Source organism: Micromonospora sp. CA-246542 (assembly GCF_050942905.1).
Lineage (GTDB): Bacteria > Actinomycetota > Actinomycetes > Mycobacteriales > Micromonosporaceae > Micromonospora.
Window position 1 is genome coordinate 5,192,670 of sequence record NZ_CP192040.1, and the last position, 113,003, is coordinate 5,305,672.

Sequence of the window (113,003 nt, forward strand, 5' to 3'; positions counted from 1 at the left end):
ACACCGCGGCAGCCGCCGCCGAGGCGCTCGGCGTCGAGGTGGGCCAGATCGCCAACTCGCTGATCTTCGACGCGGACGACGCGCCGCTGCTCGTGCTCACCTCCGGCGCGCACCGGGTGGACACCGCCGGTCTGGCCGCGTCCATCGGGGTCACCCGGCTGCGCCGGGCCACCCCGGAGTTCGTCCGCGAGCACACCGGCCAGCCGATCGGCGGGGTCGCCCCGCTCGGGCACCCTCGGGCGCTGCGCACCCTGGTGGACACCGCGCTGGCGCCGTACCCGCAGATCTGGGCGGCGGGCGGCGTACCGCAGGCGGTCTTCCCGACCACCTACGCCGAACTGCTGCGCGTCACCGCCGGCACCCCCGCCGAGGTGGCGTGAGCGAGCGGAGCGAGCGAACCAGCCGGCACAGCAGCGATGCGCTCGCGCCGCCGCGAAGCGGTGGCGTGAGCGAGCGGAGCGAGCGAACCAGCCGGCACAGCAGCGATGCGCTCGCGCCGCCGCGAAGCGGTGGCGTGAGCGAGCGGAGCGAGCGAACCAGCCGGCACAGCAGCGCCGTACCGGAGCTGGTCACCCTGCACGTGTGGCGGACCGCCCGGAGCGCGCTGCCGCGGGCGCTGATGAGGATGGCGGTGGATCCGCGTCGGCTGCGCGCCCTGCCGGGCGTCCGGTTCGGCAAGCTGCTGGGCACCGGGACAGGCACCGGCTTCGGCCCGGGTGACGCCGACCTCACCAGGTGGGCGGTGCTGACCGTCTGGGACTCCCCGCCGCGGCGGCCGGCTTCGACGACTCGCCGGTCGGGCGGGCCTGGGCGCGCATCGCCCAGGCGCAGGTCCAGGTCGACCTGCGGCCGCTGAGCAGCCGTGGCGAGTGGTCCGGCGAGCGGCCGTTCGGCGAACCACCGGGCGGTCGGGTGACCGGGCCGGTGCTGGCGTTGACGCGGGCCCGGCTGCGGGCACGTCGGGCGGCCACCTTCTGGCGGGCGATCCCGCCGGTGGCGGCGGCCCTGCGCGACGCGCCGGGGTTGCTCGCCCGGTTCGGCGTGGGTGAGGCCCCGTTGGGCTGGCAGGGCACGGTCAGCGTGTGGCGCGACCCGACGGACCTGGTGGCGTTCGCGTACCGTCACCCGGAGCATCGGGCGGCGATCATGCGAACCCCCACCGCGGGTTGGTACGCCGAGGAGCTGTTCGCCCGGTTCGAGGTACGCGACGTGGTCGGCGACCGGACGGTCCTCGGGTGGGTCGCCGATGGCGACCAGGCGACAGTGAAGGGTGGACGGGCATGAGGTTGGTGCGCTGGACGCCGGACGACCTCGTCCGACGACTGGACGATGTGGTGGCCGTCTACGGCGAGGCGATGGGGTACCGCACCGACCTGTTGGAGGCCCGGCGCGGCTACATCGCCACCCACGTCCGCCGACCGGGGTTCCGGGCCGTGGCCAGCCTGACCAGCGAGGGTCACCTCGCCGGCTTCGGGTACGGCTATCTGGGCAGCGCCGGCCAGTGGTGGCACGACCAGGTGCACCGGGCGCTGGACGGGCCGACCCGCAAGCGCTGGCTCACCCACTGCTTCGAGGTGGTCGAGCTGCACGTCCGCCCACCCGCGCAGGGGCACGGCCTGGGCGCCGGCCAGTTGCGGGCGCTGCTCACGATGGCCGAGGGCGACACCACGCTGCTGTCCACCCCGGAGGCGGAGGAGCAGACCTCGCGGGCCTGGCGGCTGTACCGGCGCTTCGGTTTCGTCGACGTGCTGCGCGACTTCCACTTTCCGGGTGACGAGCGGCCGTTCGGCGTACTCGGTCGGGACCTGCCGCTCGATCCCCCGGCGTCATGACCCGGCGGGTCTCCTGGACGCTGCTCGGCGTCCTGGTGTTCGCCCAGATCTGTTACCCGCTGACCACCGGCGCCACCCGGGCCGGGCTGACCGTGGCCACCGTCGTGCTCGGCTGGCTGCTCTCGGTCGGTCACGCGCTGCTCAGTCGGGGCCCCCGGGTGGCGGCGGCGCTGGTCGCGGTGGCCACCGGCGGTGGGTTCGCGATCGAGGCGATCGGGGTGGCCACGGGTGTGCCGTTCGGCAGCTACGACTACTCGGGCGAGCTGGGTCCCAAGCTGGCCGGGGTGCCATTGATCATTCCGTTGGCGTGGACCTGGATGGCCTGGCCGGCCTGGCTGGCCGCGGTCCGCCTGACCGGCGGCGGTAGCGCCCCGACCGGCGACGGCAGGGGCTCGACCGGCGACGGCAGGGGCTCGACCGTCGGACGGTGGGTGGGCAGGATCGCGTTGGCCGCCGTGGGCCTGGCGGCGTGGGACCTGTTCCTCGACCCGCAGATGGTCGCCGAGGGCTACTGGATCTGGCGCGACGCCACCCCCGCGTTGCCCGGCCTGACCGGCATCCCGGTCAGCAACTACCTGGGCTGGCTGCTCTTCGCCGTGCTGCTGATGAGCGCGCTGCGCCCGCTGGCCGGTCCGACCGCCGAACGCACCGACCGGCGGGACCACCCGATGGTCGCGCTCTACCTGTGGACGTACTTCTCCAGCATCCTGGCCCACGCCGTCTTCCTGGACCTGCCCGCCTCGGCGCTCTGGGGTGCCGCCGGCATGGGGGTCACCGCCGTGCCGCTGACGGTGACGCTGCTGCGCGCCCGCCGGGACGGCGGGACCCGCCAGGAGGACCACCGGCCGGACCGCACCGGCGTCGACGCGACCCGATGACCGTCCTGTCCGTCCTGCTGGTCGCCGTCGCCGCGTTGACCGCGCACACCTGGGTCAACGCCACCCGCTGGCTGCGCCGGCCCACCGACGCACCGGACGAGGTCGGCGAGTCGGTGGCCGTGCTGCTGCCGTTGCGCGACGAGGCCACCCGCGTCACGCCCTGCCTGCGCGCCCTGCTCGCCCAGCGGGGCGTGCCCGGGCTGCGCCTCGTGGTCCTGGACGACGGGTCCACCGACGGCACCGCCGACGTGGTCCGCGCGGTGGCCGGCGACGATCCCCGGGTCACCGTGCTCACCGGGGTCGCCCCGCCACCGGGCTGGCTGGGCAAACCGCACGCCTGCTGGCAGCTCGCCACCCGGGCCGCCCCGGAGGCCACCGCGCTGGTCTTCGTCGACGCCGACGTGGTGCTCGCCCCGCACGCCGTGGCGGCCGCCGTCACCGAGCTGCGCGCCGCCCGCGCGACGTTGCTGTCGCCGTACCCCCGGATCGTGGTGGCGACGGCGGCCGACCGGCTGGTCCAGCCGTTGTTGCAGTGGCTCTGGCTGACCTTCCTGCCGCTGCGGGCGATGGAACGCTCGGCGCGGCCGTCGCTGGCCGCGGCGGGCGGCCAGTTCCTGGTGGTGGACCGGGCCGGCTACACCGCCGCCGGCGGGCACGCCGCCGTCGCCGACAAGATCCTGGAGGACGTCGAGCTGGCCCGGGCGGTCAAGCGGGCCGGCGGGCGGATCGCCCTGGCCGACGGCTCGCGGCTGGCCACCTGCCGGATGTACGACGACTGGCCGCAACTGCGCGACGGGTACTCGAAGTCGCTGTGGGCGTCGTTCGGGCACCCGGGCGCGGCGGCGGCCGTGGTGGCGGCGCTGCTGCTGCTCTACACCGCCCCGCCGCTGGTCGCGCTGGGGTTCGCCTGGACGGCTCCCCGGGTGTCAATGGTTGCGCTCATCGCATACCTGCTGGGGGTGGCCGGGCGGGCGCTCACCGCCCGCGCGACCGGGGGCCGGTGGTGGCCCGACGCGCTCGCACACCCCGTGTCGGTCGTGGTCCTCGGCTGGTTGACCCTGCGGTCGTACCATCTGCGGAAGCGACGCCGCCTCACCTGGCGGGGCCGTCCGGTCAGCTAGGGAGGGCACGGCATGGCGCGGATCGTGGTCGTCGGCGCCGGGGTGGGTGGCCTCGCCACCGCCGCCCGGCTGGCCGCCACCGGACACCAGGTGACCGTCTTCGAGGCCGCCGACACGGTCGGCGGCAAGCTCGGCCGGTACGCGCACGACACCCCGGCCGGGTCGTTCCACTTCGACACCGGACCGAGCCTGCTCACCCTGCCCGAGGTCTTCCACGACCTGTTCGAGGCGACCGGGGCGAAGCTCGACGAGTACCTGGACCTGGTCCCGCTGGACCCGATCGTCCGGCACGTCTTTCCCGGCGGCGGCCCGACCCTGGACTCGTGCGCCGACCCGACGGAGTTCGCCGCGCGGATCGGGGCCGCCCTCGGTGACCGGGCGGTGGCCGACTGGCAGCGGCTGTGGCGGCGCGCCGCGCGGGTGTGGGAGGCGTCCTCGCGGGACATCCTGCGCCGTACCGTCGATTCCCCCGCGACCTGGCCTCGCTGGCCTGGCGGCTGGGCGACCTGGCCGCCATCGCGCCGGGCCGCACCCTGCGCGGCCTGGGCCGCCAGCACCTGTCCGACCCGCGACTGCGGATGCTGCTGGACCGGTACGCCACCTACACCGGCGCCGACCCACGCCGGGCGCCGGCGGCGCTGGTCGCGGTCCCCTATGCCGAGCTGACCTTCGGCGGTTGGTACCTGCGCGGCGGGCTGGGCACGCTCGCCGACGCGCTGCTGACCCGCTGCCTGGACCTCGGCGTGGTCGTGCAGACCGACACCCGGGTCACCCGGATCGACGCGACCGGCGGCCGGGTGCACGGGGTACGCCTCGCCGGGGTCGCCGCGCCGGTGCCCGCCGACGTGGTGGTGGCCAACGTGGACGCCCTCACCGTCTACCGTGACCTGTTGCCGCACCCGCGCCGGCTGGCCGGCCTGGCCGACCGCAGCCTCGCCGGGTTCGTGCTGCTGCTCGGCGTCTCCGGCGACACCGGGCTGGCCCACCACAACGTCTTCTTCCCGCGCGACTACGACGCCGAGTTCGACGCGGTCTTCGGCGACCCGGGTCGGGGCGTACGGGCCCGGCCGGCGGCCGACCCGACGGTGTTCGTCACCGTGGCGGACGACCCGATGGCCCGACCGGCCGGGCACGAAGCGTGGTTCGTGCTGGTCAACGCCGCCCGGCAGGGCACCGCCGGTGGGGCGGTAGACTGGCGACGCCCGGGGCTCGCCGACGCGTACGCCGACCGGATCCTGGACGTCCTGGCCGAGCGCGGCGTGGACGTGCGGGACCGGCTGCTGTTCCGCGAGGTGCGCACCCCGGCCGACCTGGACACCGCGACCGGAGCGCCGGGCGGCACGATCTACGGCACCGCCGGTGGTCTGCTCCGCCCGGCCAACCGGGGCCCGGCGCACGGGCTGTGGCTGGTGGGCGGCTCCAGCCACCCCGGCGGCGGGCTGCCGATGGTGACCCTCTCCGCGCAGATCGTCGCCGAGGAGATCGGCCCCGCCTGGTAGCCGGCGTGATCGGTTCAACCGGCATCGAGGAGCGCGCGGCGGACGGTGGACAGCAACTGCCCCAGCCCGAAGCCGGCGAGCAGCACCCAGACCGCGGTCGCCATGGTGATGGTGCCGGCGGCCAGCTCCGGCTCGATCAGACCGGCCAGCCCGGCGACCACCAGACCCGCCAGCGCGACCGAGACCCGGGTGGGTCGCTCGCCGACGGTCACCGCGCCGATCTCACGCATCCCGGCCAGGGCCGCGCGGGCCCGGACGTACTCGTGCAGCCAGGACAGCGCGCCGGCCGCGACGACCAGCGCGCCCGGCGCACCGACCAGCCAGAACGCCAGCAGCCAGGCCACCTCGCCGAGCCGGTCGGCCAGCGAGTCGTAGACGTAGCCCAGCCGGGTGGTGCGGTCGGTGGCGACGGCCACGGCGCCGTCCACACTGTCGGCCACGGCGGCGAGCAGCACGAACAACGCGCCCAGGAACGGGCCGTCGCCCGGCCGGGTCGCCAGCAACGGTACGCAGAAGCAGAGCAGCACCCCGACGACGGTGACCGGGGTGGGGCCGACCCGCAGCCGGCCCAGCACGTACCCGACGTGGTAGGCGAACCGCAGCCACGCGCGTACCACCGGCGCGGCGACCCGTGGGTCGAACCCGCCGTGCAGCCGCGCCCACGCCGTGGCGTACTGGTCCCAGTTCAGCTGTGTGCCCACCTGGGGATCAACCGTCGCGCCGGGCATCAGGTGTCGCCGACTCCGCGTTCACACCCGCGCGCCGGCCCTGAGGTTCTGCCAGACCTCCCGCGTGGCGGTGGACCGGTTGAGGGTGATGAAGTGGATTCCGGGGACGCCCTCGTCCAGCAGCCGGCGGCACATCTCGCTGGCCTGCTCGATGCCGAGCTGGCGCACCGCCTCCGGATCGTCGGCCACCCGCTCGAAACGCGCCGCCAGCGCGGGCGGGAAGGGCGCCCCGGAGAGCTGCACGGACCGCTCGATGGTGCCGATCTGGGTCACCGGCATCACCCCGGCCAGGATCGGGGTGGCGCAGCCGGCGGCGGCCACCCGGTCACGCAGGCGCAGGTAGTCGTCGGCCTCGAAGAACATCTGGGTGATCGCGAACTCGGCGCCGGCCCGGCACTTGCGGACGAACTGCGCGGTGTCGCTGGCCACGTCGGGCGAGCGGGGGTGCTTGTACGGGAAGGCCGCCACGCCGACGCTGAAGTCGCCGGAGTCACGGACCAGCCGGACCAGGTCCTCGGCGTAGTCGACGCCCTCGGGATGCCGGACCCACTCGCCGCCCGGGTTGCCGGGCGGGTCACCACGCACCGCCAGCACGTTGCGCACGCCCACCCCGGCGAGCCGTCCGATGACGTGCCGCAGCTCGGCCACGGAGTGGTTGACGGCGGTCAGGTGGGCCATCGGCAGCAGGGTGGTGTCGGTGGCGATCCGCTCGGTCACCGCCACCGTGGTGTCCCGGGTCGAACCGCCCGCGCCGTAGGTGATCGACACGAACGACGGGCGCAGCGACTCCAGCTCGCGGATCGCCTGCCAGAGCAGCCGCTCCCCCGCCTCGGTCTTGGGCGGGAAGAACTCGAACGAGAACGTCGGCTGACGGTCACGGATGAGCGCCCCGATCGCCGGCTGCGGATTGGGGAGTACCGAGGGAAGACCGAGCGCCACGACCCGACTCTAGCGGGCGGCGCCACCGTGACCCAGGAGCTTCCCACGGCCATACGCGATCCGAGCGGTCGCGGGACGCGCGGCGCGGCCGGACGGGGAAGTCGTCGTACCCCGGGGGGGTAGGAATGGGGGCGGGGGGCGGCGGGGGCGGCCGGTTCCGGCGTGGGGTCACGCAGCCGAGGTGCGCCCGGCCGGTGCGTCACCGCGTCGACCCGCCGGGAGGACCCATGATCTCGCCCGCACCGCGCACAGCTCAGGGAGAGCGCGAGCGGGAACAGATTCGAGAGGAAATCTGTTCGCACCGCTGGCGCTCAGCCCGTGTGTCAGTCCGCTACTCATTCGCTGAGCGTCGGCAAGTAGCCGACCAGGACTCCTCGGCAGCCACCTACTCGATCGCCTCACTCCATGCGACGCTCGATAGCCGCATAAAGTTCATTACGAAGCCCTTCCCAAATCAGGAATTCTTCAAATACATCATCGTGCTCTTTCACCGCAGCAATGCGCCCCATTGGCGCACCCCGGAACAGGTCCACGGCTGCCGGCATCTCAACGGAGCCTTGAAGTGCGTTCCAGGCCCCGAGCTCGTCCGGATTGAACATCCTTAACGGAACAAATACACCGAAGCTTGATATCGCCTGAACCGGCCCAGACTTAACCGCTTCGCGAAATTCACTGTTAAGCGTCAACTGAAGAAGCTCTCGAAGCGCCCCCAGTTGAAGATCGACTCGACCTTGCCGCTTCGCAACCTTGTATGCCCTCACAGCAATAAAGATCGCTATAACACCCGCCGATGACGCCAGAGCGTCGAACGCGAATCCCGCGTACACCATCCACTGAGGTTCATCCACGGCTATCCAGTGAAGCAGGCCGAGTCAAGACGGCCACTCAATGCGCTTAGACATTGCATCAAAGATCTCGTTATGCATTAAACCGGCGAGTACGGCGACCAAATCGTCAACCGAGTAGCTTGGTTGCGCCCTAGAGTGCTCCAGATCCGAACCAAGAACAGTATGATTTATTACATACTCTTCAATTTCGCTTCGACTGTGAGTGCCGAATGCTAGAAAGTTCCACGTCGGCAACTCGGGTTCCGCAAATATGATGAGACGCGAAAGCCCTTCGATCACGGGCTTAAAGGTTTCCGCGAAAGACCCGTCCCCGATGGCACGGTCCAGCGACAGACCCAATTCCTTAAGGAAATCCAGCTCAAGGGTCCGTCGACCTTGATCCTGTGCAACGCTATACGAGTCCGCGCTGACTTCGTACGCCCTAATGCCTACCTTGTAGGCCTTGATGGCCAAGAACAGACCGAACAACCCTGCCGCAGTGGCAAGGATGTTAAAAACGAACCCCGCGTAATCGAGCCAGTCACGTTCCACAGGGTCAAGTACAGCAGATCGGGTCAAGATGGTGATGCTGTGACTCACCAGCTTCCTGGGCGGTGCCCGCAGGCTGCACACCGGGAAACCTAGCACCAAGCCTACCATTTGCCACTCCTCGGGGGAACTGTAGTAATATCCAATCAGCAGCTAGATGAGTGCTTCGCAAGCTCGCTAGACCAGTAGCACAAGATAAGCCCTCCCTCGAAAGGGGATTTCGCTCTACCAGCGTTGCGTACGCTTGACCCTGCCGTCACCTATGGCTGCTTTGAGAACCCGCAAGCCTGCCGCCTGGACAAAGACGCGCCGCTTCTCCACGGCATCACCCTTTTTGTCTAGCTGATAACCATCGACCCACACCCAGCCGTCATAGGTGATCCAGTCTGTCACTACCCCGATCACCCTGAACGTCATTGGCTTTGTGAACTGAATACTCGCCTTCTTGGTGAGAAGCAGAACGTCACCGGGGTTGAGCCTCATCGACTTTCTTTCCTCTCCCGCCAACTCCTGAGGTGTCCACTGGCCTCCACCAGTCGAGGGCACGAGCCGTCTGGCGTGCACTTCGAGCAGACGTTCCGGTGGTGAAAGTCGATCACGTAACTGGCCATGATCACGAGGAAAGGGGGTTCGGGTCGAGGCTCCTCAAGCATCATGATCGCCGGCCTGCTGGTTGCGAAAATTCACAGCCTGCCGCTTCGATTCACTCTGCCCGGGCGCCTCGACGGTGCGGCACTCACCCGCCTGCCCGGGAACGCTCGTCCGCTCGACGACGTCCATCGGGCTGCCTGGTCTCTGGAACCACTTCCAACGGCGCATCCATCCTCCGCATCGTCGTTTCCCGCACGATGCCGGATGGTGATGGGACCCCTACACTGCGTTGATGTATGTTCATTGAGCGTCACGGACGTCCAATGAGGAGAGCGCTGTGAACCACGGACTCATCGCAGCCATGACCGAAGCCGGCGAGACAGCCGAAAGCCTTGCAGCCCAGACCGGCGTAGACCCCAAGACGGCACAGCGATGGGTAAGCCGTGGACGCATCCCCCGCCCAGTGGCACGCTCCCGAGTAGCGGCCATCCTCGGCAAGGACGTAAGGGACCTTTGGCCGGACGTACTCAAGAGACGCGAGCCATCGTGGTTCCGCCAGTGGGTCGATGTTGAACGTGAGGCACTGGGGCTTCGGTGGTTCGAGCTGGCATGGGTTCCGGGACTGTTGCAGACCGAGGCGTACGCCAGGGCAACCCTGGAGATGGAATCCCTGACCTCGGAGGAGGTGGATGCATTCGCCTCAGCTCGCATTGAGCGACAGTCGATCCTCCACCGCTCACGACCTCCACTGCTGGTGGCAGTCATGGACGAAACAGTCCTTCGCCGTCCGGCCAGCGCCAAGGACGACGGCACCCTGATGCGTGTCCAGTGTGAACACATCCTTGCCTGCGCAGAGCTGCCCTGCGTACGGGTTCATGTCGTCCCGTTGGGTACGCCGATGCATCCCGGGCTGGGCGGGCCGTTCATCATGGCCGAACTGCCCGACGGAACCCGGGCAGCTCACATCGATGCGCAGGTCAGAGCGCAGATCATCGAGGATAGGGAGGAAGTCGCTACCCTGGAGGGACGGTGGTCGCGCATAGTTGGCGAAGCGCTCCCCCGAGCGCAGTCTCTCAACCTCATCAGGGAAGCGGCAGCATCATGGACCTGACCAGCGCACATTGGTACAAGAGCACGAAGAGCGGCAACAACGGCGGGGCGTGCATCGAGGTCGCCGACAACCTTCCCGGCATTGTTGCCATCCGGGACAGCAAGGACCAGCACGGGCCAGCGCTGGTGTTCGGCCCTCACCAGTGGCAAGCATTCGTTGCAGTCGTCAAGGCCAATGCCCTGAGCTGACCGCGCTCCAGACCCGTCAAAGGGTGCTCGCAACTAATAACACCATACGCAGAAAGCCCTCCTGCCGATTAGGTGGAGGGCTTTCTTCGCGGGCAAACCGGAGACCGCCGACCAGGAACACGTCGGCGTCCTCGCTGGGTTCCGGCGGGAAAATCGTCGTACCCCCGGGGTAGGAATGGAGGGCGCGGGACGGGCGGCGGGGGTGGCCCGGTTCCGGCGTGGGGGGTCACGCAGCCGAGGTGCGCCCGGCCCGTTCGCGGGCGAGGTCGCACCGCGTCGACCCGCCGGGAGGCCCCATGATCTCGCCCGCACCGCCGCACCGCGCACAGCTCGGGCCACTGCTGGTCCGGCACCGGCTGGCCCGGGGGTGGAGTCAGCGTCGGGCCGCCGCCGAGTTGTGCGCCGCGGCGGGCGTCGCGACGTTGAGCCGCCACGAGGTGTCGAGGCTAGCAGACTTACACAGACCCCGGTAGCGTGCCTCTCATGCGCGTTCTGGGTGCCGTACGGCTGAGCCACCTCACAGACGAGACCACCTCCCCTGAGGTTCAGAGAGCCGACATCTCCGGTGACCCGGTGGTGGTCGGTGGAACCTTGGTCGACTGGGCTGAGGATCTTGACATCTCTGCCGACAAGTTCAGCCCGTTCAAGAGACCCAGCCTGGGTCCGTGGCTGACGGACAGAGCGAAGATCGCGCTGTACGACGCCCTAGTGTTCGCCAAGGCAGACCGAGCTATCCGCTCGATGATGGATATGTATGAGCTGAGCCAGTGGGCGATTACTCACCGAAAAGTCATCGTGTTCGTGAAGGGGCCTGGTGGTGGCCCACGGATGGAACTGGACTTCCGCAAGGGTGCGCTAGACCCCATCACTCAGTTGATCGTCACTATCTTCGCCTTCGCCGGGGAGATTGAGGTCAACACAATGAAGGACCGGGCTCAGGGCTCGCAGAAGCTTGCCCGCGTCCAGGGCCGCTGGCATGGAGGTACCCCGCCGTACGGGTACAGAGCAGTCAAGCACCCTTCGGGCAAGGGGTTCATCCTGGCTGTCGACCCTGAGAGCAGCAAGCGCGTCCAAGAAATCGTTAAGCGCATCCTTGATGGCGAGTCCATGAATGCAGTCTGTCAGGCGTTCAACGCCGCTGGTGTCCTGACTCCATCCGACCACTACCGAGAGCAGGTCGGCAAGAAGACCCTCGGGCACCGCTGGAAGACGACCGCTTTAATACCCATCTTGCGAGGTAGAGCCATTCTCGGAATAGCCGAGAAGGACGGGGAAGTGATCCGAGGCGATGATGGTCTGCCCGTTAAGCGTGCCGAGGCCATCGTCTCCCGTAGCGACTATGAGCTAGTACAGAAGCGGCTAGACGAGATCTCCAAGAAAAAGACGCGCTCGATGCAAACCTCTCCTCTGCTTGGCGTCCTGTTCTGCCTTAGCTGCGGTGAGCCCGCCTACCGGGTCCTCACAGGCGCTGCAACTCGGAAGGTTCGTCAGACCTACTACCGGTGTCGTGGGCGCACGGAGAAGCGGAACGCTTGCACTGCCGTGGGCATCCGGGCTGACGCCTTGGAGGAGATCATCGAGGCAACGATGCTCGGGCACATCGGAGATGTGGAGATCTTCGAGGAAGTCTTCATCGCTGCCGAATCTCACCAGGAGGAGCTAGCTGAGGCTCTTGCAGCACACGAAGATCTGGTTGGCCGGTCGGCAGGGAAGACGGGCAAGATTCGAGAGAACTTCGATCGACAGATTGCTAGCCTGGAAGCCCTCATCGAGCGCCTAAGCGCGCTGCCCGAGAGTCCTGCCAGGACGGAGCTTCGCAGCACTGGGCAGACCTATCGAGAAGTCTGGAACGCCTCTGACGACCAGGGTCGGAGGAAGATGCTCCTGAAGGCCGGCGTCCGCGTAGAGGCTGCCCCCGCCGGCAAGGATGGGATCTCGGTCGGTCGGCACGAACGTCCTAAGCGACAGGACGAGGCCGTGAACTTCGGTGAACACAAGAACATCAGCTTCGCATTCTTCATCCCGAAGGGATTGGCTGAGCGCGCTGGAGTCGCTTGAGTAGCAACGGAGCAGCCCTGGCGGAATGCCAGGGCTTTTCCGTGCGCAATAATAGAGCATGACACTTTCCGTCATTTCAGCATTGAATGGCAGAAATTCTCGGACTATTTTGCCATTCCCTTGCCGACTTGCTGACCCATACTCATGCGAAGTTTATTGAGTACATAAATTCCCTCGTACTCCAAACCTCGCTTCGTTTTGCCGTCAACTTCCGGGCAATAGCGCACCCAGAGAGCGTGACGCTCCTCCTCAGGCAGCTCAGTAACCAAAAACTCCAGGGCTGGAGTGGTAAAGCGACCGGTGATGCCGTAGATGTAGAGATCTGGCTCAAGGTCGTAGTACCTACGAAGCCACGCCAACCGCTCTGCCGCAGTACGAGCGCTCATCGGCGAAGGTCCACAGAGGTAGGCAGTAACCTGCTCGTCTGTGCTAGTGACCGTGAGGGCACCAGTGGAGCCCTGAGAACCCTCGTAGAGCCCCGTAGCCGCCTCAGCGTTGTAGGAGGTGCCCAAGCCATCCGAGGCCGCAAAAGCGCCCTCAGAGGGCTCATCACCCATCAGGAAGGCATCTACGAAATCCTCGGTCTCAGCATCGATCCGAGGTGCGACGTCAGACCGTCGTTGCGGACCCCAGTGAGCTTCCGTGGTGACACCCGAGTTCAGGACCTCCGCTACTCGGTCTCGTGCCCGCTGGAGGGTCTTCTCGCCAACAGCCTTCGCTGACTCGCCATCCCGGTACCGGCGCTCAAGCGCCTCCCTCCACTGGGAAGGCAGACGGTCAGAGGTCAAGGCTTGCTGTACGTCGGCAGGGATGCCGCTCCAAGGCTTCAGGAGCCTGGCAACGTCCTTGCCCGCGTACCGCTCCTCGGTCCGTCGCTCGATGCCCTCACTGGCCATCCGTTGGGCTATCTGCTGGCCCTCAAGCTTCAGCACTTTGGCGGCTGAGTAGTTCTGCTCAGGGTCATCGACCTTGGCACCAGTGACCCGATGGTGAGCACGGATGGTCTCCCGGTCGGTGAGGTCCGGTCTGCTGAGTGCGAAAGCCCAAAGCTCGTGGTGAACGTCTTCAAAGAGGTCGTGTCGCCCCACCTTCGCAACGGCGGTCCGAGAGGTCTCGGCGAGGAAGATAGCGAGAGGCTTCCCGCCGACCAGGGCGTAAGCGTCGGCAGGGATATCGTAGGCATCAGTCATGGTTGTTCCTATTCAGTTGTCTATTCAGTTGTTAGCCATCGGTGTTCGATGGCGGTTGACCTTCAGCAGTAACAAGTTCCTCTAGAGAGCAAGTAGGCGTTCTCGCCCTACTTGCGCATCGGTGGCGTTAGTGAGATCTGCCGTAGGCAGGGAAGTTGCTACCTATCAGAACAGCAATAACAACATTTTGGTTCTTCAAAAACCTGACAGGCTCTATATCTGAGGGTTTATGAGGGAGCCTCGCCAGGCTCGGCAGTGAGTCCTAGGAGCAGCCTTAAGGGCTGCTACGACTGAGGACGAACGGCTAGCCGAGGCTGAGGGAGCGAGGCTCCCGAATGGGAGCGACCGAATGAGAGGGAAGTAAGCGACTTGGTCGCTCCCTCCGGTCGCTCCTCTACCAACCCCTTCACTAAATACCGTTGATGTCCCAACGGGCAATCACGGACAGGAAGTCCCTGATTAGTGATCAGGATCACAAGTATTCAGGCACCTGGAGTGTCTGCGATGAACGAGCCAGCGCATCTAGGCGTGGCTGGGATGGTGGCGAACGGGAGTGCTACCGACTAGACGTCGGTCCGTTCAAATGGGCAACGCACAGGGTTGAGCACCAGCGGTGCGAACAGGTCCCCTCTCCGTCTGCTCTCGCTGGTGCTCCCCGCTTATCTTGCTATCCCATCCGTCGCTCAAGCGCCTTGATGACCTCGCTTCTGAGCTGATTAAGAGCGACATTCTTTTCGTACGTGCTGGCCGTCCCGCCTCGCGGCTCCTCACCAAAGTAGGGGAAACCGACGATGAACGTCTCCAGCACCGGCAGGGACACGCAGTCTGCTATATGCCACCAAGTAGGCAGTTCGGACTTGGGAAGCACTTCTAGCCGCGCCTGGATGCCATGTTTGCGATAGGCCATGACCGGCGAGTCTCCGATGTGATCACTGATGGTCTCATCGCGAGTCATGAGCATTAGCTCATGGAGCATTTGCACCTCGAAGGTTGCTCGCCCTTGTCGTCTCGCCAATCTGTAAGCCCGAACAGCAACGAACAGACCGACGACGCCAGCACTGGTGGCAAGCGTGTTGAAGACCAGACTTGCCCAGTCAAACCAGTCACGTTCCACAGCGATAAGTACAGCAGCTCAGGTCAAGGTGGTGATGCTGTGACTCAGCGGCCTGAGTACAGACGCCTCCACTCCGGGACTGCATACACCCGTGCCCGCTTGGAGATGCTGAGCATCTATGGCTACGTCTGCTGGTTGTGTGGACACACCATCGAGGGCATCCCTGAAGCTGACTACCTCACACCTGTGAAGCAAGACCCGTACCAAGATCCAGGCGACCCACACAACAAGCGCCCGAGTCATGGCCCTCGTGGTCGGTGCTACGCCTGTGACCCCATCAAAGGCAAATGCTGCAATCAAAGCAGGAACAAGAAGGCAATAACGAAGCCTTCGAACAGGTCTGAGGAATGGTGACACCCCGGGGGGTAGGGGTCGAATGTCCGATTCCTTTCCTTCCTGACCCTCCTTGCCTTTCTCGAACTTTCTCTCTCTAGGAGCCAGGCCATGACTGACGGATTCGCCAAAGTCATCCAGGAGGGCTCTTACCGAGAGCAGCTAGAAGCCCTTAGAGACTTGCTCGCCGAGAGGCTTGAGCGAGCGTTTCCAAAGGATGCCGCCTCAATCGCAAAGCAGCTAGGGGAAGTCCTGGCTGAACTTGACCAACTGAATAGCGAGCAAGAAGGAGGGACGCCACTTGACGACCTCCTTGCTTCGCGGCAGCCAACTGCCGACGTTCGGCCACCAGCCTGATTATGTTCAGACCCGAGGCGACGAAGCCGTAGCGCTCGCTCAACTGCTCGGCATCCCTCTAGACGAATGGCAAGCCAACTACCTTCGCGCAGCGCTCGGTGAAATCCCCGATCCGCTGAACCCTGGCGGTTACGTATGGGCTGCTACCGATTGCGTTCTGATTGTTCCTCGACAGTCCGGCAAGACCTTCCTGATTGAGGTTCTGATCCTCGCCGCGCTCTTCCTCTTTCATGAGAAGGTCGTGTTGACGAGTCAGAACAAGGAGAACTCCAAGAAGGTTCTCCTGAGTATTGCCGACCGCATCGAGAAGTCACCGACGAGTCTCGGACTCAAGGGAAAGCTCCTCCCTGAGCGGAAGTGGTTGGTTCTCAACAACGGCTATGAGGAGATCAAGCTCAAAAGTGGTGCCTCCCTTTCTATCCGTGCCAGAGGCAAGGACTCGGGTCGAGGCGGCACTTTCGATCGGCTCGTCAATGACGAGAGCTATGACGTCGTAGACGAAGACCTCGGAGCCTTGCTGCCCGTGCTGTCGGCACGGCCCAACCCTCAAACATGGTGGGTCTCTACACCTCCTCTGAGCGCTGTCACCGGTGAGCCCTTCACCAAGATGCGACGTCGGGGCAGGGAGAAAGACCCTGGGGTTGTCTGCTGGGAGTGGGGAGCCCCTGATGGGCCGCTAGACCTGGACGACCGAGAGCTTTGGGCCAAGACGAACCCGGCCTTCAACATCCGCAAACGAGAGGCTGTAATGGCCTCTCAGCGCGCGTCGATGACTGACGCAGACTTCGCTAGGGAACACCTCGGTCAATGGCCTGTACGTGCCTCTGACGCCCTTATAACCGCTGAGGGATGGTCTGCCCTAGCTCACAAGGAATCTCGCCGCACAGGAGATCTGGCCTTCGCCGTTGATACCTGTGGTTGGGGAGACAAGGCAGTTAGCTCAATCGTCGCCTACGGCATTCGTGAGGATGGCCTAGGGCATATCGAACTGATCGACCAGCGACCGGGGACTGATTGGGTCGTCTCTCGGGTGCTGGAGCTGAGGGATAAGTACAACCCTGTAGCTATCGGCTTTGACACCAAGAGCCCCGTTGGCTCTTTGCTGATCGACCTTCAGAAGGCCGGACTTGATGTCCCTGAGGACTCCGACAGACCGAAGTACGGGGAATTGGCCATCCCTGGTGGCAATGAGTTCTCACCTGCGTGTGTGGCTTTCGTGGACGCCGTTAACCAGGGAACCATTCGACACCGCGATCAGGTCGAATTCAATCGAGCTGTCCCAAACGGCAAGACAAGGAAACTAGGCGACTCATGGGCCTGGGATCGCTTTAAGAGCGATATCGACATCTCCCCGTTGGTGGCCGCGACTCTCGCTCGGTGGGCTTACGAATCTCGCTCTCACCTGGTTCGCCTTAAGCCAAACCCGAGCGCGTACCTCATCTGACGGAGGAAATGCATGGGCTTTATGAGCCGCCTGAAGTCGTGGCTTGGTGGTGAGGAGGTTGAGAGATATCAACCGCCACCGGGCAACGGCTATCAGTACACCTACGGCACGCCTAATACCGAGCGTGCTATTTCTACTTACGACAGCATGGCTAATGTTGCCTACGCTGGTAATGGTGTTGTCTTCGGCGTCATTGATACCCGACGGAGGCTGTTCAGCGAGGCGCGGTTTAAGTTCCGCAACCTCACCGATAAGCGGCTGTTCGGCACTCCAGCGCTGAGCAAGCTTGAGCAGCCGTGGCCTGGTGCGACTACTGGCGAAATGCTCTCTCGGATGGAGCAGGACGTCTCCCTATACGGGAACGCCTACATCCGTGATTGCGGCGATCGGCTAGAGCGGCTACGCCCTGACTGGGTAACCATCGTTTCCGAGATCGTCACCGACGCCTACGGCGGCGAGGTGCGCGAAGTCATCGGGTACGCCTACGAACCGACCGGCGACCAAGACCGGTCAACACAGTTCTATCCGGTTGATGAGGTCGCCCACTGGTCTCCTATTCCAGACCCGATGGCGAATTTCCGTGGCATGAGCTGGCTGACTCCGGTACTTCGCGAGATCAACGCAGACAATATGATGACCGATCATCGTGAGGCGTATTACAGAAACGCTGCTACGCCAAACATGATCATCAAGTATTCCACCGAGCTAACGCCTGACCAGGTCGACCGGATCACCAAGACTATTAGGGCTCGGCACGCTGGTCCTGAGAACGCCTACAAGACAATGCTTCTCGACAACGGCGCAGATCCGATGGTGGTTGGCGACCAACTTAATGACGCTCTCGCAATCATTCAGGCCGCTGGTGAGAACCGAATCGCTATCGCTGGTGGAGTGCCTGCGATCGTTGTTGGCCTCAAGGAAGGTCTCGGCGCAGCAACTCTCGCCAACTACGACTCTGCGATCAAGTCGTTTGCTGACCTCACGATGCGACCGAATTGGCGTTCTGTCTGCGCTTCCTTGTCAAAGCTCGTAGACGTCCCTGAAGGTGCGGAACTGTGGTTTGACACCTCAGACGTCATTGCCCTTCAGGAAGGCGAGCAGACGCAGGCTGAGACGTTTTCCGTTGACGCTGCTACTGCGTCAACTCTGCTGACCGCTGGATACACCCCTGAGTCTGTCGCCCTTGCTGTAAAGGCACGGGACATGTCCCTACTGAAGCACACCGGACGCTTCTCGGTTCAGCTTCTACCCCCTGGTGCTGAAGCACCTGAACCCCCTAAGGGAGGTGAAGCGGATGAGTGAGGAGTACCGCCGAACGTTCGCCCTCGATGACATCCAGATCAGCCGTTCATATTCTGACGGTCGCACAGTCGAGGCGTACGCCGCAGTGTTTAACACCCCGGTTGAGATCAGTGATCGGCATGGCCGATATATCGAACGAATCGATGCCGCCGCCTTTAATCGCACTATCAAGAACAACAGCGATCGTGTGGTCTGTCTCTATAATCACGGCTACACGATCCATGGCACGCCATCAGACCTTGGCTCGATTCCGATTGGCACCCCTCTAGAGATCCGCGCAGACAGCAAGGGTCTTTTTACGGTCACCCGGTATAACCGGTCGGAGATGGCTGATCATGTTCTTGAGGCCATCCGTAACGGAGATATTCGGAGCCAAAGCTTCACGGGCCAGATCTATCGAAGCTCACACACGCGTATTCCCAAGGCTAAGCATGGTGAGCCGCTTCCTACGGTCACTCGCTTTGAGCTTGGGCTGAGGGAGTACGGACCTACCCCAATGCCTGCTTATGAAGCTGCGGCGATTACCGCTGTTCGCTCAGTACAGGAGATCGCAGAAGAACTCGCGCATCTTGACGAAGATGCGATTGCGGACCTCGTCCGCACGCTGTCAGCCACTTCCTTCGGGGACTCGGCAACAGAACGCGCCACTTCGGTAAGCACCGAACTCGGCTCCGAGGATTCGCCTGATTGGCACTCCGCTCGGCTTCGACAACTCCGACTCAAGTCGGAGATGCGTTCCCGAGGAGTTACTACAAATGAAGAAGCAGTCTGAGCAGCTTTCCGCCGAGATGGAGATTCTTCGCGCTGAGCTGAAGACCATCGAGGATTCTGACAACCCGACCGAGGATGAGCTTTCGCGCGGTGAAGCTCTCCTTGAGGAGTGGGACGTCAAGCGTTCGGCCTATGACAAGGCCGTTGCTCGTGAGGCCAAGGTTGATGAGGTGATGCGGGCTTCGCTGAACTCCGGTAATCGCGAGTCCGGCCCGACCGTCATCACTCGCACTAAGCGCAACCCGTACGAAGAGTTGCACCGTTCGAAGACCTGGACGGATTCGGACTTCATTGAGCGTGCCAAGGATGCCATTGAGCAGGCTCCGGAGCACATGAGTGACGAGGCTCGGGAGAACGCTACGGCTCTGGTTGAGCGCTCCCGTGGTGGCCTGAAGCGAGACGTTGCGGAGCACATCCTCAAGACCGGCTCGCCTGAGTATCACGAGCTGTTCCTTGACTACATCGGAGACCCGGAGAACATGGCGCAGCGTGCTGCGCTGTCTCTGACTTCGGCGAACGGCGGTTACCTGGTGCCGTTCACCCTGGACCCTTCCGTCATCCTGACGAACAGTGGTTCGGCCAACCCTTACCGCCGGATTGCCTCGATCAAGCAGACCGGCACGAACGAGTGGAACGGTGTTAGCTCTGCTGGCGTCAACGCTGGCTGGCTCGCTGAGGGTGCTGAGGCATCTGACAACACCCCGACCTTCGGTCAGGTAAAGATCCCAGTGCACAAGGCTGCGGCCTGGGTGTTCGGTTCCTTCGAGGTGCTTCAGGATTCGGACTTCGCCAGTGAGCTGCCGATGCTGATGGCTGACGCCAAGGATCGGCTCGAAGAGGCAGCGTTCACCACGGGCACTGGTTCCGGCCAGCCCAAGGGCATCATCACTGCGGCCACTACGACTGTGACCGCTGGTGGTACTGGTGCTTACGCGGTTGCCGATGTGTACGCCCTCCAGGCCGCTGTTCCGCCTCGGTGGCGGGATAAGGGTTCCTGGGTGATGAACATGTCGACCGTCAACCGGACTCGGCAGTTCGACACCGCCGGGGGTAGCTCGTTCTGGGCGAACCTGGGTGCCGGCACCCCGGAGCGACTGCTTGGTCGTCCGGTGTACGAGTCGAGCACCATCGCTAGCACTTTGACGACCGGCAGCAAGATTGCCGTTTACGGCGACTTTTCGCAGTACGCGATTGTTGACCGCATCGGTATGAGCCTGATGTACGAGCCGATGATCAAGGGTGCTAACGAGCGTCCTACTGGTCAGGCTGGTTGGTTCGCTTTCTGGCGCGTGGGCGCGGACGTTCTCACCCCGAACGCTTTCCGCACGCTCGTCACTGGCTAATTCGGAGTCGAGAGACGGAGCCTCATTGGCTCCGTCTCTCCTCCCCTGCCTGCCGAAAGGAGGTATGCAATGAGCGACATGGTTGCAACGAAGACGTTCTTCACCTGCATCGGAGACGTCGAGATCTGCGTTCGGGAAGGCGAGGAGTACGCCGCTACCGAGCTGGTGGTGAAGGCGAACGCTGAGTTTTTCGAGAGCAAGGCTGTCCCTGCACCTCGCCGGAAGGCGGCTGCAAAGAATGGCTAACGAGTACACCACTCTTCCGCTGCTGAAATCCTACGTCGGCGAGAACACGAACACCTACGACTTGTTCCTACAGCAGTGCCTAACGACTGCTTCCCGGTCGGTGGAGTCGCACTGTAGGCGACGGTTCTACGCTGACGCTGCTGCGACAGCCCGAACTTATCGTCTGGCTGACCGGCTGGTCTGTGATCCTGACGGAGACCTCATCATCGTTGATGACATCTCTAGCCTGACTGATCTGACGGTTGAGAAGCAGAGCGGTTCTAGCTGGAACGCTGTTCCTGACTACAGCAGTGAGCCTGAGAACGCCTTAGCTATTAGTCGACCAATTACGTATCTCCGTCGTCCAGGCGGCTTGTGGTCAACTCCGATGGACACACGTATTCGGGTCACCGCTAAATGGGGCTGGCCTGCCGTTCCGGATGAGGTCGTTCAGGCGACCCTGTTACAGGCTGCTCGGTTGTTCAAGCGCAAGGATTCCGTTGGCGGAACTGTTGGCAATGAAGAGTTCGGCTTTCTCCGGATCACTCGTGTCGACCCTGACGTCCAAGCCTTGCTCCGTCCGTTCGTCATTCAGGCGGTGGGTTAATGGATATCTCGTTGATCCGTACACGTTTGGCTGAGGCCGTTGAATCGGTGACTCCTGAACTGAACCGATACGCCTACGCCCCTGACTCGGTATCGGTCCCCTGCTTCTACGTCGGCGGTGTCGAGATTGATTACGACATAACGATGGGCCGAGGTAGCGACGAGCTGACGCTTACCTGTGTAGTTCTGGTGAGCGCTAAGAATGATCGATCGGGTCAGGCTCAGCTTGACGCGTATATCAGCGGTTCTGGTCCGAGTTCCTTGAAGGCAGCCATTGAGGCTGATCCCAGCCTTGGTGGAGCCTGCGACACCTTGGACGTGACGAGGCAGCAGGGCTACGGATTTCACACGGTCGGCGAATCCAAGTACCTCGGTGCTGAATTGGTCGTGAACGTATTCGGGGATGGTGCCTGATGGCTTCCAAGAAGTACCGCGTGAACGTGGGTCTCAACTATCCCACGAAGACGAACAAAGAGAAGCGTGCCGAGCCTGGACAGTTGGTGACTGACCTCCCCGAGAAGTCCATTCCCGAACTGATCGACCTCGGTTACATCGAGGAGGTAGGCAATGGCAATCCACAGTAAGCAGTCGCGCGTACTGATCAACGATGCTCATGTCTCCGGTCGGGTCAGTGGTTGGAGCACGACTCAGAGCCGTAGCTACGGCAGCGTCACGGGGCTCCTGGACGACGGAGAGCGGTTCGTACCTGGGTTGCTCTCGGGCTCGATGACCGTGAGCGGAACGTTCGACTCAGATCCAGACACCCTGTACGACAAGGTTGCGGCTGCTGCTGGTGTCGACAACGGGGCTCTCATCACTGTCCTGCCGGACGGCTTCACCGTTGGGAAGCCAGCCCTGATGGCTGTGGCTGATCTCTCGGAGTTCGATGTCCCCGCCTCGGTCTCCGAGGCTGTAACCCTGAGCGTCACCGCTACCGCAGACGAAGCCGTTGAACTCGGCGTTGTGCTTCACGGGCTCCAGGCCGAGACGGCCGGAGGCAACAGCTCGTCCGTGAACAACCTCGCCAGCACGGCCAACGGTGGTGTCGCTGCGCTGCACGTCAGCGCTTTCAGCGGTCTCACTGGCCTGACGGTCAAGGTCCAGCACTCGACGGACGGCTCTGTCTGGGTTGACCTGATGACCTTCACCGCAGCCACCGGGAAGACCTCAGAGCGCAAGACCGTAGCCGGCACCGTCAACCAGTACACGCGTGCCCTTTGGACGGTCACCGGTACTGGCTCAGCGACTTTCGCTCTGGCCTTCGCTCGCCGCTAACTAACTAACCATTTCCTGAACCCGCCTATGTGCGGGTTTTTTGCTGTGCTCCAAAGGAGTCCCTATGCCTGCCTCCCACGGTAAGGATGCCGTCTTTCAGCTTGACAATGCCTCGGGTAGCACCCCTGGCAGCCTCCAGAATCTCACGCCCTACGTCGACAGCGTCTCGGGTCTGCCGGGTTCTCGGAACCTCTCCGAGGTGACCGCTTTTGGCGACCAGGGCGTCAAGAGCATTCCCGGTCTGTTCAATACCACCTTCACCATCTCGGGCACCCTCGATCCCACTGTCGTCACTGTTGTTGGTGGCGCTCACCGAGCTTCCGTGACTGCCACCTTCGAATATGGCCCTCAGGGCTCTACTGCCGGCAAGGTGAAGTTCAGCGGTGAGGCTTGGGTTACCGACTTCACCATTGACGCCTCGGTCGGCGACAAGGTGCCTTTCTCGGCTTCGCTCCAGGTCGACGGTGTTGTCACCGTTGGCGTCTACCCGTAAGCCCATGGGTTTTGACATCCGCATGAGTGGTGGACCCGAGCTGTATCGAGCTAGTAACAAGCTCAAGCAGCTCGGCAACACCGGTCTTGGCAGAGAAATGAACCGAGGCTTCGAGCGGGCTGTACAGCCGTTGGGGCCAGCTATTCAGGCCGAAGTTCCCAAAGCAATGCCTTCCGGGTATGCGCCTGTGTTGAGCAGGTCTCTTCAATTTCGGCTGTCCCGGAGGACGCGAAGGCAGTCGACTGAGTTGCGCTACAAGGTCTATGGCGACGGGCAAAAGGAGCGTCGGGACGTGCCCGCACTCAATAAGGGCAACCTTCGGCATCCGGTCTACGGGAAGCGCCGCAAGGCGTGGGTCAGCCAGAAGGTTCGACCCGGCTTTATTGACGAGCCGATGAAACGGCTCGTACCGAACGTCAAGCGAGAGATGACTCTCGTCCTCAAGAACGTCTCAGATCAGCTCAAGGGGTAGGAATGATTCGAATTACGTTTACTGCCGAAGACCGGGAAGCGCTAGGCGTTCCAGAGGTCATCGAGTATGACAACGCAAACCCTCGCCTCCGTGACCTGAAAAGGCTGAAGGCCGAGGTTGGCCTCAGTTGGGCAGAACTCGGCAAGCAGCTTGAGGACTCGGATCTCCTCGCCATGGCGGCACTTGTGTGGCTGGCTGCTAACACGGCCGACGGGGTAAGTGTGACCTGGGAGTCGTTCGATCTAGACCTCATCAACACGAGTATTGAGCTGGTCGATTCCCCAAAAGCCTCGAAGAAGTAGAGGCTCTACTACCGCTGTTCGCCCACCTCTTCGGCATGAAGCCAGATGAGGTCTACGGGCTGACTGCATCTCAGTTTGACCTGTTTGTCGATTACGCCAACAACTTCATAAGGAGCGACCGTGGATAAGCGCGAATTCTTGTGGTCGCTCATCGGTCGAGAGACGGTCAGCACGGCAGCCAAGAAGGCTGGTGGTGCTGTCGAAGATCTCGGCAAGGACATGAAGGCGACAGCCCACGACGCCGCCAGGCTAGACAAAGAGATTGCAGGCGCTGAGAACGGGCTCAAGGATCTCGCCGTTCAGTTCGCTAGGACCAGCGATGCCGCAGAACGCATGGACATCAGCAAGGCCATGCGGAAGCAACAGAGCGAGCTACACAAGCTGACCAAGGCCAAGAGCTTCATCGAGGAAGGTTCTGAGGCAGCTTCAGGCTTCGCGGCTTCGTTCGTCGGCCGAATCGGTCCCTTGGTCGCTAAGGCTCCTCTGGGGCCGGCTGGGGCCGTCCTAGGGGCTGGTCTGGCTGCTGCTGCTCTACCAACCATCGCAGCCGGCATCGCTGGCGCGGTAGTCGGCGGGGTTGGTCTCGGCGGTGTCATCGGTGGCCTTGCTCTCGCTGGCAAGGACTCTCGGGTACAGGCCGCTGGTCGAGACCTCAAGGACGCCGTCCTTGGTGACCTCGAAGAGTTCTCCTCGGTCTTCGTTGGTCCAGCGGTTCAGGGCATCGGGATCATCCGTGGTGCCTGGGCTGAGGTCACCGATGAGGTAGAGGACTCCTTCGGCTCGGCCGCGAAGTACGTCACCCCGCTAGCCCGAGGCGTAGCGGGGCTCCTTCGGGAGGTCGCTCCAGGCGTACGGGATGCCATGCAGTCGGCCGGACCGGTGATCCGTGAGATCTCTGCGGGTCTGCCTCGGGTGGGCCGTGCCCTCAGCGAGATGTTCTCCACCTTCGCTGACAACGCCGACGAGGGCGCTTCCGCCATCCGATACCTCTTCATGGTTGTCGAGGGCGGCATTGGTGCGGTCACCACGACGGTTGATGTCTTCTCCAGTCTCTATCGGACTCTCCTTGACATCGGGGAAGCCGGAGGGGCTGTAGCGGACACCTTGTGGGGCTGGCTTCCCGTTCTCGGCGGAAAGGTCGATGAGGGTCGGGCAAAGATTGCCGAATTGAAGGGTGCGCTCAACGACACTTCGGGATTCGACAGCACGACCACGGGAGCCAAGAACCTAACCGATCAGCAGATCATTCTGAACAGCAGTATGCGAGACGGCATCTCTGCCGCTGGTGGTCTTTCGGCAGCCTTCGATCAGTTGAACGGCAAGGCTCTGAGTAGCCGCGAAGCTGAGTCGAATTATCAAGCTGCGATCGACAACGTCACCGCAAGCATCAAAGAGAACGGCAAGACCCTCGATCTCAACACCGAGAAGGGCCGAGCCAACGACCAAGCCATTCGCAATCTCATCAGTTCTGTCGATGCGAAGGCTCAGGCTGTTTACGACGAGACTGAGGCCACTCAAGGGCAGGCTGCCGCTGAGGCTGCCGCCGCAAGGGTCTATGAGACCGGTCGTCAGCAGCTCATTAAGAACCTCGTTCAGCTTGGGTTGACCAAGAATGGGGCTCAGGCTCTCGCTGACCAGATCATGAAGATTCCGAAGTCGTGGAACACCACGATCAGCGCAAGCACTGCCGCCGCAACGAAGATTCTTGAAACCTTTCAGAAGAGGGTCAATGGCCTCACCGGTAAGACGGTAACCGTTCAGGTGAAGACCAACGGCGATCACCGAATCGTCGGTGTTGGAACCCAGATCAGGGGTGCCGCTTCTGGTGGTCCTATCACGGGCTCAGGGCCGAAGGGCAAAGACTCTGTTCCGATGATGCTCGCTCCGGGCGAACACGTCCTCACCGCTCGGGAGGTCGATGCTGCTGGTGGACATGGAGCTATTGAAAGTCTCCGTGCTGGCCTTCGTAACGGAAGGCCGATGACTGGTGCCAGGTCTTCCGGCGGATCTGCGCCGGCTGCTACCGGCGGAATTGTTATTCAGACGCTTGTTGTTCAAGCGAACTCTCCTGCCGAACTTGTTGAACAACTTCAGAAGGAAGCCCGCCGGGTAGGCGGCGTCAAGAATCTATTTGGGGGCTGAAATGGCGTTCCCTCAGACTCCGTTGCCACTACTCGGCGAACTCTACGTAGGCGGACTTGGTTGGGTCGACATCACCTCTGACGTTCGTCAGGGTTCTGCCCATTCCGGAGGCGGTATCACGATCACTCGTGGTCGCACTGCCGAAGGTCAACGAACCATCCCGGGGCAGTGCTCTTTCGTCCTCAACAACCGCCAAGGGAAGTACTCTCCTCGAAACCCAATGAGTCCCTACTACGGGCTCATTGGCAGAAACACGCCTGTTCGATTCAGCTTGCCCCTCTTCAAGGACACCTTCAGCCGCACTGTCTCAGGCGGATTAGGCACCTCAGATGAAGGCTACGCCTGGTCTGTTAGTGGTGCGTCAGAGTGGTCTGTTAGCTCGGGCAAAGCAACCTTGGCCCTAACCGCTCTGAACACTGTTCGCACAGCGATCCTCGGTAGTGGTGCCCTGGCTGTTGACTCGGATCAGGTAGCGGATTTCACGCCGTCAGCAGCCATGACTGGCGCGTCGCTCGTTACCGGCTTTGTCGCCAGGTATCTGAGCGGAAGCAACTTCTATTGGCTGCGAGCCGAGTTCGATCCTGGCAACACCATGACCTTGAAGATTTCCCGAATGGTCAACGGTGTGCAGACTGAACTTGGTATGGCTAGACCCGTACCGGGCGTCACCTACGGTGCAAACACACCTATTCGAGTGCGTGCCTGTGTTGTTGGCTCTCAACTGAGCATCAAGGCGTGGCCGGTTGGCTCGCCTGAGCCTCAGGATTGGCATCTGACGGTCGGGGACACATCTCTACGCAGTCAAGGTAACGGCGGTTTTCGCCAATACATCGTCGCTACCAACACTAATAGTCCGATCCCCACCGTCAGCATCGACAACTACTCGGTCTCGTGGCCACGCTTCCACGGAGAAATATCGTCATGGCCTCAGCGCTGGGATATCTCCGAGAATGACCAGTGGGTACCCGTTGAGGCGTCAGGCGTGAAGCGTCGCCTCAACCAAGGGACCAAACCGATCAGTTCCCCCATCTTCCGCGCGCTGACCCAGTACGCGCCGACAGGCTATTTGCCTCTGGAGGATGGTGCGGACAGCACCAGTGCGGCTAGTGCCATTCCAGGTGTTCCGGCTGGCGTCGTAACTGACGTGTCATTCGCCAGCGATGATTCGCTCCCTGGTGCCACGACATCAGCACGTTTGGCCCTCAACACCTCAAGCTTGACGTTCTTCAACAAGCCGAAGTCAGGCGTGTCCTCCTGGACGTTTCTATTCTACTTCAAGTTCGATTCGTTGCTCTCCTCTGGCGCGCCAGTTCTCCTACGCCTCAAGTCAACCGGGACCGTTACTGATTGGACTTTGACCGCTGACAACACCGGTTTCATCTGGACTGGTACGGACGCTAGCGGCTCAACGGTTTACAACGGAACCGGAACTTATGGAGGCGGTGTCTCTCCTACTAGCTGGATTGCTATGCAGCTCAATTTGATTCAGTCAGGCGGAAGCGTAGACGTGAATTCAAAGTGGCATAGCGTCGGGTCAGAGACCTTCTTTGTCATGGGTGCCGGCGGACCCGATTACGCCGGCACCGTAGGAAACGTCACTTCAGTGACAGTTGGCCCCAACAGTCTGCCGCCCATGTCTATAGGACACGTGGCAGTGTTTCCCAAGGAAGCTGAGTTCGGAACGACGACATTTATGCAGGGCTCTAACGGCTACGTCGGGGAGACTGCCGGCAGGCGTCTTCTACGCCTGTCCGCTGAGGAAGGCATTCCTGTTGCTGTGGCAGGCGAGCCGGACGAGACAGAGCCCATGGGCCGACAGCGCTCGGACACCTTCCTCAACCTGCTTGATTCCTGCGCTGATGCCGATGGCGGGATCTTGCACGAGACTCGAAACGGTCTCGGGCTGATCTATCGAACGAGAGCCAGCCTCTACAACCAAACCCCGTTGGCGTTGTCGTACGGCACTGGACACGTCTTCGACCCCTTCGAGCCAATCGAGGATGACGGGGAGATACGCAACGACGTCACAGTGACCCGTGAGGGTGGCTCTTCGGCTCGTGCTGCTCTTGAGACAGGTGCGTTGTCGATCCAGCCTGCCCCTGATGGCGTTGGTGCCTACACCGACGCCGTAACCCTCAACCTCGCCAACGATGGCCAGCCTCCCAACCACGCAGGTTGGCGTGTGCACCTCGGCACCGTTGATGAGGCTAGGTATCCCAGGGTCAGGGTCAACCTTGCCGGTACGGCCTGGTCTAGCGATACCCAGCTCACCAGGAAGGCTGGGGCTCTCGACGCTGGTGACCTCGTGACCATCGGCGACCTACCGCCGTGGTTACCACCAGGGCCAGTGAGCCTGATGGTTCAGGGCTACACCGAGAGGCTTGACGCCTTCCTCTGGGACATCACCTGGAACGCGACGCCAGGCACTCCGTGGACGGTCGCCGAGGTCGACGGTGAAGACCGTGTCGACTCTGACTCTTCTGTTCTGACGTCTGCCGTCAGCAGTTCAGCAACAACTCTGACAGTCGGCTCAGCCCTTATCGACGTGTGGACCACTGACCCAACCGACCTCCCCATTCCGATTCTGGTTGGCGGGGAGCGGATGAGTGTCACTGCGATATCCGGCACGTCGAGTCCACAGACGTTCACAGTCACCCGAGCCATCAACGGGATTGTCAAGGCACACAGCAGCGGCACAGCCGTCCACGTTGGTCGTCCCGCAATTGTTGCGCTCTGACGGGCTCTGCCCGAGGAGAACTTATGCCTAGTCCACCATCATTTGCCCCAGGGACACGACTGACAGCAACGAGGCTCGGTTTCCTTGTGCAGCCACCTTTAGCGCGGCTGCGTCAAACTGTCGCTCAGGCAATTCCGAATAACACCGCTACCGCTCTAACGTTCACCACCGAGGTTGTTGATAACGACATCGACGGTGTTGGCGGACACTCGACCACTACGAACACAACCCGTTGGACCGCCCGCTATTCCGGCTGGTATCGGGTTTCAGGCGGTTGCTCGTTCGCTAGCAATGCCACAGGGTTTCGCCTACTGAGCTGGTCTGTGAATGGGACCATCATCCCCGGCGTTGATGTGCTGCTTGCTGCGGTGTCTGGAAACACCACACGCATTCCAGCGCGTACCGCAGTGATCTACTTGAACGAGGGCGACTATCTGGAGCTGAAGGCATACCAAAGCTCCGGTGGTTCCCTAAACACTGCTGTTGGTAACGACGAGCAAGCGTCGATGGATGTCCTCTGGGTGTCGGCATGATTGATTCAAATACCGTCGCCGTAGTCGTTGCTGCCATTACCACCCTCGGAGGTGGATGGCAGTTCCTCTCGAACCGAAGGCTTGCAAAGTCCAACGACGAGAAGGACCAACGCTTAGCTGATCTCGAAAAGCACAAAGTCGAGAGTCAAGCGTACGAACGAGCCCGAGCGCACTACGACGCAATCATTGACGACCTGATGAAGCACGTCGAGTGGCTGAAGCAAGAGCTTGCTGACACCAAGAACGAGAACGAGCGGCTGAGAAGTCGAATCGAAGCTCTGGAAAAGACAATTGAAGCGCTCCGGAATGCGAGCGTCATCGTGATTGAGGGAGACAAGAAGTGAAGATTAGCCCTGTCGCCAAGGCGTACGTGACTGCTGTTAGCTCGGTCGTTACCGCCCTGAGCGCGGCGTTCGCCGATGACGTCTTGGGTGACAACGAGGTCGCCGGTTTGGTGTCGACTGTGGCTCTGGCTGCGCTCGGCGTGTATGCGGTCTACAAGGTTCCCAACAAGCCGGAGGCGTAATGGCTTGCTTCCTGAATAGGGATGTCAACACCCAGAGAGGAGGTGTTTATGGCAACCAGAGCAACCCCCACGATGATCGCCTTCGCCAATTCATGGAAGGCGCTCTATAAGTCTGCTGAGATCTCAGGAATCGTCGGAGACACCGATCACGCAGAGCGAGGTGGCTACCACATCTCGATTCAGGATCAGCGGTACAAGGATGACTACTCCATCCTCCGACCCGACGACAAAGCCCCTCCTGGAACTTGGCCCAGGGATGCCGCAGCGGCCGTAGATATGAACCTCGATCTAGCAGACATGAAGGTCTGCCACGGCCGGCTTGTAGCAGTGTGGCGCACCAGAACCAGTGACCCTCGGGCGAAGTACATCAACGCCCATAACGGCTGGGATGGCAACGGAGATGCCGGGCGATACGACTGGTACTCCGGCTCCTCTGGATTCGCCTCCGCTGACCACAAGTGGCATGTCCATTTGGAAATCCGGCGTCGGTACGTCAACGACCCAACAGCGATGAAGGCAATTCTATCGATCCTGCGAGGCGAAAGCCTCGCTTCTTACCTTGGAGATGACGATTTGGACGCTTCACAGAACGCAAAGCTAAACGCCGTATTCGACGTCATCACTCGGTGGCGTGCTGGGATGCCGACCCTCCTGGACGGCAAGACTGTCAACTCTCCTGTGGAGTGGCGCATCCGTGACGAGGCTTGGCAGAAGGCCAAGGACGAGGAGCTGAAGGCTCTGAAGACTGATGTTGCCAGCATCAAGGCTGCTGTTGCCACCCCCCCGGGGACCGTTGTCGTGACTGACGAGCAGCTTGAGCGAGTGCTTCGGAAGGTCATTGGTTCGGTGGACCAGTAGCCCCAAAACAGCACGAAGCCCCAACCTACTCAGGGTAGGTTGGGGCTTTTCTGCTTTACCGCCGTTGTGGAAGCTTAACCCTTCCGTCGCCTATCGCTGTCTTGAGAACCTGCAAGCCTGCCGACCGAACGAAGACTCGCCGACGCTCCACGGCGGCATTCTTGTTGTCGAGCTGATATCCATCGACCCAGAGCCAGCCATCATAGGTAATCCAGTCAGTTACTACCTTGATCACCCTGAACCTGATTGGCCTTACGAATTGAACGCTTGCCTGCTTGCTGAGAAGCAGAACGTCACCCGGATTGAGGTTCATTAGCCTGCCTCCTTTCGCGCCAAGCCTTCAGGTGTTCGCTGGCCTCCACCAGCCGTGGGCACGAACCTTCTGGGGTGCACTTCGAGCAGACATTCCGGTGGTGGAAGTCGATCACGTAGCTAGCCATGATCACGAGAAACGGGGGTTCCGGTCGAGGCTCCTCAAGCATCATGACGGTTGTCCCGCCGGTTGCGAAGCTTCGCGGTCTGGCGCTTCGTCTCACTCTGCCTCGGTACCTCGACGGTGCGGTACGCACCCGTCTGCCCGGGAAAGCTCGTCCGCTCTACGACGTCCATCGGCTTGTCTGGTCTCTGGAACCACTTCCAACGGCGCACTCTGCCTCCCGGGCTCCTTGGGTGTGGCCGGCACGGAGTGCCTACCCCTAGATCACTCTGCGTGCCGGCCACACCCAACCGTAAACCTGTCTATGCAACCTGTCCAGACAGGTACTGTCGTGTCATGGCGAGCAAGCGGTTGGGAAGATCGGGAGTACGGTGACGAGCGTGCCTACCCCGCACCCACAGCCACGCCGCTACCGGCAGGTTGCCGATGAGTTGCGCCACCGCATTGAGGCTGGCGCGATCCCACCTGGCTCCTTGCTGCCCAGCGAAGCAACGTTGATGGCTGAGTTCTCAGTCGCACGCGGAACCGTTCGTGAAGCCCTGGCGCTGCTGCGCTCTGAAGGTCTCGTGATGACGGAGGTAGGACGTGGGACCTATGCCCGTCCGATCGCGCCTGTGCGTCGGGTGGCCTCTGAGCGATACCGCAAGGAGTTGGATCAGGTTCGCTCCGGTGAGCTTGGCACCTCGTTCACTGCTGACCAACGGATCGAGTGGTCTGCGTATGGTCTCGACAAGGCATTTCGGGAGGTGCCGGCATCACGGGCTCAAGCTGAACTGTTCGCAGTAGAACCGGGCACGATGTTGCTTGAGCGGCACTTCGTGTTCCGGACTCACGGCGAGCCGCAGCAGATGTCTATCTCATGTCTGTTGCTCGATATGGTCGCTGGCACTCCGGTAGCCGACCCTGACAACGAGCCATGGCCAGGCGGCAACACGTCACAGCTCTACAGCCTCGGGCCCACCATCACGGGCATCCGTGAACGTCCTCGGTGGAGGATGCCTACCGCTGACGAGGTTGAGGCCCTGCGCATCCCTGGCGGGGTTCACGTAATCGTGATCACTCGGCAGACGTACGTTGGCGATCGAGTGGTTGAGGTAGCAGAGATAGTAAGGCGTGCAGACCTTGTGGATTTGGACTACTGGATTGACTTGACGTAAGCTGACCGCGCTCCGGAGAGGAAAACCTAATCAAGGGTGCTCCTGCTAATGACTCCAGACGCAAAGAGGACCCCTACCCATGCTCGGATAGGGGTCCTCGCCTTTTAGGCGCTGAGAATGGCTCTCAGCGGGCTAGAAACCACCTCTCGTCATCCGGCGTGACGTAGAAGATGACGTTAGCTCCAGAGTCTAGATAGATGGACCGGGTCGGGCTTGCGAACAGCGGCATCAGGATCGACGTCGGGACGCTCCCGTACCGATCGGCGAACTCGTCGTCAGTAAGATGAATGAACAGGGGCTTCGTCATTATTAGTTCTCCTTGTTCCAGCGCTTACCGCGCTTGATGTTTTCTGCCTGAGTTACGCACTCCAGGTGCGATGGGGAGATACACAATCCGAGGCCAGAGCAGCCCCGGGAGACCACGTGGTCGATGACCTCGTCAGGCTGAAGCCCGAGGTAGACCCTGCCGACGATGCGGTGACAGAAGTCGACCCGACCGTCTACGCCTTGCGTCTTCCCGTAAGTGTTGAACTCCACCTTCGAAGCGCCACCGGTCCAATAAAGACAGCTGGTCTCAGGGTCCTCAATGGTGCGCTCGTTCAGCATCCAAGCCGCTAGCTCAGCCTCGGTAGCCATCGTGGGCCGACGCTTCGCTGAGACGTAATAGGGGTTGGGCCGAGAAGTAATCATGGTTCTCTCCGTATTCAGTTTTGGGCAAAGCAAGAGGGCCGCTGCACTAGGCAGCGACCCCCTGAGTCGGGGCTATTGAATTGTCAGAACAGGTAGTTGCTGATTGGTCCGTAGGCACAGAGGACGACCAGTGCGAACAACGTAGCTAGGGCAAGCTGCCTGCCGGTCGGCAGGAACTCTCGGAGCTTCATGCGGTCGCTCCGGCACGCCGGTAGTTCTGTAGCGTGCGAATGCTGATGCCGAGTTCATCGGCAACCTTCTGCCAGGTGCCGAGCTGAGGCTTGAGCTGATCGGCACGCCGGAGGACTTCGGCGGCCTCGATCCTCTGCTGGCTGCTCGCTTTCCGGTGCCGACGTGCAACACGACGCTTCCGAGGGGTGTTGCTGGTGCCTACCGGGTCGGCAGGCTCAGGGTCGGCATCGGCAGACGCCTCGATCGGCAACGGTGCATCAGCAACAGGGCTGTCGGGACTTGCCGGTTCGTCGTCGGCAACAGGCATGGTCGGCAGACCGGCAAGGACCATCTTGCTGAGTCCCATGAAGGCCAGAGCGGGCACAGCCGAGAGCAACCAGCCACTTGCCGAAGGCTTCGCCACGGCCAACTGTGCCGACAGGCTCAGGGCTACCGCAGCGAGCAACAGGCACATCGGAAAACCGATGCCCTTGCCGGTACGTCGGTTGCGCCGGATGGTCAGCAGTGCACCGATCGGCACCAACTCTGAGATGACAGCGTTAGCCCAGCCGAACCAGTCATGGGTGCCAGCAGGGCTGTTGTCCATGGTCCAGTCGTGCACGTGGGTGAAGGACGCAGCACCAGCAGCCAGGCCAACGACGGTGAGAATGAGGATCTGTGCTGCCTGCTCAGGGCCGTTGAGCTTCACCGAAGACCTCCGACCAGGAACGCGCTGGCGTCTTCGGTGAACACGGGGTCAGAGTCGGTCCGGCGCAGAAGCTCCGTGATCAAAGCGAACTTCGTCCAGATCCTCAGGGCCTGGATGAGGTCAAGAAGTTCTTCGTGATGACCGTCGTACTCGTAGCCGAGGTTGATGTCGTCGCTGCTCATAGGACTCTCCGGGACTCAGAGGCGGTCTGTAAATCTGACCTTCATGACGTGTCCCGGTGGGAGCGGCAGCGACGCGTACCCGGCGGGTTCTGGCTCGGCTGGCTCGCCGTCGTGCTGGACGTACCGGCGGCGGTCCTCACCGAGGCGGCTGCGGGCACCCGGCGGGCCGGACCGCCCGCGACCACCGGGCCGGGCCGGGGCAGCGCGGCGACCGCGCGCCCGACCGGGCGGCCAGGTGCCGGCCCGCGGCCCGGCCGGACTACGCGTGGCGGTGGGGCGCGGGCCGTGGGGAACCGCTAGCGTCGTGGCGTGACCCATGCTGCTCCCGTGTCCCCCGTCGACCGCGCCGGCCTGCGGCAGCGGGTCGACGAGGCGCTCACCGAGTTCCTGGCCGGCCAGCGGGCCCGGTTGACCCTGGTTGACCAGGCCCTCGTTCCGGTGGCGGAGGCGATCGAGGCGTTCGTGCTCGGTGGCGGCAAGCGCCTACGCCCGGCGTTCGCGTACTGGGGATTCCGCGGCGCCGGCGGGGTGGACGGCGACGAGGTTCTCACCGCGCTCGCGGCGCTGGAGTTCGTGCAGGCCAGCGCCCTCATTCACGACGACCTGATGGATCGTTCCGACACCCGGCGGGGCGAGCCGGCGGTGCACCGGCGGTTCGCCAGTCGGCACCGGGCGGCCGGCTGGGGTGGCGACGCCGACGGGTTCGGCGACGCCGCCGCGATCCTGCTCGGCGACCTGTGCCTGGTGTGGTCCGACGAGCTGCTGCACTCCGCCGGCCTGGACCTGCGGGCGCTGGCCCGGGCCCGGCCGGTCTTCGACGAGATGCGCACCGAGGTCACCGTCGGGCAGTACCTCGACGTGCTGACCCAGGCCACCGGGGACACCTCGCTGGAGCGGGCCGGCAAGGTGGCCCGGTACAAGTCGGCGAAGTACACCGTCGAGCGTCCGCTGCTGCTCGGCGCCGCGCTGGCCGACGCGGGCGAGGAGGTCCGGACGACCTACTCGGCGTACGGGCTGCCGTTGGGTGAGGCGTTCCAGCTCCGCGACGACGTGCTGGGCGTCTTCGGCGACCCGGCGCAGACCGGCAAACCGGCCGGGGACGACCTGCGCGAGGGCAAGCGCACCTACCTGGTGGCGGCGGCCGTGGAGACCACCGACGACGCGGGCCGGGAGCTGCTGCTCGGTCAGCTCGGCAACCCGGACCTGGACGAGCAGGGTGTGGCCCGCCTACGCGAGCTGATCCAGGCGAGCGGGGCCCTGACCCGCACCGAGCAGCGCATCGTGACGCTCACCGACACGGCCCTGGCCGCCCTGAGTGCCGTAGACCTGGACACCGAGGCCCGCCAGGCCCTGGTGGACCTGGCCATAGCCGCCACCCGCCGAGCCGACTGACCCGCCCGCCCCGCCCTGTCCCCGTCCCCGTCCCCGTCCCACGCTGCGTCGATCTTGCACTTTCGGTGGCGACATAAGGGGCAGACCAGCCCATCACGGCAACACAAAGTGCAAGATCGGCGCAGCGTGGGACGGAGGGCTTCCCACACCACGCGGGTCGGTCAGAAGCCCAGGGCTTGGGCGCGGCGTTTGACCTCGCGGGCCTGGTCGCCGGAGAGGGCCGTGGCGGGAGTGTCGCCGGGGAGCGTGTCGTCCCGCTCGTAGAGCCAGCGCATGGCCGCCTCGTCGTCGTAGCCGTTGTCGGCCAGCAGGTTGAGCACCCCGGGCAGGTGTTTGATAACTGTCGCGTTGGCCACCAGGTCCGCGGGTATCCGGCGTACGCCGTCGCGGCGGACCGCCAACAGCTCCCGGTCGCGGATCATCTGGTGGACCTTGCTGATCGACACGTCGAGCCGCTCGGCGACGTCGGGCAGGGTGAGCCAGCCGGACGGGTCGGTGGGGCCGGCGAGCTCGGGGTCGGGTACGGATTCGGTCACCCGATCACCCTGCCACGCCGTCGGCGGCGGAAGCCATCGGCACCCCACACGTACCGTCGGTGAGCAGCGGATCGGGGCTGGCGCCGGGGCGCCGGCCCACGACGGGACGGACCGGTACGTCCTCGGGCTGTAGCATCCTGTTCAACTCTCACCCCCTGGACACATAGACTCCCTGCCGATGGACACACAGGTCGCCGACACGTTGCTGGGCTCGCTGATCGACGGGCGCTACCGCATTCGCGGTCGCGTGGCCCGTGGTGGCATGGCGACCGTGTACACCGCCACCGACGAGCGCCTCGAGCGCACCGTCGCAGTCAAGATCATTCACCCGACCCAGGCACCCGAGGCGCGGGCCCGGGTCGCCAACTTCGTGGCCCGGTTCACCGACGAGGCCAAGACCATCGCCCGGCTGACCCACCCGAACGTGGTCGCGGTCTACGACCAGGGCACCCACGCCGGCCTGCCGTACCTGGTGATGGAGTACGTGCGTGGCCGCACGCTGCGCGACGTGCTGGCCGAGCGACGCCGGCTTAACCCGGACGAGGCGCTGGCCATCGCCGAGCAGATGCTCGCCGCCATCGCCGCCGCGCACCGGGCCGGCCTCGTGCACCGCGACGTCAAGCCCGAGAACGTCCTGGTCGCCGAAGCGCCCACCGGCGGTGTCGCCAACCTGGTGGACAGCGTCGTCAAGGTGGCCGACTTCGGGCTCGCCCGCGCGGTCGAGGCCAGCGCCGACGACGAGCAGGGCAACCAACTGATGGCCACCGTGGCGTACGTCGCCCCGGAGCTGGTCACCGAGGGTCGGGCCGATCCGCGTACCGACGTCTACTCCGCCGGCATCGTGCTGTTCGAGATGCTCACCGGTCGGGTGCCGTACGACGGGGGCCGTCCCGTGGACGTCGCCTGGCAGCACGTCGACCGGGACGTGCCGGCGCCCTCGACGCTGGTGCCCGGCCTGCCGCCGGCCCTCGACACCCTGGTGCAGCGCGCCACCCGGCGTGACCCGTCCGCCCGGCCCGCCGACGCCGGCGCGCTGCTGGCCGAGGTCCAGGTGGCCCGGGACCAGTTGGTCAACGTCAACAGCACCAGCACCGCCGTCCTGCGGCGGATCACCGACGAGCCGCCGGCCTCCCAGCCGACGATGATGGTCGCCGCGATCCGCCCGGCGCAACGGCCGACCTGGGCGCGGCTGCCCGAGGGCGGTGCGCAGGGCCCGGGTCGCCGGCGGGCCGCACCGGAGCCCGCCGAGGGTCTGGCCGCGCGGTTCGCCGAGTTGCGCACCAGGATCCTGGGCAGTTCCCAGGGTCGCCTGGCCTTCGCGGCCGTGGTGGTGGCGCTGGGCCTGGTGGCCGCGCTCGGTGGCTGGTGGTTCGGCGTCGGCCGCTACACGTCCGCCCCGCAACTGGTCAGCCTGAACAAGGCCGAGGCGCAGGCCCAGGCCGAGCGCGCCGGTCTGACCCTGGCGTACGGGGAGCCCCGCTTCGACGAGAAGGCCCCGAAGGACAGCGTGCTGGGGCAGAGCCCGGCGTCGTCGAGCAAGATCGTCAAGGGCGGCACGATCACCCTGACCCTCTCGTTGGGCCCGGAGCGCTTCCCCGTGCCGGACGTGATCGGCAAGGAGTACGAGCTGGCCGAGGCCGATCTGGTCAACGCCCAACTGGTGGTCGCCAAGGGCACCGCCCGCTATGACGACACCCTGCCGGCCGGCGTCGTCCTGGACAGCAACCCGAAGGTGGGCGCCGAGGTCAAGCCGGGCACGAAGATCACGCTGATCCTGAGCCGTGGCCGGGCGCCGGTGACGGTACCGAACCTGGTGGGCAAGAGCCTGACTGAGGCGCGCACCAAACTGGGCCAGCTCGGCCTGGTCCCGGTGGAGAGTTTCAAGGACTCCGACAAGCCCAAGGACGAGATCCTCGGCCAGAGCCCGGCCGACGGTGGGGGCGTGGAGAAGGGCACCGAGGTCAAGCTGGAGATCAGCAAGGGTCCGCCGCTGGTCGTGGTGCCCCGGGTGATCGACCTGCCCTGCCAGCAGGCCAAGCAGGTGCTGGAGAGCCAGGGCTTCCCGGTTACGGTCGCCGTCAACCCGAACGCCGTGGCCCGCATCCAGGCTCCCGGGGAGAATTCGCAGGTGCCTCCGGGCACCCCGGTCGTCATCACGTGCTTCTGATGACGGCGGTCTCCGCGCGGCCGGTGGGCGCGCACACCCCGACCTCCGGCGGGCTGGCCAAGGCGGCCCTGCCATACCTGGACGCGACCGGCGCCGCAGCCGTGCAGGTGTACGTCTCGAACTCGCGGGGCTGGGCGCTGCCGCCGGGCGACCCGGCGCAGGACGCGCTGTTCCGCGACGGCTGCGCCGAGCGGGGCATCCCGGCGTTCATCCACGCCTCGCTGCTGGTCAACCTCGGCTCACCCACCCCGGCGACCGTCGAGAAGTCGGCGCTGACACTGGCGCACGCGCTGCGCCGGGGCGTGGCCATCGGCGCGCGTGCGGTGGTGTTCCACGCCGGCAGCGCGGTCGACGAGGGGTACGCCGAGGAGGCGATGCGGCAGGTCCGTCGGGAGCTGCTGCCCCTGCTCGACTGGACGGCCGAGGCCGGCGGACCGATGCTGCTGGTCGAGCCGAGCGCCGGTGGCGGTCGTTCCCTCGCCTCGCGGGTCGAGCAGCTCGGGCCCTACCTCGACACGGTGGACCGGCATCCGATGCTCGGCGTCTGCTTCGACACCTGCCACGCCTGGGCGGCGGGGCATGATCTGGCCGCCGAGGGCGGCATGACCGCGACCCTCGACACGCTGGTGGCCACCGTGGGAGCCGACCGGTTGCGGCTGGTGCACGCCAACGATTCCAAGGATCTGTGCGGTTCCACCCGGGACCGGCACGAGAACATCGGCAAGGGCACCATCGGCGAGCCGGCATTCGCCGAGCTGATGGCCCATCCGGCCACCGCCGGCGTCCCCGTGGTGGTGGAGACCCCGAGCGAGAAGCAGCTCGGCCACGCCGCCGACATCGCCATCCTCAGCCGCCTGGCCCGTCATCCTTCCTGAGGTTCACCCACGGGTACGGCCGGTCGCCCTCAGCCGTGCGCCGGTGTGGAGATGGCGAAGAACTCGTCGATGAGCCGGGCCGTCTGCACGTCCTGGTTGGTCCTGCCCAGCACGGCAGGCGCCTTGGCCGGCCCTGGGATGGTGTGCCCGCCACCGTGCACGGTGTAGAGCGCCACCAACGGGTGCCCGGTCTGTCGGTACTCGGTGCGTTCGATCGAGGTCGCGGTGTTCGCGGCCGGCAGTTTCGTGACTGTGGGCTGCGCGGTGATGCCGTTACGGGCGGCGAAATAGGCTGCCGACTCGGGCGCGGACAGGTTGCGGCCGCCGACCTTGAAGGCCAGGCGCGCCCACCAGCTGTACACACCACCGTCGTACGTGACGATCCGGTCCTTCGTGCCGTTGATCAGCAGAACCGGCACGGGCGCGGGTGCCGCGTCGCCGAGCAGGAAGTTCTCGGGTGCCGGCATGGTCGCGGCGATCACCGCCGCACCGGCGATCAGCACCGGCGCTTCGTGGGCCAGGCGGATCGCCATCTGGCCGCCGTTGGAGTAGCCGACCGCGTACACCCGCGCCGGGTCGATGTCGTGGCTGAGCGCCACCTTCTCGATCAGGGCCCGAACAAAACCGACGTCGTCGCTGTTGTCGGCGCGGGCCGGGAAGAAGCTCTCCCGCCGGGCGTCGTTCCAGTTGCCCTTGTGGCCGTCGAGGTAGACCACCACCGCCGCGCCGCTCTCGGCGAGCGCGTCGTAGGCCCGGCCGATGAACTTCCGGTGCTTGGCCCCGGTCTGTTTCGATCCGTGGAAGACGAGCACGAGACCGCGTCCGGGGTTGCCGTCCGCGGACCCGATGATCTCGTACGTCCGCAGGGTGCCGTTCACCGTGATGCTGTCGCGCATGGAGCCCCCTGAAGTGGATGGGTCATCCGTTCCAACGTAGCATAAGCGGATTAGTTATCCGTTACGCTCGTGCCGGTCGGCGGGACTCCGGGCCTCTCGATCACGGCCTCAGGCTGCTGCCAGGATGCGGGGTAGGGCCCGCAGCGCGTGGTCCAGGCCCTCGTCGTCCAGGCCCAGGTGGGTGACCAGGCGAGCGGTCCGGGGGCCGAGCACCGAGATCAGTACGCCCTCCTGGCGCGCGGCGGCGGCCAGGGCGCGGGCGTCCAGCGCGTGCTTGGTCAGGTCCAGCGGAACGAGGTTGGTGCGGACCGTGGTGGCGAGCACCCCGAACGGCGCGACCGCCTCGGCGAGCCGGGCCGCTCTCGCGTGATCCTCGGCGAGCCGGTCGACGTGGTGCGCGAGCGCGTACCGGCCGGCGGCGGCGAGGATGCCGGCCTGGCGCATGCCGCCACCCATCCGCTTGCGGATCATCCGGGCCCGAGCGATCTTCTCCGCGCTGCCCACCACCAGCGAGCCGACCGGCGCGCCGAGCCCCTTGGAGAGGCAGACGGACAGCGTGTCGAACAGTCCGCCGTACTCGGTCAGCGACACCCCGTCGGCGACGTGCGCGTGCCAGATCCGGGCGCCGTCGCAGTGCAGCGCCACCCCCGCGTCGTCGGCGACGCCGCGCAGCCCTCGCAGGGTGTCCAGCGGGATCACGCCGCCGCCACCCCGGTTGTGGGTCTGCTCGACGGCGATCGCGCGGGTGGGCACGGCGAAGAAGCCGTCCGGACGGATCATCCGGGCGACCACCTCCGGGTCGATGTCCGCGCCGACGGTCGGCCAGGTCCGCGAGGAGATTCCGCCGTACGCGGCGGCGGCCCCGATCTCGTACGTGACGACGTGCGCGTCCGCGTCGCACAGCAACTCCTCGCCGGGCGGCACGAGCAGTTGCAGGGCGATCTGGTTGGCCATCGTCCCGCTCGGGGCGAACAGCGCCGCCTCGTGGCCGAACAGCGCGGCGACCTCCGCCTCCAGCGCGTTGACGGTGGGGTCCTCGCCGTAGACGTCGTCACCGACCTCGGCGGCGGCCATCGCCTCGCGCATCCCGGCGGTCGGCCGGGTCACCGTGTCGGAACGCAGGTCAACAAACGCGTCAGCCACTGTCGTCCTTTCGGCTGCCGACTGCGGGGCTCGCAAGCTCACTCCTCGCGTCAGCCACTGTCGTCCTTTCGGCCGCCGACCGCGGGGCTCGCAAGCTCACTCCTCGCGTCAGCCACGGAGCATCTCCGCCACGAGGAAGGCCAGCTCCAGCGACTGCTGGGTGTTCAGCCGCGGGTCGCAGGCAGTCTCGTACCGGTCGGGCAGGTCGAGGTCCTCGATGCCCTGGGCGCCGCCGAGGCACTCGGTGACGTCCTCACCGGTCAACTCGACGTGGATGCCACCGGGGTGGGTGTCCAGGCTCCGGTGCACCTCGAAGTAGCCGAGCACCTCGTCGACGATCCGGTCGAAGTGCCGCGTCTTGTAGCCGTTGGACGACTCGTGGGTGTTGCCGTGCATCGGGTCGCACTGCCAGACCACCTTGGCGCCGGAGGCGGTGACCTTGGAGACGATCGGCGGCAGGGCGTCGCGGACCCGGTGGTTGCCCATCCGGCTGATCAGCGTGAGCCGGCCGGGGACATTGTCCGGATTGAGCTTCTCGCACAGCTCGATCGCCTCGTCCGGTGAGGTCGTCGGGCCGAGCTTGACGCCGATCGGGTTGGCGATCCGGGAGATGAAGTCGATGTGCGCGCCGGTGATCTGCCGGGTGCGTTCGCCGACCCAGAGGAAGTGCCCGGACAGCCCGTACGCCCGGCGGTCGGAGACCCGGGTGAGCGCCCGGTCGTACTCCAGGGCCAGGGCCTCGTGGGAGCAGTAGAGGGTGACGGTCCGCAGCGCCTCGTCGTCGGTCATCCCGCAGGCCCGGATGAAGGCCAACGCCCGGTCGATCTCCCGGGCGATCGCCTCGTAGCGCTCCCCCGCCGGGGAGGTCCGCACGAAGCCCTTGTTCCAGTCGTGTACGGCGTGCAGGTCGGCGAGCCCACCGGCGAGGTACGCCCGCAGCATGTTCATCGCGGCGGCCGAGTTGGCGTACGCCCGGATCATGCGCTGCGGGTCGGCGACGCGGGCGGCGGGATCGGCCTCCAGCGAGTTGATCATGTCGCCGCGGTACGCGGGCAGGCCCCGCGCGTCGGTCGGCAGCGAGCGGGGCTTGGTGTACTGGCCGGCGACCCGGGCGACCTTGACCACCGGCAGCGACGCGCCGTAGGTGAGCACGATCGCCATCTGCAACAGGGTGCGGGCGTTGGCCAGCAGGTGGCTCTCGGTGTTGTCGGCGAAGGTCTCGGCGCAGTCACCGCCCTGGAGCAGGAACGCCTTGCCCTCGCAGACCAGCGCCAGCTTCTGCCGGAGCTGGTCCACCTCGTAGGGCGCGACGACCGACGGCACGGTGTCGAGCACCTTGCAGACCTCGGCGACGGCGGCCGGGTCGGACCACGGTGGGACCTGCTCACGGGGCAGCTCCCGCCAGCGGTCCAGGCCGAGGGCGGCGTCCTCGGCGGAGTCGACGGTCGGACGGCTGGTCTGCAGGCCCGGGCTACCCACCGCGGGATGGCTCAGCTGATGCCACTCATGGCGCATGAGAGAAAGCGTACGGCGACCGTGCGTGTGACCGGGCGGCGAGGGTGACGGTTCCGGCAAGTGGGAGGTCGATCCCACCCAGGGCGGTCAGGACGCGGGCGACGGGGACCCGGGTGAGGGGCTGGTGGCCCGGTTGCCGCCCGGCGCCTCACTCGCGATGCACCAGTCGCCGCCGTCGCGCGTGACGGTGAACAGCAGCGGGCGGGTGACCTTGCTCTTGCCGGCGGTGACCGAGACCGACACGCTGACCTCCTGGCCGCGCTGACCGGACCGGACGTCGGTGATGGTCGCCTGGGGCACCTGGAAGTGGTCGGCGAAGTCGCCGTTGGGACCCGTGGCCGCGGCGTCGAACCCGGCGTGCAACACCGCGCAGAGCTGACTGCGGCCGGCGGCGACGTCCTTGGCGGTCATCGCGTCGAGGTACGCCTGCACGCGCTCACGGGACCGGGTGGCGGCCTCCTCGGCGGGCGCCCGCTGGGGCGTGGCGGTCTGCTTGTCGGCGTCGTCGCCTCCGCTCCCGCAGCCGGCAAGGGCGGCCGGGAGCAGCACGAACGCGGCGGCGGTCATCGCCAGCCCACGGTGGGTCGCGCGCATGACCACCTCCGTCGAACGGGAAATCGGGACCTGCCGAGCCGCGAGTCTGCCATATCGGACCCGACCCGCCCAAGGCCGGCGGCCCGGCCGACGCGTGGCGTCGACCGGGCCGCTACGGCACGGGCGGGAAGGGGCGGTGCGGGCCCCTCCCCGCCGTGTGGGTGGTGCGTCGGCCCTCGGCTCAGCCGAGACCGCCCTTGATGGCGCCGATGAGCTCGCCGTTGCTGGTGTCGCCGGAGAGCTCCCAGAAGAACGCGCCACCGAGGCCCTGGTTCTTCGCGTACGTCATCTTGCCGTTGATGGTCGACGGGGTGTCGTAGCTCCACCAGTTGCTGCCGCACTTGGCGTACGCCGTGCCGGCGATCGTGCCGGTGGCCGGGCAGGTGTTCTTGAGGACCTTGTAGTCCTCGATGCCCGCCTCGTAGGTGCCCGGTGCGGCGCCGGTGGCGCTGCCGCCCGGGGCGGCCTGCGTGACGCCCGTCCAGCCCCGGCCGTAGAAGCCGATGCCGAGCAGCAGCTTGCTGGCCGGGACGCCCTTGCTCTTGAGCTTCTGGATGGCCGCGTCGGAGTTGAAGCCCTGCTGCGGGATCCCGGTGTACGACGTCAGCGGTGAGTGCGGGGCGGTGGGGCCCTGGGCGTTGAACGCGCCGAAGTAGTCGTACGTCATCGGCATGAGCCAGTTGAGGTTGCCGATCGCGCCGGCGTAGTCGGTGGCGTCGATCTTGCCGCCGTTGCTGCCGTCCGCGGTGATGGCGGCGGTGACCAGGGCGTTGGACCCGAACTTCGACCGCAGCGCGCCGATCACGTTCTTGAACGCGTTCGGACCGCTGGTGTCACAGCTCAGACCGCAGGCGTTGGGGTACTCCCAGTCGACGTCGATGCCGTCGAACACGTCCGCCCAGCGGGGGTCCTCGACGAGGTTGTAGCAGCTCTCGGCGAACGCGGCCGGGTTCTGCGCGGCCTGGGTGAAGCCGCCGGACCAGGTCCAGCCACCGAACGACCAGATCACCTTGAGGTGCGGGTTGAGCGCCTTGAGCTTGCGCAGCTGGTTGAAGCTGCCGCGCAGCGGCTGGTCCCAGGTGTCTGCGACGCCGTCCACGCTCTCCGCCGCCGTGTACGCCTTGTCGTAGTCGGCGTACGGGTCGCCGATGGTGCAGCGACCACCCGTGGTGTTGCCGAAGGCGTACAGGATGTGGGTCAGCTTGGCGGCCGAGCCGCTGGTCTGGATGTTCTTGACGTGGTAATTACGCCCGTAGACGCCCCACTCGGCGAAGTAGCCGACGACCTTCTTACCGCCCGTGTTCGGCGGCGGGGTGGTGGTCGGGGGCGCGGTGGTCGGCGGCGCCGTCGTGGGCGGCGCGGTGGTCGGGGGTGCCGTCGTCGGCGGCGCGGTCGTGGTCGGCGGGCTCGTCGGGGTGCCGCCGCCGCAGGGAGCGCCGTTGACGGTGCAGTTCAGCGGCGCCTTGTACGCGCCGGTGCCGTTGTAGCCCCAGCTGAACGAGGCGCCGGGCGCGAGCCCGCCGGCCCAGCTCTTCTTGACCGCGACGTAGTGGTTGCCGCTGCTGGTGACGTCGGCGTCCCACGCGCTGCTGATGGTGGTGCCCGACGGCAGGTCGAACTCGATGCGCCAGGTGGCGACCGTGGCGCTGGTGCCGTTGGTCACGGTCACCTTCGTCTCGTGACCGGTCCCCCAGTCCTGCGCCTTGGCGAACGTGGTGGTGACCGTGCCGGCGCCGAACGCGGTCGTCATCGGCACCGCCGCGACGGTCACGGCGACCACGGCGCCGGCCCAGAGGGCCCGGCGGAGCGATCTTTTCATGAGGCGTCTCCCGTACTGTTAGGAAACTTTCCAAAAGAGATGGTGAGACCGTACTCACACCGTCATCACTCCGTCAAGATGTCCATGTTTCGATTTCCCCTGGTGTGCGGAACGTGCCCGCCACGCCCTGCCCGGGCGACCCCATACCTGGCGCGTAGCCTCGGGCCATGACCGTCTTCGACATCCCGATCGGCGCCCTCAACGGCGGCCCCGCGGACCTCGCCCGCTACCGCGGAAAGGCGCTGCTGGTCGTCAACGTCGCCTCCCGCTGCGGCCTCACCCCGCAGTACGCCGGCCTCCAGCGCCTCGCCGACACGTACGCCGAGCGCGGCCTCGTCGTGCTCGGCGTGCCGTGCAACCAGTTCGCCGGCCAGGAGCCGGGCAGCGCCGCCGAGATCAGCGACTTCTGCCAGGTCAACTACGGCGTGACGTTTCCGCTGACCGAGAAGGTCGACGTCAACGGGCCCGACCGGCACCCGCTCTACGCGGCGCTGGTGGACACCCCGGACGCCGACGGGCACACCGGGGACGTCCGCTGGAACTTCGAGAAGTTCCTGGTGGCGCCGGACGGCACGGTCGCCGGCCGCTTCGCCCCGACGGTCGAGCCCGACGACCTCCGCACCCCCATCGAAAAGATCCTCCCCGCCTGACAACCCCACCCCACCCGGCCGCGGCCACCCCGCCCTCGGTCCGGTGATCAAGAGGTTCGCGTCAGAAATCGGCCGATCGGTGACGCGAACCTCTTGATCACCGGGGCAGGGTGGCCACCGGGGCAGGGTGGTCACCGGGGCAGGGTGGTCACCGGAGGGTGGTACGTGGGTGGTGGCCGGTCGGGCGACGGCCGTCCGCAGTACGTTGTGCGGTAACCGGGACAACTTCGCGCATCGGCCGGAATGCGTCGTGGGTGGACGGAGTTGGGAAGAAACATGACAACTGTGGGACTGATCGGCAGTGGCAACATCGGCGGCACCGTGGCCCGGCTGGCCGTGGCCGCCGGCTACGACGTGGTGCTGAGCAACTCGCGCGGGCCGGAGACGCTCACCGACCTGGTCGACGAGCTGGGCGAGCGGGCCAGCGCCGGCACGTCGCAGGAGGCGGCGCAGGTCGGCGACCTGGTGGTGGTCACGGTGCCGCTCAAGGCGTACCGGGCGGTGCCCGTCCAGCCACTGGCCGGCAAGGTCGTCATCGACACCAACAACTACTACCCGCAGCGGGACGGCAACTTCCCCGAGCTGGACTCGGGCGAGACCACCAGCAGTGAACTCCTCCAGCGGCACCTGCCGCAGTCGCGGGTGGTCAAGGTCTTCAACAACATCTACTTCACGGGCCTGGCCGCGCTCGCCCGGCCGTCCGGCGCCGCCGACCGCAGCGCTCTCGCGATCGCCGGCGACGACGCTGCCGCGAAGGCCGAGGTCACGGCCTTCCTCGACCGGATCGGGTACGACGCGGTCGACGTCGGCCCGCTCGCGGAGGGCTGGCGCTACCAGCCGGACACCCCGGCGTACGGCACGCTCTACTCCGCCACCCCGACCGACTGGGAGCACCCGGCGCCGGGCGACGCCGAGAAGCTGCGCGCGGCCCTGGCCGCCGCCACCCGCTGAGCACCCGCCGCCCTCCGGTGACCGCCTACCGGGTGGCCCTCCGGAGGGCGGCCGCCAGTTCGTCGTCGTAGCTGGCGATCGGCTGACCGTCGACGTCGTACGCCACCAGCCGACCCTGCGCCATGCTGGCCGACCGGAACGAGAACGTCCGCGTGCCGGGATAGGCCGCCAGCAGGGGGATGCTGCGGGGTGCGCCGCCCGGGGCGGAGTAGTACTCCAGTCGGGCCACCCGGTCGGAGACCACACCGTTGACCCGCACCTTGGTCTTCTCCGCCCGGGTGCCGAACGTGACCGGCGCGTCGGTGGCGTAGGCCGCGCACTCGGCCGGACCCCGGCAGACGAAGAAGTATCGCGGGTTGGCCACGTCGTCGAGGGCGTACGCCTTGAACGTCGGGTCCGCCCCGGCGGGCAGCGGTTGTACGGCGAAGAAGGCGAGAGCCACGGCGGACGTGACGCCCACCCGCAGCCAGGCCCGCCGAGCGGCGGGGCGACGGCTGCCCCCGCGGCGGCGACCGCGACGCCACCGAAGCCGGCCAGGCACAGCAGGCACGTGCCGACGGTACGGGCGTTCTCGAACAGGAACTGCACGCCCGGACGCGCCGACACCGGCCCGAGGACCGCCCCCAGTGAGACGACCATGGCGGCGAGCAGCGCCGCGCCGGCCACCCGCTGGGTGATGCCGGACGCGCCGACCAGCAACATCGCGGCGAGCACCGGCCACACCTGGTGGTGGGTCCAGGACACCGGTGACGCGGCCACCGTGGCGCAGCCCACGAGCACGGCGGCGTGGCCGGGACGGGCCCGCGCGGCCAACTGGCGGGCGCGAAGGAGCGCCACCCCGCAGATCACCGCGACCAGCGCGGCCCAGAGCAGGGGCAGGGTCGCCTCGTCGACCCCGACGCGCAACAGCATCCCGTGCACCGACTGGTTGCCCAGCGAGGCCAGGTTGCCGATCCGTGAGGTCTGCCGGACGGCCTCGGTCCAGTAGATCCAGCTCTCGCCGGGCAGCACGAGCGCCGCCAGCCCGGCGCAGGCCACGAAGGTCGCCGCGGCACGCCCGGCGTCGCGGTAGCGCCCGGTGGCGAGGAAGTAGACGACGAACAGCAGCGGGGTCAGCTTGATCGCCGCCGCCACCCCGACGAGCACTCCCCGCAGCCGTGGCGGGACGACGCCCATGCCGTCCAGCAGTGCCAGCAGCACGACGAAGATGCTGACCTGCCCGAACCGCAGGTTGCTCTGCACCGGCGCCGAGAGCATCAGGACCGTGGCGGCCACCGCGACGACCAACGGGCGGCGGGACCGATCGTCGCTCAGCGCGACACCGACCATCCCGGCGACGGCGACGACCGCCGCGCACGTCGCGACCAGCCAGATCCCCTGGAGTACGCCCTCACCCACGAGAGTGATCGGCCCCAGCACGAGAGCGGCGAACGGCGGGTAGGTGAACGGCCCGCCGTTCGCGGCGCGGTACTCGTACAGGGGCCGGCCGGCGTGCAGATCGGACAGTGCGCCGTAGTAGATGTGCAGGTCGGAGAGCCGATCGTCGCGAGTCGACACGAGCACACAGGACACCGCCGCGACGACGACGAAGACCGCCCAGACCAGCGCCACCCGTCGATCCCGCATCGCCCGAGAATAGGCGAACGCGAGACGAGCGACGGCCACGCCGACCTCTGGCCGTCGCGCTCCCAGATTCACGACCATCCCTCGCCGAGCGGCAAGATCGCGCTCGATCATGGATCCAGTGGCATCCTCCCGACGCCGAGGCCACTACATCCTGCATCGAGCACGATCTTGCGGCCCGCAGCACGGCCCGCAGCACGGCCCGCAGCCGGCACGGGCAGCATCCGGGACAGGCCGCACCCGGCACAGGCCGCTTCCGACGGCGCGGCGGGGAGAAACATCGCGTGTACAACTTGCGCGAGAGTCTCACGCACGGGACTCTGTCGGTGGGTTGCCGCCCGCTCACCGAACGTGCCTCGGAGGCGACATGCACACGCTCCGTACCGCGTCCCGCCGGCTGCTCGCCGGTGCCGGCGCGCTCCTGCTCGGCACCTCCCTCGCTGCCGCGATCCCGGCGTCGGCCGGCGCGGCCAGCGTCGGGTACGTCCGACTGGCCCACCTCTCCCCCGACACACCGGCGGTGGACGTCTACCTCGCCGCCCCCGACGCCGCGAAGCCGAGGGTCTTTCCCGGAGTCGGCTACGGCGTGGTCTCCGACTATCTCCAGTTGCCTCCGGGCCGGTACGCGGTGGCGATGCGCGAGGCCGGCACGCCCGCCAGCGATCCACCGGTGCTCACCACCGAGGTCGCGGTGCGAAGTGGCGGCGCGTACACGGTGGCCGGTGTCGGACGACACGCCGACCTGGGACTGCGGGTGCTCACGGACGACCTGAGCGCTCCCACGCAGGGCCGGGCCAAGGTGCGCGTCGTGCAGGCGTCGGTGCGTACGCCCGTTCTCGACGTGGCCGCCCCCGACGGCCCGAGGATCGCCGACGGCGTGCAGTTCGCCACCACCACCGAGTACCAACAGGTCGAGCCGGGCACCTGGAAGCTGCGGCTGACCGGCGCGGGCGGTCCGAGCACCGACGCCGAGGTACGGCTCACCAGCGGCGCCGTCTACTCGCTGCTGGTCCTCGACGACAAGCAGGGTGGGCTCAGCGCCGAGCTGCGTCAGGACGCCGACGGCGGCACCGTCGTACCGGCGGGTGGGGTGGAGACCGGCGCGGGTGGCACGGCCGGGCGCGGGCTCGGGGCGTACCCCTGGTGGCCGGCGCGGTTGCCGCGGCGGCCGTGGCGGCGAGTCTTCTGCTCTGGCGTCGGCGGCGGCGCACCACCTGGTGAGCATCGGGCCCGCCATCCGGCGGCACCGCGACCGTCGGGCGCCGCTGGCCGCGCTGGTCGCGGCCGGCGCGGCGGTCTGCCTGGCCGCCGGCAGCGGCGTCGGGCTCGCGACGACCGGCCCGCCCCCGGTCGCGAGCTGGCACCCCGGCTGCGCCGACGGCTGCTCGTCGGTGGCCGCGTCGCCGCGACCACAGGGTCCACCCACCCGGGTACGGGTGCCGCGCATCGGCGTCGACTCGGCGCTCACGGTGCTGGGCCTGGACCGCGTCGGAGCGCTCGTTCCGCCGGCCGACTTCGACACGGCCGGTTGGTACGGGGCGGCCCCGCCCCCGGCGACACCGGTCCGGCCGTGCTCGCCGGGCACCTGGACTCGCGGCGCGGCCCGGCGGTCTTCGCCCGGCTCGACGAGCTGCGCTCCGGCGACCGCGTCCAGGTGTGGCGCGACGGGCGGTGGCTGTCGTTCCGGGTGACCGGGTCGCTGCGCACCCGCAAGGACGAGTTCCCGACGGCCACGGTCTACGGCCCGACACCCGGGCCGGAGCTACGCCTCGTCACCTGCGGGGGCGACTTCGACCGGCGGCGCGGGCACTACCGGGACAACGTGGTGGTGTTCGCGGTCCTCGACGGGTGACCGGCCCGGTCCTGCCGACGTTTGCGGCGGGCTGAGGGTTTGATCGGGACGGTCAGAGCGGGCGACGGCCGGCGAAGCCGCACTCGGCGCGGTGGTACCACCGCACGTCGGAGTCGCCCTCCAGCCAGCACCAGAGAACGGCGCGGCCCTCGCGCTCGCCCGGGAAGTCGAGCAGCACCGGCGCGATGCCCTTGACCTGGATCTCGTGCTGGTGCAGCTCGTCGACGACGGCGTGCAGCCGGGCCTCCAGCCCCTTGACCTCGGCCAGCCCGCCGAGCGCGCTGACGCCGTGGTCGGCCAGGTCGACGCGCAGCTCGGCCAGGTCGGCGCGGACACGGATCAGCTCGTCGACACGCGGCTGCAGGGTGGCCACCAGGTGCCGGGCCTGGGCGAGAGTGAACACGCCGCCAGTATGCGCCACCTACCGCGCCGCAGTGACCCCGCTCGGCGTGGTCACTCGGCCTGGGCGGCCAGCTCGCGGGCGCGGTCCCGGGCCGCCTCCAGCGCGGCGAGCAGCGCCGCGCGGACGCCGTGCTTCTCCAGCTCACGGATCGCCGAGATGGTCGTGCCCGCGGGCGAGGTGACCGCCTCACGCAGCTTGACCGGGTGCTCGCCGGAGTCGCGCAGCATCACGGCGGACCCGATGGCGGTCTGCACGATCAGCTCGTGCGCCACCTGGCGCGGCAGACCGAGCAGGATCCCGGCGTCGATCATGGCTTCCACCAGCAGGTAGAAGTAGGCCGGGCCGGAGCCGGAGAGCGCGGTGACCGCGTCCTGCTGCGACTCGGGCACCCGGATGGTCTGACCGAGGGGCTTGAACATCTCCTCGGCCAGGCTCAGATGCGCACCGGTGGCGTGTTCGCCGGCGGAGATGGCCGTCATCGCCTCGTCGACCAGCGCCGGGGTGTTGGTCATGACCCGGACCACGGGGGTGCCGTCGGGCAGCCGACGGTTGAAGAAGCTGGTGGGCAGCCCGGCGCAGAGCGAGATGACCAGCTTGTCGGCGGGCACCTTCGGGCCGATCTCGTCCAGCAGCGCGGCGGCGTCCTGGGGCTTGACCGAGACGGCGAGCACGTCGGCCTCTTCCACCGCGCTGAGGTTGTCCACCACCCGGACGCCGTAGCGGTCGGACAGCTCCTGCGCGCGGTCCGGTCGGCGCGCCGTGGCGAACAGCCTCTCCACCGGCCATCCCGAGCGCAGCAGGCCGGAGAGCATCAACTCGCCGATCTTGCCCGCGCCGATCACCGCAACCGTGTGCCCGCCCACCACGCCTCCTCGTCGGTCGGTCGACTGTTAGCAAGGGCCCCCTGCCCTACGCCAGGCGTTGAGAGGGGGCCCTTCCTTACACCTCAGCTGCCGAAGAAGACCTCGGCCTCCTGGTACCGCTCCAGCGGCACGGTCTTCAGCTCGCGGGTGGCCTCGGCGAGGGGCACCCGGACGATGTCGGTGCTCTGCATCGCGACCATCTTGCCCCAGTCGCCGTCGTTGGCGGCGTCGATGGCCTGCAGGCCGAGGCGGGTGGCGAGGACCCGGTCGAAGGCGGTCGGGGTGCCACCGCGCTGGATGTGACCCAGCACCACGGTGCGGGCCTCCTTGCCGGTCTTGGCCTCCAGCTGCTCGGCGAGCCACTGGCCGATGCCGCCGAGGCGGACGTGGCCGAACGAGTCGAGCTCCTGGTTGGCGAGCACCATCTGGCCGTCGAGCGGCTGGGCGCCCTCGGCGACCACGACGATCGGGGCGTACTGGTGCTGGAAGCGCTTCTCGACGTAGCCGGCCACCTGGTCGACGTCGAACTGCCGCTCGGGCAGCAGGATCACGTTGGCGCCACCGGCCAGGCCGGCGTGCAGGGCGATCCAGCCGGCGTGCCGGCCCATGACCTCGACGACCAGGGTGCGGTGGTGGCTCTCCGCGGTGGTGTGCAGGCGGTCGATGGCCTCCATCGCGATGTTGACCGCGGTGTCGAAGCCGAAGGTGTAGTCGGTGGCGCCGAGGTCGTTGTCGATCGTCTTCGGCACGCCGATGACGTTCACGCCCAGCTCGTGCAGCTTGGTGGCCACGCCGAGGGTGTCCTCGCCGCCGATCGCGATCAGCGCGTCCACGCCCTGCTCGGCGAGGTTGTCCTTGATCCGCTCGACGCCGTTCTCGATCTTGAACGGGTTGGTCCGGGACGAGCCGAGGATGGTGCCGCCCCGGGGCAGGATGCCGCGCACGTCGGCGATGCCCAGCGGGCGGGACAGACCCTCCAGCGGGCCCTTCCAGCCGTCCCGGAAGCCCACGAACTCGTGACTGTAAGTGGCGACGCCCTTGCGGACCACCGCCCGGATGACCGCGTTGAGACCCGGGCAGTCGCCGCCGCCGGTGAGCACGCCGATACGCATGATCCGCTCATCCTCCTGGAGCATCAGGTAAAGCCCGATATGCCCCAGGGTATGTGTCAGGTCAGACCATCGGCGCCGTTGCCGGCCCGGGGCGGGCCGTCACTGCGCACTGTAGTCGGCCTGCGCGCGCGACGACAGCGCGCCCCGGGGGCGGCGGCTCAGTAGGTCACCTCACGGTTCTCGCCGGGTGACGGCGGACGGCCGGTGACGGCGGCCTTGGCGAAGCCGAGAAGGTTGACCACGGTGCTGCTCGGCGAGTCCCAGTACTCGGCGGAGCTGGCGTGCACCTTGATCAGGGTCAGGCCGGGAGTGTCCAGCCCGTCCGGGAACCAGGTCTTGAGCAGCGGGTTCCAGAGCCGCTTCGCGCGCTCGGTGTCGGAACTCTCACTGGCCGTCCCCGAGACCGAGACCCAGGAGTTGTGCCTCTGGTCGGAGAAGGCGACGTTGACCTCCGGATTTACCCGGATCTGGCGCAGTTTGGCCGAGTCGGCGTAGGCGAAGAACCAGAGGTCCCCGTCGAACTCGGCCTCCTGCAACCCCATCGGCCGGCTCACCTGCCGCCCGTCCAGCGCGATGGTGGTGAGCATGCAGATCCGTGCGGCGCGGATCAGTTCGGTGACCCGCGCCCGGGCGTCGGCGACGCTGGTCGGATCGTTGCTCATGGCAATCTCCCTCGGCTCGACTGACGAACCGTTGCCCGGGACAGAACCGGTCAAACCTACAGACGTATGACCATCGCTCAGCGCGCCGTCATCGCCCGCCACCGGGCCAGGTTGTGCCGGGCGTCGACCAGGGCGTCGTGCCGGGCCGCGTCCGCGTCCGGCAGGGCCGGCCGGCCCCGGTCGTCCCAGAGCTGCCGCAGATCCTTCGTGAACCGGGGAATCTCCCGGGGCAGCGCCGGCATCGCCCCCCAGAGCTGGGCGAGAACCACATGGTCGTACGCCGCGTACCAGGCCCACAGCTCCAACTGCTCGGACGGCCGGTCCCGGACGGGCTCCAGGAGGAAGTCGTACAGGTCGTCGCGGATGCGCTCCCGCGAGCGCCAGGCCCGGTCGGCCGGCGACGGCAGCCGGTCCAGCACGTTCCGTCGGACCCAGGGCACGGCTCGGGAGTCGTCGAACTCGGTGGAGACCGCGTAGAACTCGCGGCCGTACTCGTCGACGACACCGATCGAGACGAGGTCGACGATCCGGCCGTCCTCGATGAACTCGCAGTCGTAGAAGTAGCGGTAGACCATTCCGGACATCCTCACCCACCGCCGTCCGCCGGCGCGCGGCGGGGCCGGGTGCGAGCCCGGCCGGTCCGCCGTGCGCCGTCGGCGACCCGGGCCGCCGACGCCGCTTCGGCGACGCCCCAGGGGGTACGCCGCAGCTCGCGACGGTCACGGAAGTGCTTCGAGGGGTGTACAGCAAGCGACCGGACCGTCATGATCTGATGTGTACCGCTACCGGATGCCGAACCGGTGTCAGTTCACCTCGTCAGGGCCATCAGGTTCACCCGGTGAGCGATTGTGTGGTCCATGACCGGGGAGGGGTTGGGCCGTGGAGATGCGCCTGCCGGAGCCGGGTGACGCGCTCACGGGTGTCGAGATGTTCGCTGGCCTGGAGCCCGAGGTGCGGCAGCGGGTCATCGCGGCCGCCGTTCCGCGCACCTACCGCAAGGGTCAGCTGCTGTTCGTCGAGAACGACCCGGGCGAGTCGCTCATCGTGCTGCGCCGGGGCGCGGTCGCCGTGTTCCGCACCGCGCCGACCGGCGAGCGGGCGGTTCTGTCGGTGATCCGTCCGCCGGACGTGCTGGGCGAGGTCTCCCTGCTGGACGCCTCCACGCGCTCCGCGTCGGCCGAGGCCATCGAGGACTGCGCGGCGCTCGCGCTCTCCCGGGGCGCGTTCATGGAGCTGGTGCACTCCAACCCACGCATCCTGGACGCGGTGATGCGGTCGCTGGGCGGGCTGATCCGCCGGCTCACCGAGCAGAACGCCGACCACGTCTTCCTCGACCTGCCGGGTCGGGTCGCCAAGACGCTGGTCCGGCTGGCCGGCGAGAGCCAGGCGCCGATGATCACGATCGAGTTGAACCAGAGCCAGTTGGCCGAGATGGCCGGCGGTTCCCGGCAGAGCGTCAACCAGGCCATCGGTTCCTTCGCCAGCCGCGGCTGGCTGCGGACCGAGGGGCGCCGGATCGTCGTCACCGACGTCGCCGCGCTGCGCCGCCGGGCGGGCATGAACGACCGCTGAGCTGCCCCACCGCCCCCGAACGCGGGGGTCGTACATCGGCAACGGCCGGGCCGCCCACGGGCGGCCCGGCCGTTGCGCTGTGTCACCGAAGTGCGGTTCAGACTCCGGGGCTGCCCGGGCCGGCCCACTTGTTCGGGCCCTTGCTGTCGCCGCCCGAGCCGGTGGACTGCTCGCTGACGATCCCCTCGGCCTGCAGCGTGGCGAGCGTTGCGGCGTCGACGTCCACGGACTCGCCCGCCGAGTGACTGACGCCCTTGCCGTCGGTCCAGTCACTCTCCAGCTTGACGTACACCATTGACCTGTCCCCCTCTGGTCGCTGATCGAAGATGTGGCGGACTGAATGTAGTCGCTCAAGCCGTTGGTGGACTGTCCACAAACCAACAGGCCGGTACCCGACAGCCCTTCCGGCGGCGATACTCCTTGCGGGCGGCGGCGCTGGGGGCGTGGCCGGTATCGCCAGTGGAGGGTGTGTCATCGCCGCGCAGTGTGGGCGCTGTGGACGCACGGCCGCCGACGGTGACCGCTTCTGCGGTGGCTGCGGCGCCGAGCTGGGTGCTGTCTGCCCGCACTGCCTTCGTCCGCTCGCCTCGGACGTCGCGTTCTGCACCTCGTGCGGGTCGCCCCGGCCGGGCACGGACCGGACCGCCACGGTCACCCCGCAGGAGGACCGCCGGCGGGTGAGCGTGCTCTTCGTCGACCTCATCGACTTCACCCCGTACGTCGAGCGCGCCGATCCGGAGCAGGTCCGCGGCATGCAGACGGGCTTCTTCTCGGCAGCCCGCCGGGTGGTCGGCCAGTACGGCGGGGTGGTGGAGAAGTACATCGGTGACGCCGTGATGGCGCTCTTCGGCGCGCCGATCGCCACCGAGACCGACGCGCTGCGCTGCGTACGGGCGGGGCTGGAGCTGCAACGGGTGCTCACCCGGTTCGCGCCGACGGGCAGCACCGAGATGCGTTTCCGGGTGGGGGTGGCCACCGGTGAGGCCCTCGTCGACGTGGCCGCCGCCCGCGACGGCGGGCAGGCCATCGTGGCCGGTGATGTGGTGAACACGGCCTCGCGGATGCAGTCGGTCGCGCCGCCCGGTGGGGTGCTGGTCTGTGGCACCACGCACGCCCTGACCAAGGACGCGATCCGCTACGAGGAGCAGCCCCCGGTCACCCTGCGCGGGCGCTCCTCACCCACCGAGGTGTGGCTCGCCCTGTCCCCGCTGCGCCGTCAGCCCACCGATCGGGAGCCGGACACCACGCCCCTGGTGGACCGCGAGCACGAGCTGGGGATGCTGGTCAACGCCCTGCACCGGTCGCTGCGCGACCGGCTGCCCCAGGTGGTGACGATCTTCGGCCGGGCCGGCATCGGCAAGAGCCGGCTGCTGCGCGAGCTGTACCGGCACACCGGCCGGCTGGTGGACGAGCCGCTCACGTGGCGGACGGGGCGCTGCCCGCCGTTCGGCGAGAACGTCACGTTCGCGGCGCTCGCCGACATCGTCAAGTCCGAGGCCGGCATCCTGGACACCGACCCGGCCGCCAGCGCGGCCCAGCGGCTGGGCACCGCCGTCGGGGAGCTGATCGGGCCGGGTGAGCGCGACCGGGTGGTTGACGCGCTGCGTCCGCTGGTCGGACTGCCCGGCACGCCGCTGCCGGCGGAGGAGGCGGAGTCGGCGTGGCGGCGGTTCCTGCTGGCGTTGGCGGCCCGGCGCCCCACCGTGCTGGTCTTCGAGGACCTGCACTGGGCCGACGACGCGATGCTGCGCTTCGTGGAACTGCTCGGGGCGGCGGCCCGTGAGGTGCCCCTCCTGCTGCTGTGCACCGCCCGTCCGGAGCTGGTCGACCGGGACCCGAGCTGGGCCGGGACCATCACGGGTTCGGTGACCATCACCCTGCCGCCGCTGCGTGACACCGGCATCGCCGCCCTGTACGCGCACCTGTTCGGCCAGGCGGCGTTCTCCGCCGAGATGCTGACGCCGCTCATCGAGGTGGCCGGCGGCAACCCCCTCTACGCGCACGAGTACGTCCGGATGCTGATCGAGCAGGGCGCGCTGCGCCAGTCCGGGCGGGGCTGGTCGCTGGACAAGCAGCTCGAACTGACCATGCCGGAGAGCGTGCACTCGGTCATCGCCAACCGGGTGGACCTGTTGGACGCCAAGGACCGGGCGGTGCTGCTCGCCGCCTCGGTGGTCGGGGTGCAGTTCTGGCCGGGCGCGGTGGCCGCCGCGCTGGGGCAGCCGGTCGAGTCGGTCGAGCGCGCGTTGCGCCGCCTCGAGCAGCGTGACTTCGTGCACGAGCAGGCCGCGTCGACGATGGCCGGGCAGGCCGAGTTCCGGTTCCGGCACGTGCTGGTACGCGACGTCTGCTACCAGCGGCTGCCCCGCACCGAGCGGGTGGCACGGCACGAGCGGGCCGCGGACTGGCTCGACGCGTTGTCGCAGAGCCGCGACACCGACCTGGCCGAGGTCCTCGCCCACCACCGCTGGGCCGCCCATGAGATCGCGCGGTCCCTCGGCATGCAGATGCAGCGGTACGCGGGTCCCGCGCGACAGGCGCTGCACCGGGCGGCCCGCCGGGCGTACGCCCTGCACGGGCTCGAGGCGGCGGCGAGCCACGCCGGCCGGGCGCTCGGCCTGGCCGACGACAGCGACCCGGTGGGCCGGCTGCAACTGGAGCTGCTGAGCACGGAGATCTCGTTCTACCGGGACGGCAACGCGTTCCTCTCCGGCGGCGGGCCGGAGCAGGTGCACGCGCTGGCCGACCGGCTGGCGGCGCACGGCGACGACGCGTGCGCCGCGCGGGCGTGGACGCTGCTCGGCCAGGCGGCGTGGCTACGCGCCGACCGGGGTGAGGCGTTGGCCTGCCTGGATCGCGCGGTCCAACTGTTCGACCAGCTATCGGACAGCCCGCAGAAGGCCGACGCGTACGCCGAGTTGGGCCGCCTGCACATGCTCAACTACGAGCGCGACTCGGCCGTGTCGGCGGCGGACACCGCGGCGGAGATCGCGGAGCGGCTGGGCCTGACCGAGACGCGGACCAACGCGCGGATCACCGCGGCCACCGCGCGCTACCAGGCCGGCGACCGGATCGGCCTGGACGAGTTGCACGCCATCGTCGAGTTCAGCCGGGCCGGTCAGCTGCTCGCGCTCCCCCGGGCCACGCAGAACCTGGCCTGGGCCATCCGCGAGGAGGGCGACTGGCTGCGCTCGAACGCCCTGCTCTCGGCTGCGCCGGCCCGGACGGCCAGCGGGCAGACGCTGACCACCAGCTATTCGGCCGAGGCGATGCGGGCCTGGTTCGAGGGTGACTTCGGTCGGCTGCTCGCCGCGGCGGAGGCGTTCGTGGACACACCGACCGGTAGCTGGGACATGCAGGTGCGGGGGCTGCGGTGCTGCCTGCTCGTGCTGCGCGACGACGAGGACCCGGCCGACCTGGCGCACGCGCTGGCCACCGCCCGGCGCAGCGGCTTCCACCGGCTGCGCTGGACGATGCTGGGGATGGCCGCGCTGTGTCGGGCGTTGCAGGAGCGCCACGCCGAGGCGGCGGAGCTGATCGACGAGCTGGAGCGGTCCTGGTCGGCGGTGCCGGCGCTGGCCAGCGGGGAGTGGATCGCCGCGGCCGCGTACGCCGGCGCCCTGGCCGGCCGGGACGCCGCGGTGCGGGTCCGGGCGATGCTGGACCGGGTCGGACATCGGACTCCGTGGTCGGAGGCGGCGTTGCGGACGGTGACGGCGGCGGTGGCGGCGGCCGACGGCGACCACCGGCGCGCGGCCGAGCTGCACCTGGCCGCCGCCGAGACGTACGGGCGGATTCCGGACGCGAGCGACCGGGTGCTGGCGCTGGCGCTGGCGGCCGCGGAACTGACCCGGGCGGGTGACCCGGCGGGTGCCCGGGTGCCCCGCGCCGAGGTGCGCACGTTCGCGCTGCGCAACGACGCGCCGGGTCTGCTGGCGCTGACCGGGCGGCCGATCAGCCCGACCGGACCGGCCGTGGCCTGTTGAGACTCAGGCGGCCACCGGCGTCTTGAGCTTCTGCGCGTAGATGTCGACGTACTCGCGGCCGGAGAGCTCCATCACCTCGTACATGATCTCGTCGGTGACCGCGCGCTCGACGAACCGGTCGCCGGCCATCCCGGCGTAGCGGGAGAAGTCCAGCGGGGCGCCGAAGCGGACGCGCACCTGGCCGATGCGGGGCAGCAACCGGCCGGGCGGCTGAAGCTCGTCGGCGTTGAGCATCGCCACCGGGACCACCACCGCGCCGCTCTCCAGGGCCAGCCGGGCCACCCCGGTCTTGCCCCGGTAGAGCCGCCCGTCCGGGGAGCGGGTGCCCTCGGGGTAGATGCCGGCCACCCCCTGGGCGCGCAGCACCCGCAACTGGGTGTCCAGCGCGGCGCGGGCGGCCTGGCCGCCGGAGCGGTCCACCGGGATGGTGCCGGTGCCGACGAAGAACATCTTCGTCAGCCAGCCCTTGATCCCCTTGCCGGTGAAGTACTCGGCCTTGGCCACGAAGGTGACCCTTCGCGAGACGATCAACGGGATGAAGATCGAGTCGAAGAAGGAGAGGTGATTGCTGGCCAGGATCACCGGACCGGTCGCCGGCACGTGGCGCAGCCCCTCCACCCGCGGGCGGAAGATCAGCTTGAGCAGCGGACCGAGGATCACGTGCTTCAACAGCCAGTAGAGCACCGGCGTCCTTTCCCGTGGTGTGCCCGCTCCCGTGGGGTGCCGCGACAGCATCGTGCCGAACGCGTCGCCGACGAGCCTACGAATCGTCAGCTCCACCCACAACGGACGAACGAGCGTCGTCCTGCAACATGACCGGTGACGCTGCGCCCCGCTGCTCGATCCCGCCGCACGCCGCCCCGCGGGCGTCTGAATGGAAAAACCTGGCGCTGGGCCCGCGAGCCACGTCGCGGGTCCCAGCGCCAGGTTCACGTCACCGCCTCCGTCACGCGACGGTGGAGCACCGCGGTCCGCTACTCGTGCGCCTCCGGACGTTCGTGCTGCTCTGCCTTCCACTGGAGGTACCGCTGGTACAACTCTTCCTCGTTGCGCCGCTTGCGGACATGCAGCACGCGGGAGGCGACGAGGAGCACGACGCCGACCCCGAGCATCAGGTAACCGATGGTCCGGTCCGAGGAGATCTTCGGCGCGGTGGCGAACAACAGTCCGAGGAACACTGCCCCCACGCCGAGGTAGAGCGCGATTCCGGGTGGCGTCTGCCGGTACTCCAGATGGTGACGGTCCGCATAGGTCTGGAACTCCGGCGGGATGTCCAATTCCTCGTACTTGTCAGTAGCCACGGGTGCCTCTCCAGTTACTGAACTGGGCGCTGCCGAACTGGATCCAGGTGTTTCGGATGGTACGCCGTGGATTGCGGTAGTACGACTCTCGCCAGGAGTAGCTCCGGTTCTTGATCTTGCTTCCCCGCCACCTGATCCGGGTCACTCCCCAACTCCGGATGTACCGGGTCTTGCGGAACGTCTTCGGAATCTTCACCCTCCGGGTGAGGCGGGCACCCGGCAGGAAAGCCTGCCCGATGTCCAGCGCGGACCCGACGATCGCCTGCCTCCTGGTCGAGCGTCCGGCCTGGTACATCCCGTACCGTCCGGCAACCGAGATGCCCGCAGCCACCGCGCCCACCGCGACGCAGGCGCCAGCGGTGGCCACCGCGCACGCCGCGAAACCGGCGATCGCCAATCCGGCCGAAACCTTGCCGCCGTGCTTGTTCCACCAGTTCCCGACACGCTTCCAACTGCGCTTCCAACCCCACCGGCCGTCGAGGTCGAAGCAGTTGACCGGATCACCGGAGCAGTAGTCGTAGTCGTTGGCGTTGCCGCCGGCGACAGGATCGACCTGCAGGAAGCGACCGAGACCGGGGCTGTAGAGCCGGACTCCCATCAGGATGATCCCGCCCAGAGCGTCGCTGGACCGCTGCTTACCGCCCAGCCACCCGTACCGCTGGTCAGCCTGCCCCGATGCGGCCACGCCGAACTCGTCGAAGTCGAAGAACTCCGGTTCGACCAGCGCGGTGTCGACGGTGGCGGCCACGTCGCCGTGCAAATTGATCAACTGAAGCCGGACGTCACCCGTGGCCGACGTCGTGGCGACAAGATCACCCTCGGGTCCGGACACGTTGCGAGTGATGTCACCCGTGACGGTGTCCTCGGTGATCCAGCGGGGCTCGTCGGAATCGTCGCCGTAATGGTTCACCTTCGACGCCGTGGTCACCCAATCCCCGTCGACCAGCGTCTCCGTGCTGAACGTCCGGAACCGGTGCGCCGGATCCAGGCTCCAGGTCCGCCGCGCGTCCGCCACCTGTTGGCGCTGCACCAGATCATTGACGAAATAGCTGTTGACCAAGCCGCCCGGCATTGCCGTGGTGCGGCCGAACGCGTCATAGCCGTACCCGTCGTCGGTCAGCCGATCCGCGCTGTCGTAGCTGTGCGACTGGCTGGAGGCGATGGTGCCCTCTTCGCAGCCACCGTCGACAGCCGGAGCGAAGCGGGTGCTTCCCGTCCGGTTCGTCCGGCTGTCGTAGCCGTAGGTCCGCGTGACGCACCCGTCGTCGACCGCACTGTCGTGCTCCGCACGGACCAGCCGCCCAGTCCGGTCGTACCCGTACGTCTTACTTCCGCCCGTGTAGGAATGGTTCACCCACTGGCCGGCGGCGTTCTCGACGACCGACTCCGAGTAGACCACCTCGTTGTCCGAGTCCCGGGTGTAGGTGCGCTCCACGGGCTGGTGGTTGGCGTCCAGGCGGTCCTCGCGGGTGAGTCCGCCGGGATACGTCATGCGGACCAGCTCCCCGTCCGGGGAGTATCGGGCGGTGAACTCGCCCGCCACGCTGTCCACGACGCTGGTGACCAGCCCGCGCGGCTCCACGTTGCGGTCATAACCATAGGTCGAGTGACCGGTCGGATCGACAACCTTCACCGACTTGCCGAACCGGTCGTACTCGGTACGCGTCGTCGCGCCGTCGGCGTCGGTGTAGGACACCAGCCGGCCGAGCAGGTCATGCTCCTTGGTGATCTTCTCGGCACCCATCGTGGACTCGACGAGCATGCCGGTGGTGGGGCTGTAGGTGTTCGTCACGGACCCGACGGACGCGCCCTCGTCAGCGGTGATCGTCGTGCTCTCCACCCGGGTGGCCGGGTCGTACGTCGTCGTGGTGGTCCGGGTCTTCCCCGCTGCGGTTTCGCTGACGATCGCCTCGTCACCGAAGCGCGTGTAGGAGACGACCCGGCGGACCGGAAGCTCCCCCGCCATCCTCGCCGGATCGTGACCGGTGACCGGGCCGAGCGGACCGGTGACGCAGGCTTTGCCGGCCCATTCGGGGCGGTTGCCGCACGCCGTGTCCTCGGAGTTCACGCCTGCCGTGTAGTAGATGGTGCGGCGGGCGCGTGCGTCGGCGCCGTTCGAATCGACACCCCAGGACCTCAGCACCCGACCGGCCGAGTTGTGGACCACGTAGCCGGTCAGTTGCGCCCCGCCCGGCCCGGCGTCGGTCACCATCTTCGTCGGCGTCCTCAGCGTCCAGCCGGAAACCCCACCATGCTCCGGGTCGTACCCCTGGCGCGTCACCCGGACATCCCCGTCGGGGTATCCGACGATCTGTGCGCTCTGCCGCTTGGTGGTGAGCAGGTGGTACGCGGCACCGTCGGGCTTACCCTCGTCGTAGACGTTGACCACGTGGCGTCGCCCGATGACCGTCGCCCCGGCGTCGAGGGCGGGGAGCGGCCCACTTCCGTCCGGATCCGCCAGCGGGTTCTCCAGCACCAACGTCGAGGTGGGCCCCACCACGTCGACCAGATCCACCCCGTCGGAGCTGTACGTATTGACGGTGGACAGCGCGAGCGCGCGCGCCGCCGGGTCGGAGCCGGCCAGGCCCAGCTCGGCCAGGTTGGCGGCGGCGTTGGGCAGGGTACCCAGAGCCAGCGCCCGGTCGGTGGCCTCCAACTGCCGGATCACGTTTCCGAAGCGGTCGTACTCCTTGGTGTCGATGTAGCCGCCCGGGGTGGCGGTGTTGACCTCCTTACCCCCGGCGGAGAGGTAGTGGACGGTGGCGTACTGGTAGCCGTTGGTGCCCGGGGTGGCGGGGGTGGCGCTGTTTCGGCCGGGGTTGTCCTCGGGCCCGAACACGGCGGTCGCGTCGGTGGGCAGGTCGACCTGGCCCCAGGTGGAGATGGCGGCCGAGTCGAGGTTGTAGGGGCCACCGGCACCCTGGGTCAATGGGACGTTGTAGACGACGGTGGTGGCGACCTCCCCGTCGGTGGCCGTCTTCGAGCCCTGCGCAAGGGCGGCGCGACGTGCCTTGAGCAGCTTTCCGGCATTCTCGTCGCCGGCCAGGTCGGCGACCTGGGCGTCGGTGAGGGCCCTGCCGTAGACACGGACGTCGTCGATACCGCCGTGCCAGATGTTCGCGGCGGCGCCGGCCCACTTGGCCCGGCCGACCACGTATCCACCGGTGGCGTTCCAGCCACCGACCGCAGCGGTGGTGGTCTGCAGAACGCCGTCGACGTAGAGCTTCATCCGACCGCTGGCGGTGTCGTAGACGCCGGCCAGGTGGGTCCACCTGCCAAGCACGGGAGCGGTGTTGGAGGTGGCCCGGACCGGGGTGGCGCTGTCGCTGTCGGCGCTGACCCGGGAGAAGGCCCACCGGTCGTCGGCGGCGACGTAGTTGAGGAAGAAGCCGCTGGTCCGCGACCCGTCCTTGGACACCGCCGTGCGGTTGACGGACTTGTCGGTCAACCGCACCCAGGTCGAGACGGTGTAGGAGGCGGTGTTGGACAGGGCGGTTCCGGCGACGCTGATCTGCTGGCCGGTGCCGCCGGTCAACACGGCGGCCAGGTCGGCCGGGTTGTCCGGGTCGTTGCCCTGCGCCCAGGACACACCGGACGCCATGGTTCCGGTGCGACCGCCACCCGAGGAGTCGGCGACGCTGGTACCGGAGCCCGCGTCGAGGTCCCAGCGCAGCGCTGCGGAGTCGACGTCGGGGTTGCCGTAGTCGAAGTTCCACGGCAACTCCCCGGGCGAGGTGACCTTGGCGACCCGACCGCCCGCGTACTCGTAGGCAGTCTTCAGCGCCGGGCTGACCCGTGGGTCCCACACCTCCCTCAGCTGCCCCAGGTTGTCGTATGCGTACCGCGCGATGTAGGTGGCCGTCACGGCGGAGGTGCCCGCGTCCCAGGTCCACAACTTCACGCCGGAGACACGGTCGGTGTAGTCACCGAAGACGCTCTGGCTCAGCCCTGACGTGGTCGACGTCGCGTACTCGTACTCGAGCACCTCGCAACCGCGCGCCGGGGTGGCGGTGGCGCAGTCACCAACGCCCGGCTCGACCGGGTTGATGATCTTCTTCAGCAGCAGCCGGCTGCCGGCGGTGTCGTAGACGTACCGGGACGTGCTGTCCGAGTCCGCCGTCCAGGACGACGTGGCCGCCCAGGCGGCGCCCTGCTGGGTGAACTCGGTGATCGTGCCGTCCAGCTCGGTCAGCCGGTAGGCGGTGCTGCCGACCTTGCTCAGTACCAGGCCCTCGGAGCCGGGCTCCGGGGTGAAGGTCGTGCCGTCGGAGTTCCTGGCGAAGGTGATCCAGCCGCCGCCAATGGTGTTGACCTGGGCGAGGGAGGGCTCCGGCAGGGTGAGTGTGGTGTAGTCCACCTCGGCGCCGCCGGTGGTGCCACCGGTCCAGGACGGGCCGAACGGGGCGACGATCTCGGTGACGGAGAGGTTGTCCCAGTAGACCTTGCGGCCGGAGCCGCCCTGCATGCCGTTGTAGAGCCGGAAGAACGCCTCGGTCGCACCGGCCGGGACGGTCATGTCGACCGACAGTTCCTGCCAGCCGTCGGTGTAGCCGGCCATCGGGGAGGTGACTTCGGTGTAGGTGCTGCCGACCTTGTGGAAGCCGACGATCCGCAGACCCCGCGCACCGTACGCGGGCACCAGCCCGGTTGCGGCGGGCACGTAGATCCAGCCGGTCATCCGGTACGTCCGGCCAGGGCTCATGCTCAGTCGCATCCCGCCGCCGTCACCGCCGACCGCCACATAGGTGTCGTTGCTGGTCGTGGTGACCGGCGTGATCTCCAGTGAGTCGGCCGGGGTGGTCTCACCCTGGCCGCGGGCGGTGGAGCGCACCGCTGACGACGTGGAGGGGACGGTGAAGCCGGTCAGGTCGGTGGAGACCTGCTGCTGATTGGCGGTGAGGCGTTGCGCCATCTGCTGGTAACCGTCGGCGGGGTTGCGGGACGAGGCCGATCGGGTGACCGACAGGCCCAACTCGTCGGCGTCGGTGGCGGACAGCGCGTAGTCGCCGGTGAGCAGGTTGACCGAGCCGGGGCCGGCCTCATCGCCAGCGGCGCCGTCGCCGCTGGAGTCGACGCTGACCCGGACCCACGGAATGGTGTAGGCGGGCGTGGTGCCGGTGGCGGTGTAGAGGTGCGCCCGGACCTCGACGACACCGCCGATCAGGCCGAGGGTGTCGGTGGCGTTCCAGATCGCGTAACCGCCGAGCGTCGACAGAGCTACCGGACTGGTGGCGGTGGCGGTGATCGGTGCGCCGGTGGCGGAGGTGAGGTTCGCCGACGGAACCGTCAGGGTGGCCCCACCGGGTCCTCGTCGGTACTCGAAGTAGGTGCGGGTGTATCCGCTGACGGGGGTGGTGATGCGCAGCTTGGTCCGCTTGACGATCGTCGCGCCGGGCAGCGGCTCGGCGAGCGCGGCGTTACCGGCGTCGAAGACGTAGAGGTTGGGGTTGGACAGGTTGCCGGCGGAGTCCTTCGCCTGAACGGTCAGCGTACGGTGTCCGTCGCGCGGGGCGAGGGTCACCGACTTCGCGCCGGTCGCCGCGACGGTGGTCGCCGCGCTGTCGTAGTCGAACTTGTAGACGAACGCGGCGAGGTCGGTGCTGCCGCTGGCCGGGGTAAACGTGAACGTGTCGGACTGGCTGGCGCCGCCGTGCGGCTGCCCGTCGTTGACGTAGATCGACGCCGACACGAACGGCACACCGGGCTTGTCGGTGTCCACCGTCAACGGCGTCCACGCCGTCCATCCGCCGTAGTTCCACGGATCCTTACCGCGGACCTGCCACTCGTACTGGCTGCCGTTGACCAGGTCGACAGGCACCTGCCAGGACGCCGTGGAGCCGTTCGTCCAGGCTGGGCTGCCGGAGCGCAGACCGGATGAACTGACCACCGCCTGGGTGGCCTTGTTCCGCACCACGAACTCGGCCTGCAGGGTCTGGCCGGCGTTCGCGTCGGCGAGCTTCGCCGACAGCGTCGGACGCAACGACGAGGTTCGCGCGCCGGAGCCACACGTGGTGTAGCAGGGGGCGACCGCAAGGGCGGACGGCGCGGACGGCGCGCTGTTGTAGGTGATGGTCAGCAGCGGCGGATGACTGCCCTCGGCGGAATCGAACCGCTTCCAGCCCGCCGTCGAGCTCTCCGAAGTGGCCCGCAGCATCACGCTGGCGCTGCTCAGGTTGTTGTCCGCGCTGTGCTGCAACGCACCGCCGACCTCGACGTAGACGTACCCGTCACCACAGGACGAGTTGTAGCCCCGGGTTTCGGTCGAGGTACCGACCTTCGCCCGAGCGGTGGGCTGGTTGGTCCATCGCACCGACGAGTCGACCGTGTCCGTGCGCCAGGCCTCCCAGGACGCGGCCGTGCACGACCACGAATGGTAGTTCCACAACCGCAGCTTGGCGGTGATGATCCGGCTGCCGCCGAACCCGCTCGTGTTGAACCGCAGGTAGGAGCGGGCGTAGAAGGTGCCGCCGTCGTTGGAGTAGCCCAGTTTCAGGTCCGCCGAGCCCGATTGGTCGCTGGAGTAGGTGTTCTGCACGAACGCGTCGAACGACGGCGACAGTGACGTCGGCGGGTCGATGGTCACCGGGAACGTCAGGTCGGGCCGGGCAAGGAAAGCCTTGTCCGGGGTCAACTCCATGACGGTACGACCACCGGAGGCCGTCGTCCGCAGGGCCACCGGAGCGTGGTTGACATGCTCGCCGGAGAGCGGTGAGACCTTCGCGTCCCACATCAGCGGCGTCTGCGCCCGCCCGACCTGTCCACCGCGGGGGTTCTTGAAGACGACGCCACCCATCCCGTCGTGGGCCACGGTCAGCTTCCCCGTGTTCAGGGGCAGCTTCAGCGCGCGGACGTGCGCCAGACCGGCCCGGTCCTTGACCACGACGTGCTGTTCGTACCCGGTCGAGTGGGCGTGGAAGACCAGGTCGACGCCCGGCCGCACCTCCGGATAGGTGACCGTACGTCCGTCCAACACCGGCTCGGGCAGCGAGCCCTGCCAGGCGAGCCCGGTGCGGTCGGCACCGGTCCCGAGCGAGGCGACCTCGTGCTCCCCGCCGCCGGAGGCGGCACCGGAGAAGGTCAGGCCGCGCGGGTGCGCCTTCGGGACGATCATCCCGTCGGCCCGACGCTGCAAGGTGAGGTCGACCGGCACCCACGTGTTGTCGCCCAGGCGTACCCGCACCGGGGCCTGCGCCTGCTCCTGCGTGAGCGTGCCGTCCGGGTTGGCGAACACCTGCGTCGTCTCGGAGCGGCGGTTCGCCACCTCCACACGCGCGGCGCACAGTCGGGCCGCCACCGCCGCGGACACCTCGTCCGGACGATCGTCCGGGCAGGTCGGCTTCGACTGCGCTGCCGGCTTCGGTGCTGCTGCCGCCGGCCGTTCCGTCCGCCTCGGCACGTCTGACATGCTCGCCACGAGGACGATCACCAACAGCAACGTCACACGTCGCGCCCAGCGGGCGAAAGCCCCGCGCGTCAACGCGACGAACACGCCGGTACCCAACGGCTCTTCCACGACAGCCCCCGTATTTCGCCCAGGTTTCGGCGCAGCTTAGGAATGCCGTCGGGGTCGATCAATGCGTTGACGATGGCGATTGCAGGAGTTAAAACCCGTGATCTTTTGTGGTCGGACCTCCGCTAATGGTGCTGATCCACCGGAACGGATCGATCGGATTCATCCGACAGGTGCTCGTCACTCGGAGTACGGTCCGGCGGGCGGTTCGCCGCCGACCGACCCCGAGAGAGTCGGCCGCCGCCTGCACCTGGATGTTTCGGCGTCATGAACCTGCCTCGTCACGGCGGGTGATCCGAGATTCACCGGGGACACTCCCGCCGTCAGCTGACACCCACACCACGATGTGTCCGAGGTCACAGCGAATCGGGGCTCCGGACGTCGAGAAAACGTGCGTCCGATCGCTGCGGTAGGCCGGAATTCTTGTCGAGGCAGCCGACGGTCCTGGCCATCCAACCGATGGTGCGGTCGCCCGGGATCGTTCTGGGACCGTTTGCCGGGCGGCGACCAGGTGGACGGCGGTCAGCATGTCGAGGTCGCTCGACCACAGCCGTATCGAGCTCGACCGCACCCATATCGAGATAGCACTCGTTGCGCAAGAACGGACAAAGAACCCCCGCCGCGACCTGCGACGGCAGCCCCGACTTTCCAAGACGCGACACAACGCACTCCCGGAACCGGCCCCTGACGTGTCACGATTCAGAGCACGGCGTGCGCACGGGCGTCGAGGGGGCGCAGGTGGCCGCGCCGCAGGGCGCGTTGAGGAGGATGGCCGGGTGTCAGCGGGTGGGGCCCGCCGGGGACGGCGGGACAACGGGCTCGACGCGAGCGAGTACGCCGTCGTCGGCGATGTCGATCCGCGCGTCGGCGAGCACCTGCTCGACGTGCTGGCCGCCGGCGGGATCGCCGCCTACCTGCAACCGTCGGCCGACCTCAACCCGGTCACCCGTACCACGACCGTCCCGGCCCGCCCGGTCGACCGGCTCTACGTCGACCGTTCGCACCTGCGGACCGCCCGCGACTACCTGACTCAACTCGCCGACGAGAGCGCCCCGGAGCAGCCCCCGGCCCGCGACGAGCCGGACATCGACGCGGAGTGGGCCCGGATCGTGGCCGGTTTCCACAGCACTCCCTCGACCACCGACGAGCGGCCCTGGCCGGCCGCGGAGGACGTGGACGAACGTGACGACCGGGACACCCGGGACGAGCCGACGGCCGGTCCGCTCGCCCGCTCCGGCGTCGACGAGGCCGGGCCCACCGCGACCGACGTCCGTCGGCTGCCGTCGGCGACCGACTTCTCCGGGATCTCGGTCGGCCGCAACAGCCGCGACGACGAGCCCTCACTGCTGGACGGTCTGGACACCTTCGGCGCCGACCTGCCGGACGACGACGAGGACACCTACCACCCGCCCCCGCCGCCGCCGCTGCCCCGCGTCTCCAAGTACGCGGTGGTCGGCGCGCTCGCCGTGGTCGTCGGGTTCGTGCTCTTCCTCTTCCCGTCGCTACTCCCGATCGACCGCTCGGCGGTCACCCTGTTCGGCTTCACGGGCATCCTGGCCGGTTTCGTCACGCTGATCTGGCGGCTGCGCCCCGGTGACGAGGAGGACGACGACCCGGACAACGGCGCCGTCGTCTGACCCAGCCCGCATCGCGGGACGCGACCGCCCTCACTCGGGGCGTAACAGTGGTGTAACTTACTGTCAGTAGGAATACCGCTGTACGTCACTTCCCCCGCTGACTGACCGGTTTTCCCTTGCTCGTGGCGGTCAGTCCTCTGCTGATCGGAATGCCCGAGATGCGACAGAGTTCCCTCGTGGTGGTGGCCAACCGCCTCCCCATCGACGACAGCCAGGCCCCGGACGGCGCCTGCGAGTGGCGACGCAGCCCCGGAGGGCTGGTCAGCGCGCTACACCCGCTGCTGCGACACACCCCGGCGATCTGGGTCGGCTGGGCCGGCGGCACCGGCCCGGCGCCCGCCCTGCCGGACGTGGACGGCGTCCACATGCACACCGTCGCTCTCAGTCACGAGGACCTGCGCGATCACTACGAAGGCTTCGCCAACGCGACCCTCTGGCCGCTCTACCACGACGCCGTCGAGCAACCCGAGCACCACCGGCGCTGGTGGGAGGCGTACCAGCGGGTCAACCAGCGGTTCGCGGAGGCGACCGCCGAGGTGGCCGAGCCGGGTGGCGTGGTCTGGATCCAGGACTATCACCTGCAACTCGTACCCGGGCTGCTGCGCGCGCTCCGCCCCGACCTGCGCATCGGCTTCTTCCTGCACGTGCCGTTCCCGCCGCCGGAGCTGTTCATGCAGTTGCCGCGCCGCGCCGAGCTGCTGCGCGGCATGCTCGGGGCCGACCTGGTGGGCTTCCAGCGCGCCCAGGCGGCACACAACTTCGCCCAGCTGGTGACCCGGGTGCTGGAACTGCCGGCCACCGACCGTCGGATCGGGATCGACGACCGGGTGGTCCGCATCGGCGCGTTTCCCGTCTCGATCGACACGGCCGAGATGGCCGCCCTCGCTGCCCGCCCCGACGTGGCCGCCCGGGCCCGCCGCCTGCGGCAGGATCTCGGCGACCCCCGGCAGGTCATCCTCAGCGTGGACCGGATGGACTACACCAAGGGCATCGAGCAGCGACTCAAGGCGTACAGCGAGCTGCTGGCCAGCGGCGACGTCAAGGTCCGCGACACGGTGCTCGTCCAGGTGGCCATGCCGAGCCGGGAACGCGTCGGTCAGTACCAGATCCTGCGCGAACGCATCGAACGCGAGGTGGGCCGGATCAACGGCGAGTTCGGGCGGGTCGGCGAGCCGGCCATCCACTACCTCACCCAGCCCTTCGACCGGGCCGAGCTGGCGGCGCTCTACCGGGTCGCCGACGTGATGGCGGTGACCCCGCTGCGCGACGGGATGAACCTGGTCGCCAAGGAGTACGTCGCCGCCCGGGTGGACGACACCGGAGCGTTGCTGCTCAGCGAGTTCGCCGGCACCGCCGCCGAGCTGTCCCAGGCGTACCAGGTGAACCCGCACGACCTGGAAGGGCTCAAGCAGGCGCTGCGCACGGCGCTGCGGGCCGACCCCGCCGACGTCACCGCCCGCATGCGGGCGATGCGCGCCCACCTGCACGAACACGACATCCGGGCCTGGGCCCGCTCCTACCTGAGCGCCCTCGACGAGACGGGCGCGCTGGTCAGCCGCCTCACCAGCACCGACGGCGCCGCCCGGGTGCCACAACCGGCGACCCGGGCGACCCAGCACGCCGGCGGCTGACCGGGGCGCTTGATCACCGGCCGGTGGGCTCCTTCTCCAACCAGTCCAGGATCGCGTCGATCGGCTCGGCCCAGCGCGCGTCGAGCATCAGGTCGTGCCCCATACCGGGGAACAGCAGCGGCGCCGACCCGTACCGGCGGGCGACCCGCGTCAACGTCGACGCCGGCACCACCCGGTCGTCCGGGCTGCCCAGCACCAGGACCGGGGGCTCACCCACGGCCGCCTCGGCCTGCGGCTCGCCCAGCAGCGCCCACTGCGCGCGCCGACCGGCCCGGCCCAGTCGCGCCACGTACCGTCGGGCGTCCTCGTCGGGCAACTCCCGGCTGAACAGCTGCGCGCGGCTGAGCCGCAGCGGTCCACCGAACACCGCCGGCAGCGTCCCGGCCGGGTTGCGGCGCACCGCCGTACCGAAGATGCCCCAGCCGCCGAAGACCGGCGCCACCAGCACCGCGCCGCGCGCCGGATAGCGCGCCATCGCGTGGGCCACCACGAGCGCCCCGGCGCCGTGCCCCACCAGGACCGCCTGGCGCGGCAGGCTCGCGGCCACCTGGGTCACATCATGGGTGTACGCGCGCAGCGTCGCCTCCGGCGCCGGCCCGCTGCCGCCGTGCCCCCGCAGGCTCAGCGCGTACGCCGGGAAGCCCCGCGACGCGGCATGGCCCAGCCAGTGCTCGGCGAACGCCCACGCCCCGTGCCCGAACCCGGGTACGAACAGCAGCGGCGGACGCCCCTGTTCCAACTCGGGTACGGCGCTGAGCACCTCACGGCGCGCCGGCCGGACCGGACGAGCCCACTCCCGGCCCCGCATGATCCGCAGCTCGGTCACTGATCCAGCCTTTCGTTCGCGACTGCGGGGCTCGCAAGCTCACTCCTCGCACTCACTTACCCTCCAGGTCAATCAGGGCGCGCTGGACGGCGCGCAGGTAGTCGGCGTGCCCGACCTCGAACCAGTGCCGGCTGCTGTCCTTGACCTGACCCGCGTAGCGCTCCCCGGCCCGGTCCCGGACCCGCTGCGCGAACGCGGCGGCCCGCTCGGGTCGGTCCCGGCGGGCCCGCAGCAGCCGCGCGAAGAGCACCGTCTGCCAGTGCGACAGGGTGAACAGACCGGAGTCCGGCTGCACCAGACCGGCGACGGCCAGCGTGGGGTGTCCCGGCGTGAAGGCGTTGAGCCAGAGCGTGGGACGGCCGGTACCGGCGCTGTCGCCGAACACCGACGCGTCGAGGAACTCGAAGCGCGGCAGGTAGCCGGTGGCGAAGATGACCAGCTCGGGGTCGATCTCGCGGCCGTCGGCCAGCTCGACGGCGTACGGCTGGAACCGGGCGATGTCGGGCACCGGGCCGATCCCGCCGTGGCCCACGTAGTAGACGAGCTGGCTGTTGGCGATCGGGTGCGTCTCGTACACCCGGTGGTCGGGCTTGGGCAGCCCGAAGCGGGTCAGGTTGCCGACGGTCAGCCGCATCGTCCAGTGGTAGAGCCACTGGCGGACCCGCAGCGGCACCCGCAGTGACAGCAGCGCGTCGTTGATCTGGTCGGCCGGACGGCCCAGCACGTACTTCGGGGCGTACCAGTAGCCACGCCGGGTGGAGTGCCAGCAGCGCGACGCCTGCTGGGCGGCCTCGACGGCGATGTCACAGCCGGTGTTGCCGGCACCGACCACGAGCACCCGCTTGCCGCGCAACTGCGCCGGGTCCTTGTAGGACGACGCGTGCATGATCTCGCCGCGGAACTCCTCCAGGCCCTCGTAGCGGGGCAGCTTCGGCGACCAGTTGTGCCCGTTGGCGATCACCACGGCGGCGTAGCGGGAGGTGCGCTCCGGGCCGTACCCGCCGGTGGAGCGGGTCGTCACGTCCCACCGCTCCCCCGGCGCGGGCTCGACCCGGACGACCTCGGTGCCGAACCAGATGTGCGAGCGCAGGTCGAAGTGGTCGGCGTACCGCTCGAAGTACGACAGGAGCTGGCCGTGGTGGGGGTAGTCCGGCCAGGAGTCCGGCATCGGGAAGTCGGGGAACTGGGTGAACGGCTTCGACGAGATCAGGTGGGTGCTGGCGTACACCGGGCTGCGGTCGTGCCGCCAGTTCCAGGCCCCGCCGACGCCGGTCTCGCGTTCGTAGCAGTCCACCCCGAACCCGTGCTCGCGCAGATTCTTGATGGCCGTCAGGCCGCTGGCCCCGGCGCCGATGACGCAGACCGTGTCGCCCCGGTCGGAGAGCGAGCGGCCGTCGCGGCTCTGCGCGGGTGGGATCGCATCCGGGTCGGGCCGGCCCTGGTCGGTGGAGGTGGACACCGGGACATCTCCTTTTGTGCGGCACGGGTGCCGGTTCGCCGCGAAATCCTCTCCACATCGGAGCCGGATGTCCAGCCCCGGCGCGGACCGATCGGCGGTCTCGACCGGTGGGGGTCAGGCCGTGGTGGGCAGCAGCAGGTCGACGAGCACCGGGAAGTGGTCACTGGCCCGGCGGGTCTGCGGAGTGTCCACCACGTCGTAGTCGACCACCGTGATCCGGGGGTCGACGAAGAGCGCGTCGATGCGCCGGCGCGGGTCGGCGCACGAGTAGGTGAGCCGTTCCGCCCGGTCGGCCGCGACCGCCGCGTCGGTCAGGCCCCGCGACACCGTCGCCCAGGCCGGCCCGTCCGGGCCCTCGTTCAGGTCGGCGCCCGCCACCACCGGAGCATTGGCGGCGTCCAGGCCGCGTCGGAACTCGGCGGCCTGCGCGGGCCGTTCCGCCGGGTCGGTGGACAGGTGCGAGCCGGCGAGGGTGAAGCGGGCGTCGCCGACCCGGCAGTCGGCGTACGCCGCGCCGCGCAGGTGCCGGCCCGGGGTCAGCGGAAACCGCTGGCACCGGGCGCCGCGCACCTGCACCCGCAGGCTGGTCAGCAGCAGGTTGCCCAGGGCGGGCAGCCCTCCGGCGGCCACCACCAGGCCGAACGACTCGGCCAGCGTGGCCGACTTCTGCCGCCACCGGAACCGGCGCGGACCCTCCTGCACGATCACGACGTCCGGCTTCGCGGCCCGGACGACCGCCGCCAGCGCGGCGGTGTCGTCGCGCTGGCTGTGGATGTTGTACGACACCACGCGCAGCGGTACGCCCATGTCCTGGCCGCCCTCAGATCCGGCGGGCCAGGTCGGCCGCGCCGATCACCCCGGCGCTGTTGCCCAGCTCGGCGGGGAGGACCTCGGCCACCGGCAGGCGTCCCCGCTGGGCCAGCGCGTCGAGGTACGAGCGACGCGTCGGGCCGAGCAGCAGGTCACCGGCGTCGATCACGCCGCCGCCGACGACCAGGGCCTGCGGGTCGAGGATCTGCGCCATGTCGGCGAGGCTGGTGCCCAGCCACCGGCCGATCTGCGCGAAGGCCTCGGCGGAGACCGGGTCGCCGCCCTGCGCGGCGGCGGTCACCATGTGGCCGGTGATCGCCTCGGGCTCGCCGCCGGCCAGCTCCAGCAGGGCGGTGGCCCGCTGCGGCTCCTGTCGGGCGCCGGCGCGGGCGAAGCGGACCAGGGCGCTGCCGCTGGCGTACTGCTCGATGCAGCCGAGCCGCCCGCAGCCGCACTGGTGCCCGTCCGGTACGGCCAGCATGTGGCCCAGCTCCGCGGCGATGCCGTGCGCGCCGCGCATCAGCTCGCCGCCGAGGACGATGCCACCGCCGACGCCGGTGCCGATGGTGAACATGATCATCGAGTCGTCGGCGGCGCGGGCCGCGCCGTAGCGGAACTCGGCCCACGCGGCCACGTTGGCGTCGTTCTCCACGATCACCGGCAGGCCGACGGCGGCGCTCACGTACTCGCGCAGCGGCTCGTCGCGCCAGGCCAGGTTGGGGGCGAAGAGCACGGTCGAGCGGGTGGCGTCGATCCAGCCGGCCGCGCCGATGCCGACCGCCTCGATCGTCCGCCCGGCGGCCAGCTCGTCGACCAGCTCGATGATGACGTCGCGGGTCTTCGCGACGTCGTCGGCGGGGGTGTCCCGTCGGCTCTGCACGAGGACCGTGCCGGTGTCGTCCACGACACCGCCGGCCACCTTCGTGCCACCCACGTCGACTCCGATGGTCAGCGTCACCGCCGCCGCTCCCCTCTGCTGTGCTGTCCGGATCGCGCGCGCCACGGGGCACGCCGGTCCGGATCGCGATGTCCCGCGCTCAGGCGCCGCCGCCCGGCGCGTCCGCGCCGGTGTCGTCGGACGCCCGCGAAGCGGGCACCACGGGTCGGCTGGTCGGCACCGGCGCGGCCACCGCCCCGGCGTCGTCGACGGGTGCCGCGGTGGCCGGGGCGGACGTGTCCGCCGACCGGGTGGCGACCGACCAGACATCCCGCTCCGGCGCCGGTTGGGAATCATGCCCGGTGCGGGTGGCATCGCGCCACACGTGCTCGTCGACGGCCTCGGCCGACCGCGCGGTCGAGGCGGACCGCACCGGCTCGCCATCGCCGCCCGCACCGGCCGCCGCCTGCGACGACGCGGCCGACTCCGGCACGGTCGTCGGGGACGGCTCCGGCGGCGTGAACGCGCGGAGCAGGCTGGCCACGCCGGCGGCGAGGTCGCCCGCGCCGGTGGCGAGGCGTTCGGCGAATTCCGGACTCGGATCGCGCAACGCGGCGATGCCACGACAGACCGGGCAGACGCAGCATTCGGCCGAACCGGTGGCGAAACCACCACGGGCGCGATCGCCGCCGCCCGGAGCGGCACTGTGACCGAGGACACCGGCCAACATCCCGCCCAACGGGCCGAACGCGCCGCCCGTCGACCCGCTGGACGCCAGACGCGCCCCCGCGAGCAGGGCCGCCACCAGACGTTCCGCCTCTTCCCGGGCCGAACCCGGGTCCGTTCCGCCCACCCTCGGCTCCTCTACCCCACCGCCGGACGCGTCACTGCGCCACGCCGGATGCTTCTACCCGGCGCTTGAGCTGCTTCAACGCCGTATCCATGATCATTTTCTCGGCCTTGCGCCGAAACATGCCCAGCATCCCCACGGACAGCTCGACCTCCAGCGTGTACGTCACCGTGGTGGTCCCGTCCGGGTTCCCCACCAGGTCGTACGAGCCACGCTGGCTCTTCTGCATCTTCGAGGGGGCGACCAGGTGCCACTCGACGCGGGACAGGTCCTCGGCGTACTCGTAGGCGAGCACGTACTCGTCGGCCATCACCCCGGCGTCGATGGTGAACCGCACCTGGCTGGCGTAGCCGTCCTCGTACTCCTCGATCACCTCGGCACGGCGGACCGCCTCGGTCCACTCCGGGTAACTCGGGAAGTCGCAGATGACCGTCGCCACCCGGTCGGGTGACGCGCCGATGATGATCGACTGGGTGGAGGAGTCCGCCATGGGGGGAGGCTACCCGGCTGACGCCGCGCACACCCCGCGCCGCCCCCGCCGCGCCCTGCCTACCCCACCCGAACCGCCCGCCGGGTAGGTTTCGACAGAGCCGACGCTCTCGGGCAGAGTCCGGCCCAGGCCAGTGCGAGCACGAAGGAGTGCAAGTGCGCGAGTTCTCCGTTCCGCCGATCGTCACCGTTGGCGAGGCGGCCAACCTCACCGATCCGGTCTGGGACAACGCCGAGATCGCGCCGGACACCGTGCAGTTCGCCCGCGCCACCCGCTCCGCCGACGGCGGCGACACCACCACCTGGGCCGAAGTGACCTGCCTGCAGTTCCGCGACGAGGTGGCGGCCGTGGCCCGGGGCCTGATCGCCGTCGGCGTCCAGCCGGGCGCGCGGGTCGCCCTGATGAGCCGGACGCGCTACGAGTGGACCCTGCTCGACTACGCCATCTGGGCGGCCGGCGGGGTCACCGTACCGATCTACGAGACCTCCAGCGCCGAGCAGGCCGCCTGGATCATCGCCGACTCCGGCGCGGTCGCCGCGCTCGTCGAAACGGACGCCCACGCCGACCTGGTCGCCGGTGTCCGCGACCGCCTCCCCGAGCTGACAAACGTCTGGCAGATCGACCGGGGCGCGGTCGACGAGCTGGTCGCCGCCGGTGCGACGGTCGAGCTGGCCCAGGTGGAGCAGCGTCGCAAGGCGGTCCGCGCCGACGACCTGGCCACCATCATCTACACCAGCGGCACCACCGGCCGCCCCAAGGGCTGCGTGCTGACCCACCGCAACATGTACGCCGACATCGCCAACGCGGTGCCCGTACTGCCGAACCTGTTCAACGCCGGCGCGAGCACCCTGCTCTTCCTGCCGCTGGCGCACGCGTTCGCCCGGCTCATCCAGATCGGCGTGGTGCAGGCGCGGGCCACCCTCGCCCACTGCGCGGACACCAAGAACCTGGTCGGCGAGTTGCAGGAGTTCCGCCCGACCTTCGTGCTGTCCGTACCCCGGGTGTTCGAGAAGGTCTACAACGCGGCCAAGCAGAAGGCCGAGGCCGACGGCAAGGGCGGCGTCTTCGCCCGCGCCGAGCAGGTCGCCATCTCGTACAGCGAGGCGCTGGAGACCTCGCGCGGGCCGGGCCTGGCGCTGCGGGCGCAGCACGCGGTCTTCGACCGGCTCGTCTACCGCAAGCTGCGCGCCGCGCTCGGCGGGCGGTGCCGCGACGCCATCTCCGGCGGCGCGCCCTGGGCGCGCGGCTCGGCCACTTCTTCCGCGGCGTCGGCGTCACGGTCCTGGAGGGGTACGGGTTGACCGAGACGTCGCCCGCCGCCGCCGCGAACCTGCCCACCGGCACCCGGATCGGGAGCGTCGGCCGGCCGCTGCCCGGCGTGACCGTCCGGATCGAGGACGACGGCGAGATCCTGATCTCCGGCGAGCTGGTGTTCCAGGGTTACTGGCACAACGATGCGGCGACCGCGGAGGCGCTCAGCCCCGACGGCTGGTTCCGCACCGGCGACCTGGGCCAGCTCGACTCCGACGGCTACCTGAGCATTACCGGCCGCAAGAAGGAGCTGATCGTGACCGCCGGCGGCAAGAACGTCGCGCCGGCGGTGCTGGAGGACCAGGTCCGGGCGCACCCGTTGATCAGTCAGTGCGTCGTCGTCGGAGACGCGAAGCCGTTCATCGCGGCGCTGGTCACCATCGACGAGGAGGCGCTGCCGGCCTTCCTGGCGAACGCCGGACTCCCCCCGGAGACCTCGGTCGAGACGCTGCGCGACCACGAGGGCCTGCGCGCCGAGGTGCAGTCCGCCGTCGACGCCGCGAACCAGACCGTGTCGAAGGCCGAGGCGATCAAGGTCTTCCGGATCCTGCCCCGCGACTTCGCCGAGGCCACCGGCGAGCTGACCCCGTCGCTCAAGGTCAAACGCCAGGTCGTCCACAAGACGTACGCGGCGGAGATCGCCGACATCTACCGCGGCTGACTACGATCCGTCACGTGCCCGCATCCACAACCGCCGCCCCACACCCGCATCCTCTCGCCGCGGCCGCCCGCCTGGTGATGCTGGCGCTGGTCGCGATCCTGACCCTGTTCGCCACCCGCGACGTCACCCAGCTGTGGTGGATCGCGCTGCTGGCGGTCGCCGGGCTGCCCTCCCTGCTCGCACCGCAGCACCGGCTGGTCGGGCCGCTGAGCCGGGTGGCCGAGGTGGTGGTGCTGGGGCTGGCCGCGAGCCAGGTCGCCGCGGTCGCGTCGATCGGCGGCACGGTCGACGGGCTGGGCGCCTCCGCCGTGCTGCCCTACCTGGCGGTGCCGGTTACCGTCACCGCGCTGCGCCGCCGTTTCCGCGAGGGCGCGGCGCTGCTCGCGGTGACCGCCGGCACGCTGCTGGTCAGCGGCGCGTTGACCGAGGTCGACGGGGAACGTCAACTCGGCCAGGTGGGCTACCTCGCGGTCTGCGCGCAGTGGTTGATCCTGGCCACGCTCGGGCTCTACGCCGCCGGCACCCTGCACCGGGTGATGGCCGTACGCGCCGACGGCAAGCCCCAGCCGTACGCCGAGGCCACCCGGCTGTTGACCCAACTGCGGACGGTGGCCCGGCAACTGCCCGGGGCGACCCTGGACCCGGGGGGCATCTCCGAGCACCTGATCGACGAGCTGCGCACGGTGGCCCGGGCGGACCGGGGCGCGGTGCTGTCCGCCAGCGGCGGCGGCCGGCTCGTGGTCCTCGCCCAGGCCGGGGCGGACCGGGTGGACTGGGAGACGACGCTGGACGCGGACTCGGCCATCGCCGACGCCTGGGCCAGTCAGCAGGCCACCACCGCCGCCCGCTCGCAGTCCCGCTCGCACCGGGGTCCGGACGTGTCCGCGCTGATCGTCCCGCTGGTCGCGGGGGTACGCACGGTGGGGCTGGTGGTGCTGGAGGCCGATGTCGCGCAGGCGTACCCGCCGCCGGTCGTGTCCCGGGTGACCGGGTTGACCCGGCCCGCCGCGCTGCGGCTGGAGGCGGCGCTGCTGTTCGACGAGGTCCGGTCGCTGGCCACCAACGAGGAGCGCCAGCGGCTGGCCCGGGAGATCCACGACGGGGTGGCGCAGGAGTTGGTGATGGTCGGCTACGGCATCGACAACGCCCTAGCCACCGTCTTCGACGACGCGGACGAGACGGCCGAGGCCCTGCGGACGCTGCGCGCCGAGGTGACCCGGGTGATCCAGGAGCTGCGGCTGAGCCTCTTCGAGCTGCGCAGCGAGGTGGACCGGCAGGGTGGCCTGGCCGCGGCGATCGCCGAGTACGCCCGCACCGTCGGCGCGTCGGGCGGGTTGCGGGTGCACCTGTCGCTGGACGAGTCCACGGCCCGCCTGCCGGCCGCCACCGAGGCCGAGTTGCTGCGCATCGCGCAGGAGGCCGTGACCAACGCCCGCAAGCACGCCGGAGCGTCCAATTTGTGGGTCACCTGTGAGGTCGACCCCCCGTACGCGCAAATAGAAGTGTCGGATGACGGTCAGGGGATGGCTGACCAGCGCCCCGACGGGCGGTACGGTCTTGCGATCATGGCCGAGAGGGCGGAACGTATCCGGGGCCGGTTGGAGATCAGGCCGCGGCAACCCAGCGGCACGACCGTGGCGGTGGTTCTCGGCACCTCGGCCCGGCGCGATAACGTGCGTGACAGCGCAGCACCAGAAGGGGAGTAACCCGAGGATGACCACAAGTCCGACACCGGCCACCCGCACCAAGGTTCTCCTTGTCGACGATCATGACCTGATTCGTAAGGGCCTGCGGCACGCCTTCGAGCGCGACCGTCAGTTCGAGGTCGTCGGCGAGGCCGCGACCGCGGCAGAGGGGGTACGCCAGGCCGGCGCCCTCCAGCCGGATGTGGTGATCATGGATCTGCGGCTGCCCGACGGCAGCGGCCTGGAGGCCACCCGCGCGCTGCGCAAGTCCAGCGCGTCGATGGGCATCGTGGTGCTGACCATGTACGCCGGCGACGACCAGCTCTTCGGCGCCCTGGAGGCCGGTGCGAGCGCCTTCGTGCCCAAGACCGCCCCGGCCGACGAGGTCGTGGCCGCCGCGCGGCACGCCGCCTCGTCGCCGAGCGCGTTCACCGCCGCCGACCTGGCCGAGGCGATGAAGCGCCGGCTCGCCCCCTCCGGCCCGCAGCTCTCCCCCCGCGAGGGTCAGGTGCTGCGGCTGCTCGCCGACGGGATGAGCGTGGCGGGCATCGCCAAGCAGCTGTTCGTCAGCGAGTCCACGGCGAAGACGCACATCTCCAAGCTCTACGAGAAGCTCGGCGCCGCCAACCGGGCCCAGGCCCTGATGACCGCGCTGCGACTCGGCCTGCTCGAAGCGCCGGACGCGCCGAAGTTCTAAACGCGCGCCCGTTCGTCGAGCGGAATCCCGTAACCGAAGGTCCGCGCCGGCTCGCCGCCGGCGCGGACCTTCGCGTATCGACCGACGTCCGCGACGAGTGGACGGGCACGCTATGGTCTGGCGGGTACCGCGGGGGCAGAATACGCGCGCGGGCGATGACGTCCGCGTCGTGGACTCAAGGGGTGAGCGCATGCAGCGGCCGGACTGGGCGCCCGACACCATCGACATCGAGCGCCCGAGCGTCGCCCGGATGTACGACTACTACCTCGGCGGATCGCACAACTTCGCCGCCGACCGGGCCGCCGCGCAGGCGATGGTGGCGGCCGTACCGGAGGCGCCGCTGGCCGCGCAGGCCAACCGGGCGTTCCTGCGCCGGGCGGTCCACCACCTCGCCGAGGCCGGCGTACGCCAGTTCCTGGACATCGGCTCGGGCATCCCCACGGTCGGCAACGTGCACGAGATCGCCCAGCGGATCGACCCGGCGTCGCGGGTGGTCTACGTGGACGTCGACCCGGTCGCGGTGGCGCACAGCCGGGAGATCCTGGCCGGCAACGACCGGGCGACGATCGTCCAGGAGGACCTGCGGCACCCGGAGCGGATCCTGGCGCATCCCGACACGCGCAGGCTGCTCGACCTCAGCCAGCCGGTGGCGGTGATGATCGTGGCCGTCCTGCACTTCGTCCCCGACGACGACCGGCCGGCGGAGTTGCTGGCGACGCTTCGGGACGCGTTGGCGCCCGGCAGCTACCTGGTGTTGTCGCAGGCCAGCGACGACGGCCGCGCCGGGGAGGAGCGCGCCGAGGCCGAACGCGTCTACCGGCGCACCGACAGCCCGCTCACCATTCGCAACCGGGCCGAGTTGACCGCCCTCTTCGACGGGTTCGAGCTGGTCGATCCGGGTGTCGTCTGGGTGCCACAGTGGCGACCGGACACCCCCGAGAGCGCGGAGGACGCCGAGCGGGCGGTCTTCATGGGCGGCGTCGGGCGACTCGGTGACTGAGCCGCCCTCGGCGGTCACCCGCCCCGGCACCTTCGCCCGCGCCTGGGCCAAGGCGGTCTCTGGCACGAGCTACCTACCGATGACACAGGCCCAGCTCGAGGCCCTGTTGCAGAGGCTCGCCGGTCAGTTGGCCCAGGCGCTGCTCGCCGAGCCGTTCGACCTGCGGGCCGGGCACCGGGTCGGTGCGGAGCTGGTCGCCGCGCACATCGCGTCCGCCGAGGGACTGGGCCGTACCGTCGAGGTGATCCAGCTTCGGCTCGTGCGGGACCTGGGACTGGTGTCCGAGGACGTCGAGGACCGGATGGCCCGACTCCTGGCCGCCGTGGCGACCGGTTACGCCCGCGCGTTGCGGGACCGCACGCTCGATGAGCAGGAGTCCATCCGCCGGGCCGCCATGATGGCGCGTACGCAGGCCGAACGGGCGCTGCGGGCCAGCGAGGCGCGGTTCCGCCACCAGGCCACCCACGACCCGCTCACGGGTCTGCCCAACCGGACGCTGTTCACCGAGCGGCTCACCGCCGCGCTCAACGAGCCGGGCCGGGGCGCCCAGCGCGTCGGGGTGTGCTTCCTCGACCTGGACCGCTTCAAGGTGGTCAACGACACGCTGGGACACCAGGTCGGCGACCGGTTGCTGACCACGGTGGCCGACCGGCTGCGCCAGTCCCTCGGTGAGCATCTGGTGGCCCGCCTCGGTGGGGACGAGTTCGTCATCCTGGTGGAGGGCGCGGGCGGCACCGACGCGGTCGTGGAGGTCGCCGAGAGCGCTCTGGCCGCGGTCCGGACCCCGGCGGTGGTCGACGGGCACGAGCTTCAGGTCACGGCGAGCATCGGCATCGTCGAGCGGCAGGTGGCGGGTTCCAACCCGAGTGACCTGATGCGGGCCGCCGACAGCACCCTGCACTGGGCGAAGTCGGCCGGAGGGGCGCGCTGGGCGCTCTACGACGCCGAGCGCAACCGCCGCGAGCTGGCCCGGTACGCCCTGTCGGCGGCCATCCCGGCCGCGTTGGAGCGGGGCGAGTTCTATCTCGACTACCAGCCCCTGACCTCGCTGCGCGACGGCCGACTGCTCGGTGTGGAGGCGCTGGTCCGGTGGCGACACCCGGAGCTGGGCGTCCTACGGCCGGACAGCTTCATCGCGCTGGCCGAGGAGACCGGCCTGATCGTGCAACTGGGCGGGTGGGTGCTCGCCGAGGCGTGCCGGGAGGCGGAGGCGTGGTCGACGACGGGCGGCGCGCAGGCGCCGTTCGTGAGCGTCAACCTGGCCGTCCGGCAGGTGCACCGGCCCGGCCTGGTGGCGGAGGTCCGTACGCTGCTGAGCCAGACCGGCCTGCCGCCCGAACGACTCCAGTTGGAGATCACCGAGAGCACGATGATGAGCAGCGCCAAGGAGCCCGTCCGGGCGCTACGGCTGCTGGCCGACCTGGGCGTACGCATCGCCATCGACGACTTCGGCACCGGCTACAGCAATCTGGCGTACCTGCGGGATCTGCCCGTCACCGAGCTGAAGGTGGCCGGCGAGTTCGTGGCTGGCCTGCGGTCGCCGGCGGTGGGGCGTACCGACGAGCGGATCCTCGCCTCGCTGGTGTCGCTGGCGCACGCGCTCGACCTCACGGTGACCGCCGAGGGGGTGGAGACCGCCGGGCAGGCCGAGCGGCTGCGGGCGATCGGCTGCGACGCCGCCCAGGGCTGGCACTTCGGGCGCCCGGCCCCTGCCGACCGCATCCTGGCCCGCATGCGCTGAGCCCGCACGGGCGCCCACACCGTCACCCACCGCCGTAGACAATGTCTACGGCGAACTGGTAGACAGTGTCTATGACCGTGGAGGAGGCCGGAGTCCGGGACCGGCTGGTGGCGGCCGGAGTCGACCTCGTGCTGCGTGAGGGCCAGTCCGCCGTGTCCCTGCGGGAGATCGCCCGTCGGGCGGGCGTGTCGCACGGCGCCCCGCGCCGCTACTTCCCCACCCACGTCGACCTGCTCTCGGCCATCGCCCGGGAGGGCTTCGCCGACCTCACCGCCCGGGTGGAGCGGACGATGCACGCGGCCGGCGCGGAGCCGCGTACCCGACTGGTCGCGCTGGCCCGGACGTACCTGGACTTCGCCGCCGGGCACCGGGGCATGTTCGAGCTGATGTTCCGCCACGACCTGCTGGCCAGCAGCCGTCTGCGGCTGCGCGAGACGAGCCTGCCGCTGTTCACCCTCCTGACCGACCTGGTTGCCCAGACACGCCGGCCGACCGCCCCACCCGCGCCGGTCGTGGCCGGCGCGCTCTGGGCCAACCTGCACGGCATCGCTCAACTCTGGGCCTGGGGCAGCCTGCCGCTGGCCACCGGCGACCGCGACGACGACACCGTGCTGCGGGCCGCGCTCGACGCGCACCTCGGCCCCGCACGGAACTGAACGGGAGAAGACGTGCCCCTGCTGTACGACCTCAGCAAACTGACCGTCGGCTCGGCCCTGCGACTGGGCTGGCGACCCCGCGTCCAAGGGCTGGAGCACCTGCCCCGCCGAGGCGGGGCGATCCTCGCCAGCAACCACCTGTCCGTCGCCGACCAGGTGGTCCTCGCCTGCCTGACACCCCGACACGTGACGTTCTGGGCCAAGGCCGAGTACTTCACCGGCAGCTGGCTCAGCCGGCACGTCGTGGCCGGCATGGGCGCCATCCGCGTCGAACGGGCCGGCGGCCGGGCCGCCCTCACGGCCTTCGACGCGGCCGTGCCGGTGCTGCGCGCCGGCGGTCTCGTCGCCATCTTCCCGGAGGGCACCCGCCCCCCGACGGGCGGCTCTACCGCGGCCGCACCGGAATGACCCGGTTGGCGCGCGACGCCGAGGTGCCGATCATCCCGGTCGGCGTACTCGGCACCGCCGAGGTGTTGCCGGTCGACGCGCGAATCCCCCGCCGACACCCGGTCGCCCTGCGCTTCGGCCCGGCGATCCCGGTCGCCGGCCGCATCACCGGGCCGCGCGACATCCGGGCCATCACCGACGAGGTGATGGCCGCGATCCAAGGGCTCACCGACCAGGAGTACGTCCCCAGCTACGCCCCGCCCCGGCAGACCCGACCCTGAGCAGCAGCGGCGGCGACGGTCAGCCGGCCAGCAGGGCCGCCATCCGCTGCGCCTGCGCCTCCCAGCGCCACTCCCGCTCCACCCACGCCCGGCCGGCCGCCCCGAGTTGGCGGGCCAGGTCCCGGTCGCCGAGCAGCCGGGCGACCCGGTCAGCGAGCTGCGCGACGTCCCGGCCACGGACCACGTACCCGGTCTCGCCCTCCCGGACCGCATCGGGCGCGCCGCCGGAGTCGCCGGCCACCACCGGCAGGCCGGTCGCGGACGCCTCCAGGTAGACGATGCCCAGCCCCTCCACGTCCAGGCCGCGGTTGCGGGTACGGCAGGGCATGGCGTAGACGTCGCCGGCCGCGTAGTGCGCGGGCAGGTCGGCCGCCGGCACCGAGCCGGTGAAGACGACGTCCCGCTCGACGCCGGTCTGGCGGGCCAGCTTCTCCAGGGTGGCCCGGTACGGCCCGCCGCCGACGATCAGCAGCGCCGCGTCGGGCACCCGACGGCGGATCTCCGGCAGTGCCCGGATCAGCATGTCCTGGCCCTTGCGCGGCACGAGACGCGACACGCAGACCACCACCGGCCGGTCGGTCAGCCCCAACCGGGCCCGGACCGGCTCGCCGTCCACCGACGGGTGGTAGGCGTCCACGTCCACGCCCGGCGCGAGCCGCCGCAGGTCGGTCACCCCGGCCAGCACCCGGGCGAGCCGGGCGCGCGTGTACTCGCCGAGGTAGGTGGTCACGTCGACACCACGCCCGATGCGCCGCAACGCCGGCCGCGCGGCCGGCAGCGCCGCCCAGCCCACCTCGTGGCCGTGGGTCTGCGCCACCACCCGGCGTACGCCCGCACGCCGGCGCAGACCGGCGGCGAGCAACCCCAGCGGGGCCGCCGCGCCGAACCACACCGTGTCGCAGTCGTACGCGCGGGCGAGCCGGGCGGCACGCCGGGCGATCAGCGGGGTGGGCAGGAGCACCCGGGTGCGTTCCCGGATCACCTCGAACGGCTGGTCGGCGTCGAACTTCTCCGCACCGCGCCAGCTCGACGCGTAGACGACCACCGACCCCGCCGGCTGACGCACGGCGAGGTTGTGCACGAAGGACTGGATGCCACCCGGGCGGGGCGGAAAGTCGTTCGTGATCAGCAAGGTGCGGCTCATCGGCGTGCCTCCCGGGCGTACGCGCGGGCGGCGGCCATCCGCTCCACGGTGGACGGATGCGAGGCCGAGTAGAGGTATTCCCACCGCGGCGGGTCGGGGTCGCCCAGGTTGACCGTGCCGAGACGGCGCTGCATCGACTCGAAGGCCGCCGGGTCGCCGGTGAGCGCGAGCGCGTGCGCGTCGGCCCGCGCCTCCACCCGCCGCGACACCAGCGCCTGCACCGGGGTGGCGACCAGACCAGCCACCGTGACCAGGGCAATCACCAGCGGAAACGCGCGTGGATGGGCGATCGAGTCGACGCCGGCCAACCGCAGGAGCAGCCCCCACGAGCCGAGCAGGTAGAGGGCCACCACCGCGGCGGCGACACCCAGCGCCCCGGTCAGCGTGCCGACCGCCACGTCGGAGTCCTTCGCATGGCCCAGCTCGTGCGCCACCACGGCCGTCACCTCGGCGGGGTCGGCCTCGCGCAGCAGCGTGTCGTAGACGACCACCCGGCGGGTCGGGCCGAGGCCGGAGACGTACGCGTTGACCGCCGTGGTCCGCCGGGAGGCGTCGGCGACGAGCACGTCGCGCACCGGCACCCCGTCGCGGGCGGCCATGCTCATCAGCTCGGTGCGCAGCGCACCCTGCTCCATCGGGGTGAACTTGTTGAACACCGGCTCCACGAGCACCGGCAGCACGAACGACAGCAGCACCACCAGCAGGGCCGCGCCCGCCGCGCCCAGCGCCCACCACCAGCGCGGCGCGAGCCGGATGACCAGGTAGAAGCCGAAGAGCGCCACCGCACCGATCACGGCGCTCACCGCGTACGACTTGAGCAGGTCGACGGCCCAGCCACTCCATCCGTTGGTGCTGAGCCCGTAGCGGGTCAGGACGGTCTGCCGCCAGGCGGAGAACGGAAGGGTGAGCAGGTCGGCGACGAGCACCACGGCGAGGCCGCCGAGCACCGCCTGGGCGATCCAGTGCCCACCGAAGGGCCGGCCCACCAGCTCGACCAGGCGACTGCCCAGCGGGGTGAGCCCCAGCGCGACGGCGATCAGCAGCCCCACGGCGAGCGCGGCGTAGCCGCCGGGGCGCAGCGCGGCGCGGAACTCACGCCCCGGGCCACCTGGTCGGCCGGGAGATCCCGCAGAGCGGCGAGCTGGTCGGCACGGGGGCCGGGGGCCGGTGCCAGGGGACGAACACGGCGACGGTCACCAGCAGGGCCACCGTCAACCCGGCCAACGTCAACAACGCCCAGCCGCGCGGGCTCACCGGGGCACCGCCGTGGCCACCACGCCCAGCGCCCGGGCGCGATCACGCCGGCACGCGGTGGCGTCGTGCCGCCGCGCGTGGCAGCGCCAACGCCACCCGGCGCCGGCGCGCGGGGCGCCGACGGGCCCGTCGTGCTCGCGTCGTACCCCGCTCATCCCGCCGCTCCTCCCGCCGTGACCGCCCATCCTATGGCCCGCGAAAAGCCCGCTTCGGGTGCGGTGACGCACGTGGCCGGCCCGGCCCCCGGATGGTCCCGGGGCGAGGGCTCAGGCCACCCGGCGGACGCGGCGCGTGCCGGCGCCGGGCCGGGCGGGCGCACCGGGCCGAACGGGAGCGCCGGGCTGGGCGGCAGTGTCGGGCCGGGCCGGAGCGGCCAGCACCTCGACGTCGAAGCCGGCCCGGGCGAACACCTCGATCGCCTCGACCTCGGCGGCGACCAGCCCGGCCGCCGGGGACGTGTCGTCGAACAGGGCGGTCAGCGGGCAGCCGGAGCAGCCGTCGGCCCGCTTCGCGCACCCGTCGCAGTCGATGAGCATCACGCCTCCTGATCGCTCGCGATGCGCGGCCGACACCCTGTCGTCGCCACCCGAGCACCGTCGGTCACATCGACGTTATCCACCGGGTACGACAGAACCGCCCGTTGAGGGCGAGATCGACTCCAGATCAGCGAAATCGGGGTATCCCGAACGGTCGGACACCCCCACGTCGCCGACCTCGCGCGGGCGCACCACGCGAATCGCCGGTCAACTGCCGGTCAAGCGCCTGTTTCGTCGATCCCGGTCACTGCGATCGTGGTGCTACGTCCGGGCCACGCCGGGCGAGGCCCCAGCCCTGGCCGTCGGTCCGGGCCGAACGGAACGGGTCGCACCACCCTGACTCAACGGAGGCTTCGACATGCGCGGACCATCTTCGACCACACGCTCCCGGCTCACCGCCGTCGCGCTCCTCGCGGGCGTCACGACGGCCGCGGGCGGACTCGTCGCCACACCGGCGCAGGCCACCTCGGCACTCGGCTGCAACTACCCCCGCGTCTGCTTCTGGGTGAGCGGCAACCCGTACGACGGCGCGCCGCCGACCGCGTCGTTCCAGGACACCTACTACCAGACCCTCGGGTCCCGCAGTAAGGGCGCGGACTGGGTCTACAACAGCCGCAACGACGACGGCGCGAAGATCTTCTACTCCAACAACGACTGGGTCTGCGTCTCCCCGGGCGAGCTGGCCTACCTCGAGCCGTACGGCTACGCGGTCGCGATCGACATCATGGACTCCCCGTACTGCTCCTACTGACCCGCTCACCGGAGGTTGACGACATGAATCCACGACGTCTCCTGGCCGCCTGCGCGGTCGCGGTGACCGCATCGGTCGGCCTGGTCGCCACCCCGGCGTTCGCCGGTGGTTACTTCACGACGAAGACGGACCTGAACCTGCGCTACTGCCAGTGGCTGAACAATTCGCAGTGCTCGGTCATCCTGACGATCCCGAAGGGCCAGTCGGTCTACCTGAACTGCTGGGCGACCGGATCGTCGGTCAACGGCGACACCGTCTGGTACAACGCCTTCTACGGCAACGCGAGCGGCATGCTCGCCGGTGACTACATGTACACCGGCCACGACCCGAACCCCGCCGTCTCCCGCTGCGTCTGACCCGCGATCCGGCCGCTGGCGCTGACGCGCCAGCGGCCGGATCCGTTCGTCACGGGTAGTACACCCGAGGGCTGGTGTAGGTGCCGTGAAACGCTCCGCTGCACGTGTAGACCTCGACCACCGCCACGGCGGAGCCCTTGAAGTTGTTCATGACGTTGACGTTGCGGCTGATCGGCCCGAACCGGCCGGTCCGGTTGAGGTCGTAGTAGATCCAGGAGGTGTTGCCGTTGTTCGTGGTCCGCAACTGGAGGTACGCCGTGCACCGGGACCCGTCCGGTGTGGCGTTCATGTAGAAGTCACCCACCACGGTCTGGTTGGAGCCCTGGTACGAGATGCACGAGCTGATCGGGTAGGCCCCGGTGCAGCCGCCCCCCGAGGCCGCCTGGGCCGCCGCCGGGGCGACCAGGAGCGCCGCCAGTGTGACGACCGTGCCGAGGATGGCGCCCAGCAGTCTCTTTCCCATGTCGTTCGCCTGCCTTTGTCCGGTGCCCGGCGGTGCCGGGCGGATGCGAACACCGTCGCCGACCGGACCTGCCAGAACCTCGCCAAATTCTTGCCCGCCCCGGCAGCCTGCCCCGACAGCTCGCCCCGACCGCCCGCCCCGGCAGCCTGCCCCGACGGCTCGGCCCGACAGCCGGACGTGCGGTCAGGAGCGGGCGAGGCGGCGCAGCAGCGAGTCGGCCCCCAGCGGGTACGCGCCGTGCCGGCGTACCCCGTCGGCGACCTCGCGGTCGGACGAGACCACGACCACCGGGCGGCCCGCCGGCTCGGCGCGGACCAGGCGTCGGATCAGCTCGTCGGCGGTCTCGCCCTTGCGGGAGAAGAGCACCCGTACGCCGCGCGGGGCGGGCGGCAGCCCGTGCATCCGCTCGGCGCCGTCGAACACGACGGTCACCTCGTCGCCGGTCTGCGCGGCGATACCGCCCAGTCCGCTGATGAGGCGCTTGCGCTGCTGCTCCAGCGACATCTCGCCGAAGCCGCGCTTGGTGACGTTGTAGCCGTCCACCACGAGGTGCGCCCGGGGCAGGGCGAGCAGCTGGTCGAGCCGGGCCGGGTCGTCGGTGTCGCGGGCGCGCGCGGCCGGGCCCGCCGGGGCGGTACCGGGCTGCTCGGCGAACGCGTCGGCGACGAAGTCGGCGGGGAGCTTGTCGACCGGGTCGAGCGCCAGCTCCCGGCGCAGCCCGACGGCGGCCTGACCGATGGTCTCCAGCAGCAGCCAGAGGCGGGCGTCGTCGACCGAGCGGGCCTCCTTGGCGCTGGCCCGGGCCACGCCGGCGGCGGCCTCCGCCTCGGCGAGCCGGGCGCGGGCGCGGCGTAGCTCGGCGTCGACGTCCGCGCTGGCGCGCGCGGCCCGGCCGCGTTCGGTGGCCAGAAGTTCGCTGGCCTTGCGCTCGCGGGCCTGCGTCTCGCGAAGGGTGCGGGCCAGCTGACGGGACTCCTCCCGGAGCTGGCCCAGCTCCTCGCGGACCCGGGCCAGCTCGTCGCGGAGCTTGTCGGCCTCGACCCGGGCCACTGCCCGGTCGTGTTCGGCACGGGTGGCCCGCTGCTCGGCCTCGCGGACCAGCTCGGCGACGACGGCGCTGTCCGCCTCGGCGCGGACCGCGGCGCCGCTGGCGTCGATCAGCTCCCGCCAGCCGCGCGGCCGGACCAGGTACGCCAGTGCGGCCACCTCGACCGGGTCGGCGGCGGCCGGCGCGGTGCCCTCGACCACGGCCGCCCCGAGGTCACCGGCGTCGGCCAGCACCCGGGCGGTGACCCGCTGCCGGAACAGCGGGTCGGCGGTGAGCTGGGCGGCGATGGCCGGAGCGCCGAGACGGGCGCGCCGGTTGGGGGCGAACTTGGCCACCCGCCGCAGCGGCACCGGCACCTCGTCGGAGGGGAGGCTGGGCAGCACGGCGGCGGTCAGCGCCACGATCCGTTGCCGGACCGGCTCGGGCAGCGTCGGCTCCGGCTCGATCGTCGGATCACCGCCCGGATCGGCGGGATTGTCACCGGCGTCCGGATCGCTCACCGCGCCGTCGCGGGCGACCGGATCCTCCTGCGGGAGGTGGTCGTCGTGCGGCTCGGCGAGGGGCATGTGGCAAGTCTCCCACCGCTGGCGGGCCCACCGCCTGGTGAGTGAGCCGATCTCTCATCCTAGCCCCATGGTGACTGCTGGGACCTCTGCGACGGGAGTGTCGGACCGGGGCGCTAGCGTGCCGCCGATGGCACAGGCGGAGTACGTCCAGGAGTCACTGGCCGGTCTCGACCCGGCGGTGGGCGGGGTGGACCCGGCCCTGCCGCTGTACGCGACCACCTTCGTGGTGGTCGACCTGGAGACCACCGGCGGCGCGCCGGACGGCGGCGGGATCACCGAGATCGGCGCGGTCAAGGTGCGCGGCGGCGAGGAGCTGGGGGTGCTGGCCACCCTGGTCAACCCGGGGCAGCCGATCCCGCCGTTCATCACCGTGCTGACCGGGATCACCCAGGCCATGCTGCTGCCGGCCCCGCCGATCGAGGAGGTGCTGCCCAGCTTCCTGGAGTTCATCGCCGACGCCGTGCTGGTGGCCCACAACGCTCCGTACGACGTGGGTTTCCTCAAGGCCGCCTGCGTCCGGCACGGCTACCGCTGGCCCAACCCCCGCGTGCTGGACACGGCGGCGCTGGCCCGGCGGGTGCTGACCCGCGACGAGGTGCCCAACCGCAAGCTCGGCACCCTGGCGGCGTACTTCCGCACCGCCACCCAGCCCACCCACCGGGCGTTGGACGACGCCAAGGCCACCGTCGACGTGCTGCACGGTCTGATCGGTCGCCTCGGCGGGCACCGCGTCGACACCGTCGGCGACGCCATCGAGTTCGCCCGGGCGGTCACGCCGACGCAGCGCCGCAAGCGGCACCTGGCCGAGGGGCTGCCCCGGGTCCCGGGGGTCTACATCTTCCGGGCCGCCGACGACCGGCCGCTCTACGTCGGCACGTCCGGCGACATCGCCACTCGGGTGCGCAGCTACTTCACCGCCGGCGAGAAGCGCGCCCGGATCTCCGAGATGCTGGCCGCGGCCGAGCGGGTCGAGGCCGTGGAGTGCGCGCACTCGTTGGAGGCGGAGGTTCGCGAGCTGCGGCTGATCGCCGCGCACGCCCCTCCGTACAACAGGCGGTCGAAGTACCCGGAGCGGATGGTCTGGCTCAAGCTGACCGACGGGCCGTACCCCCGGCTGTCGATCGTGCGCGACATCTCCCCCACCGACACCGCCTACCTCGGACCGTTCACCTCCCGGCGGGCCGCGGAGTTGGCCGCCGCCGCCTTCCACGACGCGGTCCCGCTGCGCCAGTGCACGCACCGGCTCTCGCTGCGCACCGTCACGCCGGCCTGCGCGCTGGCCGAGCTGGGTCGCTGCCCGGCGCCCTGCGAGCACCGGATCACCCCCGAGGAGTACGACGACAGAGCCGTCGAGCCGTTCCGGACGGCCACCACGAGCGACCCTCGGCCGGTGGTGGACGCGCTGCTGGCCCGGATCGACGTGCTCGCGGCCGACCAGCGCTACGAGGAGGCCGCCGTGGTGCGGTACCGGCTGGCCGCGGTGCTGCGCGCCACGGTGCGGATGCAGCGGTTGGCGGCGCTGACCGGGATCGCCGAGCTGGCGGCCGCCCGACCGGCCGCCCAGGGCGGCTGGGAGCTGGCCCTGGTACGCCACGGTCGGCTGGCCGGCGCCGGGGTGTCCCCGCCGGGCGTCCACCCGAGACCCACGCTGAACGCCATCCGGGCCACGGCCGAGACGGTCTCGGGTGGGCACGGGCCGGTGCCGTCGGCCACCGCCGAGGAGTCCGAGCGCATCCTGTCCTGGTTGGAGCGGCCGGAGACCCGGTTGGTCGAGATGTCGTCCGGTTGGTCCTCCCCGGCGGGCGGCGCGGGGCGCTTCCGTGACCTGCTGGCGAAGGCCGAGAGCGGGGCGTCGCACCAACTCTCGACCGAACGCTCATGACCAACTGACCGATCGGACTACGTCGACTCGCTTAGGCTGTTAAGGAAGTGCAGTCCTGCCCGTTTCGTGGGCCTGCTCCGTTCACCGGGTCCGGTGACCGCGGAGCCGGGGTGAGGAGGTGTCCCTCGTGGACGTCGACGCCGGACACGGCGCCGCCCTGGGGGGCGCCCTGCCAACCCAGTCGGGCGAGCTGCCCCTGACCCGCCGACTGCGGTCGTTGCTCAGCTGGCCGACCACCGACTCCGACCCGGTCACCCACCTGGTCCGCACCCATCGGGGCATCCACGCCGGCACCGATCCGGCGGTGCTGCGCCGGGCGTACACGATCGCGGAGAACATGCACCGCGGGCAGTTCCGCAAGAGCGGCGAGCCGTACATCACCCATCCCCTCGCGGTGGCGCAGATCTGCGCCGAGCTGGGCATGGACACCACCACCCTGGTCGCGGCACTGCTGCACGACACGGTCGAGGACACCCGCTACACGCTCCAGGCGCTGTCGGAGGACTTCGGCCACGAGGTGGCCCACCTGGTCGACGGGGTGACCAAGTTCGACAAGGCGTTCTACGGCAAGGCCGCCGAGGCGGAGACGGTCCGCAAGATGATCGTCGCGGCGGCCAAGGACGTCCGGGTGCTGATCATCAAGCTGGCCGACCGGCTGCACAACATGCGGACGCTCGGGGTGCGCTCGGCGGCGTCCCGGGAGCGGATCGCCCGCAAGACGCAGGAGGTCCTGGTCCCGCTCTGCGACCGGTTGGGCATCCAGACCCTCAAGCGCGAGCTGGACGACGTGGTGCTGCTGCACCTGGAGCCCGACGAGCACGCCCGACTGGCCCGGCACGTGCACGACCGGCCCGGCTGGGAGGCCTACCTCGACGCGGTGGTCAACCGCGCCCGGGCCGCGCTCAAGCGCAGCCGGGTCGACGCCGAGGTGAGCCCCCGTCCCCGGCATCTCTACTCGATCTGGAAGGACACCGTCGCGGGCGGCCACACCGCGCCGTACGACCTGCCCCGCATCTCGGTGGTGGTCGACGGCCCGGCCACCGACTGTTACGCGGCGCTGGGCGCGATCCACGGCACGTGGCGGCCGGTACCGGGCCGCTTCAAGGACTTCATCGCCTCGCCGAAGAACAACCTCTACCGCTCGCTGCACACCAGCGTCTGCGGCCCGCAGGACCGTACGGTGGAGGTGCTGATCCGCACCCAGGAGATGCACCGCGCGGCCGAGTACGGCATCGCCGCCGACTTCCGCTTCCCGCGCTCGGGCAGCGGCAGCGCGGCGGCCCGGGCCGAGCAGCTGGACTGGCTGCGCCGCGTGCTCGACTGGGAGCCGGAGGCCGCCGACCCGGCGCAGTTCTACGAGTCGCTGCGCTGCGACCTCGCCGAGGGCCAGATCCAGGTCTTCGCCGACGGTCGTCAGGTGGTGCTGCCGGCTGGCGCCACACCCGTCGACCTGGCGTACGAGCTGGGCAATCATCGCGGCGACCATTGCCTCGCGGCCCGCATCAACGGCCGGCTCGCACCGCTGAGCTCGGAACTGGACGAGGGCGACGTGGTGGAGATCTTCACCGAGAACGACGCCGACAACGGCTTCGAGGCCGCCGCCGCCCCGCGCGGACCGCGCAAGGAGTGGCTGGACTTCGTCAAGTCGCCGCACGCGCAGATGCAGATCAACAGGTGGTTCGCCGAGCACACCGAGCCGGGCATCACGATCAGCGACAAGGTACGCCTCGGTCGGGCCACCATCGGTCTCGCCCTACGCCAGCACAACCGGGGCCTCGCCAGCGACCTGCCGCTGCTGCGGCTCTCCGAGGAGTTGGGCTACCCCGACCTGGAGACCCTGCTGGTCGCGGTCTTCGACCGGGTGATCGAACCGGACGCCGTGGTACGCCAGCTCATCGAACTGGTCGACCATCGACAGTGACTCCGGGTGCCCCAGCGCGTCCGAGGGACATTCGTGACCACTAGCCTCAAGGCATGATCCCCCGTTCCCGTGCCACCGGTCGGGCCGTCTTCTACCAGGCCTTCTACCGGCTGCCGCTGCCGGTGCGCCGGCGTCTGGTCCGGCTCGCCGTACCGAAGTACATCGTCGGCGCGGTCACGTTGGTCCGCGACACCGAGGCGACGGGCGCGGGTCGGTTGCTGATGCTGCGCCAGCCGCCCGGCAAGGGCTGGTCGCTCCCCGCCGGCCTGCTGAACCGGGGTGAGCCGCCGGTCGTGGGCGCGGCCCGCGAACTGTTCGAGGAGTCCGGCGTCCGGCTGCCGCCGTCCCGGCTGCGCCCCGCCGTGCCGAACGCGATCGTGCACGCCAAGGGCTGGGTGGACATGGTCTTCGAGGCGGAGGTGCCGGCGTCCAGCACCGAACTGGTGGTGGACGGCGGGGAGGTCTTCGAGGCCGCCTGGCATCGGTTGGACGACCTGCCCAAGCTCACCTGGCCGACCGCGCGGCTGCTCGCCTACTACGACATCGGGCCGCTGGCCGGGCAGTTCCCGCCGCCGGTGCCCGACGACGCGCCATGACCAGGGCGAGCTGGCCGGGGGACGTCTGCGCGGTCGTGCTCGCCGCGGGCGAGGGCACCCGACTGCGCCCGCTCACCGAACGGGTGCCCAAGGCGCTCTGCCCGGTCGGTAACGTGCCGCTCCTGGACCGGGCCCTGGATCGGTTGGCCGGTCTGGGCCTGAGGAGTCCCGCACGGGTCGCGGTGAACGCCTGCTACCTCGCCGACCAGGTGGTCGCGCACGTCGGCGACCGCGCCCACCTGTCGGTGGAGCCCGGCGACCCGCTCGGCACGGCGGGCGGGGTGGCGAATCTGCGGGACTGGATCGACGGCCGAGGAGTCCTGGTCGGCAACGCCGACGCGTACCTGGCCGATCCGGCCACCGCGCCGGGCCCCGACGTGGCCGCGTTGCTCGACGGTTGGGACCGGGACTCCGTACGCCTGCTCGGGCAGCCCGCCGCCGACCCGCACGCGCCGGGTACCTTCGCCGGGCACTGCTTCACCGGCTTCTCGCTGCTGCCGTGGCGACTGGTCCGCGACCTGCCGGTGGTCGTGTCCGACCTGGTGCGCGCGGTGTGGCGGCCGGCGGAGGCCGCCGGGGCGCTCGACGTGGTGCCGTACGCGGGCACCTTCTACGACACCGGGACGCCGGCCGACTACCTGGCGGCCAACCTGCACGCGGCGGCCGGCGGCGTGCTCGTCGACGGGTCCGCCACGGTGACCGGAAGCTGTGTCGAGTCGGTCGTCGGCGCCGACGCCAGGGTGGGCGGCGACGTGCGACGCAGCGTGATCTGGCCGGGCGCGACGGTACGGGACGGCGAGCGGCTACGGGACGCGATCCGCTTCGGCGACGACGGGACGGTGCAGGTCTAGCATGGGCGACGACGCCGACGAACGGAGAAATGCCCCGTGATCACCGCGATCGTGCTGATCGACTGCGCCACCGACGCGATCCCCGAGGTGGCCGATGCCCTGGCCAACGTCCCCGGCGTCAGCGAGGTCTACTCGGTGGCGGGGCACGTCGACCTCATCGCCATCGTCCGGGTCCGCGAGTTCGACCAGATCGCGCAGGTCATCGCGGGCAGCATCTCCAAGGTGCCGGGTGTGCTGAACACGGAGTCGCACATCGCGTTCCGGGCGTACTCGAAGCTCGACCTTGAGGAGACGTTCGCGATCGGCCTCGCGGACGCCGACTGACCCGCGGCCCGCATGCGCCGCGGCCGGTCCACCCCGCGTGGGGTGGACCGGCCGTCGCGCTACCGCGAGATCAGCTCTCGCTGGGAGCGGGCCGCTCGGTGGTGCCGAGGCCCGGTTCCGGCGACTCGGTGATCCCACCACTCGGAGCCGGCGACTCGGTGACGCCACCCGGAGCCGGCGACGAGGTGCCCGGGCTGGGCGTGCCGCTGGCGCTGGTCTGCGGGACCGGGATGCCCAACTGGTTGGCCAGTTGGACCAGCTCGTCGTAGTGCGCCTGCAGCGTCGGCAGGGCGGTCTGGGCCAACTGGACCACCGACTGCTCGGAGCCCTGCGAGATCTCCGTCTGGGTGGCCTGGATGGCCTGGACGTGACCGGCCAGCTCACTGGTCACCCAGAGCCGGTCGAACTCCGCGCCACTGACGTTGTTCAGCTTGTCGATGACCGCCTGCTGATCGGTCGTGGGCTCGTTCGGCAGCTGGACGTTGAGCTGCGACGCGGTCTGCTGCACCGTCTGGTCCAGCTGGGTGTGGTCGGTCTTGAACATCGCGCCCAGGTCCTTGACCCCCTGGTTCTGGCCCTTCTGCTGAGCCAGATCACCGGCGGTGATCTCGAAAAGGTTCACCTGGTGCACCGCCTGCAGGTACTGGGTGTCCTGCGTCGACGGCTGTGCCGCCGCCTGGGCGGCTGCTGCCGGCGCGACACCCACCAGCACCAGCGCGGCCAACAGGCCGAGGCGTTTGAGACCCAACATGCTTCCCCCCCTAGAGACGTTGGATCGCACGGATACCCGGCTCACGGGGGTTATTCCTGCGATCGCCCGGCGCGCGGGGTCGACCGGTCCCGCCGTGCCCGTCCGACTCCTGCTCGGTTGGGCGACCGGACACCGGAAAAGGCGTGACGCCCGCCGGAAGTCCGGCGGGCGTCACGTGAGGGTGCTGTCGGAGGTCAGCGGCGGCTCTCGCCGCTGCCGATCTCCGCACGATCTCCCCGGGGCTCGACCGGCGGGTGACCCGGCGAGACCGGCGCCTCGACCGGCTTCTCGATCGGGTAGAAGAAGCCCCGGACCGCCGGGCCGAGGGCCCCGAGCCGGTTCATCTTCTTCGGTACCACCCAGCCGACGTACTCCAGCTCACCGTGGCCGTCCGCGTGCCCGTTCGACGCGCTGAGCGGCTGGTGGACCTCGATGAACCGACCGTCCGGCAGACGCCGGATGATGCCGGTCTCGACGCCGTGCGCGAGCACCTCCCGGTCGTGCTGCTGCAGACCCAGGCAGAGCCGGTAGGTGACGTAGTACGCCAGCGGCGGAACCACGAGCAGACCGACCCGGCCCGCCCAGGTCATCGCGTTCAGGCTGATCTGGAACTTGTCGGCGATCACATCGTTGGCGCCCGAGAGCGTCAGCACGATGTAGAAGGCGACGGCCATGGCGCCCACGGCCGTACGGGCCGGAACGTCGCGGGGCCGCTGGAGCAGGTTGTGGCTCTTGCGGTCCTTGAGGTGCCGGGCCTCCAGGAACGGGTACATCGTCGACAGGCCGACCAGGATCCCGGGCAGCACGACAGTGGGCCAGAACAGCGGCGGGATGACGTACCCGTCGCCGATCGGGATCGGAATCTCCCACGCCGGCATGAGCCGCGTCGAGCCGTCGAGGAACATGACGTACCAGTCGGGCTGGCTGGCGGCCGAGACCACCCACGCCTCGTACGGCCCGAACAGCCAGATCGGGTTGATCTGGAACAGACCGCCCAGCAGCGCGATGACGCCGAAGACGACCATGAAGAAGCCGCCCTGCTTCAGCGCGTAGCGGGGGAACATCCGCTCGCCGACCACGTTGTTGTTGGTCCGGCCGGGGCCGGGCCACTGGGTGTGCTTCTGCTTGAAGACCAGACCCAGGTGGGCGCTGATCAGCGCGAGCAGCAGGCCCGGGATCAACAGGACGTGGGCGATGAAGAACCGACTGATGATGATCGTGCCGGGGAACTCGCCACCGAAGACCGACGACGTCACCCACGAGCCCACCACCGGGATGGACAGCATGATCGCGGAGGCGATCCGCAGACCGGTGCCGGACAGGCCGTCGTCCGGCAGCGAGTAGCCGGTGAAGCCGGCCAGGAAGCCGACCCAGAACAGCAGCGAGCCGATGATCCAGTTGGTCTCGCGCGGCTTGCGGAAGGCGCCGGTGAAGAACACCCGCAGCATGTGCACGACGATCGCGGCCATGAACAGCAGCGCCGCCCAGTGGTGCATCTGCCGCATCACCAGACCGCCCCGGACGTCGAACGACAGGTCCAGGCTGGAGGCGTACGCGGCGGACATCGGGGTGCCCTGCAACGGCGCGTAGCTGCCGTCGTAGACCACCTCGGTCATCGCCGGCTCGTAGAAGAAGGTCAGGAACACACCGGTCAGCAGCAGCACGATGAACGAGAACAGCGCGATCTCGCCCAGCAGGAACGACCAGTGGTCCGGGAAGACCTTGTTCAGCAGCTTGCGCAGCGGCGTGGCCACCGCGAAGCGGTCGTCCACCCCCGCCGCGGCCTTGCCCGGCGTGGCCGCCAGGTCGAACTTTCGACGCTTCATGGCCGCTCCCAGAAGTCAGGCCCGACGGTCTCGGTGTAGTCGGACTTCGCCACGAAGAAACCCTCGGAGTCCAACTCGATCGGCAGCTGCGGCAGCGACCGGTTGGCCGGGCCGAAGACGGGCTTGGCGTTGTCGGTGATCAGGAACTGGGACTGGTGGCACGGGCAGAGCAGCCGGTTGGTCTGCTGCTCGTACAGGCTGGCGGGGCAGCCGGCGTGCGTGCAGATCTTGGAGAACGCCGCGTAGTTGCCCCACATGTAGTCCTTGTGGTGCTTCTGCGTCTCGCCGGGGCGCGCGTTGGCCTCGCGGGACTTCTGGGCGTCCGCGTCGCGCAGGTGGATCAGCAACGTCGGCGAGTCGGCGTGCCGGTTGCTCACGCCGTGCTCGATGCCCGGGAAGACGGTCAGCTGACCACCGGCGCTGATGTCCGCCGGGCGCACCGGGCGGCCATCCTCACGGACCAGACGGATCTTCTGCCCGTTCTCCGTCGGGGCGAACCCGGTGGTGAACATCTGGTTGTTCTTGTGCGGCTGGGAGATCAGGCCACCGACCAGCGGTGCCGCCGCGACCGCGGCGACCGGCGCGAGACCGGCCAGCAGCGAGATGCCGAGCAGCGGACGACGCTTGATGCCCATCTCGTCGGCCAGGTAGAGCATGGTCTGGCCGGTGATGGTGCGACCCTCGGAGTCGACCTGGCCCTCGTGCCGGTCCTGGATCGAGACCTCCTTGGGCAGCAACTTCTTGCCCCAGGTCAGGATGCCGAAACCGACGGCGAGCAGGGCCACGCCGAGGGTGGCGCCCAGCAGCGGCGTGTAGAACTTGTCGCCACCGCGACCCGGCTCGTACTGCCACGGCCACCAGATGTAGATGGCCAGGAAGGCGGTCGCCGCCAGACCGGTGATCAGGAAGAACCCGGCCACCACGCGGGTGAGCCGACGCTCCGCCTTGGTGCCCGGCAGCACCTGCGGCTCGTAGTGGACGATCTCGATGTCGTCCCGGCGCGCGCCCTCGCGGACGATGTCGAACCGGCTCAGCCTGGGGTCGTTCACGTCGAGCGGCTCCGGGCCCTGCGAGGCCTGGTGCTCGGTGTGCGTGCTCATGCCGTCACCTCGCTACGGGTGGCGCCGAGCGGCACCACGGCGGTGGAACTGAAGATCCGCTCGGTCACGACTTACCCGCAATCCACAGGCTAGCGAACACGAGCGCCACGATGCCAACCAGGAAGATCGCCAGGCCCTCGGTGGACGGCCCGTACCGACCGAGGTTGAACCCGCCCGGGTCCTGGTCGGTCTTCAGCGTCTCCTGGATGTAGGCGATGATGTCGGCCTTCTGCTCCGGAGTGATCTGGTTGTCGCCGAACACCGGCATGTTCTGCGGGCCGCTCAGCATCGCCGCGTAGATCTGCCGGTCCGTCGCGGGGTGCAGGCTCGGGGCGAACTTGCCCGAGGAGAGCGCACCGCCGCCACCGCCGAAGGCGTGGCACTGCGAGCAGTTGATCCGGAACAGCTCGCCGCCGGCCGCGACGTTGCCGCTCTTGTGCAGGTCCTCTTCGGTGCCCGGGACGACCGGACCGCCGCCGAGTTCCTGGATGTACTGGGCGAGCTGCCGGGTCTGCTCGTCGGTGAAGACCGGGGGCTTGCGGTGCGCCTGGGCCTCCTGGCGGGCCAGCGGCATCCGACCCGAGCTGACCTGGAACTCGACCGAGGCCGCGCCGACGCCGATCAGGCTCGGCCCGCGGCCCTCGACGCCCTGGGCGTTGCGTCCGTGGCAGGTCACACAGCTCACGTCGAACAGCGCCTTGCCCTCGGCTGCGGCGCCGGTGAGCGGCGGATTGTCCTGCGCCTGCGCACCGGGCGCGAAGACGGTGTAGGCGCCGCCGGCGAGCATCAGCGCCGCGATCAGCCGGACCGCGGCGCCCAGCCGGCGGCGGCCCCTGCTGCGCGCGGCGGGCCGCCCGCGCAACCGCGCGAGCAGGCCGCGTCGGCGGTCGTTATCAGAAGTCATGAGCTGTGTCCTTAACCGGTTGGACCTTGTCTCAGGGGACGGAGCAGCGGCGCGGTTCGTGACGCGCCAAGATCACTGAAGCCAGTAGATCATGGCGTACAGGCCGATCCACACGACGTCGACGAAGTGCCAGTAGTACGACACGACGATCGCCGAGGTCGCCTGCGCCGGGGTGAACCGGCCCATGGTCGTGCGGACCATGAAGATGATGAAGGCGATGAGACCGCCGGTCACGTGCAGGCCGTGGAAACCGGTCGTCAGGTAGAACATCGAGCCGTAGCCGTCGGCGTTGATCCGGACGCCGTCCTCCACCAGGTGGCGGTACTCGTTCACCTGGCCGAGCACGAAGATCAGGCCCATCACGAAGGTGACGGTGAACCAGCGGCGCAGCGCGTGCACGTCACCCTTCTCCGCCGCGAAGACGCCGAGCTGGCAGGTCACCGAGGACAGCACCAGGATCACCGTGAAGGTGGTCGCGTACGGGATGTTCAGCGACTCGGTGTGCTTCTCCCACTGCTCCGGCGCAGCCGCGCGGATCGAGAAGTACATCGCGAAGAGCGCCGCGAAGAACATGAGTTCGCTGGAGAGCCACACGATCGTCCCCACGCTGACCATGTTGGGTCGCGTCAGAGAGTGGATCCGGCTCTTGTCAATGGCTGGGGCCGCAGTCACGCCGTCATTATTGCCCCTGACCGGGGCCGGCGATCAGCGGGGTGGCAAACCTGCGCCTTCCGTGGCCCGGCCGTCAGGGTCCGGTTCGCCTGGCCTAGCCTGAAAAGCGTGCTGCACGTCGATCCCATCCTCGCCGCCACCTCGGCCGTCCCGGCCGATGTGCTCGCGGCCACCTCGGCGGGCCCGTCGACGCTGGCCGCCGGGGCCGAGGCGACCCCGCCACCGTTCACCATCGGCGCGGTGCTGACCGAGACCCGGTTGGACAGCTGGCTGGCCCTCGGCCTGGTGCTCGCCGCCGGCCTCTACCTGTACGGGGTGCACCGGCTGCGCATCCGGGGCGACCGCTGGCCGGTCGCCCGTACCGTCTTCTTCCTCGGCCCCGGCCTCGGCGGCATCGCGCTCGTGACGGTCAGTGGGCTGCACGCCTACGACACCGCGCTGCTGTCGGTGCACATGGTCCAGCACATGGTGCTCTCCATGGTGTCGCCGATCTTCCTGGCGCTGGGCGCGCCGATGACGCTGGCCCTGCGGACCCTGCCGGTCGGGCCGCGCAAACGCCTCCTGGCGATCGTGCACAGCCGGATCGCCCGCGTCTACACCTTCCCGCTGGTGGCGTTCGCCATCTTCGTGGTCAACCCGTTCGCCCTCTACTTCAGCGACCTGTACCGCTTCACGCTGGAGCACGCCTGGGCGCACGAGCTGGTGCACGCGCACTTCATCCTGACCGGCTGCGTGTTCTTCTGGCCACTGCTCGGCCTCGACCCGCTGCCCGGCCGCTGGCCGTATCCGGCGCGGGCGCTGCTGATGCTGCTCTCCGTGCCGTTCCACACCGTGCTCGGGCTCACCATCATGCAGAGCACCACGCTCTTCGGCGGCGACTGGTACCCCTCGCTCAACCTGAGCTGGTCCGACCCGAAGGCCGACCAGGTGGTCGCCGGCGGCATCCTCTGGGCCGGCGGCGAGTTCGTCAGCGTCACCATGCTCGCGGTGCTGGTGGTGCAGTGGGTCAAGCAGTCCGAGCGGGAGGCCCGCCGTGTCGACCGCGAGCTGGACCGCCAGGAGGCGCGCGAGCGCGCGGCCGAAGCCACGACGGCCTGAGCTGCGCAGACGGCGCGCCCGACGCGCGGAAGCGGGCGGCGTGTCAGGTACGTCACGTCGGCCGGTACGATCGGCGGGCAGCTACGAGGTTGGAAGCGGAGTGTCGGCATGAGTGAGCGTCTGTGCACCGTCCTGCTCTACAGCGACGACCCGCAGGTCCGTGACCGGATGCGGCTCGCCGTGGGCACCCGGCCCGCGCCCGGCCTGCGGATCGAGTTCGTCGACGCGTCGACCTACGCCGAGACCATCCGGCTGGTCGACGACTACGAGATCGACCTGCTGCTGCTCGACGGCGAGGCCAGCCCCGGCGGCGGCATCGGCATCGCCCGGCAGATCAAGGACGACCGGGACGACGCGCCGCCCACCTGCCTCGTGATCGCCCGCGCCGCGGACCGATGGCTCGCCGCGTACGCCGAGGTCGACGCGACGCTGGTGCATCCGCTCGACCCGGTGACCACCGGCAGCACGGTGGCCGAGTTGCTGCGGACGCACGCACCCGCCTGACGTTCCCGCGCCAAACCGGCACCGACACGGCGCCGGCCGAGCCTGCGCCGGTTCCAGCCCACCCGCACTTCGTACGCTCGGGAGGCCCGCCATGGGCGATCGGACCTGGCCGCACCTGCTCAACTCGCTGCTGCGCGGCGAGGAGCTGTCCACCGGCGACACCGCCTGGGCCATGGGCGAGATCATGGCCGGCTCGGCGGGCGCGGCGCAGGTGGCCGGCTTCGCGGTGGCGCTGCGGGCCAAGGGTGAGACCTCGGCCGAGCTGGCCGGCCTGGTGGAGACGATGTTGAGCCGGGCCGTCCCGGTCGACCTGCCCGACGAGCTGCGCTCCACCGCGCTGGACGTCGTCGGCACCGGCGGTGACCTCGCCCACACGGTCAACATCTCCACCATGGCCGCGCTCGTCGTCGCGGGCGCGGGTGTGCGGGTGGTCAAGCACGGCAACCGCGCCGCGTCCTCCTCCTGCGGCACCGCCGACCTGTTGGAGTTCCTCGGCGTCCCGCTCGACCTCGACCCCGACGCCATCGTGCGGTGCGTCACCGAGGCGGGCATCGGGTTCTGCTTCGCCGCCCGCTTCCACCCGGGCATGCGGCACACCGGGCCGGTCCGCCGGGAGCTGGGCGTCCCCACCGTGTTCAACTTCCTCGGCCCGCTGACCAACCCGGCCCGGCCCCGCGCCGGCGCGGTCGGCTGCTTCGACGCGCGGATGGCCCCGGTGATGGCCGGTGTGTTCGCCGCCCGGGGCGACTCGGTGCTGGTGATGCGCGGCGAGGACGGCCTGGACGAGTTCACCACCGCCGCGCCGACCCGCGTCTGGGCGGCGCAGAACGGCGCCGTACGCGAGGCCGTGCTGGACGCGAGCGACCTGGGCGTACCCCGGGCCACCCTGAGTGACCTGCGCGGCGGTGACGCCGCGTACAACGCCGGTGTGGCCCGTCGCCTGCTGGCCGGTGAGGCCGGCCCGGTGCGCGACGCGGTGCTGGTCAACGCGGCGGCGGCGCTCGCGACTCAGGGGCCGCTCGACGGCGACCTGACCGAGGCGCTGCGCGCCGGCCTGGACCGCGCCGCCGAGTCGATCGACTCGGGCGCGGCCGCGGGCGTCCTGGAGCGCTGGATCGAGACCGCCACCACCGCCGCGGCCCCGGCCACCGCCTGATCGGCACGGCCGCCCACAGGGCCGACTGACACACGCGGCCCGGACAACCAGGTCGGCGACGTGGCGCTATGGGCGCGGCGAGAGGCCGCCACATCGGCGGGACGGCGCTATCACCGCGCCGGGCTTGCGACGTGGCGGCCGGTCGACAACTGCGCGGGTCAGGCGGCGTGGCGGCGGGTGGGCTGGCGACGTCGGCGCTCGGCCAGCCGAGTGACGGGCGCGACGAACGTGGCGATCACCACGGCCGTGCCGCAACCTGTGCAGACCAGCTCGGGACAGTCGCTGCCGTGGCCGTCGACGCAGGGCGGCGCCTCGAACGGCGTCACGCCCTCGCAGACGTCGCAGTAGAGATCGCGGTGCGACATCGGGCGTCTCCTTCTCAGTCCGGACGACCGCCTCTGGAATGCGACAACGACGCACAACGGAAGCGGAGAACTACTCGCCTGTAGTTTCCCACGCGGGTCCGACAAATCTCCGCGCCCACCACCCGCCTCTCGCTCGATCGACTCGACGTCGCCGAAGTCGGGGTGTCCATGCCGGCCGGACAGCGCCGATTCCAGGAAGTCGAGTCGATCATTGCGCTGGCACCCCGCATCGACGATCGCGGCACGACGAAGGCCCGCTCCCCCGGTCGGGGGTGCGGGCCTTCGTGGCGGTACGCGATCGGTCGCCAGGGGCGACCGGGTCGATCAGTGCTCGGCGGTGCGCCGGGTGCCGCTGTAGTACTCGAACAGCAGGCCGCAGGCGGCGAAGACGACCGCCACCAGGCCGAGACCGATCAGCCAGAACTGCCAGAACACCATGCCCAGCGCGGCGATCGCGGCGGCCAGCGCCAGACCGAACGGCCAGTAGCTGCCCGGGCTGAAGAAGCCGACCTCACCGGCGCCGTCGGCGATCTCGGCGTCGGCCCGGTCCTCGGGGCGCAGGTCGATACGGCGCGAGACGAACCAGAAGAAGCCACCGCACATCGAGCAGAGCAGGAACGACAGCGCCAGGGCGACGGTGCCCACCCACTCGATGTTGCCGGACTCACCGTGCGTCCAGGCGCCGTAGAGGATGGTCGCGCCGAAGAGGAACCCGGCGATGATCAGGAAGATACGCCACTCGGTCTTCATGCGGCTGCCTCAGCTTCCCGTGCCGGCCGGAGCGCTGTCCGGGTTGAAGTTGCTCTGCGTCCGTCGGGTGTCGAACGGCTTCGTGGTCTGCGCGTACGGCTCCTCGCCGATCTGGGCCAGCGCCTCCTGGGTGGACTTGCCGCCCTGCTTGGCCGCGAGGAACTGGTCGTACTTCTCCGGCGAGACGACCCGCAGCTCGAAGTTCATGAACGCGTGGTAGCTGCCGCACAGCTCGGCGCAGCGGCCGACGTACGCGCCCTCGGCGTCGAGGCTGGAGACCTCGAAGACGTTGCGGATCTTGCCCGGCATGACGTCCCGCTTGAACAGCAGCTCCGGCACCCAGAAGGAGTGGATGACGTCGCGGCTCGTCTCCTCGAACCGGATGGACCGGTTGGTCGGCAGCACGAGCACCGGGATGACCTCACTGGTGCCCAGCGTCGACGCGGTGGTCTTGGCTTCCGTGCCCTGACCGTCGCGGTAGTTGAACTGCCAGTTCCACTTGAACGCGACGACCTCGACAGTGACGTCCGGGTTCTTCGACAGCTTGTCGACGTCGGTCTGCACGATCGCCGTGTAGTAGAAGAGCACGGAGACGATCAGGATCGGCGCGATGGTGTAGAGGAACTCCATCGGCAGGTTGTAGCGGGTCTGCACCGGCAGCGCGTTGCCACGCTTGCGGTACCGCACGACACACCAGAAGATCAGGCCCCACACGAAGACGCCGACCGCGAGCGCGGCGACGCAGGAGGCGATCCACAGGTCGTACATCCGGTGCGACTCGGGCGTGATGCCGCCCTGCGGCCAACCGAAGCCGTCGAACGTCTTGCCGACGTCACAGCCCGTGAGCAGAACCAGCAGCGCCACGCCCCCGAGACCGAGCCCGGCCAGCCGACCGGCACCACGTCCCCGGCGTCCACCGACCCGTGGGGCAGCACCGTGCCGTACGGCCGACGGCCGTACCTCCGAACTCCTTGCGACCACCTGGTCCTGCCTCCCTAGCGCGCCGCGGTGCGTCGTTCGTCAGCACCGGCGGCAAAGGCGTCACCGACGGTCGCAGATTACTCGACCATGACGGACTCGGCCGTGGTGGGGTCACTGTCCGCCCCCATCGGGGGGATCCTGGGCATAACGCCGCGATAGCGTGTGTGGGCGTGAGCGCGAGGAGTGAGCCGGGGTTGCGAGCCCCGCAGTCGCAAACGAAAGGCGACCCCGTGAGCGCGAGGAGTGAGCCGGGGTTGCGAGCCCCGCAGTCGCAAACGAAAGGCGTCACCGTGAGCGCCTCTTCGGTCTACCTGGACGGGGCGACGGCCGCGCCGCTGCATCCGGTCGCCCGGCAGGCGCTGCTGGCGGCCCTGGAGGACGGCTGGGCCGACCCGGGGAAGCTCTACGGCCAGGCACGCCGCGCGCGACAACTGCTCGACGCCGCCCGCGAGGCCGCCGCGCAGACGCTCGGCGTCCGCGCCGACGAGCTGTCCTTCACCCCCAGCGGTACGACGGCAGCCCACGGCGCGGTACTCGGCGCGCTGGCGGGACGGCGTCGCGTCGGGGCGACCCTGGTGCACTCGGCGATCGAGCACTCCGCCGTTCTGCACGCCGCCGAGCGGCACGTCGCGGCCGGCGGCGCCGCCACCGCCGTACCGGTCGACCGGGTGGGCCGGCTGGACCTGACCGGCTGGTCGGACGCCGTCCGTGCTCCCGGGGTCGCGCTGGCGGCGCTGATCAGCGCCAGCCACGAGGTGGGCACCGTGCAGCCGGTCGCCGAGGCGGCGGCCGTGTGCGCGGAGGTCGGGGTACCGCTGTACGTCGACGCGGCGCAGTCGGTCGGACGGGTGCCGCTGCCGGCCGGCTGGTCGGTGCTCAGCGCCAGCGCCCACAAGTGGGGCGGGCCACCCGGGGTGGGGTTGCTGGCGGTGCGCAAGGGCACCCGCTGGGAGTCGCCGTGGCCGGCCGACGAGCGGGAGGGTGGTCGTACCCCGGGGTGGTGAACCTACCCGCGGTGGTGGCGGCGGCGGCGAGCCTGCGCGCGGCGGCGGGCGACGCGGCCGCCGAGCAGGCCCGGCTGTCCCCGCTGGTGGACCGGATCCGGGCGCGGGTCGCGGCGGAGGTGCCCGACGTGGAGGTGGTCGGCGACCCGGTGCTGCGCCTGCCGCACCTGGTGACGTTCTCCTGCCTGTACGTCGACGGCGAGACGCTGCTGCACGCGCTGGACCGGCGGGGGTTCGCGGTGTCGTCCGGTTCGTCCTGCACGTCGTCCACGCTGCGGCCGTCGCACGTGCTGGAGGCGATGGGGGTGCTCTCGCACGGCAACGTACGGGTCAGTCTGCACCGGGAGACGACGGAGGAGGACGTCGAGCGGTTCCTCACCGAGCTGCCCGGGATCGTCGCCGGCCTGCGCGCCGACGCCGGGGTGGTCGGGCTGTGACGATGCCGGACGAGGTGATCGACTGCCGGGGTCAGCGCTGCCCGCTGCCGGTGATCGCGGCGGCCCGGCGGATGCCGCAGGTGCCGGTCGGCACGGTCGTCCGGGTGCTGGCCGACGACCCGGCGGCGGCGGTCGACCTCCCCGCCTGGTGCCGCATGCGCGGCCAGGAGTACCTAGGCGCCCTGACCGGCCCCGAAGGCCCCGCCTACGACATCCGCCGCACCCACTAACCCCCGCCCCCGCCCTGCCCACCCCCTCCCCCGCCGCACCCCGCCCTCGCCGCACTCCGCCCCGCGATCTTGCAGTTTCGGTGGCGTCAAGAGGGCACAAAAGCCGCGAAACAGCAACACAAAGTGCAAGATCGGCGGCGTGAGGGGGCGGGGGTGGGGCGGGGCGGGCGGGGGGTGGGGTGGGTTACGGGAGGAGGTGGGGGCGGATCTCTTCGGCTGCCACGTCGCCGTAGGACTCGGCGAGGCGCTTGACGAACAGGTCGCGGCGCACGTCGTACTCCTGGGTGCCGACCGTCTCCAGGACGAGCGTGGCCAGCAGCGAGCCGACCTGGGCGGCCCGCTCCAGCCCGAGACCCCAGGAGAGCGCGGTGAAGAAACCGGCCCGGAAGCCGTCGCCGACACCCGTGGGGTCGACGGCCCGGATCTCCCGGGCGATGGGTACGTGGATGGGGTCGATGCCCCGACCGGCGATCTCGACGCCGTCCTTGCCCAGCGTGGTGACCCGCACCTTGACCAGGTCCAGCAACTGGTCGTCGCTCAGCTGTGCCTTGCTCTGCAGCAGCGACTTCTCGTAGTCGTTGGTCATGAGGTACTCGGCGCCCTCGATCAGCGCCACCACGTCCTCGCCGGGCATCCGGGCGAGCTGCTGGGAAGGGTCGGCGGCGAACGCGTACCCACGGGTGCGGCACTCGGCCGAGTGCCGCAGCATCGCCTCCGGGTCGTTGGCGCTGACCAGCACCAGGTCCAGCCCGCCGACCCGGTCGGCGACGGGCGCCAGTTCGATGTTGCGCGCCTCACTCATGGCGCCCGCGTAGAACGAGGCGATCTGGCACATGTCGGTGTCGGTGGTGCAGACGAACCTGGAGGTGTGCGCCACCTCACTGACGTGCACGGAGTCGCAGTCCACGCCGTGCCGCTCCAGCCAGGAGCGGTAGTCGGCGAAGTCCGCGCCGACCGCCCCGAGCAGCACCGGGCGCAGCCCGAGCTGCCCCATGCCGAAGGAGATGTTCGCCGCCACCCCACCGCGGCGGAGCACCAGGTCGTCCACCAGGAAGGAGAGCGAAACCTTGTGCAGTTGATCGGCGATGAGCTGGTCGGCGAAGCGACCCGGGAAGCTCATCAGGTGATCGGTGGCGATCGAGCCGGTCACGGCGATCTTCATGTCAACCTCAGGGTCGGGAGCGGGGCGCGGTCAGCCTACCGGCCCGGCAACCGGGGCGTGTCCGGTCCGTCGGGCGACGGCAACCAGCTCGTCACCAGCGCGCCCATGACGAAGGGGCCGCCCCGAAAGGGACGGCCCCGCCATCGCTGGTGCGGTGCGTGACTCAGTTGAACGAGTCGCCGCAGGCGCAGGAGTTGCCCGCGTTCGGGTTGTCGATGGTGAAGCCCTGGGCGTCGATCCGGTCGGCGAAGTCGATCGTCGCGCCGGCCAGGTAGGGGGCGCTCATGCGGTCGACGACGACCTCGACGCCACCGAAGTCGGTGACGACGTCACCGTCGAGCGAGCGCTCGTCGAAGAAGAGCTGGTACCGCAGGCCGGAGCAGCCACCCGGCTGCACCGCGACACGGAGCCGCAGGTCGTCGCGGCCCTCCTGCTCGATCAGGGCCTTGACCTTCTGCGCCGCGACGTCGGTGAGGACGACGGAAGTAGGGGCCTGGGCCTCGGTCGACTCGGTCTGCGCTGGCGTGGTCACGTGGAAGTCTCCCTGCGCGGTTTTGGGTCCGGACGCACTGGCCAACGTCGCGCGCCGTCCAGTGATTCCCGGTTGTGGTCCAGTTCCGATGGTACGCCGCCCGGACCGGACGTACCCGCGTGGCGGGCCCCCGGGCCCAGGTGGGACGGTGGCACGCGCTCAGCGGCTCCACTGCCGGGCCAGCCGGGCGCCCAGTTCGCGCAGCCCGTCGGCGGGGCGGCTCAGCGCGGCGGCGAGCCCGCCGGTCTCCTCTCCGCCGAAGTGCTCCACCAGGCTGTAGGCGTCGGTCACGCCGGCCGAGGCGGCCTCCCGCCGGCCGGTGCTGACCTGGCCGGCGACCACCACGCAGGGCACCCCACGGTCCCGGGCGGCCCCGGCCACCCCGGCGACGACCTTGCCGCGCAGCGACTGGTGGTCGAAGGACCCCTCCCCCGTGATCACCAGGTCGGCGGTGTCCAGGGCGGCGTCCAGGCGGTTGGCGCGGGTGACCAGACCGATACCGGACTCAACGGTGCCGCCGAGCGCGAGGACGGCCGCGCCCAGGCCGCCGGCCGACCCACCGCCGGGAAGCGCGCCCAGGCCCGTCGGGCAGCCGGGCAGGTCCCGTTCCAGCACCGCCGCGAAGCGTTCCAGGGCGGCGTCGAGCAGCAGCACGTCGGCCCGGTCGGCGCCCTTCTGCGGACCGAAGACGTTGCTCGCGCCGTGCAGGCCGAGCAGCGGGTTGTCCACGTCGGTGGCGGCGACCAGCAGGGCGTCCCGCAACCGGGGTACGCCGTCCAGCGCGTCGACCGCGGCCAGCGCGGCTCCGCCGTACGGCAACGCCGCGCCGGTCCCGTCCAGCGGAGTCGCGCCCAGCGCCGCGAGCATGCCCGCGCCAGCGTCGTTCGTGGCGGAGCCGCCCAGCCCGATCACCACCGTCCGGGCCCCGCTCTCCACGGCGGCGGCCACCAGCAGACCCAGCCCGTACGACGTGGCGGCCTTCGGGTCACGCTCGTCGACGGCGAGCAGGTGCAGTCCGCACGCCTGGGAACTCTCCAGGTAGGCGGTCGCACCATCGGCGGTGAGCAGGATCTCACCCGCCACCGGACGGCCCAGCGGATCGACCGTCGACACCGGCAGCCGCCGGCCGCCGAGCGCGTCGGCGAGCACCTGGACGAAGCCGGGCCCGCCGTCGGCGAGGGGCCGGATCAGCAGGTCATCCCCCTCGGTGACGGTGCGCCAACCGGCGGCGACCGCGGCGGCCACCTCCGGTGCGGACAGGGTGCCGGCGAACTTGTCCGGGCAGAGCAGCACGCGCATGGCGAGCAGTGTGGCAGCACACACCGAGCGGAGCTGCGGCGCGCTCGCGCTGTGGGACCATGGGCTACGTGACTTCGACCTGGGTGGAACCCTCCAACACGGCGACGGCTCTGCTGCTGCTCGGCCGGGGCAGCGACCCCGACACCGAGCGCGGCGTCGAGTGTCCGGGCGACCTGCCGGCGCCCAGCGATCCTGACCTGGTGGCCCGCGCCACGGCGGCGAAGGCGAAGCTGGGCAGCAAGGTCTTCGTACTGGGGCACCACTACCAGCGCGACGAGGTGATCCAGTTCGCCGACGTGACGGGTGACTCGTTCAAGCTGGCCCGGGAGGCGGCGGCCCGTCCGGAGGCGGAGTACATCGTCTTCTGCGGCGTGCACTTCATGGCCGAGAGCGCCGACATCCTCACCACCGGCACCCAGCGGGTGATCCTGCCCGACCTGGCCGCCGGCTGCTCGATGGCGGACATGGCCGTGCTGGGTCAGGTCGAGGCCGCCTGGGACACGCTGACCGAGCTGGGCATCGCGGGCGACACCGTGCCGGTGACGTACATGAACTCCTCGGCGGACATCAAGGGCTTCGTCGGGCGCAACGGCGGCGTCGTCTGCACCTCGTCCAACGCCAAGCGCGCCCTGGACTGGGCGTTCGAGCAGGGGCAGAAGGTGCTCTTCCTTCCGGACCAGCACCTGGGCCGCAACACAGCGGTACTGGAGATGGGCCTGTCGCTGGACGACTGCGTGCTCTACGACCCGCACAAGCCCGGCGGCGGGCTCACGCCGGAGCAGCTGCGCGACGCCAAGATGATCCTCTGGCGGGGGCACTGCTCGGTGCACGGTCGGTTCACGCTGGACAGCGTCAACGACGTACGGGAGCGGGTGCCGGGCGTCAACGTGCTGGTCCACCCGGAGTGCCGGCACGAGGTGGTCACCGCCGCCGATCACGTCGGCTCGACCGAGTACATCATCAAGACCATCGAGGCGGCGCCGGCCGGGTCGGCGTGGGCGCTGGGCACCGAGTTGAACCTGGTCCGCCGGCTGGCCCTGGCCCACCCAGACAAGCAGATCATGTTCCTCGACAAGGCGGTCTGCTACTGCTCGACGATGAACCGGATCGACCTGCCGCACCTGGTGTGGGCGCTGGAGGAGCTGGTCGCGGGCCGGGTGGTCAACCAGATCACGGTGGACGCCGACACCGCCCACCACGCGCGGGTGGCGCTGGACCAGATGCTCGCCCTGCCCGGCGCGTGATCACGATCCGTGACGTCCCTGGTACACAAAAGTGCCGGATCACCGATTAATGCCACACACGCCGGTCTGACCGAGTCCTTTTTCGTCACCGAGGGCTATGCTGCCGGAGCGACGACGCGAGCGGGCCGTTTCGATATGGCCGCATCCGGGGTAGCGACAAGGTTCACGCTCCCCACCATCAACACAGCAGCACCGAAGCGCTGGAGGTTGCGTTGACCGACGACGTCCTGGTCGTGCATGGAGGCACTCCGCTCGAAGGGCGGATCCGCGTGCGCGGCGCGAAGAACCTGGTTTCGAAGGCGATGGTCGCCGCACTGCTGGGCGACAGCCCGAGCCGGCTGTTCGACGTGCCGAAGATCCGCGACGTCGAGGTGGTCCGGGGTCTGCTCGGTCTGCACGGCGTCAAGGTGACCGACGGCGCCGAGGACGGTGAACTCGTCTTCGACCCCGCGAACGTGGAGAGCGCCAGCACCGACCAGATCAACGTGCACGCCGGTTCGAGCCGTATCCCGATCCTGTTCTGCGGGCCGCTGCTGCACCGTCTCGGGCACGCGTTCATCCCGGACCTGGGCGGCTGCCACATCGGCCCGCGTCCGATCGACTTCCACCTGCAGGCGCTGCGGGAGTTCGGCGCGACCGTCGACAAGCGGCCCGAAGGGCTGCACCTGTCCGCGCCGAACGGGCTGCACGGCACCAAGTTCGCCCTGCCGTACCCGAGCGTCGGCGCCACCGAGCAGGTGCTGCTGACCGCGGTCATGGCCGAGGGCGTCACCGAGCTGCGCAACGCCGCCGTCGAGCCGGAGATCATCGACCTGATCTGCATCCTGCAGAAGATGGGCGCGATCATCAAGGTCCACACCGACCGGGTGATCGAGATCCAGGGCGTGCCGAAGCTGCACGGGTACACGCACCGGCCGATCCCGGACCGGATCGAGGCCGCGAGCTGGGCCGCCGCCGCGTTGGCCACCCGTGGTCACGTCGAGGTGCTCGGTGCGCAGCAGGCCGACATGATGACCTTCCTGAACATCTTCCGGTCCGTCGGTGGCGAGTACGAGGTCACCGACGCCCGCGCGCCGAAGCTGGGCGACCCGGGCCAGGAGGGCGGCATCCGCTTCTGGCACCCGGGCGGCGAGCTGAACGCCGTGGCGCTGGAGACCGACGTGCACCCGGGCTTCATGACCGACTG

The 113,003-nt window shown here is 69.2% G+C and carries 105 protein-coding genes and 7 pseudogenes (2 of these 112 cut by a window edge); 60 read left to right on the forward strand and 52 right to left on the reverse strand.

Features of this window, described 5'->3' with window-relative positions:
* The 6 genes and pseudogenes from ACQP0N_RS23900 to ACQP0N_RS23925 all read left to right on the forward strand — a co-directional run.
* Positions 1-380, forward strand: partial view of a YbaK/EbsC family protein gene (locus ACQP0N_RS23900; protein WP_355049445.1) — the 3' portion only. Its footprint begins 109 nt before the window's first position; the window shows 380 of its 489 coding nt (coding positions 110-489); the start codon falls outside the window, past its left edge; the stop codon is at positions 378-380.
* 134 nt (positions 381-514) lie between these two features.
* Positions 515-1,284, forward strand: a pseudogene (locus ACQP0N_RS23905) (monooxygenase).
* Complete coding sequence (locus ACQP0N_RS23910; RefSeq protein ID WP_355049443.1) at positions 1,281-1,832, forward strand: GNAT family N-acetyltransferase; 552 nt, start codon at positions 1,281-1,283, stop codon at positions 1,830-1,832. The pseudogene ACQP0N_RS23905 and the gene ACQP0N_RS23910 overlap by 4 nt, the downstream one beginning before the upstream one ends.
* The gene (locus tag ACQP0N_RS23915) at positions 1,829-2,710 is read left to right on the forward strand and encodes a carotenoid biosynthesis protein (protein WP_433114250.1); all 882 of its coding nucleotides are present in this window, start codon (positions 1,829-1,831) and stop codon (positions 2,708-2,710) included. The genes ACQP0N_RS23910 and ACQP0N_RS23915 overlap by 4 nt, the downstream gene beginning before the upstream one ends.
* Complete coding sequence (locus tag ACQP0N_RS23920; protein WP_433114251.1) at positions 2,707-3,831, forward strand: glycosyltransferase; 1,125 nt, start codon at positions 2,707-2,709, stop codon at positions 3,829-3,831. Before ACQP0N_RS23915 ends, ACQP0N_RS23920 begins: the two co-directional genes overlap by 4 nt.
* A 12-nt stretch (positions 3,832-3,843) precedes the next feature.
* Positions 3,844-5,330, forward strand: a pseudogene (locus tag ACQP0N_RS23925) (phytoene desaturase family protein).
* Between the two features lie 14 nt (positions 5,331-5,344).
* Here ACQP0N_RS23925 and ACQP0N_RS23930 read toward each other — a convergent pair.
* From ACQP0N_RS23930 to ACQP0N_RS23955, 6 genes are all read right to left on the reverse strand, one after another.
* Positions 5,345-6,058, reverse strand: coding sequence for a CDP-alcohol phosphatidyltransferase family protein (locus ACQP0N_RS23930; protein WP_433114253.1), 714 nt, complete (start codon positions 6,056-6,058; stop codon positions 5,345-5,347).
* 21 nt (positions 6,059-6,079) lie between these two features.
* Positions 6,080-6,997 (reverse strand): methylenetetrahydrofolate reductase [NAD(P)H], encoded by a 918-nt coding sequence (metF, locus tag ACQP0N_RS23935; RefSeq protein ID WP_433114255.1) that lies wholly within the window; start codon positions 6,995-6,997, stop codon positions 6,080-6,082.
* 398 nt (positions 6,998-7,395) lie between these two features.
* Positions 7,396-7,845 carry a hypothetical protein gene (locus ACQP0N_RS23940; protein WP_433114257.1) on the reverse strand — a complete coding sequence of 150 codons (450 nt, stop codon included), beginning with the start codon at positions 7,843-7,845 and terminating at the stop codon, positions 7,396-7,398.
* A 24-nt stretch (positions 7,846-7,869) separates the two neighbouring features.
* Positions 7,870-8,424, reverse strand: coding sequence for a hypothetical protein (locus tag ACQP0N_RS23945; RefSeq protein ID WP_433114259.1), 555 nt, complete (start codon positions 8,422-8,424; stop codon positions 7,870-7,872).
* A gap of 174 nt (positions 8,425-8,598) precedes the next feature.
* Positions 8,599-8,856, reverse strand: a complete 258-nt coding sequence (locus tag ACQP0N_RS23950; RefSeq protein ID WP_433114261.1) for a hypothetical protein — start codon at positions 8,854-8,856, stop codon at positions 8,599-8,601.
* A gap of 162 nt (positions 8,857-9,018) precedes the next feature.
* Positions 9,019-9,153: a hypothetical protein gene (locus ACQP0N_RS23955; RefSeq protein WP_433114263.1), complete on the reverse strand. Its 135-nt coding sequence runs from the start codon at positions 9,151-9,153 to the stop codon at positions 9,019-9,021.
* Between the two features lie 148 nt (positions 9,154-9,301).
* Here ACQP0N_RS23955 and ACQP0N_RS23960 point away from each other — a divergent pair, with 148 nt between their 5' ends.
* From ACQP0N_RS23960 to ACQP0N_RS23970, 3 genes are all read left to right on the forward strand, one after another.
* The gene (locus tag ACQP0N_RS23960) at positions 9,302-10,075 is read left to right on the forward strand and encodes a DUF5753 domain-containing protein (protein WP_433114265.1); all 774 of its coding nucleotides are present in this window, start codon (positions 9,302-9,304) and stop codon (positions 10,073-10,075) included.
* On the forward strand, positions 10,066-10,263 hold the full coding sequence (locus ACQP0N_RS23965; RefSeq protein ID WP_433114267.1) for a DUF397 domain-containing protein: 198 nt from the start codon (positions 10,066-10,068) through the stop codon (positions 10,261-10,263). The genes ACQP0N_RS23960 and ACQP0N_RS23965 overlap by 10 nt, the downstream gene beginning before the upstream one ends.
* A gap of 483 nt (positions 10,264-10,746) precedes the next feature.
* The gene (locus ACQP0N_RS23970; RefSeq protein WP_433114269.1) at positions 10,747-12,321 is read left to right on the forward strand and encodes a recombinase family protein; all 1,575 of its coding nucleotides are present in this window, start codon (positions 10,747-10,749) and stop codon (positions 12,319-12,321) included.
* 104 nt (positions 12,322-12,425) lie between these two features.
* Here ACQP0N_RS23970 and ACQP0N_RS23975 read toward each other — a convergent pair whose 3' ends face one another.
* Both ACQP0N_RS23975 and ACQP0N_RS23980 read right to left on the reverse strand, forming a co-directional pair.
* The gene (locus tag ACQP0N_RS23975) at positions 12,426-13,511 is read right to left on the reverse strand and encodes a hypothetical protein (protein WP_433114271.1); all 1,086 of its coding nucleotides are present in this window, start codon (positions 13,509-13,511) and stop codon (positions 12,426-12,428) included.
* 667 nt (positions 13,512-14,178) lie between these two features.
* Positions 14,179-14,625 (reverse strand): hypothetical protein, encoded by a 447-nt coding sequence (locus ACQP0N_RS23980; protein ID WP_433114272.1) that lies wholly within the window; start codon positions 14,623-14,625, stop codon positions 14,179-14,181.
* Positions 14,626-15,259: 634 nt separating this feature from the next.
* On the opposite strand from ACQP0N_RS23980, the gene ACQP0N_RS23985 reads away from it, so the two are divergent.
* The 19 genes from ACQP0N_RS23985 (at position 15,260) to ACQP0N_RS24075 (ending at position 31,937) form a co-directional block, all read left to right on the forward strand.
* A complete protein-coding gene (locus tag ACQP0N_RS23985; protein WP_433114274.1) occupies positions 15,260-16,759 on the forward strand; it encodes a hypothetical protein in 1,500 nt (499 codons plus the stop codon).
* A 12-nt stretch (positions 16,760-16,771) separates the two neighbouring features.
* Complete coding sequence (locus ACQP0N_RS23990; RefSeq protein WP_433114276.1) at positions 16,772-18,061, forward strand: phage portal protein; 1,290 nt, start codon at positions 16,772-16,774, stop codon at positions 18,059-18,061.
* Positions 18,054-18,833 carry an HK97 family phage prohead protease gene (locus tag ACQP0N_RS23995; protein ID WP_433114280.1) on the forward strand — a complete coding sequence of 260 codons (780 nt, stop codon included), beginning with the start codon at positions 18,054-18,056 and terminating at the stop codon, positions 18,831-18,833. The genes ACQP0N_RS23990 and ACQP0N_RS23995 overlap by 8 nt, the downstream gene beginning before the upstream one ends.
* Entirely contained in the window at positions 18,817-20,175 is a 1,359-nt protein-coding gene (locus ACQP0N_RS24000) for a phage major capsid protein (protein ID WP_433114282.1), read from the forward strand. The genes ACQP0N_RS23995 and ACQP0N_RS24000 overlap by 17 nt, the downstream gene beginning before the upstream one ends.
* Before the next feature lie 69 nt (positions 20,176-20,244).
* The gene (locus ACQP0N_RS24005) at positions 20,245-20,421 is read left to right on the forward strand and encodes a hypothetical protein (protein WP_433114284.1); all 177 of its coding nucleotides are present in this window, start codon (positions 20,245-20,247) and stop codon (positions 20,419-20,421) included.
* Positions 20,414-21,007 (forward strand): head-tail connector protein, encoded by a 594-nt coding sequence (locus ACQP0N_RS24010; protein ID WP_433114286.1) that lies wholly within the window; start codon positions 20,414-20,416, stop codon positions 21,005-21,007. The genes ACQP0N_RS24005 and ACQP0N_RS24010 overlap by 8 nt, the downstream gene beginning before the upstream one ends.
* Positions 21,007-21,420, forward strand: coding sequence for a hypothetical protein (locus ACQP0N_RS24015; protein WP_433114288.1), 414 nt, complete (start codon positions 21,007-21,009; stop codon positions 21,418-21,420). The genes ACQP0N_RS24010 and ACQP0N_RS24015 overlap by 1 nt, the downstream gene beginning before the upstream one ends.
* Complete coding sequence (locus ACQP0N_RS24020) at positions 21,420-21,590, forward strand: hypothetical protein (RefSeq protein ID WP_433114290.1); 171 nt, start codon at positions 21,420-21,422, stop codon at positions 21,588-21,590. The genes ACQP0N_RS24015 and ACQP0N_RS24020 overlap by 1 nt, the downstream gene beginning before the upstream one ends.
* A complete protein-coding gene (locus ACQP0N_RS24025) occupies positions 21,574-22,281 on the forward strand; it encodes a hypothetical protein (protein WP_433114292.1) in 708 nt (235 codons plus the stop codon). The genes ACQP0N_RS24020 and ACQP0N_RS24025 overlap by 17 nt, the downstream gene beginning before the upstream one ends.
* A 64-nt stretch (positions 22,282-22,345) precedes the next feature.
* The gene (locus tag ACQP0N_RS24030; protein WP_433114293.1) at positions 22,346-22,774 is read left to right on the forward strand and encodes a hypothetical protein; all 429 of its coding nucleotides are present in this window, start codon (positions 22,346-22,348) and stop codon (positions 22,772-22,774) included.
* A 4-nt stretch (positions 22,775-22,778) separates the two neighbouring features.
* On the forward strand, positions 22,779-23,246 hold the full coding sequence (locus ACQP0N_RS24035) for a hypothetical protein (protein WP_433114295.1): 468 nt from the start codon (positions 22,779-22,781) through the stop codon (positions 23,244-23,246).
* A gap of 2 nt (positions 23,247-23,248) precedes the next feature.
* Complete coding sequence (locus tag ACQP0N_RS24040; protein WP_433114297.1) at positions 23,249-23,548, forward strand: hypothetical protein; 300 nt, start codon at positions 23,249-23,251, stop codon at positions 23,546-23,548.
* 120 nt (positions 23,549-23,668) lie between these two features.
* Entirely contained in the window at positions 23,669-25,690 is a 2,022-nt protein-coding gene (locus tag ACQP0N_RS24045) for a hypothetical protein (protein WP_433114299.1), read from the forward strand.
* A gap of 1,216 nt (positions 25,691-26,906) precedes the next feature.
* Positions 26,907-28,427 carry a hypothetical protein gene (locus ACQP0N_RS24050; RefSeq protein ID WP_433114301.1) on the forward strand — a complete coding sequence of 507 codons (1,521 nt, stop codon included), beginning with the start codon at positions 26,907-26,909 and terminating at the stop codon, positions 28,425-28,427.
* Positions 28,428-28,750: 323 nt separating this feature from the next.
* Complete coding sequence (locus ACQP0N_RS24055) at positions 28,751-28,960, forward strand: hypothetical protein (RefSeq protein ID WP_433114302.1); 210 nt, start codon at positions 28,751-28,753, stop codon at positions 28,958-28,960.
* The gene (locus ACQP0N_RS24060; protein ID WP_433114304.1) at positions 28,957-29,304 is read left to right on the forward strand and encodes a hypothetical protein; all 348 of its coding nucleotides are present in this window, start codon (positions 28,957-28,959) and stop codon (positions 29,302-29,304) included. The genes ACQP0N_RS24055 and ACQP0N_RS24060 overlap by 4 nt, the downstream gene beginning before the upstream one ends.
* Positions 29,301-29,486, forward strand: coding sequence for a hypothetical protein (locus tag ACQP0N_RS24065; protein ID WP_433114305.1), 186 nt, complete (start codon positions 29,301-29,303; stop codon positions 29,484-29,486). The genes ACQP0N_RS24060 and ACQP0N_RS24065 overlap by 4 nt, the downstream gene beginning before the upstream one ends.
* 48 nt (positions 29,487-29,534) lie before the next feature.
* Positions 29,535-30,344 carry a hypothetical protein gene (locus tag ACQP0N_RS24070; RefSeq protein ID WP_433114307.1) on the forward strand — a complete coding sequence of 270 codons (810 nt, stop codon included), beginning with the start codon at positions 29,535-29,537 and terminating at the stop codon, positions 30,342-30,344.
* An 816-nt stretch (positions 30,345-31,160) separates the two neighbouring features.
* Complete coding sequence (locus ACQP0N_RS24075; protein WP_433114309.1) at positions 31,161-31,937, forward strand: GntR family transcriptional regulator; 777 nt, start codon at positions 31,161-31,163, stop codon at positions 31,935-31,937.
* 124 nt (positions 31,938-32,061) lie between these two features.
* Here ACQP0N_RS24075 and ACQP0N_RS24080 read toward each other — a convergent pair whose 3' ends face one another.
* The 3 genes from ACQP0N_RS24080 to ACQP0N_RS24090 all read right to left on the reverse strand — a co-directional run bounded on the left by ACQP0N_RS24080 (position 32,062) and on the right by ACQP0N_RS24090 (position 33,689).
* Complete coding sequence (locus ACQP0N_RS24080; protein ID WP_433114311.1) at positions 32,062-32,244, reverse strand: hypothetical protein; 183 nt, start codon at positions 32,242-32,244, stop codon at positions 32,062-32,064.
* 570 nt (positions 32,245-32,814) lie between these two features.
* Positions 32,815-33,507 carry a DUF2637 domain-containing protein gene (locus tag ACQP0N_RS24085; protein ID WP_433114313.1) on the reverse strand — a complete coding sequence of 231 codons (693 nt, stop codon included), beginning with the start codon at positions 33,505-33,507 and terminating at the stop codon, positions 32,815-32,817.
* The gene (locus tag ACQP0N_RS24090) at positions 33,504-33,689 is read right to left on the reverse strand and encodes a hypothetical protein (RefSeq protein WP_433114315.1); all 186 of its coding nucleotides are present in this window, start codon (positions 33,687-33,689) and stop codon (positions 33,504-33,506) included. Before ACQP0N_RS24090 ends, ACQP0N_RS24085 begins: the two co-directional genes overlap by 4 nt.
* 48 nt (positions 33,690-33,737) lie before the next feature.
* Here ACQP0N_RS24090 and ACQP0N_RS24095 point away from each other — a divergent pair, with 48 nt between their 5' ends.
* Together ACQP0N_RS24095 and ACQP0N_RS24100 are read left to right on the forward strand one after the other, a co-directional pair.
* Positions 33,738-33,989, forward strand: coding sequence for a hypothetical protein (locus ACQP0N_RS24095; RefSeq protein ID WP_433114317.1), 252 nt, complete (start codon positions 33,738-33,740; stop codon positions 33,987-33,989).
* A gap of 9 nt (positions 33,990-33,998) precedes the next feature.
* A complete protein-coding gene (locus tag ACQP0N_RS24100; protein WP_433114319.1) occupies positions 33,999-35,081 on the forward strand; it encodes a polyprenyl synthetase family protein in 1,083 nt (360 codons plus the stop codon).
* A 161-nt stretch (positions 35,082-35,242) separates the two neighbouring features.
* Here the strand turns inward: ACQP0N_RS24100 and ACQP0N_RS24105 are convergent, their stop codons facing one another.
* Positions 35,243-35,617: an Rv2175c family DNA-binding protein gene (locus ACQP0N_RS24105; protein WP_433114321.1), complete on the reverse strand. Its 375-nt coding sequence runs from the start codon at positions 35,615-35,617 to the stop codon at positions 35,243-35,245.
* 178 nt (positions 35,618-35,795) lie between these two features.
* Here ACQP0N_RS24105 and pknB point away from each other — a divergent pair, with 178 nt between their 5' ends.
* Together pknB and ACQP0N_RS24115 are read left to right on the forward strand one after the other, a co-directional pair.
* Positions 35,796-37,784, forward strand: a complete 1,989-nt coding sequence (gene pknB, locus ACQP0N_RS24110; protein ID WP_433114322.1) for a Stk1 family PASTA domain-containing Ser/Thr kinase — start codon at positions 35,796-35,798, stop codon at positions 37,782-37,784.
* Positions 37,784-38,659: a deoxyribonuclease IV gene (locus ACQP0N_RS24115; protein WP_433114324.1), complete on the forward strand. Its 876-nt coding sequence runs from the start codon at positions 37,784-37,786 to the stop codon at positions 38,657-38,659. Before pknB ends, ACQP0N_RS24115 begins: the two co-directional genes overlap by 1 nt.
* Before the next feature lie 29 nt (positions 38,660-38,688).
* Here the strand turns inward: ACQP0N_RS24115 and ACQP0N_RS24120 are convergent, their stop codons facing one another.
* The 5 genes from ACQP0N_RS24120 to ACQP0N_RS24140 form a co-directional block, all read right to left on the reverse strand.
* On the reverse strand, positions 38,689-39,555 hold the full coding sequence (locus tag ACQP0N_RS24120) for an alpha/beta hydrolase family esterase (RefSeq protein WP_433114326.1): 867 nt from the start codon (positions 39,553-39,555) through the stop codon (positions 38,689-38,691).
* 108 nt (positions 39,556-39,663) lie between these two features.
* The gene (locus tag ACQP0N_RS24125; RefSeq protein WP_433114328.1) at positions 39,664-40,698 is read right to left on the reverse strand and encodes a threonine aldolase family protein; all 1,035 of its coding nucleotides are present in this window, start codon (positions 40,696-40,698) and stop codon (positions 39,664-39,666) included.
* A 108-nt stretch (positions 40,699-40,806) separates the two neighbouring features.
* A complete protein-coding gene (locus ACQP0N_RS24130) occupies positions 40,807-42,213 on the reverse strand; it encodes a class II 3-deoxy-7-phosphoheptulonate synthase (protein ID WP_355049430.1) in 1,407 nt (468 codons plus the stop codon).
* 87 nt (positions 42,214-42,300) lie between these two features.
* Entirely contained in the window at positions 42,301-42,807 is a 507-nt protein-coding gene (locus ACQP0N_RS24135) for a hypothetical protein (protein WP_433114330.1), read from the reverse strand.
* Between the two features lie 181 nt (positions 42,808-42,988).
* A complete protein-coding gene (locus tag ACQP0N_RS24140) occupies positions 42,989-44,626 on the reverse strand; it encodes a glycosyl hydrolase family 18 protein (RefSeq protein WP_433114332.1) in 1,638 nt (545 codons plus the stop codon).
* Between the two features lie 167 nt (positions 44,627-44,793).
* On the opposite strand from ACQP0N_RS24140, the gene ACQP0N_RS24145 reads away from it, so the two are divergent.
* Complete coding sequence (locus tag ACQP0N_RS24145) at positions 44,794-45,276, forward strand: glutathione peroxidase (protein ID WP_355049427.1); 483 nt, start codon at positions 44,794-44,796, stop codon at positions 45,274-45,276.
* A gap of 276 nt (positions 45,277-45,552) precedes the next feature.
* The gene (locus ACQP0N_RS24150) at positions 45,553-46,227 is read left to right on the forward strand and encodes an NADPH-dependent F420 reductase (RefSeq protein WP_355049426.1); all 675 of its coding nucleotides are present in this window, start codon (positions 45,553-45,555) and stop codon (positions 46,225-46,227) included.
* A 25-nt stretch (positions 46,228-46,252) separates the two neighbouring features.
* On the opposite strand, the gene ACQP0N_RS24155 is transcribed toward ACQP0N_RS24150, so the two are convergent.
* A complete protein-coding gene (locus ACQP0N_RS24155) occupies positions 46,253-46,777 on the reverse strand; it encodes a hypothetical protein (protein ID WP_433114334.1) in 525 nt (174 codons plus the stop codon).
* 254 nt (positions 46,778-47,031) lie between these two features.
* Positions 47,032-47,964: pseudogene (locus ACQP0N_RS24160) on the reverse strand (glycosyltransferase 87 family protein); the annotation flags it as partial.
* Between the two features lie 253 nt (positions 47,965-48,217).
* On the opposite strand from ACQP0N_RS24160, the gene ACQP0N_RS24165 reads away from it, so the two are divergent.
* Complete coding sequence (locus ACQP0N_RS24165) at positions 48,218-49,702, forward strand: DUF4397 domain-containing protein (protein ID WP_433114336.1); 1,485 nt, start codon at positions 48,218-48,220, stop codon at positions 49,700-49,702.
* A gap of 52 nt (positions 49,703-49,754) precedes the next feature.
* Here ACQP0N_RS24165 and ACQP0N_RS24170 read toward each other — a convergent pair whose 3' ends face one another.
* From ACQP0N_RS24170 to ACQP0N_RS24195, 6 genes are all read right to left on the reverse strand, one after another.
* Positions 49,755-50,105 (reverse strand): DUF2203 domain-containing protein, encoded by a 351-nt coding sequence (locus ACQP0N_RS24170; RefSeq protein ID WP_355049422.1) that lies wholly within the window; start codon positions 50,103-50,105, stop codon positions 49,755-49,757.
* Between the two features lie 50 nt (positions 50,106-50,155).
* Positions 50,156-50,917 carry a pyrroline-5-carboxylate reductase gene (gene proC / locus ACQP0N_RS24175; RefSeq protein ID WP_433121786.1) on the reverse strand — a complete coding sequence of 254 codons (762 nt, stop codon included), beginning with the start codon at positions 50,915-50,917 and terminating at the stop codon, positions 50,156-50,158.
* 134 nt (positions 50,918-51,051) lie between these two features.
* The gene (locus tag ACQP0N_RS24180; protein ID WP_357127318.1) at positions 51,052-52,080 is read right to left on the reverse strand and encodes a 6-phosphofructokinase; all 1,029 of its coding nucleotides are present in this window, start codon (positions 52,078-52,080) and stop codon (positions 51,052-51,054) included.
* A 158-nt stretch (positions 52,081-52,238) separates the two neighbouring features.
* Positions 52,239-52,742 (reverse strand): pyridoxamine 5'-phosphate oxidase family protein, encoded by a 504-nt coding sequence (locus tag ACQP0N_RS24185; RefSeq protein WP_433114338.1) that lies wholly within the window; start codon positions 52,740-52,742, stop codon positions 52,239-52,241.
* Between the two features lie 77 nt (positions 52,743-52,819).
* Positions 52,820-53,317 (reverse strand): polyadenylate-specific 3'-exoribonuclease AS, encoded by a 498-nt coding sequence (locus ACQP0N_RS24190; protein ID WP_433121788.1) that lies wholly within the window; start codon positions 53,315-53,317, stop codon positions 52,820-52,822.
* Positions 53,318-53,328: 11 nt separating this feature from the next.
* On the reverse strand, positions 53,329-53,508 hold the full coding sequence (locus ACQP0N_RS24195) for a hypothetical protein (protein WP_433114340.1): 180 nt from the start codon (positions 53,506-53,508) through the stop codon (positions 53,329-53,331).
* A 113-nt stretch (positions 53,509-53,621) separates the two neighbouring features.
* On the opposite strand from ACQP0N_RS24195, the gene ACQP0N_RS24200 reads away from it, so the two are divergent.
* Positions 53,622-54,314, forward strand: coding sequence for a Crp/Fnr family transcriptional regulator (locus ACQP0N_RS24200; protein WP_007463121.1), 693 nt, complete (start codon positions 53,622-53,624; stop codon positions 54,312-54,314).
* Positions 54,315-54,411: 97 nt separating this feature from the next.
* Here the strand turns inward: ACQP0N_RS24200 and ACQP0N_RS24205 are convergent, their stop codons facing one another.
* Positions 54,412-54,609: a hypothetical protein gene (locus tag ACQP0N_RS24205; RefSeq protein ID WP_357126810.1), complete on the reverse strand. Its 198-nt coding sequence runs from the start codon at positions 54,607-54,609 to the stop codon at positions 54,412-54,414.
* A 148-nt stretch (positions 54,610-54,757) separates the two neighbouring features.
* Here ACQP0N_RS24205 and ACQP0N_RS24210 point away from each other — a divergent pair, with 148 nt between their 5' ends.
* Positions 54,758-58,300, forward strand: coding sequence for an ATP-binding protein (locus ACQP0N_RS24210; protein ID WP_433114343.1), 3,543 nt, complete (start codon positions 54,758-54,760; stop codon positions 58,298-58,300).
* Between the two features lie 3 nt (positions 58,301-58,303).
* Here ACQP0N_RS24210 and ACQP0N_RS24215 read toward each other — a convergent pair whose 3' ends face one another.
* The 3 genes from ACQP0N_RS24215 to ACQP0N_RS24225 form a co-directional block, all read right to left on the reverse strand.
* Positions 58,304-58,984: a lysophospholipid acyltransferase family protein gene (locus ACQP0N_RS24215; protein WP_433121790.1), complete on the reverse strand. Its 681-nt coding sequence runs from the start codon at positions 58,982-58,984 to the stop codon at positions 58,304-58,306.
* Between the two features lie 290 nt (positions 58,985-59,274).
* Positions 59,275-59,601: a hypothetical protein gene (locus ACQP0N_RS24220; protein WP_433114345.1), complete on the reverse strand. Its 327-nt coding sequence runs from the start codon at positions 59,599-59,601 to the stop codon at positions 59,275-59,277.
* The gene (locus tag ACQP0N_RS24225; protein WP_433114347.1) at positions 59,591-67,114 is read right to left on the reverse strand and encodes a LamG-like jellyroll fold domain-containing protein; all 7,524 of its coding nucleotides are present in this window, start codon (positions 67,112-67,114) and stop codon (positions 59,591-59,593) included. The genes ACQP0N_RS24220 and ACQP0N_RS24225 overlap by 11 nt, the downstream gene beginning before the upstream one ends.
* Positions 67,115-67,887: 773 nt before the next feature.
* Here ACQP0N_RS24225 and ACQP0N_RS24230 point away from each other — a divergent pair.
* The gene (locus tag ACQP0N_RS24230; protein WP_357126801.1) at positions 67,888-68,748 is read left to right on the forward strand and encodes a DUF308 domain-containing protein; all 861 of its coding nucleotides are present in this window, start codon (positions 67,888-67,890) and stop codon (positions 68,746-68,748) included.
* Positions 68,749-68,906: 158 nt separating this feature from the next.
* Complete coding sequence (locus tag ACQP0N_RS24235; protein WP_433121792.1) at positions 68,907-70,379, forward strand: alpha,alpha-trehalose-phosphate synthase (UDP-forming); 1,473 nt, start codon at positions 68,907-68,909, stop codon at positions 70,377-70,379.
* 13 nt (positions 70,380-70,392) lie between these two features.
* Here the strand turns inward: ACQP0N_RS24235 and ACQP0N_RS24240 are convergent, their stop codons facing one another.
* The 6 genes from ACQP0N_RS24240 to ACQP0N_RS24265 all read right to left on the reverse strand — a co-directional run bounded on the left by ACQP0N_RS24240 (position 70,393) and on the right by ACQP0N_RS24265 (position 75,691).
* Entirely contained in the window at positions 70,393-71,187 is a 795-nt protein-coding gene (locus ACQP0N_RS24240; protein ID WP_433121794.1) for an alpha/beta hydrolase, read from the reverse strand.
* Between the two features lie 70 nt (positions 71,188-71,257).
* Positions 71,258-72,664, reverse strand: coding sequence for a flavin-containing monooxygenase (locus ACQP0N_RS24245; RefSeq protein ID WP_433114349.1), 1,407 nt, complete (start codon positions 72,662-72,664; stop codon positions 71,258-71,260).
* Between the two features lie 114 nt (positions 72,665-72,778).
* Positions 72,779-73,471: an endonuclease/exonuclease/phosphatase family protein gene (locus ACQP0N_RS24250; protein WP_433114351.1), complete on the reverse strand. Its 693-nt coding sequence runs from the start codon at positions 73,469-73,471 to the stop codon at positions 72,779-72,781.
* A 13-nt stretch (positions 73,472-73,484) separates the two neighbouring features.
* Positions 73,485-74,432 carry an ROK family glucokinase gene (locus tag ACQP0N_RS24255; protein ID WP_355049407.1) on the reverse strand — a complete coding sequence of 316 codons (948 nt, stop codon included), beginning with the start codon at positions 74,430-74,432 and terminating at the stop codon, positions 73,485-73,487.
* Between the two features lie 79 nt (positions 74,433-74,511).
* Positions 74,512-75,204 carry a hypothetical protein gene (locus ACQP0N_RS24260; protein ID WP_433114353.1) on the reverse strand — a complete coding sequence of 231 codons (693 nt, stop codon included), beginning with the start codon at positions 75,202-75,204 and terminating at the stop codon, positions 74,512-74,514.
* 31 nt (positions 75,205-75,235) lie between these two features.
* Positions 75,236-75,691 carry an SRPBCC family protein gene (locus ACQP0N_RS24265; protein WP_433114355.1) on the reverse strand — a complete coding sequence of 152 codons (456 nt, stop codon included), beginning with the start codon at positions 75,689-75,691 and terminating at the stop codon, positions 75,236-75,238.
* 155 nt (positions 75,692-75,846) lie between these two features.
* Between ACQP0N_RS24265 and ACQP0N_RS24270 the strand changes: the two are divergent.
* The 7 genes and pseudogenes from ACQP0N_RS24270 to ACQP0N_RS24300 all read left to right on the forward strand — a co-directional run bounded on the left by ACQP0N_RS24270 (position 75,847) and on the right by ACQP0N_RS24300 (position 84,110).
* A pseudogene (locus tag ACQP0N_RS24270) lies at positions 75,847-77,663 on the forward strand (AMP-dependent synthetase/ligase).
* Between the two features lie 14 nt (positions 77,664-77,677).
* A complete protein-coding gene (locus tag ACQP0N_RS24275; protein WP_433114356.1) occupies positions 77,678-79,369 on the forward strand; it encodes a sensor histidine kinase in 1,692 nt (563 codons plus the stop codon).
* Between the two features lie 7 nt (positions 79,370-79,376).
* Positions 79,377-80,045 (forward strand): response regulator transcription factor, encoded by a 669-nt coding sequence (locus tag ACQP0N_RS24280; RefSeq protein WP_007072219.1) that lies wholly within the window; start codon positions 79,377-79,379, stop codon positions 80,043-80,045.
* Between the two features lie 190 nt (positions 80,046-80,235).
* Positions 80,236-81,045, forward strand: a complete 810-nt coding sequence (locus ACQP0N_RS24285) for an SAM-dependent methyltransferase (RefSeq protein ID WP_355049402.1) — start codon at positions 80,236-80,238, stop codon at positions 81,043-81,045.
* A 79-nt stretch (positions 81,046-81,124) separates the two neighbouring features.
* Entirely contained in the window at positions 81,125-82,786 is a 1,662-nt protein-coding gene (locus ACQP0N_RS24290; RefSeq protein ID WP_433121796.1) for a putative bifunctional diguanylate cyclase/phosphodiesterase, read from the forward strand.
* A 71-nt stretch (positions 82,787-82,857) separates the two neighbouring features.
* Positions 82,858-83,442, forward strand: a complete 585-nt coding sequence (locus ACQP0N_RS24295) for a TetR/AcrR family transcriptional regulator (protein ID WP_355049401.1) — start codon at positions 82,858-82,860, stop codon at positions 83,440-83,442.
* 12 nt (positions 83,443-83,454) lie between these two features.
* A pseudogene (locus tag ACQP0N_RS24300) lies at positions 83,455-84,110 on the forward strand (lysophospholipid acyltransferase family protein).
* 19 nt (positions 84,111-84,129) lie between these two features.
* On the opposite strand, the gene ACQP0N_RS24305 reads toward ACQP0N_RS24300, so the two are convergent.
* The 4 genes and pseudogenes from ACQP0N_RS24305 to ACQP0N_RS24320 all read right to left on the reverse strand — a co-directional run bounded on the left by ACQP0N_RS24305 (position 84,130) and on the right by ACQP0N_RS24320 (position 87,044).
* The gene (locus tag ACQP0N_RS24305) at positions 84,130-85,254 is read right to left on the reverse strand and encodes a glycosyltransferase family 4 protein (protein ID WP_355049399.1); all 1,125 of its coding nucleotides are present in this window, start codon (positions 85,252-85,254) and stop codon (positions 84,130-84,132) included.
* Positions 85,251-86,508, reverse strand: a pseudogene (locus ACQP0N_RS24310) (M48 family metallopeptidase). The gene ACQP0N_RS24305 and the pseudogene ACQP0N_RS24310 overlap by 4 nt, the downstream one beginning before the upstream one ends.
* Positions 86,505-86,663, reverse strand: coding sequence for a hypothetical protein (locus ACQP0N_RS24315; protein ID WP_433114359.1), 159 nt, complete (start codon positions 86,661-86,663; stop codon positions 86,505-86,507). The pseudogene ACQP0N_RS24310 and the gene ACQP0N_RS24315 overlap by 4 nt, the downstream one beginning before the upstream one ends.
* Positions 86,664-86,774: 111 nt before the next feature.
* A complete protein-coding gene (locus ACQP0N_RS24320) occupies positions 86,775-87,044 on the reverse strand; it encodes a hypothetical protein (protein WP_433114361.1) in 270 nt (89 codons plus the stop codon).
* A 358-nt stretch (positions 87,045-87,402) separates the two neighbouring features.
* Between ACQP0N_RS24320 and ACQP0N_RS24325 the strand changes: the two genes are divergently transcribed.
* Together ACQP0N_RS24325 and ACQP0N_RS24330 are read left to right on the forward strand one after the other, a co-directional pair.
* Entirely contained in the window at positions 87,403-87,795 is a 393-nt protein-coding gene (locus ACQP0N_RS24325; protein ID WP_357126753.1) for a hypothetical protein, read from the forward strand.
* A gap of 23 nt (positions 87,796-87,818) precedes the next feature.
* On the forward strand, positions 87,819-88,151 hold the full coding sequence (locus ACQP0N_RS24330; protein WP_357395421.1) for a hypothetical protein: 333 nt from the start codon (positions 87,819-87,821) through the stop codon (positions 88,149-88,151).
* 49 nt (positions 88,152-88,200) lie between these two features.
* Here ACQP0N_RS24330 and ACQP0N_RS24335 read toward each other — a convergent pair whose 3' ends face one another.
* Positions 88,201-88,614 carry a hypothetical protein gene (locus tag ACQP0N_RS24335; RefSeq protein ID WP_433114363.1) on the reverse strand — a complete coding sequence of 138 codons (414 nt, stop codon included), beginning with the start codon at positions 88,612-88,614 and terminating at the stop codon, positions 88,201-88,203.
* A 183-nt stretch (positions 88,615-88,797) separates the two neighbouring features.
* Positions 88,798-90,228 (reverse strand): NYN domain-containing protein, encoded by a 1,431-nt coding sequence (locus ACQP0N_RS24340; protein WP_433114365.1) that lies wholly within the window; start codon positions 90,226-90,228, stop codon positions 88,798-88,800.
* 127 nt (positions 90,229-90,355) lie between these two features.
* Here ACQP0N_RS24340 and ACQP0N_RS24345 point away from each other — a divergent pair, with 127 nt between their 5' ends.
* The 5 genes from ACQP0N_RS24345 (at position 90,356) to ACQP0N_RS24365 (ending at position 95,802) form a co-directional block, all read left to right on the forward strand.
* Complete coding sequence (locus tag ACQP0N_RS24345; RefSeq protein ID WP_433114367.1) at positions 90,356-92,110, forward strand: DEDD exonuclease domain-containing protein; 1,755 nt, start codon at positions 90,356-90,358, stop codon at positions 92,108-92,110.
* Positions 92,111-92,237: 127 nt separating this feature from the next.
* Entirely contained in the window at positions 92,238-94,031 is a 1,794-nt protein-coding gene (locus ACQP0N_RS24350; protein ID WP_396799361.1) for a RelA/SpoT family protein, read from the forward strand.
* A 53-nt stretch (positions 94,032-94,084) separates the two neighbouring features.
* Complete coding sequence (locus ACQP0N_RS24355; protein ID WP_355049389.1) at positions 94,085-94,627, forward strand: NUDIX hydrolase; 543 nt, start codon at positions 94,085-94,087, stop codon at positions 94,625-94,627.
* Positions 94,624-95,478: a nucleotidyltransferase family protein gene (locus ACQP0N_RS24360; RefSeq protein WP_433114369.1), complete on the forward strand. Its 855-nt coding sequence runs from the start codon at positions 94,624-94,626 to the stop codon at positions 95,476-95,478. Before ACQP0N_RS24355 ends, ACQP0N_RS24360 begins: the two co-directional genes overlap by 4 nt.
* 36 nt (positions 95,479-95,514) lie before the next feature.
* Entirely contained in the window at positions 95,515-95,802 is a 288-nt protein-coding gene (locus ACQP0N_RS24365) for an Lrp/AsnC family transcriptional regulator (protein WP_355049387.1), read from the forward strand.
* Positions 95,803-95,872: 70 nt separating this feature from the next.
* On the opposite strand, the gene ACQP0N_RS24370 is transcribed toward ACQP0N_RS24365, so the two are convergent.
* From ACQP0N_RS24370 to ctaE, 5 genes are all read right to left on the reverse strand, one after another.
* Positions 95,873-96,553 carry a DUF4142 domain-containing protein gene (locus ACQP0N_RS24370; RefSeq protein WP_355049386.1) on the reverse strand — a complete coding sequence of 227 codons (681 nt, stop codon included), beginning with the start codon at positions 96,551-96,553 and terminating at the stop codon, positions 95,873-95,875.
* Between the two features lie 194 nt (positions 96,554-96,747).
* Entirely contained in the window at positions 96,748-98,379 is a 1,632-nt protein-coding gene (qcrB, locus tag ACQP0N_RS24375; protein WP_433114372.1) for a cytochrome bc1 complex cytochrome b subunit, read from the reverse strand.
* Positions 98,376-99,479, reverse strand: a complete 1,104-nt coding sequence (qcrA, locus tag ACQP0N_RS24380; protein ID WP_433114374.1) for a cytochrome bc1 complex Rieske iron-sulfur subunit — start codon at positions 99,477-99,479, stop codon at positions 98,376-98,378. The genes qcrB and qcrA overlap by 4 nt, the downstream gene beginning before the upstream one ends.
* A 64-nt stretch (positions 99,480-99,543) precedes the next feature.
* Positions 99,544-100,383, reverse strand: coding sequence for a cytochrome bc1 complex diheme cytochrome c subunit (qcrC, locus tag ACQP0N_RS24385; protein WP_357126730.1), 840 nt, complete (start codon positions 100,381-100,383; stop codon positions 99,544-99,546).
* 72 nt (positions 100,384-100,455) lie between these two features.
* Entirely contained in the window at positions 100,456-101,055 is a 600-nt protein-coding gene (gene ctaE / locus ACQP0N_RS24390) for an aa3-type cytochrome oxidase subunit III (RefSeq protein WP_357126727.1), read from the reverse strand.
* Between the two features lie 108 nt (positions 101,056-101,163).
* On the opposite strand from ctaE, the gene ACQP0N_RS24395 reads away from it, so the two are divergent.
* From ACQP0N_RS24395 to trpD, 3 genes are all read left to right on the forward strand, one after another.
* Positions 101,164-102,153 (forward strand): cytochrome c oxidase assembly protein, encoded by a 990-nt coding sequence (locus ACQP0N_RS24395; protein WP_433114377.1) that lies wholly within the window; start codon positions 101,164-101,166, stop codon positions 102,151-102,153.
* Positions 102,154-102,261: 108 nt separating this feature from the next.
* Positions 102,262-102,657: a hypothetical protein gene (locus ACQP0N_RS24400; protein ID WP_355049380.1), complete on the forward strand. Its 396-nt coding sequence runs from the start codon at positions 102,262-102,264 to the stop codon at positions 102,655-102,657.
* Between the two features lie 91 nt (positions 102,658-102,748).
* Positions 102,749-103,813, forward strand: a complete 1,065-nt coding sequence (gene trpD, locus ACQP0N_RS24405) for an anthranilate phosphoribosyltransferase (protein ID WP_433114379.1) — start codon at positions 102,749-102,751, stop codon at positions 103,811-103,813.
* A gap of 158 nt (positions 103,814-103,971) precedes the next feature.
* Here the strand turns inward: trpD and ACQP0N_RS24410 are convergent, their stop codons facing one another.
* The 3 genes from ACQP0N_RS24410 to ctaC all read right to left on the reverse strand — a co-directional run bounded on the left by ACQP0N_RS24410 (position 103,972) and on the right by ctaC (position 105,909).
* Positions 103,972-104,178: a hypothetical protein gene (locus tag ACQP0N_RS24410; RefSeq protein ID WP_433114380.1), complete on the reverse strand. Its 207-nt coding sequence runs from the start codon at positions 104,176-104,178 to the stop codon at positions 103,972-103,974.
* A gap of 324 nt (positions 104,179-104,502) precedes the next feature.
* Positions 104,503-104,928, reverse strand: a complete 426-nt coding sequence (locus tag ACQP0N_RS24415; protein WP_355049377.1) for a cytochrome c oxidase subunit 4 — start codon at positions 104,926-104,928, stop codon at positions 104,503-104,505.
* A gap of 9 nt (positions 104,929-104,937) precedes the next feature.
* Positions 104,938-105,909, reverse strand: coding sequence for an aa3-type cytochrome oxidase subunit II (gene ctaC / locus ACQP0N_RS24420; RefSeq protein ID WP_396799120.1), 972 nt, complete (start codon positions 105,907-105,909; stop codon positions 104,938-104,940).
* Between the two features lie 290 nt (positions 105,910-106,199).
* Here ctaC and ACQP0N_RS24425 point away from each other — a divergent pair.
* A pseudogene (locus ACQP0N_RS24425) lies at positions 106,200-107,350 on the forward strand (cysteine desulfurase family protein).
* On the forward strand, positions 107,347-107,580 hold the full coding sequence (locus ACQP0N_RS24430) for a sulfurtransferase TusA family protein (RefSeq protein ID WP_355049374.1): 234 nt from the start codon (positions 107,347-107,349) through the stop codon (positions 107,578-107,580). Before ACQP0N_RS24425 ends, ACQP0N_RS24430 begins: the two are co-directional and overlap by 4 nt.
* 184 nt (positions 107,581-107,764) lie before the next feature.
* Here the strand turns inward: ACQP0N_RS24430 and ACQP0N_RS24435 are convergent, their stop codons facing one another.
* The 3 genes from ACQP0N_RS24435 to ACQP0N_RS24445 form a co-directional block, all read right to left on the reverse strand.
* Complete coding sequence (locus ACQP0N_RS24435; protein WP_396799117.1) at positions 107,765-108,742, reverse strand: carbohydrate kinase family protein; 978 nt, start codon at positions 108,740-108,742, stop codon at positions 107,765-107,767.
* A 163-nt stretch (positions 108,743-108,905) separates the two neighbouring features.
* Positions 108,906-109,274, reverse strand: a complete 369-nt coding sequence (gene erpA / locus ACQP0N_RS24440) for an iron-sulfur cluster insertion protein ErpA (RefSeq protein ID WP_282257478.1) — start codon at positions 109,272-109,274, stop codon at positions 108,906-108,908.
* Positions 109,275-109,433: 159 nt separating this feature from the next.
* Positions 109,434-110,573: a glycerate kinase family protein gene (locus ACQP0N_RS24445; RefSeq protein WP_433114384.1), complete on the reverse strand. Its 1,140-nt coding sequence runs from the start codon at positions 110,571-110,573 to the stop codon at positions 109,434-109,436.
* A gap of 68 nt (positions 110,574-110,641) precedes the next feature.
* Here ACQP0N_RS24445 and nadA point away from each other — a divergent pair, with 68 nt between their 5' ends.
* Positions 110,642-111,817 (forward strand): quinolinate synthase NadA, encoded by a 1,176-nt coding sequence (gene nadA, locus ACQP0N_RS24450; RefSeq protein ID WP_357395473.1) that lies wholly within the window; start codon positions 110,642-110,644, stop codon positions 111,815-111,817.
* A gap of 212 nt (positions 111,818-112,029) precedes the next feature.
* On the forward strand, positions 112,030-113,003 hold the 5' portion of the coding sequence (gene murA / locus ACQP0N_RS24455) for a UDP-N-acetylglucosamine 1-carboxyvinyltransferase (protein WP_203177790.1). The gene runs 382 nt beyond the window's last position; the window shows 974 of its 1,356 coding nt (coding positions 1-974); the start codon lies at positions 112,030-112,032; the stop codon falls past the right edge of the window.

What these genes read in the sequence shown, in the direction of transcription:
- ACQP0N_RS24290 (WP_433121796.1), top strand. Translation starts at nt 81,125, where the DNA reads ATGACACAGGCCCAGCTCGAGGCCCTGTTGCAGAGGCTCGCCGGTCAG.
- ACQP0N_RS24195 (WP_433114340.1), bottom strand. Translation starts at nt 53,508, where the DNA reads ATGACGGTCCGGTCGCTTGCTGTACACCCCTCGAAGCACTTCCGTGAC.
- ACQP0N_RS24015 (WP_433114288.1), top strand. Translation starts at nt 21,007, where the DNA reads ATGGATATCTCGTTGATCCGTACACGTTTGGCTGAGGCCGTTGAATCG.
- ACQP0N_RS24250 (WP_433114351.1), bottom strand. Translation starts at nt 73,471, where the DNA reads ATGGGCGTACCGCTGCGCGTGGTGTCGTACAACATCCACAGCCAGCGC.
- ACQP0N_RS23990 (WP_433114276.1), top strand. Translation starts at nt 16,772, where the DNA reads ATGGGCTTTATGAGCCGCCTGAAGTCGTGGCTTGGTGGTGAGGAGGTT.
- ACQP0N_RS24315 (WP_433114359.1), bottom strand. Translation starts at nt 86,663, where the DNA reads ATGAGCGGGGTACGACGCGAGCACGACGGGCCCGTCGGCGCCCCGCGC.
- ACQP0N_RS23930 (WP_433114253.1), bottom strand. Translation starts at nt 6,058, where the DNA reads ATGCCCGGCGCGACGGTTGATCCCCAGGTGGGCACACAGCTGAACTGG.
- ACQP0N_RS24435 (WP_396799117.1), bottom strand. Translation starts at nt 108,742, where the DNA reads ATGAAGATCGCCGTGACCGGCTCGATCGCCACCGATCACCTGATGAGC.
- ACQP0N_RS24180 (WP_357127318.1), bottom strand. Translation starts at nt 52,080, where the DNA reads ATGCGTATCGGCGTGCTCACCGGCGGCGGCGACTGCCCGGGTCTCAAC.
- ACQP0N_RS24305 (WP_355049399.1), bottom strand. Translation starts at nt 85,254, where the DNA reads ATGAGCCGCACCTTGCTGATCACGAACGACTTTCCGCCCCGCCCGGGT.
- ACQP0N_RS24335 (WP_433114363.1), bottom strand. Translation starts at nt 88,614, where the DNA reads ATGGGAAAGAGACTGCTGGGCGCCATCCTCGGCACGGTCGTCACACTG.
- ACQP0N_RS24345 (WP_433114367.1), top strand. Translation starts at nt 90,356, where the DNA reads ATGGCACAGGCGGAGTACGTCCAGGAGTCACTGGCCGGTCTCGACCCG.
- ACQP0N_RS24070 (WP_433114307.1), top strand. Translation starts at nt 29,535, where the DNA reads ATGGCAACCAGAGCAACCCCCACGATGATCGCCTTCGCCAATTCATGG.
- ACQP0N_RS24190 (WP_433121788.1), bottom strand. Translation starts at nt 53,317, where the DNA reads ATGGTCTACCGCTACTTCTACGACTGCGAGTTCATCGAGGACGGCCGG.
- ACQP0N_RS24020 (WP_433114290.1), top strand. Translation starts at nt 21,420, where the DNA reads ATGGCTTCCAAGAAGTACCGCGTGAACGTGGGTCTCAACTATCCCACG.
- ACQP0N_RS24010 (WP_433114286.1), top strand. Translation starts at nt 20,414, where the DNA reads ATGGCTAACGAGTACACCACTCTTCCGCTGCTGAAATCCTACGTCGGC.
- ACQP0N_RS24000 (WP_433114282.1), top strand. Translation starts at nt 18,817, where the DNA reads ATGAAGAAGCAGTCTGAGCAGCTTTCCGCCGAGATGGAGATTCTTCGC.
- ACQP0N_RS24400 (WP_355049380.1), top strand. Translation starts at nt 102,262, where the DNA reads ATGAGTGAGCGTCTGTGCACCGTCCTGCTCTACAGCGACGACCCGCAG.
- ACQP0N_RS24415 (WP_355049377.1), bottom strand. Translation starts at nt 104,928, where the DNA reads ATGAAGACCGAGTGGCGTATCTTCCTGATCATCGCCGGGTTCCTCTTC.
- ACQP0N_RS24235 (WP_433121792.1), top strand. Translation starts at nt 68,907, where the DNA reads ATGCGACAGAGTTCCCTCGTGGTGGTGGCCAACCGCCTCCCCATCGAC.
- ACQP0N_RS24005 (WP_433114284.1), top strand. Translation starts at nt 20,245, where the DNA reads ATGAGCGACATGGTTGCAACGAAGACGTTCTTCACCTGCATCGGAGAC.
- ACQP0N_RS23970 (WP_433114269.1), top strand. Translation starts at nt 10,747, where the DNA reads ATGCGCGTTCTGGGTGCCGTACGGCTGAGCCACCTCACAGACGAGACC.
- ACQP0N_RS24295 (WP_355049401.1), top strand. Translation starts at nt 82,858, where the DNA reads ATGACCGTGGAGGAGGCCGGAGTCCGGGACCGGCTGGTGGCGGCCGGA.
- ACQP0N_RS24240 (WP_433121794.1), bottom strand. Translation starts at nt 71,187, where the DNA reads ATGCGGGGCCGGGAGTGGGCTCGTCCGGTCCGGCCGGCGCGCCGTGAG.
- ACQP0N_RS24145 (WP_355049427.1), top strand. Translation starts at nt 44,794, where the DNA reads ATGACCGTCTTCGACATCCCGATCGGCGCCCTCAACGGCGGCCCCGCG.
- ACQP0N_RS23910 (WP_355049443.1), top strand. Translation starts at nt 1,281, where the DNA reads ATGAGGTTGGTGCGCTGGACGCCGGACGACCTCGTCCGACGACTGGAC.
- ACQP0N_RS24060 (WP_433114304.1), top strand. Translation starts at nt 28,957, where the DNA reads ATGATTGATTCAAATACCGTCGCCGTAGTCGTTGCTGCCATTACCACC.
- ACQP0N_RS24330 (WP_357395421.1), top strand. Translation starts at nt 87,819, where the DNA reads ATGAATCCACGACGTCTCCTGGCCGCCTGCGCGGTCGCGGTGACCGCA.
- ACQP0N_RS23920 (WP_433114251.1), top strand. Translation starts at nt 2,707, where the DNA reads ATGACCGTCCTGTCCGTCCTGCTGGTCGCCGTCGCCGCGTTGACCGCG.
- qcrB (WP_433114372.1), bottom strand. Translation starts at nt 98,379, where the DNA reads ATGAAGCGTCGAAAGTTCGACCTGGCGGCCACGCCGGGCAAGGCCGCG.
- ACQP0N_RS24360 (WP_433114369.1), top strand. Translation starts at nt 94,624, where the DNA reads ATGACCAGGGCGAGCTGGCCGGGGGACGTCTGCGCGGTCGTGCTCGCC.
- ACQP0N_RS23995 (WP_433114280.1), top strand. Translation starts at nt 18,054, where the DNA reads ATGAGTGAGGAGTACCGCCGAACGTTCGCCCTCGATGACATCCAGATC.
- trpD (WP_433114379.1), top strand. Translation starts at nt 102,749, where the DNA reads ATGGGCGATCGGACCTGGCCGCACCTGCTCAACTCGCTGCTGCGCGGC.
- ACQP0N_RS24280 (WP_007072219.1), top strand. Translation starts at nt 79,377, where the DNA reads ATGACCACAAGTCCGACACCGGCCACCCGCACCAAGGTTCTCCTTGTC.
- ACQP0N_RS24080 (WP_433114311.1), bottom strand. Translation starts at nt 32,244, where the DNA reads ATGACGAAGCCCCTGTTCATTCATCTTACTGACGACGAGTTCGCCGAT.
- ACQP0N_RS24165 (WP_433114336.1), top strand. Translation starts at nt 48,218, where the DNA reads ATGCACACGCTCCGTACCGCGTCCCGCCGGCTGCTCGCCGGTGCCGGC.
- ACQP0N_RS24040 (WP_433114297.1), top strand. Translation starts at nt 23,249, where the DNA reads ATGATTCGAATTACGTTTACTGCCGAAGACCGGGAAGCGCTAGGCGTT.
- ACQP0N_RS24025 (WP_433114292.1), top strand. Translation starts at nt 21,574, where the DNA reads ATGGCAATCCACAGTAAGCAGTCGCGCGTACTGATCAACGATGCTCAT.
- ACQP0N_RS24340 (WP_433114365.1), bottom strand. Translation starts at nt 90,228, where the DNA reads ATGCCCCTCGCCGAGCCGCACGACGACCACCTCCCGCAGGAGGATCCG.
- ACQP0N_RS23950 (WP_433114261.1), bottom strand. Translation starts at nt 8,856, where the DNA reads ATGAGGCTCAACCCCGGTGACGTTCTGCTTCTCACCAAGAAGGCGAGT.
- ACQP0N_RS24115 (WP_433114324.1), top strand. Translation starts at nt 37,784, where the DNA reads ATGACGGCGGTCTCCGCGCGGCCGGTGGGCGCGCACACCCCGACCTCC.
- ACQP0N_RS24445 (WP_433114384.1), bottom strand. Translation starts at nt 110,573, where the DNA reads ATGCGCGTGCTGCTCTGCCCGGACAAGTTCGCCGGCACCCTGTCCGCA.
- ACQP0N_RS24265 (WP_433114355.1), bottom strand. Translation starts at nt 75,691, where the DNA reads ATGGCGGACTCCTCCACCCAGTCGATCATCATCGGCGCGTCACCCGAC.
- ACQP0N_RS24130 (WP_355049430.1), bottom strand. Translation starts at nt 42,213, where the DNA reads ATGCGCCATGAGTGGCATCAGCTGAGCCATCCCGCGGTGGGTAGCCCG.
- ACQP0N_RS24320 (WP_433114361.1), bottom strand. Translation starts at nt 87,044, where the DNA reads ATGCTCATCGACTGCGACGGGTGCGCGAAGCGGGCCGACGGCTGCTCC.
- ACQP0N_RS24135 (WP_433114330.1), bottom strand. Translation starts at nt 42,807, where the DNA reads ATGCGCGCGACCCACCGTGGGCTGGCGATGACCGCCGCCGCGTTCGTG.
- ACQP0N_RS23955 (WP_433114263.1), bottom strand. Translation starts at nt 9,153, where the DNA reads ATGGACGTCGTCGAGCGGACGAGCGTTCCCGGGCAGGCGGGTGAGTGC.
- pknB (WP_433114322.1), top strand. Translation starts at nt 35,796, where the DNA reads ATGGACACACAGGTCGCCGACACGTTGCTGGGCTCGCTGATCGACGGG.
- ACQP0N_RS24090 (WP_433114315.1), bottom strand. Translation starts at nt 33,689, where the DNA reads ATGAGCAGCGACGACATCAACCTCGGCTACGAGTACGACGGTCATCAC.
- ACQP0N_RS24120 (WP_433114326.1), bottom strand. Translation starts at nt 39,555, where the DNA reads ATGCGCGACAGCATCACGGTGAACGGCACCCTGCGGACGTACGAGATC.
- ACQP0N_RS23965 (WP_433114267.1), top strand. Translation starts at nt 10,066, where the DNA reads ATGGACCTGACCAGCGCACATTGGTACAAGAGCACGAAGAGCGGCAAC.
- ACQP0N_RS24205 (WP_357126810.1), bottom strand. Translation starts at nt 54,609, where the DNA reads ATGGTGTACGTCAAGCTGGAGAGTGACTGGACCGACGGCAAGGGCGTC.
- ACQP0N_RS24285 (WP_355049402.1), top strand. Translation starts at nt 80,236, where the DNA reads ATGCAGCGGCCGGACTGGGCGCCCGACACCATCGACATCGAGCGCCCG.
- ACQP0N_RS24035 (WP_433114295.1), top strand. Translation starts at nt 22,779, where the DNA reads ATGGGTTTTGACATCCGCATGAGTGGTGGACCCGAGCTGTATCGAGCT.
- qcrA (WP_433114374.1), bottom strand. Translation starts at nt 99,479, where the DNA reads ATGAGCACGCACACCGAGCACCAGGCCTCGCAGGGCCCGGAGCCGCTC.
- ACQP0N_RS24150 (WP_355049426.1), top strand. Translation starts at nt 45,553, where the DNA reads ATGACAACTGTGGGACTGATCGGCAGTGGCAACATCGGCGGCACCGTG.
- ACQP0N_RS23915 (WP_433114250.1), top strand. Translation starts at nt 1,829, where the DNA reads ATGACCCGGCGGGTCTCCTGGACGCTGCTCGGCGTCCTGGTGTTCGCC.
- ACQP0N_RS24410 (WP_433114380.1), bottom strand. Translation starts at nt 104,178, where the DNA reads ATGTCGCACCGCGATCTCTACTGCGACGTCTGCGAGGGCGTGACGCCG.
- ACQP0N_RS24030 (WP_433114293.1), top strand. Translation starts at nt 22,346, where the DNA reads ATGCCTGCCTCCCACGGTAAGGATGCCGTCTTTCAGCTTGACAATGCC.
- ACQP0N_RS24325 (WP_357126753.1), top strand. Translation starts at nt 87,403, where the DNA reads ATGCGCGGACCATCTTCGACCACACGCTCCCGGCTCACCGCCGTCGCG.
- ACQP0N_RS24355 (WP_355049389.1), top strand. Translation starts at nt 94,085, where the DNA reads ATGATCCCCCGTTCCCGTGCCACCGGTCGGGCCGTCTTCTACCAGGCC.
- proC (WP_433121786.1), bottom strand. Translation starts at nt 50,917, where the DNA reads ATGCTCTCCGGCCTGCTGCGCTCGGGATGGCCGGTGGAGAGGCTGTTC.
- qcrC (WP_357126730.1), bottom strand. Translation starts at nt 100,383, where the DNA reads ATGACTTCTGATAACGACCGCCGACGCGGCCTGCTCGCGCGGTTGCGC.
- ACQP0N_RS24185 (WP_433114338.1), bottom strand. Translation starts at nt 52,742, where the DNA reads ATGAGCAACGATCCGACCAGCGTCGCCGACGCCCGGGCGCGGGTCACC.
- ACQP0N_RS23975 (WP_433114271.1), bottom strand. Translation starts at nt 13,511, where the DNA reads ATGACTGATGCCTACGATATCCCTGCCGACGCTTACGCCCTGGTCGGC.
- ACQP0N_RS24140 (WP_433114332.1), bottom strand. Translation starts at nt 44,626, where the DNA reads ATGAAAAGATCGCTCCGCCGGGCCCTCTGGGCCGGCGCCGTGGTCGCC.
- ACQP0N_RS24370 (WP_355049386.1), bottom strand. Translation starts at nt 96,553, where the DNA reads ATGTTGGGTCTCAAACGCCTCGGCCTGTTGGCCGCGCTGGTGCTGGTG.